Here is an 88,168-nt window from a genome sequence, read left to right on the forward strand (position 1 = left end):
GAGCTTATCATTATTAATTCGAATGAAATCCATTCCATTCATGCTCCTGTGCAGAATCAAACAGTGGTGCTGCAGATTCCTTTGAAGCAGTTTGAACCGTATTTTACGGCACAGCGGTTTATCCGTTTTAAGAGCGCTGCCCGACTGGGAAGGGACAAAAAATCGGAAATCCCGGATAACAGGAAGCTGGCGTTTTTCATAGAGGAGCTTTATAAGGTTTATACTGCCCGGGAGGTAGGATGGGAGTTCCGCACCATGGCATTGTATTACAACATCCTTTTTCTTCTGGTAAAGGATTACCGGGAATCCGAAGCTGCCCCAAAAGAGATTCAGGACAGCCGCCGTCTGGATGCGCTGTCAAAGATTACCACCTATATGCGGGAGCACTACACCGAGGAATTAAAGCTTTCCGATATGGCTGTCATGTTCGGGTATTCCGATGCGTATCTGTCCCGTATGTTTAAAAAATATGCGAAAGTCAATTTTAAATCATACCTTCAGGAAATCCGCATGGCGTTTGCCTACAGGGAGCTGATGAACACGGACCATACCATCAGCCAGATCGCTATGGATAACGGCTTTGCAAGCAGCAGAGCCTTTTCCGGGGAATTCAGGAAAAAATACGGGATCCTCCCAAGCGAAGTAAAGCGGGGAGGAACAGCAGATAGTCATTGAAATGTCAAAAAAGTGCTATAGATTAGACAAGAAATCCGGCGAAAAGCATACCATACATGTGGTATGCTTTTTTCAGCTTATAACAAAGAGGTATCATCATGAAAAGGAGATGAAAAGGTGAAGATTCAAAGTGTAGCAGACGCTTCTTTCCTGAAATATGGAAAGGTATTGGAGGGATATGATTTTAGCGGGCTTTTAAAGGAAATGAAACATACTCCGGTTCCGGAGGATGTGATCTATGTCCCTTCTGTGGAAGAGCTTGAGGCGCTGGATGTCGCAAAGAAATTGCAGAACAAAGGATTTGGCGGGCTGCCGGTTCAGATTGGCTACTGTAATGGACACAATAAAAAGCTGAATGCTGTGGAATACCACCGGAATTCTGAAATCAATGTGGCGGTCACAGATTTAGTCCTGCTAATTGGACAGCAGCAGGATATTGAGGCGGATTTTACATATGACACTTCAAAAATTGAGGCGTTCCTGGTTCCTGCCGGAACGGGCATCGAGGTTTATGCCACTACGCTGCATTATGCGCCCTGTCATGTAAAGGAAAGCGGTTTCCAGTGTGTAGTAGTTCTGCCGAAGGGCACCAATACGGAGCTTACCTTCCAGACAGAGTCAGAGGGTGAGGACAGCCTGATGACGGCAAAGAACAAATGGCTGATCGCCCACGAGGATGCAAAGATTCCAGGGGCATTTAACGGACTTAAAGGTGAAAATATTACAATTGAATAAAAAATGAAAAGGAGAATCAACATGATCAACAACAGACCACAGGTAAAAATCGGTATTGTAGCAGTGAGCAGGGACTGTTTTCCGGAAAGCCTTTCCGTAAACAGAAGAAAAGCTCTTGTAGAGGCTTACAAGGCAAAATATGATGATAGCGAAATTTATGAATGTCCGATCTGTATCGTGGAAAGCGAGATCCATATGGTACAGGCATTAGAGGACATTAAAAAAGCAGGCTGCAACGCTCTGTGCGTATATCTTGGAAACTTCGGGCCTGAGATTTCCGAGACACTTCTTGCAAAGCATTTCGAAGGACCTAAAATGTTTATTGCAGCAGCAGAGGAGTCCGGCGATGATCTTGTACAGGGCCGCGGTGACGCATACTGCGGAATGTTAAATGCAAGCTACAACTTAAAGCTCCGCGGAGTAAAAGCCTACATCCCGGAATATCCGGTTGGAAACGCAGAGGAATGCGCAGATATGATCCATGAGTTTGTGCCAATTGCAAAAGCCATCGATGGGCTGAACAACTTAAAGATCATCAGCTTTGGCCCGCGCCCGTTAAACTTCCTTGCCTGCAACGCACCGATCCAGCAGCTTTATAATATCGGCGTAGAAATTGAGGAGAATTCTGAGCTTGATTTGTTTGAGGCATTTAACAAACATGCAGGAGACGAGAGAATCCCGGCGCTTGTTGAGGAGATGGCGGCAGAGCTTGGAAACGGAAACAACAAGCCGGAGATCCTGCCTAAGCTGGCACAGTATGAGCTGACCTTAAAGGATTGGGTAGAGGAGCACAGAGGCTACCGCAAGTATGTGACCATCGCCGGAAAATGCTGGCCTGCATTCCAGACACAGTTCGGCTTTGTGCCCTGCTACGTAAACGGACGTCTTGCCGCACAGGGAATCCCGGTATCCTGCGAGGTTGATATTTACGGGGCACTGAGCGAGTTCATCGGTACGGTTGTAAGCAATGACACCGTTACCCTGCTTGACATTAACAACTCTGTGCCGAACGATATGTTCAAGAGCGATATCGAGGGCAAATATAACTATACACAGAAGGATACCTTCATGGGCTTCCACTGCGGAAATACAGCGGCAGGAAAGCTTTCCTCCTGCTCCATGAAATATCAGATGATCATGGCAAGAACCCTTCCGGAAGAAGTAACACAGGGGACTTTGGAGGGAGATATTGTTCCCGGAGACATCACCTTCTACCGCCTGCAGAGCACGGCTGACAATAAGCTTCGTGCGTACATTGCACAGGGCGAGGTGCTTCCGGTGGCTACACGCTCCTTTGGTTCCATCGGTATCTTTGCAATTCCGGAGATGGGACGTTTCTACCGCCATGTGCTGATCGAGAAAAACTTCCCGCATCACGGCGCAGTAGCATTCGGTCGCTTTGGAAAAGCTTTATTTGAGGTATTTAAGTACATCGGCGTTCCGGTGGATGAGATTGGTTACAACCAGCCTGCAGGCGTAAGATATCCGACTGAGAATCCCTGGAGATAAGTATATCCGAATACGTTAGCATAGCTGCCGCCCCATTGGGACGGCAGTTGCTTCAAGAAAACAGGAGGAAAACTATGTATTATATTGGTATTGATCTGGGCACTTCTTCTGTGAAACTTCTGCTTATGGAGGAGTCCGGTAAGATCAGCAATATTGTTTCAAGAGAATATCCGCTGTACTTCCCTCATCCCGGCTGGTCTGAGCAGAACCCGGAGGACTGGTTTGCGCAGAGTATGGAAGGCATGAAGGAGCTGACAGCAGGAATCGACCGGACCCAGGTGGCTGGCATCAGCTTCGGCGGACAGATGCACGGTCTTGTAACCCTGGATGAAAATGATCAGGTCATCCGCCCCGCTATCCTGTGGAACGATGGACGTTCCGGTGAGGAAACGGAGTATCTGAATACGGTCATAGGCAAAGACGTGCTTTCACAGTATACGGCGAACATTGCATTTGCTGGCTTTACAGCGCCAAAGATCCTCTGGATGAAGAAAAACGAGCCTGAAAAATTCGAAAAAGTGAAAAAGATCATGCTTCCCAAGGATTATCTGGCATACCGGTTATCAGGGGCATTCTGCACGGACGTTTCCGACGCTTCCGGAATGCTGCTTCTGGATGTGAAAAACCGCTGCTGGTCTGAAAAAATGCTTGCTGTCTGCGGCATTACCGCAGAACAGCTTCCAAAGGTCTACGAGAGCTGGGAAGTAGTAGGCACTTTGAAACCAGAGGTTGCACAGGAGCTTGGTTTCTCCCAAGAAGTAAAGGTGATCGCAGGAGCAGGCGACAATGCAGCAGCAGCCGTAGGAACAGGCACCGTAGGAGACGGACAGTGCAATATTTCACTGGGAACCTCCGGGACCATTTTCATCTCCAGCAAAAACTTCGGTGTGGATGAAAACAACGCCTTACATTCCTTCTGTCACGCAGACGGAAGCTATCACCTGATGGGCTGCATGTTAAGCGCTGCCTCCTGCAACAAGTGGTGGGCAGAGGAAATCCTGGGAACAAAAGATTTTGGTAAAGAGCAGGCAGATATCACAAAACTAGGGGAAAACAACGTCTTTTTCCTTCCATATCTGATGGGAGAGCGGTCCCCTCACAATAACCCTGACGCCAGAGGCGTATTTTTCGGAATGTCCATGGACACCACAAGAGCGGACATGACACAGGCAGTTCTGGAAGGCGTGGCATTTGCTCTCCGTGACTCCCTGGAAGTGGCAAGAAGCCTTGGCATTAAGATCGAGAGAACAAAAATCTGCGGCGGCGGAGCAAAAAGCCCGCTGTGGAAAAAGATCATTGCCAATGTTATGAATCTGAAGGTAGATGTTCTGGAAAATGAAGAAGGCCCCTCCATGGGCGGCGCCATGCTGGCAGCGGTTGGCTGCGGCGCATACCCGGATGTGGAAACCATCGGCAAAAAGCTTGCCAAAGTAGTAGATACCGTGGAGCCGGATACGGAGCTGGTTGCAAAATATGAAGAAAAATATCAGAAATTCCGTACGCTTTATCCGGCAATGAAGCCTTTATTTTAAACTGCAAAGGCTATAAAGAAACAAAAATAGTATATTGAAAAGTGCTCAAAAGTACATGGGAAAGGGTTTGATTTTCCATGTACTTTTTCTGCATATGTGGATGAAATCCGTAGCTTTTCCAGGAGCAATGTGCTATGATTATAAAACCATAATCTGACAACAGGAGGAACGATAATGAAATTTTCGGAAATGCCATATACCAGGGTGGACATGCCGGCGGTGATGGAGCAGGGGAAAGCGATCATTGAAAAAGCGTCCCACGCAGAGAGCGGGGAAGAACAATTCGCGCTCCATCAGGAGTTTGGCAAGCTGATGGATCATGCAAGAACTCTGGTCACCATTGCCAGTATCCGGCGCGACGGTGATGTGACAAATGAATTTTACGAGGCGGAAAAGAATTACTACGATGAAAAGATGCCGGAGCTGAATGCTGTGGAAAATGAGTATCAGAAAATACTTTTCAAAACACCCTACCGTGCCTATATGGAAGAAAAGATCGGCCCGGTGGCATTCAAGTCCATGGAGCTGGCTATGAAAGCCTTTGATGAAAAGCTGATCCCTCTTATGCAGGAGGAAAACGCCCTTTCCACACGCTACACAAAGCTTCTCGCTTCTGCAAAAATAGACTGGGAGGGGGAAGAACTGAACCTTTCCCTGCTGAACAAATATAAGCGGGACCAGGACCGTGACATAAGAAAAAAAGCCTGGGACAAATACTCTGCTTTCTTTGAGGAGAATATGGAGGAGCTTGATGAGATTTATGATCTTATGGTAAAAAACCGCACAAAGCAGGCAAAAGCCCTTGGATTTGAAAACTATGTCGATATGGGCTACTGCCTGATGAACCGCAACTCCTATACAAAAGAGGATATCGAAAAGCTGAGAAAGCAGATCAAAGAGGTCTTTGTACCCTTTGCTTCGGAAATGCACGAAAACCGCAGGAAACGTCTGGGAATTCAGAGCCTTCGTTACTACGATGACGGCGTGTATTTCCCACAGGGAGATCCGGCACCTGTTGGTACACCGGAGGAGATCATGGCAGGCGGCCAGAAAATGTATACGGAGATGTCAAAGGAAACGGATGCCTTCTTCCGCATGATGACGGAAAACGAGCTGTTCGATGTGCTTGGACGTACCAATAAGTCGGGAGGCGGCTATATGACAGAGCTTGCGGATTATGGCGTTCCCTTTATTTTTGCAAACTTTAACGGCACAAGCGGCGATGTGGATGTGATCACCCATGAATGCGGACATGCCTTCCAGTACTATGTATCCGGCAGCGACCCCATCCCGGATCATAACCGTTACCTTACCATGGAGACAGCGGAGATCCATTCCATGTCCATGGAATTTTTTGCAGAGCCCTGGACAGAGCTTTTCTTTGGGGAAAGAGGGGACGATTACCGGAAAATGCACCTGGAGGATGCGGTTGCCTTTATCCCTTATGGAACCATGGTAGACGAATTCCAGCACATTGTATACGAAAATCCGGAGCTTACTCCAATGGAGCGCAGGGAAGCGTGGAACAGGCTGGAAAAGGAATACCGTCCACATATTGACGGAACCGGCTGCGGATTTTTGGAGGCAGGGGCATACTGGCACAGACAGAGACACATTTTTGAGATGCCCTTTTATTACATTGACTATGTGATGGCACAGCTTTGCGCTTTCCAGTATAAGATCAAGATGGAAAAGGATCACAGCAGCGCATGGGAAAGCTATCTGAGGCTGTGTAAGCTTTCTGCCAGCGATTTTTATCCCAACATGCTTGCCCAGGTGGGACTGAAGGTTCCTTTTGAGGAGAACTGCATAGCAGAGATCATAGGAAAATTAAAGGAAAAAATGGACTGATAAAAGCAGAAGCTTCTGAGACACCACTTGTTGTGGGCCAGACAAACTTCTCCGAGAAATTCAGCGGCATGTTCGCAGAGGCAGTTCCAGATCAGCAGATCGCAGATCTGGTTGGCGCTTATTTGTTTGACAATGATCGTTCAGGCGCTGTCATTTATAATGGTATTGAGGGTGAAGATAATGAATATAACGGCACCACTTATCATTACACAGGACTTTCCGACGTAACCGTAACACAGAATGAGGATACTACAGTATACAACTTCAAACTGCGTGAGGATGCAAAATTCTCTGACGGAGAGCCTGTTACGGCAGACGACCTGATCTTTACATTATATGTATATTCTGACACAGACTATGACGGAAACGGTACTCTGTACTCCACCAACATCAAAGGAATGCAGAACTACCGTCTGAACTCCACTGCAGCAGACAGTGTAAGCGAGGATGACATCGCGGCAGCTTTGGAGGAAATGCCGGAGGCACTTGGCGCACAGGTAAAGGATACTCTTATCGTGCCGCTTCTGGAGTCCGAGTATAGCTGGGCAGAAGAAGCCTGGGAAGACTATAAGGATTCCTTTGGCGTAAACAGCGGAGCAGAATTCTTCGCAGCTCTTTACAGCACAGATGATAATTACAGCGTAGAAGGCAAGGAAATGGATGCCATTGTCAGCGAGATCGCTGAGCAGTACGGCACAGACTATAAGACCCTTGCAGCAAACTACGGTGATGAAGCATTTTTTGATGAGGACGCAACTTCCCTGGCACAGGCTTATCTGGTAGAACAGAAAACCGAATCCGGCGAGGGCGAAGAGGTTGCAAACATCGAAGGTATCAAGAAGCTGGGCGACTATGAGGTAGAGGTTACCACAGACGGCTTCTCTGCTACCACGATCTATAATCTGGCTGTTATCGTAGAGCCGCTTCACTATTATGGCGATGAGTCCCTGTATGATTATGACAATAACCAGTTTGGATTTACCAGAGGAGATCTCTCCGCAGTACGTGATAAATCCAATCAGCCTATGGGCGCAGGCGCATATAAATTCGTGAAATATGAGAACAAGACCGTATACATGGAAGCCAATGAAAACTATTACAAAGGCGAGCCTAAGATCAAATACCTGCAGTGGCGTGAGACTACAGATGCGGATAAGATCGCGGGTGTAGAGCAGGGTACAATCGACCTGACAGATCCATCCGGAAGTAAGGACGCTTTTGACCAGATCAAAGGCATTAACGGAAACGATGAGCTTAACGGCGAAAAGATCATGACAAACGCAGTGGATAACCTTGGCTACGGCTATATTGGTATCTGCGCGGACAATGTAAAGGTTGGGGATGACGGAAGCTCCGATGAGTCTAAGGCTCTGAGAAAGGCTATCGCAACTGTACTTTCTGTATACCGTGATGTTTCCATTGATTCTTATTACGGAGATGCAGCATCTGTTATCAACTACCCGATCTCCAATACATCCTGGGCAGCACCTCAGAAATCTGATGCAGATTATCAGGTAGCTTTCTCTGTAGATAAAGACGGAAACCCGATTTACACAGATGAAATGACAGACGAAGAGAAATTTGATGCAGCTCTTCAGGCAGCTCTTGGCTACTTTGAGGCAGCAGGCTATACCGTAGAGGACGGCAAAGTTACAGCAGCTCCGGAAGGCGGAAAGCTCTCCTATGAGATCATCATCGGCGCTGACGGCCAGGGTAATCACCCAAGCTTTGCGATTCTGACCGATGCAAAGGCAGCTTTTGAGAAGATAGGTTTCACACTTGAAATCAACGATGTTACTGACGCAAATATTATGTGGGATGCTTTAAATGCCGGTACTGCAGAGCTTTGGGCAGCAGCATGGCAGGCAACCATCGATCCGGATATGTATCAGGTTTATCACAGCGACAGCGTAAAGAGCAACTACTATCATATCTATGATGACGCTCTGGATCAGGCTATCATTGACGCACGTTCTTCCGCAGACCAGGATTACAGAAAATCTGTTTACAAGCAGTGCCTGGACATCATCGTGGATTGGGCGGTAGAGATTCCGATCTATCAGAGACAGAACTGTATTATCTACAGTCCTGAGCGTATCAATGCAGATACCTTCACCAAGGATGTAACTACATTCTACAATTGGTACAAAGACATCGAACTGATGGAAATGAACTAAAGGTTCTGCACAGCGAAAAGAAATGAAATTTCTGTCCTATGACAGATTTGGCAGTGAGCCCACCGTTACAGTGGGCTCATTGCGTTACATTCTTTTGGCTGATACCGGAAAGGACAGATTTGAATGAAGAAATTTATAGTACGCCGTGTACTCCTGGGGGCAATGATCCTGTTTTTTGTTTCCCTGATCATTTATTCCATTGAGAGAGCGCTTCCTACCTCTTATGTGGAGGGGCGTGCCAGGGATATGTCCATGAAACAGGGCGCAAAGCCCTATGATGAGTTGGTAGCGGAGCTGAACGCCTCCTATGGTCTGGATAAGCCGGTAATAGAAGGGTACTTTATCTGGCTTGGAAAGGCTGTACGGGGACAGTTTGGGGAATCCTGGATTTTCCATCAGCCGGTTACCAAAAAGTTTGCAAGTGTGATCTGGTATTCCTTTGCCCTTGGGCTGGCCTCCTTCCTGTTGGAAATCCTGATCGCCATACCTTTGGGTATTTTGTCGGCAACAAAGCAGTACAGCAAAGTGGATTATGCGGTGACTGTGTTTGCACTCATCGGTATTTCACTGCCATCCTTCTTTTTTGCCACAATATTGAAATGGATCTTTTCCATTAATCTGAAATGGGTAGACCTGTACGGTATTGTAAGCCGAATGCACGAATCCTACGGTTCTGTGGGAAAAGTGCTGGATATGGCGCAGCATATGATTCTTCCGGTCATTACCCTTACCATTGTAAGTATCGGTTCCCTGATGCGTTATACCAGAACCAACATGCTTGAGGTACTGAATGCGGATTATATCCGTACTGCCAGGGCAAAGGGCGTGCCGGAGAAAAAGGTGGTGTATCACCACGCTTTCCGCAATACACTGATCCCGATCATCACCATTCTGGGCAGCACCCTTCCCAACCTGTTCGGAGGAGCCATGATCACGGAAACTCTCTTCCAGATTCCGGGAATTGGTTACACCTCTTATCAGGCGCTGACACAGGGAGATATTCCATTTACCATGATTTACATGGTATTTCTGGCATTTTTGACACTGACCGGCAACCTGATCGCGGATATTTTATACGCAGTGGTTGACCCGCGGGTAAGAGTAAATTAGGAGGAAAAGCATGAGTACAGATCCGACAAAAAATAAAGATGAGCATGTCAGTACCTCCCAGGCTCTGGATGATGAGCAGCGTGTCAAGGTTCTCTCTCCCGGAATGCTTGTTGCAAAGCGTTTTTTCCGCAATAAGCTGGCTATGGTGGGACTGGTCATTTTAGTGGCTATGTTTTTGTTCTCCTTTGTTGGAGGAATGGTAAGCCCCTACGGGGAAAGCCAGGTATTCCGGAAAAAGGAATATGTCTGGAAGGACTACGCAGGCGCTACCTATAATGACGCATATAAATTTACCACAAAAGACGGAACAGAATTTCCTGCTTCCGGACAGCAGCAGTTTATTCTTGCTGTGAATAAGGAGGCAGACGGCTTTGAGGCTTCCGGCGTATCCTATGCGCTGGAAAAGAAGGGTGAGGATTTTTATGAGATTTCTGCTGCAGAGCCTATCGCTACGGTTCTGACCCTGAAAGGTAAGTCCGATTATAAAGAGATTGGTGATGCAATCCTTACTGATGAAATAAAAGAAGGCTATGAGGAGGCTGTTAAGGCAGGAGAGACTGTCTTTGAGGCAGAGGGCATTACCTATTCCATCGGAAAACAGGGACGCCAGAATGTGATCTCTACTTCCCAGCCAGTGGCATTTGCTACAAAGCGGGTGTTCAGCAGTTCCTCCCAGGAGTCAGAGCTGGGTTATGGCTTCCAGGAGGCTGCACTTATGGCAGTTGAGGAAGGAGAAGATTCCTTTGAATATGAGGGCAGCTCTTATGAAGTGGAATTTCTGGAAGGAGAAAGCGCTGCTGAGATCATGAAGGACGGGGAAGTGTATGCAACCCTTTCCACTCTTTTGGTATCTCCGCAGACACCGGGCGTATTCCTTTCCCTTGATTTCAAGGAGGCTGTGGAGCAGGCCATTATAGATAAGACCGCCACCTTTACAGCAATAAACGGAGAAGGTGAGGAGGAAACTTATCAGCTCCAGACCAAGAATACACAGTACGTGGTTCGAAACCAAAAGGAAACGATGGTAAATAATACCTTTGAGTCTCCAGGTAAAAAGCATTGGGTGGGAACAGACGGAAACGGCATGGATGTGCTGACCCGCCTGATGTACGGAGGACGTATTTCCCTGATGATCGGCTTTGTAGTCATTATCATTGAGGTTATCATAGGTGTGATCCTGGGCGGCATTTCCGGCTATTTCGGCGGATGGGTGGACACCATCATCATGCGTGTGGTGGATGTAGTCATTTGTATCCCCGCTATGCCGCTGTATATCATCATCGGTTCGGTAATGGATTACTATAAGATCGATCCCCGTATCCGAATCTATGCGTTGTGTGTGATCCTGGGAATTATCGGATGGCCAAGCATCGCCAGAATGGTCCGCGGCCAGATTTTGTCCCTGCGTGAGCAGGAGTTTATGGTTGCCACAGAAGCTACGGGCGTGCGTATTTCCAGGCGTATTTTCCGGCACCTGATACCAAACGTGATTCCGCAGCTTATTGTAATCGCCACCATGGGACTTGGCGATGTTATCCTGATGGAAGCCACCTTGAGCTTTTTGGGAATCGGCGTAAAATTTCCATATGCTTCCTGGGGTAATATTGTGAATGCAGTAAATGACGTTTACGTGCTGACAAATTTCTGGTTTGTATGGATTCCTGCCGGATTTTTGATTCTGTTGACTGTTCTTGGATTTAACTTTGTGGGCGATGGCCTGAGAGATGCCTTTGACCCGAAGATGAAACGGTAGGTGAGAGTATGGCATTATTTGGAAAGAAAAACGCAAATTATATCTCTGCCAAAGAGACAAAGAAGATTTCCAGGGAAAACCGCAGAATTACCAATGAGATAGAAAAGAAGAGAAACCGTAAGAATATTCCGGAGTCGGAATATATTACAAAGATGAAGAATCCTGAAAACGTTGTGGAGTTTGATAATGTCCACACCTATTTCTTTACGGATATCGGAACTGTAAAGGCTGTGGATGGAGTAAGCTTTGAGGTGCCCCAGGGAAAGACCGTGGGTATCGTGGGAGAGTCCGGCTGCGGAAAATCTGTTACCAGCCTTTCTCTGATGCAGCTTGTGCAGCGCCCGCAGGGGCAGACGGTGGAAGGGGAGATCCGCTTTAACACAGGGGATAAGGTTTATAATATCGTAAATACGCCCACCAGCGAGATGCAGAAGCTTCGTGGAAATGATATTTCCATGATCTTCCAGGAGCCTATGACAGCGCTGAATCCTGTTTTCCGTATTGGGGATCAGGTGGATGAGATCACCATGCTCCACAATCCGGGTATGTCCAAGGAACAGGTAAGGGCAAGGACGATCGAGATGCTGAAGCTTGTAGGAATCGCCAACAGCGAGGGCGTTTACCGCATGTATCCCCACGAGCTGTCAGGCGGTATGCGCCAGCGTGTCTGTATTGCCATCGGACTGGCGTGCAATCTGAAGCTGATTATTGCGGACGAGCCGACCACAGCTCTGGATGTTACCATCCAGGCACAGATCCTGGATCTGATGAGAAACTTAAAGGATAAGATCAATTCGTCTATTATGCTGATCACCCATGACCTGGGCGTGATCGCGGAGATGGCGGATTATGTGGTGGTCATGTATGCAGGACGTGTGGTGGAAAAGGGTACGGCGCGGGAGATTTTTAAAAATCCCTCCCATCCTTATACCATCGGACTGATGCGTTCCAAGCCTGTTGTGGGAAAACAGGTGGATAAGCTTTACAGTATTCCGGGAAAGGTTCCCAATCCTATCGATATGCCGGATTACTGCTATTTCCGTGACCGCTGCGAGCTGAGCTGCGAAAAGTGCAACGGCAGTTATCCGGGTGTGGTCAAATTAAGCCCTACCCATGAGGTGAGCTGCTATCGCTATCAGGATCGTCCGGAAGCCGGCTGGCTGATGGATGTGCATCCGGGAGAGGAGGGAAAAGCCCATGAGTGAAAACAAAACCGTGCAGGCAGACAACATTCTGGAGGTATCCCACCTGAAAAAGTATTTTCCTATTAAGGGCGGAATGTTTGGAAGAGAGGTTGGCTCCGTAAAGGCTGTGGATGACGTTTCCTTTTCCATGAAACGGGGAACCACAATGGGGCTGGTGGGAGAGTCCGGCTGCGGAAAATCCACCACCGGGCGTACCATTTTAAGGCTGATCGAAAAGACGGAAGGCTCTGTAAAGTTTAACGGTCAGGAGGTCTTTGACCTGTCCCGGAAGGAAATGAGAAATCTGCGCACCAAGATGCAGATCATTTTCCAGGATCCTTATTCCTCCCTTTCACCCAGGCTTCCGGTTGGGGAGATCATCGGGGAAGCGGTGAGAGAGCATAAGCTTGTATCAAAGGCAGAATACGGAGATTATGTGGCGGGGATCATGGATGACTGCGGGCTGCAGTCCTATCACAAAGACCGCTATCCCCATGAGTTTTCCGGCGGCCAGAGACAGCGTATCTGTATTGCCAGGGCGCTGGCGTTAAATCCGGAATTTGTAGTCTGCGACGAACCGGTATCTGCGCTGGACGTATCCGTGCAGGCGCAGATCATCAACCTTTTAAAAGAACTGCAGGAAAAGAGAAAGCTGACCTATCTGTTTATCTCCCATGACCTGTCTGTGGTGGAGCATATTTCCGATACCATCGGCGTGATGTATCTGGGAGGGCTGGTGGAGACGGGGACCACGGCGGATATTTTCGCAAATCCCCTTCATCCCTACACGGAAGCGCTGTTTTCCGCCATTCCCATGCCGGATCCGGATCTGAAGAGAAACAGGATCATTCTGGAGGGAAGCATTCCGTCCCCGGCAAATCCGCCTAAGGGCTGTAAGTTCCATACCCGCTGCAGGAAATGTATGGAAATCTGCAAGACCCAGGTTCCGGAGGAAAAAGATATGGGAAATGGACATAAGGTTCGGTGCCATTTGTATGATTAAAAAGAAAAAAGAGGAGCTGCCGGACTATACGGTAGCCAATATGGATATTGAGGGAATGCCCTGGAATACCAGGGGACCCAGGCTGAGCGTTCCGGGAGACACCCCGGAGAAAGAGCCTCTCACAAAGGAAGAGACACGGGGGATGATATGGCTGGCACTTAAGGCGGCCCTTGCAGTAGGCACCGTATTTGCCATAGCTGCATTTTTGTTTATCCTGTTTTGCTTGTTTGTGTGGCTGAGATAGGGGAAGAGTATGGAAGAAAAAAAGCAGACGCAGGTTCCATTGTGGACGCGGGATTTTACGATCATCACCCTGGGAACGGTGGTTTCCATGATCGGCAGCGCTATCGCAGGTTTTGCTATCGGCCTTTTGGTGTTGGATTATACTGGGTCAACGTTTTTGTATGCGCTTTTTATGGTGATGTACAATATGCCAAAGGTGATAGCCCCTACGGTTGCAGGCCCATTTGTGGATAAATTTTCCAGAAGGAAGGCAATCTACACGCTGGATTTTATCAGCGCTGCTCTGTACGGGCTGTTTGCCTGGCTGCTCATTGCAGGATATTTCAATTATGGTTTTTTACTCGTGGGCTGCCTGATTCTGGGAAGCATTGACAGTATCTATCAGGTAGCATTTGAGAGCTTTTTCCCTATGCTTATAACGGAAGGAAACTACACAAAGGCGTATTCCATACAGAGTACGCTGGAAAGCTTGACCATGCTGATGATCCCTGTTTCTGCTTTTTTATATAACCTGATCGGGATAGCGCCGCTGTTTTTGATCAATATGGCCTCCTTTTTGATAGCTGCAATTATGGAAACGCAGATATCGAGGGTCAGGGAGTCCTATGCGAAAAAGGAAAACGAGGACTTTGGCATTGCGGAATACAGAAAGACGTTTCGTGAAGGGATTGACTACCTGAAAAATGAAAAAGGGCTGCGCACGATCACGGTTTATTTTACAGTGACCATGTTTGCAGCAGGCGCGGTTTCCACCATTGTACTTCCTTATTTTAAGATGAACTACCAAAACGGAGAGTACATATATATGCTGACCATGGGATGGACGACCATAGGTAGGCTGATTGGCGGCGGAATCCACTACAAGGTGAAATATCCCACAGATAAAAAATTCGTGATCGCCATAATTGTATATTTAAGTGTTTCCCTTATTGAAGGTACCATGCTGTATATGCCGCTTGTACTAATGGCGGTAGTATGTTTTGTGAATGGATTACTGGGAGCGACCTCTTATAATATCCGCATTTCCGCTACCCAAAGCTATGTGCCGGATGGGAAAAAGGGACGATTCAACGGCATCTTTCAGATGACAAATATGGCGGGTTTGTTTCTGGGCCAGCTTATTTCCGGCATACTGTGCGAGTTTGCCCCGCAAAGGGCTGTGCTGGGAGGCTTCATGGTTATAAATCTCCTGGCGGTCGGCGCGACGATGTACAGAAACCGAGAAGACGTGAAAAAAATTTATAACAGACAGGCATAAGGAATTTATGTTTCAATAAGGAGCCGTCGCATCCATGATTTTATCAAGTCTGATTAATCATTGATGCGACGGCTCCTTTTGGTTGAGCTCTGCCAAGGCACGCCTGCGGTGTCCGGGCAGGATTCTTTTATATTCGCCTTTCATTAAAGAAAACCGTGGGTCCTCAGATATGCGCTTTTTATATGGGAAATATCCGGATTTTTTATAGATTTCCTGTATTTCAGGGGTGTTTCCCCGTAATAAGTATAAAAAGCGCTAGAGAAAGCACGGGCATCCGAAAAGCCATTGTCCAGAGCAATGCGCAGGATTATCTGAGAGAAGACACCGAAACGTCTCTGCGGGAAACTGAAATTTTTCTGGATGAGCACAGTGCGGGAAAGAGGGTAAGACCGATCCTTGCGCCGCGTTTTGCACCTACCTGCAGTGAGGAACTGCTGAATGGGCTGGGGACTCTTGCCGGGAAGTATCACTGCGGTGTCCACACCCATCTTGTAGAATCACTGTGGGAATCCCAGGAGGCTTTAAGGCTTTTTCCGGGTTATGGTTCGGATGCGGAAATTTATGAACGGGCGGGGCTTATGGAGCATGGACCGTCTATATTTGCACATGTTATTTTTCCGGGGCAGGAGGACATGCGCATTTTGAAGAAGCATGACAGTGTGGCAGTTCATTGTCCTGATGCTACGACAAATATCATTGCAGGCATCATGCCGCTGGCGCGTATGAGTGATGAGGGAGTCCGGATCGCGGTGGGCTCCTTTGAGAAGGGGTATCTGTTTAACGCCCTTGTCATCGATGCCATGGAGGATCCGTGGATGGAGTTGTCGGCTGAGGAACGGATGGAGCGCTTCTGCTATATCGGAGACGACCGGAATATTAAAGCAAGATTTATAGAGGGCAGGGAAGTACATATTTCCTGAGAACCTCTGCCACTCCGTCCTCCTGGTTGGAGTGTTGGGTAATATAGTCAGCCTGGACTTTCACACCCTGGGGTGCATTTTCCATGGCAACGCCAAGGCCGGCATAGTTGATCATGGAAAGGTCGTTGAAGCCGTCTCCGATGGCGATCATTTCATCACGGGAAATGTGGTAAAGCTCCCCGATCTTTTCCATGGCAGAGGCTTTGGAAACCTTAGAATTGAAAAATTCCAGGTAAAATGGCTTGGAGGTACAAAATGTAACACTCTGGAAGGCAGATGGAGGGATTTCCTTTTCCATCTGCCCTATTTTTTCTACCTCATCATACCAAAGGATTTTGGTGATCCCCTGATCCAGCAGGGCGTCCTCATCCTGAATCAGAAGCGGCTCCACTCCGGTGGCTTTTTTGTACTCGTGGATCCGTTCGTTGAGCACATTCCCATAAAGCTGGTTCCCGGACCAGACACACATGGTGGTACCGTATTCCCTGCCGAGCTTCAGAATCCTTCTGGCATCCTCTCTCTCCAGATTCTGCTGGAAGATCACTTCCCTGGTATCCGACATGACGATCATGGCCCCGTTATATGTAATAACAGGAGCATTCAGCTCCATCAGCTCCCTGTACTTGGCAACGCCTTGGATCGGTCTGCCTGTACACACGGAAAAGATAAGCCCCTGGCTTACCGACTCCCGGATCGTTTTCATGGTAAGCGGAGTGATCTCGTCTGCGTCATTTAACAAGGTACCGTCCATATCCACGGCTACAAATTTGTATTTCATAGGTTCACCGTCTTTAGAATCGTCACTCGGCTTAGGTTGACCATATTGCATATAAATAGACTCTAATAGTGCCAAATCACAGCATCTTGATTTTACTTGCCTGTCATGACTTCTCAAGTCTGCATCATTTGTCAATACCAAATTTCTAAGGTTTTCTGCTGTCTTTTCTATAGCGATCGAATCTGCTTTTATCGCATTATATTGATTTTGCAATAACCGCCTATACTGTTGGTCCGGCTCATTTGCAATATCTTTCAACAGTAACGCACTATCTGGCACTGGAATCATATTGTTAAAATTGATAGCACCGTATTGTCCTTGATTAATTTTTCTAAAATCTTTGCTATTCTTCATCCGCTGATGTTTGGGTTTCGGAGAAATAAATGGTGCGTAGTACTTTATTTCTCCGACCTCAATAACAACCCCTATATATGACCGACTTTCATGCTTATTTTCTGCTACCTTACTATCATAACTCCGTAAAAATAGAATATAGTCATCCTTTATATTATAAAACTTCATAATTCTCCTATGTAAAAAATGTGGAGGTCGATTGCACGCCTCCACATTTTTCAGTTCCCACTTTATGGTAGGGACTCACCAGCTTTTTTCGGTTCTCACTTTGTGGCAGAGACTCACCGCTTTTTTCGGTTCCCACTCTATGGTAGGGACTCACCGCTTTTTGAGGTAAATCAAACTTCTGTCTGTTTCCTCATCTACATTATACGTAAAAGCTCCCAGAAAATCAACAAGTTCCAGATGATTTATTTTGGAATTTATTTTGGGATTTTTTGTAAACGTGCAACTTACTTGCAAGGAAAGCGGACTTGGATTATAATTTAGTATAGTTATAATTGCTGCAGGAAAACAGACGTGCTGACCGGCGAGGAGGGAAACGCAATGAATAGGGCGATACCCATTGGTGTAGATGATTTTAAGGATCTTATAACCAATGATTATTATTACGTAGATAAAACATTGTTAATAAAGGAACTCATCGACTTAAAAGGAAAAGCAATTCTGTTTACCAGACCACGCAGATTCGGGAAAACTCTCAATATGAGTATGATACGGTATTTTTTTGAGAATACAGGAAATGACGAAGAAAATGAAGCAAACAAAGGGCTTTTTCGTAATTTGCAAATCATGAATGACGATGAGATCTATACCAGCCAGATGGGGCAATTCCCGGTTGTTTTGCTGACCTTAAAATCTGCAAGGCAAGGAGATTTTGATACTGCTTATTATATGATACGAAATGAAATCAGTTCGGAATTTCAGCGTCACAGAGAAGTAATTGAGAAGGGAAAGCAGGCGCTTTCCCTGAGTGAGTGGGATAAATATGTGCGGCTTGCAGAGCAGCAGGCAGATTATAAGGAATATGCGAATGCGCTTCAGTTTTTAACCCAGTGTCTGTATAAGACAACAAAAAGAACTGTCATTTTGTTAATTGATGAATACGATGTTCCATTGGAAAATGCGTATTTTGCAGGCTTTTATGATAGAATGGTAGGATTTATCCGTTCACTGTTTGAGTCTGCGTTAAAAACAAATGAGTATCTGCATTTTGCTGTGATTACCGGGTGCCTGCGGATCTCAAAAGAGAGCATTTTTACCGGATTAAATCATCTAAATATGGTGTCCGTATTGGATAAAAACTATAGCACCTATTTTGGGTTTGTGGAAGACGAAGTAAAAAAGATGCTTACTGACTATGGGCATGAGGCTCGTTTTCCGGATTTGAAAAAATGGTATGATGGATATTGTTTTGGAGACCGGGAAATTTATAATCCATGGAGTGTTATCAAATTTCTTTCCGACTTGAATGCGGATAGGAACGCTTTTCCCAAGCCCTATTGGATTAACACAAGCTCCAATGAGATTGTGAGAGATATGATCTACCGGGCCGATAAGGAGACCAGAAATCAGATGGAAGAACTGATCAGCGGAGGAACGATTGAAATTCCTGTGCATGAAGAAATCACATACGGAGATCTGAAGGGGCAGGGAGAGAACCTTTGGAATTTCCTGTTTTTTACCGGATATCTGACAAAAGCAGGGGAAGAATTCCGGGATGATACCATCATTTTAAAAGGTAGAATCCCAAATATAGAGGTAAAAACCGTATATAAAAATACCATATTAAGTTGGTTCCAGGATAAGATTAAAAAAAGGGACTTTAAAGAATTATATCAGGCTTTGGAAGAAGGCGATGAGAGAAAAGCAGCACAGATCATAAGCGAGCAGTTACTGTCTGCAATCAGTTTTTATGATAGTGCGGAGAACTTTTATCATGGTTTTTTAGCAGGTATTTTGAACCAAAGCGAAAAGTATCTGGTAAAATCCAATCGGGAATCCGGAAACGGAAGGTCAGATATTATGGTGAAAAGTCCGAGCCTGCGGGGACGGGCATTTGTCCTGGAACTGAAAGTATCTGACAGTATGGACAGTATGGAAAAAGATGCAGGAGAGGCAGTGCAGCAGATATATGAAAAAGGGTACATGGAAGAGCTTCGAACAGAGGGGTACAGAAAAATCAGTTGCTACGGGGTGGCTTTCTACAGAAAGGACTGCGAAGTACGCTACGGAGGCGAGTACAAAAGTTAAAAAGAAAAATCGCGCTTTTATGATGCTGCGGCTTTAGGCCGCAGCACTTTGCTTTTAGTATAATCGAAACGTAAAAAGGAACTCTTTTATGGATTTGAGCTTTGGAAATTAAGCTTTAATTTTGGCAATTAAAGCCTCCTGCAGTACTTGTGAGAAATTAATTCCCTGTTCAAGGGCAGCTTTATTTAACCAGGCGGGTATAGTGAGCGTTTTTTTAACAGAGCGTTCAAAGTGCTCCTTTGCATATGCGGGTACGTCTACAGATACCATATTTACAAAGCCTTGCAATGAGTCTAGCTGAAGTTCCGTTGCAATTGTGTCCAGTGAAATATCCTTAATAGAGGAAGGCGCGGGGACATTTTCGTTATTTTTTTGGCAGGTATAAAGATAGCCTGCAAGACAGTCGACAGCCATACTGAGAGCATCTTCAATACTGTCACCACAAGTAGATAGCCAATTTAAATCTGGAAAAATAACAGAATATTTATTGTCTGCTTCTTTAAAAAAACATGCAGGATATATTGATAACATAATGAATCTCCTTTCAATGGCGGCAATATTATTTTAGTCCAGCCTGTTTTAAAATTGAGTTTTCTGTTCCTTTGGGAATTTCCTTACAATGGAACGGTATGGTGACTTTTCCAGGCTTGGCAGGATGTATGTAGTGGCGGTGCGAACCAGTCTGATTTTTAAATGTCCACCCAGCATCAAGAATGATTCGTTCCATTTCCAAGGGTTTCTTTGGCATTTTTATTTTCTCCTTTCATATTATCATAATACACGTTCTAATACAATACGTATAAAATTGATACTTGTAATATAGACATATATAACAATATATGTAAAAATACGGAAAAATATGCCAAAATAATAAAACAGGCCGTTTTATTTCAGTTTTCCTCATTCCAATTGAATCGATAAGGAAAATAGTCTATAATTAAAACCAAACCTATCATTAAAGGAGGGCAAACATGGCATATTTAGGAGAAGATATTAAGAAACTGGGGTTTGGTCTGATGCGGCTGCCTCAGAAGGATGATGTAATTGATGTGGAGCAGGTAAAGGAAATGGTGGACCTGTTCCTGGACGCAGGATTTACATATTTTGATACGGCATGGGCTTATGCGGGAAGTGAAGATGCTATCCGTCAGGCGCTGGTGGAGCGTTATCCGAGGGAGCGCTTCCTGCTTGCCACGAAGAATGCGGCATGGAGCAACTGCAAGACAAAAGAAGAGGCTATGGCACAGTTTGATACTTCCTTAAAACAGACAGGAGCCGGATACTTTGATTTTTATCTGCTGCACAATCTGGGAGAGGGACGGACACACTTTTTCGATGACTTTGATCTGTGGAACTGGGTACAGGAGAAAAAGCAGGCAGGTCTTGTAAAGCATGTGGGCTTTTCTTTCCACTCCACACCAGGGGAACTGGATGCCATCCTGACGGCACATCCCGAGATGGAATTTGTTCAGCTTCAGATCAACTATGCAGACTGGGAAAACCCTGCAATCCAGTCCCGCGCCTGCTACGAAGTGGCGAGAAAGCACGGCAAACCGGTCATTATCATGGAACCGGTGAAGGGCGGTATGCTGGCAACACCGCCGGAGTCTGTCGAAAAAATCTTAAAGGCAGCGGAACCGGATTCCTCCGCAGCATCCTGGGGCATTCGTTTTGCAGCTGGCCTGGAGGGTGTCATTACCGTGCTGTCCGGTATGAGCAATGTGGAGCAGATGAAAGATAATCTTTCCTATATGAAGGATTTCCAGGGCCTGACAGAGGAGGAGAAAAGGACACTGAAAGAGGCGCAGGAAGAGCTTTCACGCATTCCTCTGGTTCCGTGTACCTCCTGCAACTACTGTGCAAAGGTCTGTCCAAAGAACATCGGCATTTCCGGTTCTTTTACCGCAATGAATTATCTGACCCTGTACGGCAATAAGGACGCAGCCCTTCATCAGGAAAACTGGCTGGTGGGAGGCCATGGCAAAAAATCTGCCGCCGAGTGTGTAAAATGTGGCAAATGCGAAGAGGTGTGCCCACAGCACATTGCCATTCGGGAAAATCTTGAAAAAGTAACAAAAGAGCTTCTTAATAAATAAGGAGCAGACAAAAGGGGCATTCTGCGGAAATGGCAGAATGCCCCTTTTATATAGCTTTTTCCTATTTCCAGATAAATAAGTCATCATTTAACTTTAATTCGCTGTAAAAAATGTTATGATATCACAAAATATCGTTGTATATTTTGCAGCATCATGCTATGCTATGATTGTATTACTCTATGGAGGTGTGCCTATGTACCGAGTCGCAATAGAAAAGCTTTATAAATGGAAAGGGAGCAAACGCCGCAAGCCGTTGATTATCCAGGGGGCAAGACAGGTTGGAAAGACTTGGCTGATGAAAGAATTCGGCAGTAAGGCGTATGCAGATATCGTATATATAAATTTTGATTCGAATTCCAGAATGGCGGAGTTATTTGCTTCAGATTTGAACACCGACCGCCTGATCATGGGAATTGAGCTTTATGCTGGCAGAAAAATTAATCCCGATAACACCCTTCTCATATTTGATGAGGTGCAGGAGGTGCCGAGAGCGCTTTCTTCTCTCAAATATTTCTATGAAAATGCGCCACAGTATCATATTGTCTGCGCCGGCTCATTACTGGGCATTGCTCTGCACGAGGGCACATCGTTTCCTGTGGGCAAGGTGGATTTTCTGAGCCTTTATCCTTTGTCCTTCAAGGAGTTTTTAATGGCTACCATAGGTGAGCGTTTTGCCGAGCTTCTTGACAAGCAGGATTATCCGATGATTACCTCTTTTAAGCAGACCTATATTGATGCGCTAAAGCAGTATTACTTTGTCGGAGGTATGCCGGAAGCAGTGCAAAGTTTTGCTGAAGAGAAGGATTTTAATGAGGTTCGGGAGATACAAAAGCGCATATTGGCAGCTTACGAACAGGATTTTTCAAAGCACGCTCCTATCGAAATCGTGCCGAAAATCCGTATGATATGGAACAGCATCCCATCTCAGCTTGCAAAAGAGAACAAAAAATTCGTCTACGGTCTTGTACGAGAGGGCGGACGGGCAAAAGAATATGAATCGGCAATTATGTGGCTTTGCGACTGCGGGCTGGTCCACAAGGTCAGTCGTGTAAATGCAGCGGGAATCCAGCTGAAAGCATATGAGGATTTAAAAGCCTTTAAGCTGTTTATTGTTGATGTAGGACTTCTCAGTTGTATGACCGGTCTGCGTCAGCGCACACTGTTGGATGGTAATGATCTATTCAATGAGTTCAAGGGCGCATTAACCGAACAGTATGTCTGCCAGCAACTCAAAACCATAGATGACTTAGGGGTTTACTATTACACCAATGACCGTGGTTCCTGTGAGGTGGATTTTATTATTGATACCGGCGAGCAAATCGTACCCGTGGAAGTCAAGGCGGAGGTCAATTTAAAAGCAAAGAGCCTTAAAACCTACCGTGAGAAATTCAATCCCGAAATTTCTGTTCGTACTTCGATGGCGGACTACAAAAAAGAAGCGTGGCTTGTGAATCTTCCGTTATATGCAGTGGAGGAAATTAGCAAATGTGATGAGTGGGAGGCGCAGAAGTAAACGAAACATTGGAAAAGGGCGAAAGCAACAAGTGTTTTCGCCCTCAAAAGAAAAGTCTATTTTTTACCTCCAAGCTTCCCCATGATCCAAACACAGAGCATGATCACAAGGATCGCAACAAAGATTCCGGCCATGCCTTTTCCCATGATCTCCAGTGCTGCCATTACATTTTCCATATTAATCATATCATCTCTCCTATCCTAAAAACTGTGTTACCAGATTGATCACAAGACCGCCTGCCACAACGGATGCAATCTGACCGGAAACATTGGCTCCGGCTGCGTGCATCAGGATCACGTTTGTGGGGTCCTCCTCCATCGCCATCTTCTGCACCACACGGGAGGACATGGGAAACGCGGAAATTCCGGCGCCGCCTACCATGGGGTTGATCTTTTTTTTCAAAAACAGGTTCATGAATTTTGCCAGCAGCACGCCGCCGATGGTATCCATTATAAAAGCGAAAAGTCCGATCACCATGATCATAACGGTTTCCACGGTTACGAACTGTTCCGCACGCATACTGAAGGAAATGGTGATGCCCAGAAGCAAGGTGATCAGGTTTGCCAGAATATTCTGCGCCGTATCGGACATGGTTCCCAGCACACCGCACTCACGGATCAGGTTTCCAAACATCAGAAATCCCACCAGCGCAACAGACTGGGGAGCCACCAGCCCAACTACCATGGTCACCACAATTGGAAATGCAATGCGCATGGTCTTGGAAACAGAGCCGGGATTATATTCCATGTGGATCCGGCGCTCTTTTTTTGTCGTTACCAGGCGAATTGCAAAAGGCTGGACGATGGGGACAAGAGCCATATAGGAGTACGCCGCTACTGCAATGGCGCCGATATATTTGGAATGCAGGATCTGGGATACCAGAATAGAGGTGGGTCCGTCTGCCGCGCCGATAATGCCGATAGAAGCGGCATCCTTTAAGTCAAAGCCCAGGATTGCCGCCAGCAGAATCGCCGCGAAGATTCCAAACTGTGCTCCCGCGCCAAACAGGAACATCAGGGGATTAGACAGCAGCGGTCCGAAGTCGATCATGGCACCGATTCCAATAAACAGAAGGATGGGCAATGCCTCAGATGCCTCGATTCCTGTTTCAAAAAGCCATTCAATGATGCCGTTGGCTTCAATGCCGCCCTGCAGAGTCTGGTTCAGAACGCCGGAGAAGGGCAGATTCACCAGAATTGCGCCAAAGCCCATGGGCAAAAGCAGGGACGGCTCATAGCCCTTCTTGATCGCCAGCCAGATGAGAATGATGCCAACCGCATACATCACGAGCTGCTGCCAGGTCAGCGCACAGACTCCTTCAATTAAAAATTCCATTTTCAATCCTCCAATCTTTTTTGATCATGGGGAAACGCTGGAGTAAAATAAAAAAGACTTTTATTGCAGTATTTACGTAATGTATACGAAAAATATTGCAATAAAAGTCTTGCTATTTCAATTTCCGGCGGACCGCCAGGAACCACATTCCCGGTCAATCGTTCTGACGCCTGAAAATCCATATTCCTGGCACCTGCGCCTCCGTGCAGCTTCAGAAATAATGGCAGCTACTCCCTCTTACCGGAATGATTATAATTCTGGACCGCCGGGTTTGTCAAGAAAATATTCCGGACTATTATGATTCCAGAATCTTAACACCCCATCCAGGGAGAAGCAGCGGCGTATCCGAAGAAACAATATCGCCGGAAAGTAGCTCCGTTCCTGCAGGATGGTCGGTGAGCGTGTGCTCCTGATAAGAGAAATTCAGATAATAAGTAATGGTATGCCCGTCCTGATTTATTCCCTTTTTTACGATGATAGGGAATTGATATGGCAGACATTCGATTCCCCACTCCTGGAAAAGCCAGGAGAGCAGAGCTTTTAAGCCATTGCTTTCAAAACAGCATCCCAGATAAACAGCCTGCCCTATGCCATAATGATTTCTGGTAACTGCGGGGATATTGCCCCATGCAGGATGCACGTATGAGCAGAGAACCTCCGCACCGTCTGTTTCCAGAAACTCCATCCAGTCTGTCACCTGACAGCCTTCCGGGAGGGCAATCACATCGGAAGCCAGCGTTACATCCACAGGCTTGGTAAAGCGGTCATAATGGATGCCAAGGCATTCCGTCAGATCGTGAGGCTGTGCATCTGCATAAATCTTCAGTTCCGGATTGGCAAAGCAGCTTTTGAAGGTGGTGATGAGCTTGCCGCCGTCCTTTACAAAATCACGTACTGCAGCGATCAAAGCCTCATCCGCTGCATAAAGCACGGGAAGGATCAGTACATCATATTGGTCAAAGTCTCGTTCTGTATCCGAAATAATGTCATATTCTATGTTCAGCATATAGCAGGCATCGCAGAGCCAACGCAGGTAATCGCTGTAGTTGTGATCCGGCTGAGCGCCCTGCTGTGCGGTTGGAAACCATTTCAATCCGGTCTGGGAACGATTGCTGACCATGATCGCAACCTTGTTTTCTTTTTTTAAGTGCAGCAATTTAGAGGAGAGCCGCTGAAAATCCTTACCGATGGTGGCTGCCTCCTGATAGACTGCACCCTCAGAAAAGTCGTGGCTGAGAACACCCTTCCAGTAGCTCTCGATAGCATTGTGGATGCTGTGCCAATGCCAGTAGCTTACTCCGTCAGCACCGGATGCAAGATGGGCAAAAGCCTGCAGTCGGAGCTGGTTTGGATAAGGGAGCCAGCCAAAGTTTCCCTGTGCTTCTGTCTCAAGGACCAGATAGTTATTCTTTTTCAGTCCATATGCCAAAGCGCCGCCAAAAGCGATCTCTGCGCCAGTGAGGGCGTGTTCAGAAGGATGGTAAATATCGCATCCGGCAATGGTCAGAGCCTGCGCAGCATCAAATTGGTCAACCTCCGGCTGTAAGCCAAAGGAGTAAAGCCTCCATTCTAAATCAAAATTGTGGGTCACGAACTGCTCTGGTCTCCGGTACTCATCCAAAATGCTTCTCTGCCAGGAGAGAAACTTCGTAACCAGGTTTCTCTGAAAAGCTTCGTATGCCCCGCCGAAGCTGGCATTGATGGTGCCGCGCACATCGGGAAGGTCGTCCCAGTCTGCAATGCTGTTGGACCAATAGGCAAGGCCCATTCTGTCATTGAGGGCTTCCGTAGTTTCATACTCTTTTATGAGCTGATCCTTAAACAATTTCTGAGCATATTCGGAACAGGTGTCATAAGATTTTGTTTCATTGTCAAGCTGAAAGCCGATCACACAATCATAACCCTGAAGCTGCTCTAAAAGCTTCCGGATGATCCGTTCTGCGTGAAAAAGATACCCGGGATGGGTAATATCAAAATTCTGTCTCGCTCCGTACCGGCAGCGCCCGGAATGAGTGTCGGAGAGAATGTCCGGGTATTTCCGGGAAAGCCATGCGGGAATGGCGTAGGTGGGCGTTCCGATGATCACGGAAAGGCCATGTTTTTCAGCTGCTTTGAGTACACGATGAAGATATGTAAAATCAAATTCGCCGTCCCTTGGTTCCCAGGTACTCCAGGTGGATTCGGCAATCCGGATCGTGTTAAAGCCAGCCCTGGTCATCATACGGAAGTCCTCTTCCATACGATCCAGGGGAAGATATTCATAATAATATGCAGTGCCGTAGATAAGCCGGTCAGTCATAAAAGCCTCCTGTTAATAATAGCAATGTGTGCATAATGAAATAGTTGCAAAAAACGCTTGCCAGTTTTGATATGTTTTGTTATCCTTAAATATTAGAAAGATTGAAGAGAATAATCGGTTGCGCAGCTACATTTTAGCATGCCAAATAGTGGATTTCAATAGTTTGCACGAAGTGCAGGGGGAAAACTATGAAAACAGAAGAGAAGGTATACACGATCAGCGATGTTGCCGATGAGCTTGGGGTCAGTAAGACGACCGTATCCAGGGCAATTTCAGGCAAAGGGCGCATCAGCAGCCAGACGCGTGAAAGGGTGCTTGAGTTTATAAAGGTTCACGATTACCAGCCTAATGTGCTGGCAAAAGGGCTCGCTCAAAGCAAGACCTTCAATCTGGCGCTTGTTTTGCCCATGGATTTTGCAGGAAGTGAGATTTCATTCTTTCAGGAATGTATGCACGGCATTTGCGAAATGGCGGCCGCCTATAATTACGACGTGGTGATCGTCATGACGGAGAGCGAAGATTTAACGCAGGTTCGGCGGGTCATTGCAAACCGGAAGGTGGACGGCATTATTTTGAGTCGGTCTGTGACTGATTCTTCCATTCAGAGGTTTCTTCGGGAAAAAAAGATGCCTTTTGTTGTGATCGGATATGTGGAACATTCAGGTATTCACTGGGTGGATAACCGCAATCAGGAGGCAAGCAAAGAGCTTACGGGGATCATGCTTATGAAAGGAATGCACCGGCTTGCACTGCTTGAGGGAAATTCGGGATTCCGCGTAACGGAAAGCCGCCGGGCGGGATTTCTGGAGGCACATAAGGAGCTGGGGACTCCAGCGGATGAGTCCTTGATCTTTTCTGAGGTGGACAGCTATCTGAAGGCCATGAAAGCCGTGGAGCAGGTCTTGGAAGCGGAAGCAGACGGAATCGTGTGTATGGATGATTATATTACAAACATGGTGCTGGGGTGCCTGAGGGAAAAGAGAATTGCGGTGCCATCTCAGATAAAACTTGCCAGTCTTTATGACAGCCAGCAGCTTGAGAAAAACACGCCGCCAGTGACAAGCCTGCATTTTGACACAAGAGCTTTGGGGAAAAATGCGTGTCTGGATCTGATGGCGCAGTTAGGAGAAAAAATTGACCAGGAAAAATTCCCGATGAATTACCAGGTGATTCTTCGGGAGTCCACGAAATAGTGATATATAGAAGAAAGGGAGACATATGGGATAAAAACCGTATGTCTTTTTTATGTGTACGCTGGAGCGCACGCTTTTTCTGTTGAATGAGAGTCAGGATGCACGCTTATGAAATAATTGCGCAAATAAAGCGCAACTAAGTTGCGCAATATAACATTCAATATGTTTAAATTCACTAAAAAAACCGGATAAATTTCGGGATAATGCTATAATTGACTTTACGATGATATAGGATGTATACTTTAATTACGAGCAATCGGTTGCGCAACGCGCAAAAACTACATACTACAAGGAGGTAGAATATGAAAATCACAAAGAAAGTGTTAGCACCTGTAATGGCTGTAGCAATGGTTGCATCTTCAGCCGTATGCGTAAGTGCAGAGGACGAGGCAATCGCTCTGACTCTCTGGGGTGCAGAAGAGGATCAGGATCTGCTGAAAGAGCTGGTTGGCAAATTTGAGGAGACTTATTCCGACTTCACATTTGACATCGAGATCGGTGTAGAATCCGAATCCACTGCTAAGGATACCATTCTTACAGACGTGGAAGCTGCAGCAGATGTTTACGCATTCGCAAGCGACCAGATTTATGATCTGGTAAACGCAGGTGCACTTGCAAACCTGGATGAGTACGACGAAGCATTCCAGGCAGTAGCAGGAAAATCCATCGCAGACGTAAAAGCGGCAAACAGCGAATCTTCCGTAGCAGCAGCTACAGTAAACGACAGCTTTTACGCATTCCCGATGGCTGGTGATAACAGCTATTTCCTGTTCTATGATTCTTCCGTAGTTTCCCCGGAAGACGCACAGAGCTGGGATACTCTTCTTGCAGCAGCAGAAGCAGGCGGAAAGAAAGTGGGCATGACCTTATCATCCGGCTGGTATAATGCAGGCTTCTTCTATGGTGCAGGATTCACCACAGACCTGAACGAAGACGGAACAACTGTTATGGATTGGAACGGTACAAGCGCATCCGGCATCACTGGTGTTGATGTTGTAAAATCTATGCTGAATATCGCTGGAAATTCTGCATTCCAGGCAGTAGCAGACGGTGACCTTTCCAACCAGATCGCAGCAGGCGGTCTTTGCGCAGTTGTTTCCGGTACATGGGATGCAAGTGCAGCACAGGACGCTTTCGGCGACGGATATTCCGCAACAAAGCTTCCGACCTTTACTGTAAACGACGAGCAGGTTCAGATGGGTTCCGCATTCGGTTACAAGTTTGTTGGTGTAAACGCATATGCTGAGAACATTGGATGGGCAGCAGTTCTTGCTGAGTTCCTGACAAATGAGGACGCACAGGTTGCACGTTTTGACGCACGTCAGATCGGACCGACCAACCTGGTTGCAGTAGAGTCTGATGCAGTAAAAGCAAACCTTGCGATCACAGCAGTTATCGAGCAGTCCGAATTCGGCGTGATCCAGAAGGTTGGCGGCAAGTACTGGGATCCGGCACAGACCTTCGGCGAGAATATCGCACAGGGCAAGATCCCGGCAGATGACGATGCAGCTATTCAGGAAGCACTGGATACTCTGGTAGAAGGTGTAACCGCACCGGTAGAATAATCTGGTATTTTGTACGGTATAAACTGAATTTTATGTAACTGACCATAAAACAGGCTCATATGCGTCTGCATATGGGCCTGTTTTGAGCAAAAATATCAGGAATTATTCTGCCAGAGGAGGGGTTTTATGGCAAATCAGAGTAAAGACACTGCCCTGGGAGCAGTGGGCGGTTTCTTCAGAGCCATTGGCGGATTCTTCTCCAGTTTTGGAACAGCAGTTGCCATAGGCGATGTTTTTGTAAAATTATCTCTGTTATGGTGGGGCGCTGGTTATGCCCGCCGTAAACAGTATGCAAAGGCAGTCATTATGACTGTGCTGGAAGTGGCATTGATCCTGTTTACATTTGGCTTTGCCATGGAGTATGTTCCCAAGTTTGCATCCCTGGGAACTGTAAAACCGGAAAAAGTTTTTAACATGAAAACCATGAAGAATGAGTGGAATGATTATGATAACTCTTTCCAGATCCTTCTGTTTTCTCTGTTCAGCTTTGTAGTATGGTTCGCTGCTTTCATTGTCTGGATCAAAAATGTGGTAAACGCATATGAACTCCAGAAAAAAGCAGAGGCTGGCAAGCATATCAATACTTTCAGGGAAGATCTTCATTCCTTAAAAGAAGAAAACTTCCATATTACCTTGCTGACACTTCCGGTACTGGGAGTTGTTATTTTCACACTGGTTCCTATTTTACTTCTGATCCTGGTTGCATTTACCAATTATGACCAGAATCATATGCCGCCTACCAGCCTGTTTTCCTGGGTTGGCTTTAACAACTTTTTAAGTCTGTTTGGCGGCGGCGGACTGACCGTTTCCTTTGGTTACTCCTTTGTACGTGTCCTTGGCTGGACGCTGGTATGGGCGTTCTTTTCCACCTTTACCACATATATCGGAGGTATTCTGTTATCCCTGCTTCTTAACAGCAAGAAAACAAGAGTGCCGAAATTATGGCGTACACTTTTTATCGTAACCATTGCGGTACCGCAGTTCGTATCCCTTCTGTTGGTAAGAAACTTCTTCTCCAACGGAGGTATTGTCAATACTATCTGCAGCAATATCGGTCTTACCGGTTTCCTGCGTGATACAGGACTTGTGTCCACAAGCTATATCCCATTCCTGTCTGCACCGGGCTGGGCACATGTGATGATCATTTTGATCAATATCTGGATCGGCGTTCCGTATCAGATGCTGATCTCCACCGGTGTTCTTATGAACCTGCCGGCTGACCAGCTTGAAAGTGCTAGAGTGGATGGCGCTACACCATTCCAGATCTTCCGCAAGATCACCATGCCGTACCTGCTGTTTGTTACAGGACCGGCGCTGGTTACGGACTTTGTAAAGAATATCAATAACTTTAACGTAATCTACCTGCTGACAGAAAATGTGTACACGACCACGAACCAGGTAATGGCAAATTCCCAGGCAAAGGAAGTGGACCTGCTGGTAACCTGGCTGTTCCGTTTGACGCAGGATTACTACAACTACAAGATGGCTTCCGTTATCGGTATCGTAGTATTTATTATCTGTGCAGTATTCACACTGATCGCATTTAACCGCATGATCAAGGGAGATAAGGAGGGAACATATCAATAATGAAAAAGATGAAAAGTAATCGTACTTCCACGATTGTATTACATAATTTATTGATCGCTGTGCTGGCATTTATCTGGCTGATCCCTATCGTATGGCTGCTGTGCACCTCCTTCAGCTCTTATTCAGGAATGAATACAAGCACCTTTTTCCCGAAGGAGTGGAGCATTACCCATTATATCAAGCTGTTCCATCCGGACTCTGTGGCACAGTTCCCGCAGTGGTTTTTGAACACATTTATTATTGCCTGCTTTACCTGCGTGATCTCTACTATGTTCGTGTTGATGGTAGCTTATGCCACATCCGTAATGCGCTTCCCAATGAGAAAGCCATTGATGAACATGGCGGTTATCCTGAATCTGTTTCCGGGTATGCTGGCAATGATCGCCGTATATTTTACCTTGAAATCCTTTAACCTGACAAACAGCTACGCCGGTCTGATCATGGTTTATTCCGCATCATCCGGCCTGGGCTATCTGATCGCAAAGGGATTTTTCGACACGGTGCCGAGAGCGCTGTGCGAAGCTGCACGGATCGACGGCTGCAGCGAGGCGCGTATCTTCTTCCAGATGATACTTCCTATGAGCCGCCCTATCGTCGTGTATACGGTTATCAGCAGCTTTTTGGTACCGTGGATGGATTTCGTATATGCAAAGATGATCCTCAATGCCGGAATCTCTTCCAAATATACAGTTGCCATTGGTTTGTTCAAGATGCTGGATAAGAGCTTGATCAATACCTACTTTACCCAGTTCTGCGCAGGCGGCGTGCTTGTTTCCATCCCGATTTCCGCATTGTTTGTGATCATGCAGAAATTCTATGTGGAAGGTATTACCGGAGGAGCTGTTAAGGGCTGATTCAAAACCAGGAGCAAATGAAAGGAAAAGAAATGGAACAGTTTATTGTTAATATCATTCATCGCCCGGAAATGGTGCCGGAATACGCGGAAAAGGTGACCGGACATGGACAGGCGGAGGATATTGGGCGTAAAGCATTGCTGACGGAGAGCCTTGACATTTTTAAAGTACAGCAGGAGTGTGCGCATAAGAACGGGCTGAAGACAACGATTGAAATGACCTATGCCAGCCTGTTCAATGATGAGGCCGTAGAGCTTGCAAAACAGCATCACGAGCAGTATGGCGATGAGATCGGCCTGACACTTCTTGGCCTGCCCTGCAAGGAATTCCGTGAAAAATATAAAACCAAGGATTTTTGTATCTGGATGTTTTCCATGGAAGACAAAAAAGCTATTGTTCAGGATGTGTTTGAGAAATTCCATGAACGTTTCGGATTTTATCCGGAATCTACAGGCTCCTATTACATGGATGCGGAACTGACAAACTTTATCAAAGAAAAATATCCGTCTGTAAAATGTGCTGTTGCCACATGCTGGGAGGAAGGCCCGAAGGCTTACCATACCTGCAATAACAGTTGGTACACCTTTATGGACGGCGGCCCGTGGGCTCCATGGATCCCATCCAGGCAGAATACTCATGCGCCGGCTGCCAATGAAGCGGAGGATTCCGGCATTGTGGCAATCCCGCATCTCAGCCGTGATCTGATCGCATGCTATGACGGAAATGGTTCCAATTTTGGTACCCATCCCCAGAATGTTCTCCGGGGAATGATCTATGATTCTGAGACATGGGAGTATCCATATCTTTATAACCTGATCGACCAGTTCCGTTACCAGGCGAAATTCAACAATGGGTATGCCTACAACATGATGTTTGTAGGGCCTGGCTGGATGAACAAGATGGGACGCTGGGAGGCTCCTTATGAGCTGCTGAAAAAATCCTATGAGGATGGCTGCGCATACTACGGAGAGCTGAAAAAAGAAGGCAAGCTCATTGACATGACCATGAGTGAATTTGCGGATTTCTACCGTCAGAAGAAATCCTACACAGAGCCGGAATGTGCCCTGTGGAGAGATATCCTGTACGGAAGCGACAAGCAGGTATTCTGGTACTGTGACCCGTTTATGCGCGCGTGTGTGAATATGGACCAGGGCGGCGCGATCGTTGACCTTCGTCCTTATGCTGCAAAACTGAACTGGCCGGTAGGTATCGGCACACCGCATATCCAGGATGCCAGCTACCCGTTCCTGATCCAGGAAAAATACCGCGCAGGCTATTTTACCCATTATGCAGGGGAGGGAACAGTCCGCAGCGCAAAGGTATGCCATAACGGGGAAGAGGTGGATTTGTGCCTCTGCCGTACAAAGGCGCATTTCTCCCAGGAAGGCAAAGACCGCATCCTGACGCTGGACCCGGTAGACATTGAATTTGCAGACCTGACTGTGAAAATCCAGACTGTGATCACCTTTACAGAAGGCTCCAGTGCGATTAAAATTGACAGAAAGGTTCTGGAAATGAGTGACCCGGATGCAGATGTGACCATCAACGAATACATGGTTGGATGCTATGGAACGACCGAGTACACAGAGGATATGTCAAGCCTGACCTTCTGTGCGGAAAAAGGTTCTGAAAAGAAAGAGCTTCCCTATGAGTACAAGTGCAGAGAGGTAACTCTTGCAGATGCTGACCGGGTAAGCTGTACCCTTCCGCCGATCAATACCCTTGTTTCCATGACCTGCGAAGGAACGGAAAAAGAGGGATATTTCAAAGAGGGATATGCGTTCAGCCCAATGTTTACTCTGGGATATACCGGAAGATTATGCGATAAGGAGGTCTTCACCACATGGCTCAATCTGGAAAAGGCAAATTAAATTACCGGTGTCCATCCTGCTTTATGCGCGATCTGGATCTGGATATGTTTTATGATAAGGACAAAAAAGAGTATTACTGTATACGCTGCCAGTACAGAGGTACAGAAGAAGATGTGCTGGAAAAGAATGAGCTGGCACGTTTCCGCTATCGTCATATGATGAAACGCTTTACGGATTTTGAAAATTTTGACGGAGAATAATACACGATGGCTCCGTATCCGGGAGAGTTCCCGGGTACGGAACCGTTTTGTATAGAAGAGGTGCACGATGAAAGACTGGATAAAAGGAATGGATATTTCCACTCTTCTGGAAGTGGAACGCTGCGGAGGAAAATTTTTTGACCACGGTAAGGCTGGCGGCGCGCTGGAAATCTTAAAGCAATACGGTACCAATCTGGTAAGGCTCCGCCTGTGGAATGATCCCTTTGATGAGGAGGGGCATTCTTACGGTGCAGGAGGAAACGATATTGAAACCACTCTTTCCCTGGCAAAGAGGGCAAAAGAGCTGGGAATCGGATGGATGCTGGATTTTCATTACAGCGATTTCTGGGCTGATCCGGGAAAACAGACCATTCCCAAAGCATGGCGGGGAATGGACGTGAAGCAGCTTACACAGGCTGTCCATGATTACACGGCTGAGGTTCTGGAGAGATGCGGCAAAGAGGATATCATGCCGCAGATCGTGGCTGTGGGAAATGAGCTTTCCAAGGGGCTTTTGTGGCCTTACGGTCAGGTGCCGGAGTACGGAAATATTGCCGGATTTGCCAGTGCGGGAATCCGTGCGGTGCGTGAAGCGGATAAAGAAATTCAGGTGATGCTCCACCTGGATAACGGAGGAAATAATGAGCTTTACCGGACATGGTTTGACGCATACATTGCCAACGGGGGAGAAGATTTTGAGTATATCGGACTGTCCTATTATCCGTTTTGGCACGGAACTCTTCAAATGCTTCAGGACAATATGAATGATATTGCATCGCGATATCACAAAAAGCTGCTTGTAGCGGAGGTTTCCATGGGACATACCATGGAGGATTATCAGGAATATGAAAAGCTTCCGGATGAATTGCGTAAGGGTATGGCGACAAAGTCGGAGCTTGCAGCCAAGGTTCCCTATCCAATGACACCCGAGGGACAGAGTGACTTTATGGCCGCCATTATGCAGGTCATCGCTCAGGTTCCGGAAGGCTTGGGTACAGGCTTCTGTTACTGGGAACCTGCCTGGATCCCGGTGCCGGGAAGCCAGTGGGCTACCGAGAAAGCCTGCAAATACATGAACGAAAAAGGACCAGGCGGTAACGAATGGGCGAATCAGGCTTTATTTGACTATAATGGAAATGCTCTTCCGGCATTGGAGCTCATCCGGGATTTTCAGCCGTAAAGAAAAAGGAGAAAGGCGCAGGATATGAATACGGGAATGGGAAGAAGAGGAGCTGTATGGAAAACTCCTTCCGTTACAGCAGACGGATTAAAGATTTTTGCGTGCGTGGTGATGCTGATCCAGAATATCGGGATTGCGATCGTGGAAAATGGATTGATCCGTCTGGATCAATATACACAGGAGAGCCTGTCAAAGGCAATGGAGACAGATTCCGATCTGATGTTTCTGGCTGGCGTAGGCTCCGTGATGCAGCTTATCGGAGGTATGGCGGTGCCGATTTTTGCGTTCCTGCTGGTGGAAGGCTTTATGAGAACGTCTGATTACAAAAGGTACCTGCTTTCCATAGCCGTATTTGCGCTTATCAGCGAGATCCCCTACGATTTTGCCATGAATCAGAAGCTGGTGGATCTCTCCACCCAGAACGCATTGGTTGGGATGGCGGTCAGCCTGTTGATGCTCTATTTTCTCAAAATGGCGAAGGAGAAACAGGGAGCTGTTTCAATCGCCCTGCAGGTGCTGATCGTGTTGTGCGCCGTACTTTGGGTGTCGCTGCTTCGGGCACAGTATGGATTCTGCATTGTGCTGCTTACTGCAGTGTTTTATCTCTTCTATACAAAACACGTGCTGAAAACAGTGCTGGGCATTGCCGTCAGCCTTCTTTACGTGACGGGGCCGCTGTCCTTTTATGGGATTTGGTGTTACAACGAGGAGCGGAAGGATAAGCTTCCGAAATATGTGTATTATGGGTTTTATCCGGCACATTTGCTTGTGCTGGGGTTGGTTACGAGATTATTTCTTTTATAAAAGTGGATTAGAAAAGGGACCGTTTGGTCCCTTTTGAATTTGGAACCCATTTGCGCTGGGGGAAACGCTTTGCGAGGGGGAACCGCCTTGCGAGGGGGGACCGCTCGGAGGCAAGGCCGCTCCTCCCCCTCGCGCTCCCCCTTCCGGCCGCTTTGCGGGCGCGACGTTTTTCCGAGTTGTATTACGGTTGGGCAGTGTTACATTGGAAAGAAAGCGGAATTATGCTAAGGTGTATCAACTGCGGCGCGTCCTCGACAACTGACCCACCGCCCACCACGCTGTTCCACGGCCACGCAGCATGTCAGTGAAAAGAAAGCGGAAATGTGAGAAGGACGCATCACTATGACGCGTCCTCCACAACTGCCCCACCGCCCACCACGCCGCTCCACTACCGCGCAGCATGTCAGTGAAAAGAAAGCAGAAATGGGAGAAGGACGCATCACGATGACGCGTCCTCCACAACTGACCCACCGCCCACCATACCGCTCCACAGCCACGCATCATGTCAGTGAAAAGAAAGCGGAAATGGGAGAAGGACGCATCACTATGACGCGTCCTCCAAAACTGACCCAACGCCCACCTCGCCGTTCCACAGCCACGCAGTATTTCACCGAAACACTATCAAAAATGATGCCAAGTGTCCCACCCGCGTGCCCAAGTAGGGGGTGTTTGAGGGGGAGCTTCGGGCTTTCGCAACTCTGAGATGCTCCCCCTCAAGGTTTTCATTTTTATCAAAAAGAAGTTTTTAGAAGAGCCCGGTAATCTTACCGTTCTCGTCTACATCAATCTTCTCCGCCGCCGGAACCTTAGGCAGACCAGGCATGGTCATAATCTCTCCAGTAAGAGCCACAATAAATCCTGCCCCCGCAGAAATCTTCAAATTACGAACCGTAACCTCAAAATCCGTCGGAGCCCCCAACTTAGTCTGATCATCCGTCAAGCTGTACTGTGTCTTAGCCACACAGATCGGGCAATTACCAAATCCAAGGTCCTCAAGCTGTTTAGCCTGCTTCTGAGCATTCGCAGTAAGAACAACCCTCTTACCACCATAAATCTTCTGAACGATCTGGTTCAGCTTATCCTCAATGCTTCCTTCCAGCTCATAGGAATAAGTAAACTCATTCGGCTCCTCAACAAGACGGATAACCTCTTCTGCAAGCTTGATTCCGCCTTCGCCGCCCTTTGCCCATACTTCGGAAAGTGCAACATTTACGCCAAGTTCCTTACATTTTGCTTCTACAAGGTCAAGCTCAGCCTTAGTATCGGTCGGGAACGCATTAATAGCAACAACACACGGCAGTTTATAAACATCCTTGATGTTATGCACATGCTTTAACAGGTTCGGAAGACCCTTCTCAAGAGCTTCCAGGTTCTCATTGTTAAGGTCAGCCTTAGCAACTCCGCCATTGTATTTCAGGGCACGTACGGTTGCTACGATAACAACTGCGTTTGGCTTCAGGCCTGCCATACGGCATTTGATATCCAGGAACTTCTCAGCGCCAAGGTCAGCACCAAATCCAGCCTCTGTGATGGCATAATCAGCAAGCTTCAACGCCATCTTAGTAGCAGTTACGGAGTTACATCCGTGAGCAATATTAGCGAATGGTCCACCATGAACGATAGCCGGAACATGTTCCAAGGTCTGAACCAGGTTCGGTTTCAGCGCATCCTTTAACAGAGCGGTCATAGCGCCTTCTGCGTGAAGGTCACCAGCGGTAACCGGTTTCTGCTCTGACGGTTTTCCGTAGGTGTATCCGATGATGATCCTGGAAAGTCTTGCCTTCAGGTCCTTGATGTCGCTTGCAAGGCAGAGAACTGCCATGATCTCGGATGCAACGGTGATATCATAGCCGTCTTCACGAGGCATACCATTTGTTCTTCCGCCAAGGCCGTCCACTACGTTACGGAGCTGACGGTCGTTCATGTCCACACATCTTCTCCATGTGATCTTACGCGGGTCGATATTCAGAGCGTTGCCCTGGAAGATGTGGTTGTCGATCATAGCTGCCAGAAGGTTGTTTGCTGCGCCGATGGCATGGAAGTCACCTGTGAAGTGAAGGTTGATATCCTCCATCGGAACAACCTGTGCATATCCGCCGCCTGCAGCACCGCCCTTAACGCCGAATACCGGTCCCAGGGACGGCTCACGGAGAGCAACCATAACGTTTTTGCCAAGCTTCTGCATACCGTCAGCAAGACCTACGGTTGTGGTGGTCTTTCCTTCTCCTGCCGGTGTTGGGTTGATAGCTGTAACAAGGATCAGTTTACCATTTTCCTTGTCAGAATCCTTTAACAGATTGTAATCAATTTTTGCTTTGTACTTGCCGTACTGCTCAAGGTATTTGTCATCAATCCCTGCTTTTTCTGCAATTTCAGTAATTGGCAGCATCTCGCATTCCTGTGCAATCTCAATGTCGCTTTTGAATCCCATTTTGAATTTCTCCTTTCTTTTAGAAGCCGATAAAAAAGGGCAGTATCTGATGAATTCAAATACTGCCCAGACGGTCGGCTGAAACATGCTTCTGCTTTCCCTGTGGTAAACTCCACTGTTCCGTCAGTAACTCAGAAGCTTTTTAATTGATGAATCCACTTTAGCACAGGAAAAATGCTTTGTCAAGTTTACGTCAAATTCAGTTGTGAAGAAAATTTGCGAAAAATTTTGTGAAAAGTCACGAAATTTAATGCTTGCCAAAGGATGAGATGCTATTATTCATAGAAATTTTATGAACGGAACCGTTGCTATCTGGGGCAACAATTGGTAGAATAGAGCACAAGCAAGACGAATTTCAGAGAGAAATGGTTATCATACAGAGAGGTAGATTAGGAAATGAATCGAGGAGAATTTCTTGAAATATTAAGAAACCAGTTGGCAGGGCAGATGCACGAGGGAAAAGCCGCAGCGCATGTGCGCTATTACGAAGATTATATACAATCCCAGGTGAGAAGCGGACGGAGCGAGGAAGAGGTTCTGGCGGAGTTAGGGGATCCCAGACTTATTGCCAAGACCCTGTTGGACACAGATGCAGATGCCGGACAGGGAAATTACGAGGAATACAGTACGTATACAGATAGCTCCTATGGAACAGGATACAACCAGCAGGATGCCGGAGTGAAACGAACTCATAAGTTGGATCTGAGCACCTGGTATGGAAAATTGATCGTGATCGCCATTGCGGTGGCAGTGGTGTTTCTTCTGATTACCATTATTGGTGCAGTTCTGCCGTTTTTCGTGGTGCTGGCAGTGATTCTGTTCATTATTTCCCAGCTCAAGAAAAGAGGCGGTTTCTAAGGGGAGAGTATAATGGTTTTCAGTTCTATGATATTTCTGTGGATATTTCTTCCGGCAGTTCTGATTACGTATTTTATCTGCCCACAGAGATTCCGCAACCTGTTGCTGGTTCTCTTCAGCCTGCTTTTTTATGCCTGGGGAGAACCCAAATACATTATTTTAATGCTGATTTCTGTCACGATCAATTACGTGAGCGGCATTCTGCTGGAAAAGTATCCTGAGGGAAAAAAGCTGGTGTTTATCACGTGTGTGGCAGCGAATCTTTTGCTGCTGGGATACTTTAAGTATTTTAATTTTGCAGCAGACACCTGGAACAAGATCCTTACAATGTTCCACAGTACCAGTACCTTTACACCGAAGGAGATCGCACTGCCAATCGGCATTTCTTTTTATACCTTTCAGGCATTGTCCTATGTGGCGGACGTATATCGGGGCGAGGTAAAAGCGCAGAAGAATTATCTTCATATGCTTCTTTATATCTCCTTTTTTCCACAGCTTATTGCAGGGCCCATCGTGAAATATCACGATGTGGAGCAGCAGATCAACTTCCGCAGTATTACTCTGGATAAATTCACCTGCGGCGTCCGGCGTTTTTGCTGCGGACTGGGGAAAAAGGTGCTTCTTGCCAATACATTTGCCCAGGTGGTGGACGATGTATACAGCCGGAATCTGGATGAGGTTTCCAGGAAGGTGCTGTGGTTTGCGGCGCTTTTGTATATGCTGCAGATTTATTTTGATTTTTCCGGCTATTCCGATATGGCGATAGGTCTGGGAAAAATGTTTGGATTTGATTTTCAGGAGAATTTCAACTACCCTTATACTGCCGTTTCAGTCAAAGATTTCTGGAGAAGGTGGCATATCTCCTTATCCTCATGGTTCCGGGATTATCTGTATATTCCCCTGGGAGGAAACCGCAAAGGCAGGGCAAAAACATACCGAAATTTGCTGACTGTGTTTTTTTTAACAGGTATGTGGCATGGGGCAGGATGGAGCTTCGTTTTATGGGGGCTGTATCATGGTGCATTTTTGATCCTGGAGCGTGCATTTTTAGGGAAAAGACTGGAACGAATGCCTGCTTTTATAGGGCGGATTTATTCTTTTATCGTGGTTTTCTGGGGCTGGATCCTTTTTCGGGCGGAGGATCTTTCAACCTTCTGCACATATGTAAAAAATATGTTTGTTTCCCACGCATCCGCAGTGGTTATGGCAGGTTATCTGGATAAAAAGATGATCGTCTGCGTGATCGCAGGGCTGTTTTTTTGCGGCTTCGGACAAATGCTGGCACAAAGGGTCAAGGAACATTTTCAGGCAAAGAAGCCCGCTGGCAGTGTTTCCATACCACAGATCGTGGGCTGTATGGCGCTTTTCTGGCTGTCTGTTATGGCGCTTGTAAATGACAGCTATAATCCCTTTATTTACTTTAGATTTTAACGAGGAATGGATGAAAAAGCAGAAATTATTTATTGTTGTATTTATGGCAAGTATTGTGCTTCCCAATATCATATTTGCTGTGTTTCATAAGCATTTGGATACTGCCAACAATGAGAACCGTGCTCTGGCGGAATTTCCTGGTCTTTCTACGGCTGGGCTGGAGGAATTTCCGGAAAAATTTGAGGCATTTTATAATGACCATGTACCGTTTAAAAACTATCTGATCCGGTTGAATTACCAGCTTGATACAAAGGTTTTTTTTACTACAAAAAAAGGTGATGTGACCATTGGAAAGGATAACTGGCTGTTTTATACCCCGGAGCGGGACGGGGAGGATGCCATGGCTGACTACAAAAAAACAAACCTGTATTCTGATGAGGAAAGCGGGGAGATTGCAGATAAGATTTCTGTTGCGGAGACATATATAAAGAGCCGGGGCGTGGAAAATTTTTATTACTATGTAGCGCCTAATAAGGAGACTGTCTATCCTCAGTATATGCCGTCAGAGTCCCGGGAGGATGGACCATCCAGAATGGAGAGCTTTGCGGATTACATGGGCAAAAATTCAGATGCGGATTTTTGTTACCTGTATGATGATTTAGTGGATTATTCCGAAGATTATCAGATATTTTACAAATATGATACGCATATGAATTATCTGGGGTCTTTTCTTGTGAGTCAGATTATGGCAAAGAATCTTATCGGGGAGAGCGTTTCACTGGATGATGTGACTGTGACCCAGGGCGAAATTTTTGTGGGAGATCTGGCAAGAATGGTGAACCAGGAGGACAGCATGAAAGATGATCATGATTTGATAATTGAGGGATACTATCCGGAAATCAAATGTGATATAATAAAAGATAACGTAGACAACGGGGAGGAGATTTTGAGAGAGTATGTTTCTGATTCCCCCAATTCCGGAACGCTTTTGGTGGTTGGAGATTCCTACAGGCTAAAATTAGAGCCATATCTGGCGAAGCTTTACAGCCATACCATATTTGTAAGGATTGACGATTTTACACCGGAGCTTTTGGAGGAATATGCACCGCAGGATGTAGCGGTGGTAACGGTAGAGAGAAACCAGAAATATATGGAAAATCTGGATCAGTATCTGGGACCGAAGTAGTGTTTTACGTAAAAAGGCGGGCGGGAAGTCCGGTCAAAGGAGGTAACTATGAGAAGAAAAAAGGCAATAGCAATTTTGGCAGCAGTTTTAATGGGTGTTGGAACAGCACCGGCGGGAGTTATGGCGGCAGATTCCTATAAGGAGGCTGAGAAAGCGTCTTTCCAGAAGTGCCTGGAGGATTTTGCAGCAAGCTATGGGGAAAGCATGGCGAACTATGACACTGCCATGGCAGGCAGCGGGGCGGATGTTACCGTAACCCTGGACGATGCGGGAAAAGCGATTCTCGGCATGTTTGCCCCAGTTGATGTTTCCTGGCTTCAGGATGCCAAGCTTTCTATGCGTGTAGGCATGGCAGACAATAAAATGTCTGAGCTTATGGATGTGTATGTGAATGATACAAAAATCTGCTCCCTGGAATATTATATTGACATGGAGACCATGGATGTATACATGAAAATCCCGGAGCTGGTAGACGGTTATATTAAGGTAAACGTAGAGGAGAGCGCCGAACTGGCTGAGGAGGCTGCGGAAGGTCTGGAGGAAGAGACCGAAGACGGAGTATCTGTTACGTTTTCAGTAGAACCGGGTAATTTAGCACAGATGACAGAGAGCATGGAGCTTGTCAACGGAATTCAGGAGCATTTGCCGGATGTAGAAACAGTCAAAACCCTTCTGGACAGATATGGAACAATCCTTTTGGACAATGTGACCGATGGAACAAGCAGCAACGAAACTCTCAGTGCAGGCGATGTTGACCAGGAGTGCACAGTTCTGGAGGGAATTGTTTCAGGAAAAGAAGCAATTCCTATGATAAAAGAGATCCTGAACACTGCAAAAGCAGATGAAGAGCTGAAAACCCTTATTGAAGACTGGACTGCGGAAATGGACAGCCAGGACTACAGCTATGACAAATTCCTGGAGGGCATTGAAAGTCTGGAAGCAGAGCTGGAGGCGGATACGGAAGAACCGGGTGAGGAAGGTTTTGTATCAAAGATCTGGCTGGATGCAGAGGACAATGTAGTGGGACGGCAGATATCTTTGAGAGATGAGACAGGAGCAGCAGAACCGTTGGTTACCTGGCTGTCTCCGAAACAGGACAGCACATGCGGCTTCAGTCTGGCAGTAAACGGCGGGGATAGCGTGATTACTGCGGAAGGCAGCGGAGAGCTGGCTGGAGATCTGTTAAGTGGAACTTATAGCGTATTAATTGATGATGTGGTTCTTAACATTGATGTAAAAGATTACGATACCGCTGCTATGGAAAAGGGAATTCTCAATGGAACTTACACCTTATCCATCGCTCCAGCTGCTCAAGAAGGAGAAGAGGAATCAGTGAATCCTTTTGCAGGGCTTGAGTTAGTTGCCGGATTTGCAGGAGACAAGGAAAACAGCAGCTTTACGCTTACCTTAAACAGTGCAGGTACAGCACTGGCTTCAATTAATGTGAGCGGCAGCGTGACAGATGCCGTACCGTATGCGGAGATTTCCGATACAGATAAGGTTTATGATACTGCAAATGATGCTGACGGTGAAGCTTTTGTCGCAGACATGAATCTGGATACCATTACAGAGAACCTCGTTGCAGCCGGAATGCCGGAGGATTTCATTGAAACTCTTATGAACGCAACTTCCGGAAGCGGCTATGTGGAAGATGAGTTAGAACTGGAGGAGGCACCTGCAGAGGATACCACTGCGGAGTCTGCTGAAACACAGGAATAACAGACATTGCTGATGGAAAAACTGTAATATAGAAAAGATGTTTTACCAGGCTCCGACATTGCGCCGGAGCCTGAATTTTATTCAGGAGGCTGGAAATGGAAGAGCAGACTATCAGGACGAGACAGGAACAGAAAATTGAGGATACCTGGAATATGCAGGAGCTTTACGAAAATGAGGAGTTATTCAGTGCAGATGCAGAAAAGCTGGAGAAAATGACAGAGGAATTTACTTCCTTACAGGGAAGTCTCAGTCAGGGAGCCGGACAGCTTTTGAAGGTACTGAAGCTTTATGAGGAGATGAATCTGGTTTTTGAACGTCTCTATGTTTATGCAAACCAGAAATATCACGAGGACACCACCAATGCAAAATACCAGCAGATGAGCGGCGAGACGCAGATCATGGCTACAATGCTTGGGCAGGCCTGTGCATGGCTGGAACCGGAGCTTCTGGCATTGCCGGAGGACAGGCTTGCAGGATATTTCGAAGTGTCCGGGACTGGATTCGATGATGGAACGGATGCTGAGAAAAAAGAGCTGGGAGGATACAAGCGCTTTGTGGAGCAGATTACCAGGAGGCGCGCCCATGTCCTGGATGCGCAGACGGAAGCATTGCTTTCCAAGGTAAACGAGCTTGGGAAGGCGCCTTCCAATGTATTTTCCATGTTTAATAATGCGGACATCACATTTCCGGATATTGAGGATGGGGAGGGCAATAAGCGACCGCTCACCCAGGGAACCTATATTTCCTGTCTGGAAAGCCGGGACAGAACGCTCCGTAAAAATGCGTTTGAGACGCTGTATTCCGTGTACGAACAGTTTCAGAATACTCTGGCTGCCACCTATTATGCAAATGCAAAGCAAGCTGATTTCTTTGCAAAGGAGCGTCATTATGCAAATGCCATGGAGGAATCACTGGATGGCAGCTGCATTCCGGTGTCGGTTTATAAAAATCTGGTGAAAGCAGTTAACGAAGCATTGCCGCTGATGCACAGATACGTGCGGCTGCGCAAAAAGCTGCTGGGGCTTTCGGAGCTTCATATGTATGATGTGTATGTGCCTATGGTGGAAAGACCGGAGAAGAAATACTCCTTTGAGGAAGCAAAGGAAATCGTAAAGAGGGGTCTGGCTCCTTTGGGAGAGGATTATCTGGATTTGCTTCAGCAAGGATTTGATAACCGGTGGATCGATGTGTATGAAAACAAAGGAAAGCGTACCGGAGCGTATTCCTGGGGTGCATACGGCACGCATCCTTATGTGCTTTTGAACTATCATGGTTCTTTGAATGATGTATTTACTCTTGCACATGAGATGGGACATGCCCTGCATTCCTGGTATTCGGACCATGCGCAGTCCTATCTGGATGCAGGCTACCAGATCTTTGTGGCAGAGGTTGCGTCCACCTGTAATGAGGCGTTGCTGATTCATGATCTGATGAACAGAACTGAGGATGAGGCAGAAAAACGGTATCTGATCAATTATTTCCTGGATCAATTCAAAGGGACCATGTTTCGTCAGACTATGTTTGCGGAGTTCGAGATGCTTACTCATAGCGTAGTGGAAAAGGGCGGCATGCTGACGGCAGAGCATATCAATGGAGTTTATGGCAACCTGAATAAAAAATATTTTGGCGAGGATATGGTATCAGATGCGAAAATTGCTTTTGAATGGGAGAGGATTCCGCATTTTTATACGCCATTTTATGTGTACCAGTATGCGACTGGATTTGCCGCAGCTATTGCCATCAGCAGCAGGATTTTAAGCGGTGAGCCTGGAATTGTGGAGAAATACAAGCAGTTTTTAAGCGGAGGATGTGCAAAAGATCCGATAGATCTTCTGAAGATCTGCGGAGTGGACATGTCATCCCCGGAGCCGGTGAAAGAGGCGCTTGCTGTATTTGAAGAGTATCTGGGAGAAATGGAGAAAGAAACGGAATAATAAAATTGAGGCACCCTCTGGCGAAGAGTGCGGGCATTCAGGGGCAGCATATGGAAAAACTTACTTGTAGTATTCCTCATTTGAATTTGTTAATATAATTTTGTAAAATAAATGTAATAATTAAGAAACAATTCAAGGAGGAATCAGCATGAAGAAACGATTTGTTATGATCGCAGCTACCTTAACGCTTCTGGCAGGAACAATGCCTGTGACAGCTTACGCATCTGATAGTAGGGTGTTGAAACAGGGCAATGGATATGTGGTGCTGGGCGGACAGGGTATTGATAGCTTAAAACAGACGTTGGAGGAAATAGGGGTATATCTGGATGATATCGTCTGTCCGGAGATTCCGGAGCAGCCAGCGATCCCAGAGCAGCCGGAGATGCCAGACCAACCGGAGACTCCAGAGCAGCCAGAGACACCAGAGCAGCCGGAAACCCCGGAGCAGCCAGAAACGCCAGATCAGCCAGAAACGCCAGAGCAGCCGGGGACACCAGAACAGCCTGAAACGCCAGGACAACCGGAAAGCCCGGAACAGCCGGAGGCTCCAGGACAGCCTGAAGTTCCTGCGCCGGAAGTACCGGAGAATCCGGGTGTTCAGGAGCCGGATAACGGGGCAGAGGAGGATGAAGTGCATCCCTATGTAACGGAGATATTAAATCTGGTAAACCAGGAGCGTGCAAAGGCGGGGCTTTCCCAACTTACTCTGGATATGGATATTACAGCCGCAGCAGACGTGAGAGCCAGGGAAATCAAGCAGAGCTTTTCCCATACAAGACCGAACGGGAGCAGCTTCAGCACCGCACTGACGGAGCAGGGAGTCTCTTACAGAGGAAGCGGGGAAAACATTGCATGGGGCCAGAAATCTCCGGAGCAGGTCATGGACGGATGGATGAACAGCGACGGTCATCGTGCCAATATCCTGAATAAAAACTTCAAAAATATGGGAGTAGGATATTATCAGGATGAAAAAGGTGTAAATTACTGGGTGCAGTTATTTACATACTAAATAAACAGACTCATAATAGAGGCTGAAAAATCAGGAAAAGCCCTGATTTTTCAGCCTATTTTGATGTCAAAAAAGAAAAGTAAAAACTATCTGCTGGTACTTATAAAAGCCTATTGTAGTATGACGGCAGGAGTGAGGTAAGTAACAGTATCATTTTCGCAACAAGTTACGAAAATATACTTTTCAGATAAGAGCTTGCGGGTATATAATGTTAATCTGAAGTGGTTTATCGTGTCGAATGGAGATGAAGAACAATAATTACAGAAGTGAAGGTGAGTGATAAATGGATTATTCAAAGTTTATTCAACCGGACATAATATCCAATGAACCATTTATATTTGTAAGTTATGCCAGACAAGATATGCAATTGGTTCAAAGTGTCATTCAAATATTAAGAAATAACCATTTCAGATTTTGGTATGACCTGGGACTGAAATCGGGTACAGAATGGGCAGAAGAATTAGGAAATAAAATTGACCAGTGTGACCAGTTTATGGTCCTAATATCATCTAATTCTGTAAGGTCTAAATATGTACGTAAAGAAATCGGGATGGCAACTGACAAAGATAAAAATATGCTGGTTCTATATCTGGAAGAAACCAATCTTACCAGTGGGCTTCATCTATTACTGGGGGATATACAGGCAATTCACAGATCATATTTCATCAATGAAAATGATTTTGTACATGCAATATGTGAAGCAGCCTCAAATAACACTTTGTATCAAAACATAAATGTATTTGATGATTCCAGCGAAATTTTGGGGGGAGAGGCAAAAAAGGAGTTATTAAAAAACTATGAGCTCTTGCTGCAAACCGGTGCAGGCGGAATAGATCAGGTGTTTTTAGCTAAGCATAAAAGAACAGGGGCTTTAGTTACTGTTAAATGCGGCTTGATTGATGCTTCTTACCGAGGAGTTTTCACGAAGGATTGCTTCGATGCGGAAAGAAAAATATTATCCGAAATAATGAGAAATATGTGCCCATACATTCCGGCAATTATAGATTGGTTTGAGGACGATAATCAAGTCTTTATAGTAGAAACGATGATTGATGGGTTATCAGTTGTATCGAAAACGTTCTATACAGAGGAAGAAGTCGTTGCAATTGCCAAAAAGGTGCTGAAAATTCTTCAATATCTGCATAATAACAATATAATTCATAGAGATATAAAGCCAAAAAATCTAATTCAGGATGAATATGGAGAAATTCATCTGATAGGTTTCAATACAGCTATGGTGATGGAAGATGAGGCGCATGAAACAGAGACTTTACTAGGAACAGTGGGATTTGCTCCGCCAGAACAGTTTGATAAAAATATGCGAACCAATTTTTCATCAGATATTTATGCTTTGGGCCGAACCATGGAGTATCTGCTATGTCCAGAATGTTTTGATATAAATAGCAGAATTCCCATTAGATATTACAGAAAAGATATTTCGGTTGAGTTAGAAGCGATTTTGGAGAAGATGACGGCATCTTCACAGGACAATAGATATCAGAATGCAGTAGAAGTGCTGCAAAAACTGGAGAGATATAAAAATATTGATATATTAAGAAAAACTTTGCTTCTTATTGTGTCGCGGAAAAGAGTAAAAAAATTTAATGCCTTAAATAAGAAAAACAGGGAGAAACGCAAAAAAACTTTGTGTCAAATTGCGGTTGATCAGGGCTATATTTGGAAAGAGTTTTTATGAAACAGTTATACTTTCGAATGTAAGGGGATTAGCTGAAGCATTGATTGAAATTAATGGATATGCAACGAAATACGGATCAGAGGCGTTTGCCTCTGGCCTTTTTAGAAACTCTCACTCCGTGGGTGGTTGTATTTAGAAAAAGGATATATTATAATAAAAACATATTTTGACCGTGTTTGTCGAATAATGTCGAAAACGTGGAAAAAGATGTCTGTTCATAGACATAAACCGCGGATGCAGACGATGAAAATGTAAGGGGGTAGCCCATGAAAAAAACGGTAACCATATGTTTTACAAATAACAAAGGGGGAAGCGGAAAATCTACCACATGCTCCAATGTAGGCGCTGCAATGGCGCAGGCGGGAAAAAAGGTTTTGATGATTGACGGAGATATGCAGCTAAATCTTTCTCTGTCATTCTTTTCCGAGGAGCAGGTTCTGGAGATGGCATCCAGCGAAAAAAATCTCTACTATGCCATTGGTAAGCAGAAGGATTTAACTGATTTTATTGTTCCCACAGATTATGAGAATCTGGATCTGATACCGTCTTCCACGCTGATGAGTTCCATCGAGTATGAGCTTTTTACAAAGTGGCAGCGAGAGTTTATTTTAAAGAAATGCCTTCAGAAGATTAAGGAATCCGGCGTTTATGATTATATTCTTATCGATGCACCGCCTACTCTGGGCGGCTGGGTGATGAATATCCTCTGCGCTTCCGATAGAGTTTTGGTTCCCGTGGAGGCAAGCCCCTGGGGAATGTTTGGTCTGGCGAATATGTTTGATTTTCTCAATGAGGTAAAGGAAATTGCGCCGGATCTGGAGGTTCTGGGAATTGTGATCACCAAAGCAGATACAAGAAAAAGTTATTTTAAACAGACGTTGGAAACCCTCAATGAGATGGAGGACATCTATCTGTTTGAATCCTACATCCGTGTGGACAGCTCCATAGAATGGGCACAGGACAGCAGCGCCCCGGTGGTTGAATTTAAAAAAAGCAGCCGAAGCGCAAAAGAATACAAAGCACTTGCAGAGGAGGTAATGAACCGTGTCAGTAGGTAAATCAAGCATCAAACGCGCAGCAAGCGCAGGAACCCGCAAAACAGCAGGAACAGCAAAGACCGTAAGATCAACAGCTTCCGCAAAGGACATAAAACAATCTGTATTAACACCCATGAATGCTGATGAAATCCAGGCAAAATTCCTTTCCGGGAAAAATGTTCCGGAACAGCCAAACCGTCCGATCCGTCTGACAGAGGATATGCCGGATTATCTGCTGTAAGCCGGAACATGAACTTTAACGCTGCTTTCCATGTGCTCCAGAAACAGTGCGGAGCATAAGGGGAGCAGCATTACCCAGGAAGCCTTCAGCCCGAAAGTCTGGCTGGATATAAAAGCAAAAGCAACACCGAGATGGTAAGACAGCAGGACTTTTCCGAAAAATTTTCCCTTCCGGAGAGCTTCAGGGTTCTTGGTACAAAGATATTCCGTAAAAGCAGTAGTGCACTGTCGGAGATTATTGGTGGAAAAAATACTGGAGCTGGTAAAGCCTTCGGCTCCGCTGAAGGAGCACCACTGAATAGATGTGGCAATAAATAAAGGGTATAATGCGACAAATGGATTCAGATCAGCCGGGAGAAAGCCTACCAGAACTAAGGCAATTGCATCTACGATGATACTAAATACTTTCAGATTCAAGTGCTTTATTTTATGAGGAAGAATCACAGTGCTTGCAAGACCAGCTATATACAGGAGCAGGGCGATCAAACGCACCCACCAGTTTGAATCCTGTCTGCCTACAGCATCCATGGCAAGAGAGATCATATTGGATGTCTCCGCGGAACCAAACAGATCCGAACGGTTCAAAATCGCATATCCACCCATAAATCCACCGATCAGAGCCATATTCAAATGTAACCATCTTTCTATCTTATCTTTCATTTCTTTTTCTACCTGCCTGATTTTAATCTGGAAGAATTATAATACTTGCAAAAGATATTGTAAAGTTCATATTTTATCCCTTTAATATAAAAAAGCATATGTGACAAATGGACTGGATGAAATGGAACTGTACTCCGGGCGTAAGGATAAAATCCCCTATATTCTTGAATTTCCTCAGACATTTGGATATAATGAGCCTAACAGGATTTATCAGAGAATTGTTGAATGATAAATTTAAGGTTAACCTGATCACACCGCCGCGCAGATTTGGAAAGACCTTGGCTATGAGCATGTTGGCTGAGTTTTTTGACATTCGGAAAGACAGCAGCAGTGTTTTTGAAGGACTGGAAATTGTTCGCAATCATGAACTATGCTCTCGTTGGATGAATCAGTATCCGGTTCTCTTTTTATCCTTAAAGAGTGTCGAGGGACTGGACTTTGAAGGTGCTTACGGGATGCTCCAAAGAGCTGTTTCAGATCTTTGCATCAGTTATTCCTATCTGTTGGAAGACGAGTCCCTGGACGAAGCTGACAGGGATACGTTTGGGAAATTAAAAACGTGTCAGGGAAATCCGTCCGAGGTAAAGAGCAGCCTTTACATTTTAATGCGAATGCTGCAGAAGCATTATGGGAAAAAAATCATCCTCCTGATTGATGAATATGACGTACCTCTTGCGAAAGCTAATGAGGGCGGATATTATGAGAAAATGCTGGATGTGATGCGCAGCCTGATGGGGATATGTTTAAAGACAAACGAGTTCCTTGAGTTTGCTGTAATCACAGGCTGTCTGAAGATCGAAAAAGAGAGTATTTTTACTGGTACGAATAATTTTGTGTCGAATACCATTTCCAGTGAGCGGTACAGTAAATATTTTGGTTTTACGGAGGAAGAAGTACAAAAGCTTCTGGCGGATACCGGATTTTCCGGGCATAAGGAAGAAATCTCCAGGTGGTATGATGGGTACCGTTTTGGTTCTGTGGGAATATATTGCCCATGGGATGTATTGAACCACGTAGCTGCGCTGCAGATATCGCCGGACGTGAAGCCGGGAAACTACTGGAGAAATACAAGCCATAACGGAATCATCCGCAGTTTTATTGACCGGACTGATCTATTTGTCAAGGACAAGTTTGAAATACTCTTAGCTGGCGGATGTATCCAGGAGACAATTTGTGAGGAGCTGACTTATGATATTCTCCATTCTTCAGAAGAGAATTTTTGGAGTGTGCTTTACCTGACTGGGTATCTGACCCAGGCTGACCTGAATAGGGAAGAGGGAAAGACGAATTTGAAAATTCCAAATGAAGAAATCAGGGCAATTTTCGCGGATACTGTGGCAGTATGGTTTACCGATACCATGAAAAGATCTGACCGCCAGGAATTGTTCCGCGCATTGTGGGACGGGGAGGAAGGAAAAGCATCTGAACTGCTGTGGAATCCAATCGCGAGCATGGGCTTGGAAGACCGGATATTGTTATCAAAGACAGAAAGAAACGCAGGGCGATGATCATTGAGACCAAACATTCCGAAAGCGAAGAGGGAATGGAAAAAGACTGTGCGCGTGCGGTTGGACAGATTGATATAAACCAGTACGCACGGCAGTTTCTGAAGGGGTATAAGACTGTACTCTGCTATGGCGCAGCATTTTTTGAAAAAGAGTGTATGATAAAAAGGGGTGAATCTGAGTTATAGCAGAAAATAACAGGATTGGAGAGAGAAAGTATGAGTACAGGGGTTCAAATTATCAACACAGTTTTACCAGTAGTGCTGATGCTGGCAATCGGTATGCTTTGCAGACAGCGGAAGCTGTTGACAAGAGAGGGAATCGGCGCATTGAAAAGCGTTGTGGTGAATATAACGCTTCCGGCGGTTATGCTCAATGCTTTTGCCACAATGAATTATTCGGGAAAAAATGTGATCCTGACACTGATGATGTTCGGAATCTGTCTGTTTGGATGGATCCTGGGAAATGGATTCAGGAAAATATTCCGCATAGAATCACGTTTTATACCATTTTTAACCACGGGATTTGAAGCAGGGATGCTTGGATATTCCCTGTTCATTTTGCTGTATGGTCAGGAGCGGATCGGAACGTTTGCAAGTATTGATCTGGGACAGGTATTATTTGTGTTCACGTTATATAAGATCCTGCTGGGAATGAATGGGCAGGAGAAAGTAACTGCAAAGGAGCTTCTTTCGGAGATGCTGCATTCTCCCACTATGATCGCGATTCTTGCAGGCGTACTCCTCGGAGCGACGGGAATCTACCGGGCGCTTCAGCCGTCCGGTATCAGCACTGTGATAGACGCCTGTACAGATTTTGTCAGTGCGCCCACCAGCGCAATCATTCTTCTGACCATTGGATATGATCTTGAGCTGAAAGAGATTTCGTGGTCTGCCGTATGGAAGGCTGCGGCTTTCCGTATGGTCATCATGGCAGTTTTGCGGGTTCTTGCGGGTCTTGCTGTCCGCACCTTTGGCATGGGCAGCAGTCTGGATCATGCGTTAAATGTGATGTTTATCCTTCCGCCGCCATATGTACTGCCCGTGTTTGCGGATGAAGAGCAGCAGCGTGCGTATATTTCATCGTCTATATCTGTGCTCACTGTGCTCACGATTATCGGCTTCATACTTCTGGCAGTTTGGGGTATATGAGAACCATGAAAGGTCAGAAGAGAAAGCTGCGGCGAAAATCAGGCAGGAGGAACACTGCCGATCAGGGATAAAAATATGGAGGATGTTCTATGTATCAATTTACAGTTACTACATTTGATTTTACGAAAAAGAATTTTGCGGAGTGGAAGCTGCCGTATCCTTATTACTATGTTTATATTTTGGAAAATGGAAAAGAAGCATATATAGGACAGACAAAAGATCAGGTTATAAGGATGAAAGCGCACGATGGGAAAAAGAAACAGTATAGCTTTCAAAGAGCACATATCATAACCAGCAAGTATGCAGAAGAAACTCCGGCGAAACACTTTGAAAATTTGCTGATCATGCTGATGAAGGCTGACGGCAGATTTGAGATCGTGAATCCTCTGGATGGGGAACAACAGAATTATTACAGAAAAAATGATTTTGAGGAGGCATTTGACAGGCTTTGGCCCTTGCTGGCAGAAAAACAGCTTGTAAAAGAGAGACAGTATCAAATGGTACTTAATAAGAGCAGTTATAAGTACGCACCGCCTAAAATGCTGACGGCAAAGCAAAAGCAGGCGTTGGATGGGATTGTCAATGAGCTGGTTTTTGCAGAGGAATCTCTGGCAAAGAAGAAAGCGTATTTCTATAAACGTCCGATCATAATAGAGGGAGATGCCGGAACGGGAAAAACGGTGCTTGCCACTTCGCTTTTTTATTATCTTAAAACGGATGAAAGGTTTAAGAATAAAAAAATAGGTATGGTTTATGCGTGCCCGTCCATGCGCTCTCTGATCAGCAGCGTGTTCAAAGAGGTTAAAGAGCTGAAGTGCAAGTATGTGATCAAACCTACAGACGTGACAAGAGAACATTATGATATTCTTATTTGCGATGAGGCGCAAAAGCTTAGGAAAAATATAAATCAGGGGAAATACGAAGGAAACTTCAAACTGGGAAGCCGAAGGCTGGGACTGGATGATTCGGCGGATGAGCTTGATTGGGTTTTGCACAATTCTACATTTCAGGTCTTGTTTTTTGATGAAAAGCAGGCGGCAGGCCCGGCGGATATTCCGGATATAAAAAACAGACTTCTGGAGGGAGGCATCCGTCCAGTAAAGCTGGAAGAGCAAATGAGGATTCTGGCAGGGGAAGAATATGTACCGTATATTTACGATGTGCTGTTTCAGAAAGCAAAGAGCAGGAAGACATTTGAGCACTATGAGTTCAGGCTTTTCCGCTCTTTCCGGGAAATGTTTGAGCTTATAAGAAAAAAGGAGAGGGAAACCGGGCTGTGCAGGCTTGGAAGCGGCTATGCTTGGGAATGGAACGAAAAAGACAGTGAAGAGGATATCGTCATTGACGGGGTAAGAATAAAATGGAACGGTCAAACCGGAGGATGGCTGAACAATCTTGAGGCAAGGGAGGAGATGGGAAGCATTTATACCCTTCAGGGATTGGATCTGAATTATGCCGGAATCGTTATAGGAAGGGATTTGTACTTTGACGAGAATGACGGACTTATTAAAGTGAATGAAGAATGCTTTTATGATAAAAAGGTTAAAAAGAATGTCCCAAGAGAAAAACTGAAGGAGTATATTTTAAATACATATGCTGTTTTGTTGTCGCGCGGAATCCGGGGAACCTATGTGTATGTCTGCGATGAGAATCTCAGGACGTATTTGGAACAATTTATACCAAATGAACTGTAAGGGAGCTTTTGTCAGGCTCCCATTTTTGTTTGCAGAAATAGTGTAATTTGGTATTTGCGTTTGGAATGAGAAATGACACAAACAAAGAAAAAAATAATATTTGCATTCTAGAGATGAGAAATGTATGATTATCCGCCGAAAATTGAAGCTACATTTAAAAGTGCGATTCAGTCGAGGATGTGGGACTCAGAAATGCAAGATTAGGATTCAGACAGATTGAAGAAACACATCTGATGGAAAATATTATTTATAATGAGCTGCGAAGCAGGGGATACTCTGTAGATGTGGGAGTTGTAGAAAAGCGTGGAATAAATGAAGAGGGTAAAGAGTACAAAAATCAGTTGGAAATTGACTTTGTAGCAAACCTCGGTAGTAAACGATATTATATTCAATCAGCGTTCAGTATGCCGACAGAAGAGAAACGTATCCGGGAAAAAGCTTCTCTTGTCCATGTAAATGATTCATTCAAGAAGATTATTGTTGTTAAGGACGTAATGAAAAGTATCAATAATTAAATGAGGGGTTGGTTGGAGACGGGATTGAGACGATTTAAGTATGTTGAAATGTGCTGTAAATACGGGGAAAATCAGTTGTTTGAGATTGACATGAAATGAAACAGAGTGTGTCCGGTGGTGTCAAATGGTGTTGGATTGTTTGGGAATATTTCACTTTTATTCAGGGTAGGAGTTTGTTATAATGGGAGTATCAGGAGAATATCAGAATAGAGTGCGGCAGGGTTAGAAGGCTTGGGAAATCGTCCGCAAATAAATAAAAAGAAAGTCGCATTGGAGGAGCTGCAGAAATACCGTGGCAGATTGCCGGAAAATTTTGATTATAAGAAAGGTGATGCTTATGCCGGAAAGGATACATAATATTATTTATCAGTTTTCACAACAGCTTAAAGCTATATTAGGAGATCATTTATCCAAGGTTATTGTATATGGCTCTTATGCAAGGGGAGATTATCAGGCAAACTCGGATGTTGATGTAATGATATTGGTAGATTTGGCAGAAGAGGAGATAAAGAAGATAGAAAACGAAATCTATGATCTGGCATTTGAGATAGAAATGAACCGTGGAATTGATATTTCTCCGGTTATTAAAAATGAGCAGCAGTATGAATATTGGGTGGATGCGCTGCCCTTTTATCGCAATGTGCGGGAAGAAGGTGTTGTGATTGGCGGATAACAAATCTGGTGATTTGAGTATTTATAGAATGCAGAACGCATTGGAAACCTTGGACACGGCAAAATTGTGTCTTGATAATAAAAAATATAAGGATACAATAAACCGTTGTTATTATGCTGCTTTTTATGGAATAAAAGCTGTGCTGGCATTGGAAGAGAAAGATTTCAAACGCCATAAAGATGCAGTTGCTTATTTTAACCAGAACTATGTTGCTGCAGGAATTTTCAAAAGAGAAACCGGAAAGCTTCTGGGGCGCTTGAAATGAAGCCATGGAACAATATGAAGCTGCGGAAATGATTGTTACTGATGTGCGGAATTATTTATATGAAAAGGGAATTGGGATTCAAATATGAAGATGGGAGCTTTTGTCAGGCTCCCATTATTGTTTGCAGAAGTAGCGTATTCGAGATCCTTGCATAATTTTAAATATTCTGCGTTTCCCGACGCTTGCGGAACGTGCGCGGAGAAACACCGTATTTCTTCTTAAAAATCTTGTTAAAGTAGGATATGGAAGAAATGCCCACTGCGTAGCAGATTGATAAGATAGTATCGTCTGTGTACTGTAATCGGTAAGCAGCCTGCTGCAGGCGGATATCGTTGAGATAGTCTGTCATTGTACAACCCATATAGTGTTGAAATGCCCGGCACATATAGGAGCGGCTGAAATGGAACGGTTCCAAAATCTGATCAAGGCCGGCCTGAAGGTAATCATTCATGTGAAAGCGATTGAGCAGTTCTCTGAACCAAATTGGGTAGTAGTCAAAGTCATTCTTGACTTCTTCCGTGATCAGACAATTCAAAAGAGAGACACAAAGAGTCCGTATGTTCGACTGCCTGAATGATGAATTGGTATCAAGGGACAGGGCAATATTTGACAGGATTTCTTCATATCTTTTTATCTGTTCAAAAGGCAGGGAGAGGACTTTGGATAACTGATTGTTCATGTAGGCCCGTTTAAAATCCTCCCCGATAAAATCACATACCGATTCAAAAAAATCTGTGCGGATAATAATATCGCGGTGGCGGCAGAAGGTATCTGATGTCCGATAAAAGCAATGGAGATCTTTAAGATTCAGAAAAACAATATCTCCGGGATATAAAATTCGCTCATTACCGTTTACAGTGTGACGGATAGAACCGTCCATAATATAAAAAATTTCATAGAAAAGATGATAATGAGGCAGTACATCATCATCTTTTGTGATGATAGAATGAAGAGGATTCTTAGGTGTGGTTACCCAGTCATTTAAAATAACAGGCTTCATAGCATGCCCTCCGTTGTTTCATACAGCAGTCCGGAATGTCTGTTTACAATTTTACCATAATGGTCAATAGAGAGCAAGTTTTTGACAACGGGTATATAGAAAAATTCATGGAAAAAGAGTAAGCTGTATTCAAATTTAAATATTAAGGAGGGACTTGAATGAAAAAGGGTATTTTGAAAAAGGCGTTGTCACTTACAATGGCGTTTGCGATGCTGACCGGGGGAGCTGCGCAGACCGTTTTTGCCGGGGAAGCAGACAAACAGACAATTGTTTACTGGGCACAGTGGTCAGAAAACGAGACACAGGCAGAGGTACTTAAGGATGCGATTGCCCGATTCGAAGAAGCGAATCCGGAATATACCGTTGAAGTAAACTGGGCCGGAAGAACAGTACGTGACATTATGCGTACAAGTATTGAAGCGGGAACCGTTATTGATGTAATTGAATCTTCGGATATTCCCGCACAGCTTGGCGAAGAATTCTGCCAGAATATTACGGAATATGTAAAAGGAACAAAACTGGAATCGGATATCACAGAAGGTATGATTGCATTTTCAAGGCTGTTCACCAGTGATAAAGAATCCTGGTATTTTATTCCTGCACAGCCGTTTGTAGGGACAGTATTCTATAATAAAGCAATTTTTGCAGAGGCAGGAATCGAAGCGCTGCCAGAAAATTGGACAGAATTTATGGACTGCTGCCAGAAAATTGTGGATGCAGGCTATGCGCCGATGACTATTGATGATGCTTATCTTTCACTGCTTTACACAGAATATCTGGGAGAAATGCTGGGAACAGATGGTGTAACGGAGCTTATGAACGAAACAAGTACGGATCTGTGGAGTGATCCGGCAGTAGCACAGATGGCAAAGGCTTATGAGGATATGGCAGCAAAAGGGTACTTTACAGAAGGAACAGGGTCTTTTGTATTCCCATCTGCACAGAATACAGAATTTGCCCTGGGCACAACAGCGATGTACATTAACGGTTCCTGGCTTCCAAATGAGGTCGCTGAAATTACAGGCGATGATTTTCAGTGGGGCGCAATGTTCTTCCCGTCGCCGGATGGTGCAAAGGATCCGTACACAACTTATATGACAGGATGCCAGTTCTATGCAGTTCCGACTACATCTGCAAATCCGGAGGGCGCAGTAAAGCTTATTGAAGAGTTTACCTCAGAGGAGACACAGAAAGATCTTCTGGAAAAATGTCAGTGCATCCCGGTTATCGGCGGGCTTACACTTCCTGATAATCTGGCTGACTGCGGAACCCTGATGGAGGAAGCAACAAATGCAGTTCCCTGGAATTATTGTCTGACAACAAATTCGGAGATACAGGGAATCGTAAATGCGTCCTTCGCAAAACTGATTGCAGGAGATATTACTGGAGAAGACTTTGTGGAAGAAGTGCAGAGTCAGTTAAAGTAAACGTGAGATTTATTGGAGGAGAGGGGTTAACAGCCCCTTTTCCTTATTCTGGAGATGGACAAAATGAAAAAACGTAACAGAATTTTTATAGCTGTGAATCTTGGACCTTCTGTGATCTGCTTCCTGCTGATTTTTGCATATCCGCTTTTGAGAACTATTTTAATGAGTTTTTATCAAATTCCTGCAATCAGCAGCCCGATGTCGAAATGGGAGTTTGTTGGCCTGGATAATTATTATGCAATGTTTCACAACAGTCTCTTTTTGACTTCGCTGAAAAATATATTTAAGATCTGGCTGGTCGGCGGCATTCTGACTCTTGGAATCGCTTTGTTTTATGCGGTGATCTTAAGCTCTGGCGTGAAAGGAAAAAAGTTCTGGCGTTCCGCTATTTATCTGCCGAATACAGTGAATGCGGTGGCACTGTCTACTATGTGGACACAATACGTATTTCAGACTAAGTTCGGTTTGCTGAAAACACTGTTTACGACGTTGGGGTTGGAGGGTCTGGCAAAGATTAACTGGACAAGTCCGAAATATCTGTTCTGGGGAATGCTTTTTTCTTATGTGCTGGGTTCCACGGGATATTTTATGTTGATATTTCTTGCCGGAATCGAAAGGATTCCGGGAGACATTTATGAAAGTGCAACGATTGACGGGGCAAATGGATGGACTATTTTCTGGAGGCTGACCCTGCCCTTGATCCGGGATGTCATGCGAACGGCGATGACGCTTTGGACCATTGGGGCGGTGAATTTCTTTACATGGGCAAAAATGTTTTCTGCCCAGATTTCCGCTACCACGGTGACGCCCGTTTATTATCTGTATAATAAAATATTCGGCACTGCCGGCGGAGCGGGAATGGGAAATGGTATGACCGATGCCGGAGGAGGCGCCGCCATTGGCGTAACGATTGCGCTGATCGTGCTGGTCGTATATTTTGTTATGAATAAACTGCTGACGAGGGAGGTGTATGAATATTGAAAAAGAAACATCATCCTATGACTCTGCGAAGAGCTCTAAGATTGCTGCGGTATGTGCCGCTGATCTTGTGGGTGGCTTTTTTCGGAGCTGCTCTGGGTTGGATTCTGTTTGCCTCATTCAGCACTACGAAGGAAATTTTTACAAATAATCTGTTGGGAAGCGGATTTCACTTTGAGAATTATACGGAAGCATGGAAATACAATAATGTTCCTCACTATTTTATGAACAGTATCTTAGTGACCGGACTTTGTTGTGCTTTGATCCTGCTGATCGCAAGTCCGGCTGCCTATATTCTTGCAAAGAAAACATTTCTGGGTGACCGGCTGGTTATGAATTTTACAGTGAGTGCAATGAGCATCCCACAGGTCATGCTGATCATACCGATCTACATCTGGTTTATTAAAGCAAATCTGGTCGGACATTTTATTACGCTGATCATTTTATATACGACTTTGAATATCCCCTACACCGTGTTTTTTATGACTTCATTTTTTACAACTATACCGGGTGCATTAACCGAAGCGGCCATGATCGACGGGTGTACAGAAGGAAAAGCAATGTGGATGATCATCATGCCAATGGCGACGCCGGGGCTGATCACCGTGACGATATTTAATTTTATGAGTATCTGGAATGAGTATTTTATCGCATTGATTTTTGCAAACGGAAATGATAAGATCCGCACACTTTCTATGGGGCTTCAAAACATGATTACATCTATGACGTTTACAGGAAACTGGGCTGGTCTGTTTGCATCGATCATGATCGTCTTTCTGCCAACATTTGTTTTGTATCTGTTTTTATCAGACAGGATTGTAGCAGGTATCACAGGAGGCGGTGTCAAGGGATAAAAGATGCAGGCGGATACCAGAAATGAAAGATCATGATTTGGGAGGGAAGATATGCGGAGATTATTTTCAGAGTCCTCTTGCTGGATATGGCTGAATGGTATGCCGGAAATAAACTGTTATGCGGAATTTCGCGAAAGCTTTCCTGCAGTATCCGGCGAACAGATCCGTCTCCTGATCAGTGCAGAAGGACAGTATGCCGTATTTTTTAATGGAGAATATATTCCATCCACGCAGTATCCGGATTATCCGTTTTATAAGGCAGTACAGTGTGTGGAGCTTAAAGCCGCAGATCCGAAAAAAAGGAATGAGCTGGTGATCCAGGTACTTTACTGTGGTGATGATTCTTATGTGGCAAGGAAGGAAGAGCCGGGGCTCCGGTTTGAAGTACGGCAGGGAGAGAAGCTCCTGTGCGCAAGCGGCAAAAGGACGCAGACCAGATTAATGGGCGGTTATCAGAGCGGAAAAGTGAAAAATATAACCCCTCAGCTTGGCGCGGGTGTTGTTTATAAAAGTCCACGGGAGTATCCGTGGGAGTGTGCGGTAGAAGTAGAAAAAGAGTGCCAAATGGTGCAGAAGCCTATCCGGGAACTGGAGTGGGGAGGCAGACATAAGATCAGGCTCGTCACCCAGGGGATATTCACGGTTCATGCAAGCGGTCTGCACCAGTATGCAGGACTGGCTTTCAGAGAAGTGCATTCTATGATAAAATCTTCTGTACAGTCAGGTACCGGGGATAAAATCTGTTTCCCTTCAGAGAGCGGCGTTCATTTCTCCGCAGATGAGGGCGATGGCATTTATCTGATTTTCGATCTGGGTGAGGAGACGGCGGGATATCTGGATATGGAACTGGTATGCCCAAAGGCAGTACGTGCAGATATCAGTTATGGAGAACATTTGGAGGATCTGCGTGTCCGGACAGATGTAGGCGGAAGACATTTTACCTTCCAGTGGGAGGTGCCAAAAGAACGCCGCAGATTTATTCACTATTTTCATAGAGTGGGGGCACGTTATCTTCAACTGTTTATTTATGGAAAAGAAGCAGTGGTATATTATGCCGGTATTGTGCCTGTGAATTATCCTTTTTCAGGAGAAGGGGAATTTCAATGCGCAGATCATCTGCACAACCAGATTTTTAAAACTGCAAAGCATACACTTCGGTGCTGTGTTCATGAGCATTATGAGGACTGCCCGTGGAGAGAACAGGCGTTATATGCATTTGATTCAAGAAATCAGATGCTGTTTGGTTACTATGCATTTGGAGAACTGGAGCAGCCGAAGGCAAATTTAAGACTTCTGGCATTGTCACAGAGAGAAGACGGCCTTCTGGAGCTGTGCGCACCTGCAAGAGCTTCGGTCAATATTCCATCGTTTTCGCTGATGTTTATTATTGCGCTGGAGGAATACTGCAGATACAGTGGGGATGTTGCATTTGGAAAAGAGATCCTTCCGGTAGCGGAAAGGATTCTTGAAGTGTTTCACGGACATGTGCGGGGCGGGCTGGTCTGGAATTTCCCGGAGCCCGGTTATTGGAATTTTTATGAATGGCGTCCGCTTCTGGATGCTGTACCGATTGAACGGCAAGATACTTTGCTACCTTCTGCAGAAGCGCCGTTGCAGCTTCTTTATATACTGGCGCTGCAGAGAATCTGTAAAATTTATGGGTATCTTGGTATGAAGTCGGATAAGGCGGAACAGGAAATAAGGATTCTGGAAAATGGAATAGAGCAGTTCTGGAATCAGAAAGAGGAAGTGTATGCTTCCTTTATCAGAGAGGGAAAACAACTGCAGGGGGCAGAATTTGTCCAGGCTCTGGCTCTTTATGCCGGAATCGTGCCGGTCAGCAGGCAAAAGGCTTTAAGGGAAAAGCTCCATAAAGGGGAATTGGTGCGTGCCAGCATGGCAACAAGCATTTTTGTATATGAAGCATTGCTTCAGGAACCGGAAAAATATGGGGTTTCCGTATTTGAAGAGATTGCTGCCCGGTGGGGACGGATGCTCTATAATGGGGCAACGGCATTCTGGGAAACCGATAATGGTGCAGCGGATTTTGAGCGTGCAGGAAGTCTCTGCCACGCGTGGAGCTGCGTTCCGATTTATCTGTATGGCGCTTATGTACTGGGAGTCCGTCCTGCAGAACCGGGAGTATGGAAAAAAACAGACGCTGTCCTGGGAGGAATCAGCAGCGCAGAAGGAAAGCTGTGTTCTCCGGGAGGCATCATAGAGGTACATAGAAATTGAGAGTGGCGTAAAATGGCAGGAGAAAGAAGGGATCGAGATGAAATTTCAGGCACAATGGATTAAGTCTGCCGGAGATCTGGGAAGTGTCTGTCCGGTATTCCGAAGGGATTTTCCTCTTCGAAAGCCGGTCAGAAATGCGGAAATGTATCTTACAGCTTTGGGAACATATGAAGTGAGGCTGAATGGGGATCGGATAAGCAATTATGTGCTGGCGCCGGGCTGGACAGCATATGAGAAAAGACTGCAGTATCAGCATTACGATATTACTCCTTTTATATGTGAGGAAAATTCGGTGACAGTCACTGTCGGCAGAGGATGGCTTCGTTCTCCTATGGGCTGGGGAAACGTGGAGGGCAGAGCTGCTCGCCCCTGCGGGATATGGGGTGAAATCCAGTTGCTGTATGAGGATGGGACAAAAGAAATAATTCCCACGGATGCTTCCTGGTTTTATACGGAAAGCAGAACACGTTTCAGTGAGATTTATGACGGGGAGAGTTATGATGCGTCGTTTGAGGTAAAGAACTGGGTGCCTGTGCAGCCTTTTTCGTGGCCGGATGAGATCCTCATTCCCCAGGAGGGAGAAGAAATCCGTGAAATGGAACGGATCTCTGCCAAATCTGTGATCATAACTCCGAAAGGGGAAACGGTCGTGGATTTTGGACAGGAGGTGACCGGATATGTGGAATTTACGGTCGAGGCGAAGGGGCAGGAACATATCCGCATTTTACACGGGGAAGTATTAGATAAAGAGGGGAACTTCTACAATGAAAATTACCGGGATGCAAAGGCTGAGATTCATTATATCTGCAGAAGGGGTATCCAGACCTGGCATCCCTCTTTGACATTCTTTGGTTTTCGGTATATAAAAGCAGAAGGCTTTCCGGGTACCTTAAAGCCGGAGCAGTTTACCGCGATAGCGGTGTATTCGAATATTCGAAAAACAGGTTCTCTTTGTAGTTCGTCCGCAAAGCTGAACCAATTGTTTTCCAATATTTTCTGGGGACAGAAGGGGAATTTCCTGGATATACCCACAGACTGTCCGCAGCGAGACGAACGGTTGGGATGGACAGGAGACGCGCAGGTGTTTGCAAAGGCTGCTTCCTATAATTTTGATGTGGAGCGTTTTTTCAGAAAGTGGATGCGTGATCTGGCGGCTGACCAGGCGGAAAATGGAGCTGTTGGGTGCACGGTTCCTAATTATCTGAAGCCTATACCTCCCAGCGCAGCCTGGGGAGATGCGGCTGTCATCTGTCCATGGCAGATATATCTCACCTACGGAAATAAAAAGGTACTGGAGGAACAGTTTTCCAGCATGAAGGGCTGGGTGGATTATATAACAGCCACAACCACAACACCGTATCTGTGGACCGGAGGCGAGCATTTCGGCGACTGGCTGGCTCTTGATGCCGCACCGGGAGAATGTAAAGGCGCCAGCCGTGACGACTTTATTGCGTCTGCTTTTTATGCCAATTCTGCCGCTTTGGTGTGTAAGGCGGGGAAGGTGATCGGGGCGGATGTCCGAATGTATGAGGAGCTGCATGAAAAGATTGTAACGGCATTCCGACAGTCGTATCCGGTATATACTACGCAGACAGAGCATGTACTGGCTGTTCAGTTCGGTCTTTCCTCCAATCCCCGGGAAATGGCGGATGAGCTGGCAGAGATGATCCGGCGGGACGGCGGGCAGATCAGAACAGGTTTTGTGGGGACGCCGTATATCCTGCATGTGCTGAGTGATTACGGGCATAGTGATATTGCCTATGATCTTCTTATGAGAGAAGAGTATCCTTCGTGGCTGTATTCTGTAAATAAAGGGGCGACGACTATCTGGGAGCACTGGGACGGTATCATGGAGGACGGAAGCTTCTGGGATAAGGTTATGAATTCTTATAACCATTATGCATATGGTGCTGTGGCAGACTGGATATATGAGAAGGCGGCAGGAATACAGACCGTTGAGGAACAGCCGGGCTTTGCCAGGGTAAGGATTGCTCCGGTTCCGGACAAAAGACTGGAATGGCTGTCAGCCTCCATAGAGACCAGGCATGGTTACATCTGTTCCAAATGGATCAATATAGGAAATCAGGTACGGTATGAAATTGAAACAGCAGTTCCGGCTGAGCTTGTGATCAATGAGAAAAAAGAACTGGTCGGCCCGGGACGTTATACTTTATGGGGCTGAGTACCTGTTAGAAGAAGACAGGATCCTTTTGCTGCGGTATATTTAACGGAGGAAAGCATTTTGGGAAAAGGTTTTAACAAGGATTTTCTGTGGGGCGCTGCATCTGCAGCCCATCAGATAGAAGGGGCGTATCTGGAAGATGGAAAGGAAATGGGTATCTGGGATTCCTTTGCGCAGAAGCCGGGTTATATTGCCCATGGCGAAAATGGAAATATAGCATGTGATCATTATCACCGCTATAAAGAAGACGTTGCAATAATGAAAGAGCTTGGCTTAAAAAGCTATCGTTTCTCTGTAAGCTGGCCAAGGGTAATACCGAAGGGGTATGGAACCGTGAATGAAAAAGGGCTTCAATTCTATGTGGATCTGGTTGACGAGCTGCTGGATGCAGGAATTGAACCTATGGTTACTTTATTTCACTGGAATCTTCCAACGGCTGCTTATGAGCTGGGTGGATGGGAGAATCCCGAAATTGTGAAATGGTTTGAACAGTATGCGGATGTGGTTTCAAAGGCTTTAAGGGGAAAAGTGAAATACTGGATCACGTTTAATGAACCGCAGCTTTTCATTGGCGCAGGGCTGACATCGGGTGCTTATGCGCCGTTTGAGCGGAAAAGTACGGAATCTCTGATGAAGATCTCGAAAAATTTTTTTCTGGCGCATGGAAAAGCAGTAAGAAAAATACGAAAAAATTGTGATAATGCAAAAATCGGAATGGCGCCCACAGGTGAGGTCGTGATCCCTGAAAAGGCAGAATCAGAATGTATTGAAAAAGCAAGAAAGAAAACCTTTTCTATGACGAAAGAAGGTTTTACATCAAGCATTGCCTGGTGGTCTGATCCTGTCTTTACAGGTGTGTTTCCGCAGGAAGCGAAGACATATTTTTCAGAAATTCTTCCGGAGTTTACGGAAGAAGAGAGGCGTATTATCACGGAACCGCTGGATTTCTATGGCTTTAATATTTATCAGGGCGGTGGAGAACCGGATATTCCGGGCGGGTATGATCGTTATTCTTACCAGGGAAGCCCGAAAACAGCTATGGAATGGAATGTGACACCGGAGGTTATGTATTGGTGCTGTAAATTTCTATATGAAAGATATGGGAAGCCGGTGATGATTACGGAAAATGGTATGGCGAATTATGATTGGATAGCTTTAGATGGGAAAGTACATGATCCGAACAGAATAGATTTTATTCATCGTTATATACTGAGCCTAAAAGAGGCAGTAAAAGAGGGCATCCCCGTACTGGGATATCAGTATTGGTCTATTCTGGATAACTATGAATGGATAAATGGATATGATAAACGTTTTGGATTAGTTTACGTTGATTATTGGACACAGAAACGCACGGTAAAAGATTCGGCATACTGGTATAAAGAAGTGATTGCTTCCAATGGAGAAATTCTCTGAGGGGTTGGACTTCGCAAGCACCAGAAAACAGAGGATGCCAGATTTCTTTCCTGGTGTTATGTAAAGGAATGCTGGTCTGGTGCGAGGCACCGTCCACGTATGAGTTCAGCGATGAAGGCCAGGCGGCGTTTGTCAGGGAATGGACGGAAATTGTAAATCAGAATTAAACGGCTTGATGGACGAAGAACGTAATTTTGAGGTTAATCCTGACAGGATTCGTGAAGTGAACGAGTATGTAGTTAAATAAAAGAGAAACACCCGGTAGGGGAGCTACCGGGTGTTTCGAGGGGAGTATAAATAATTAAATAAGGGGTTATGTAAAAAAAATTTTTGAAGGGTAAATTCTTTTTACAAATTGATTATAATATAAACTGGAAAAAAAATCAATATCATTTTGCTGAATATTCCTCTGTCTTTTGGGAAGAATGTATAAAGCAACGAAATAAATTGCATTAGGAGGAATACTCAAATGGCAAAAAATTATGAATCTGAAAGCAAAAATTACAAAAACACCACAAATGCTACAAACAGCAGAAATGCAAAGGATGAAATGAATTCCCAGAACTGCCATCGTAACAGCAATTCTGAGAACGCAAAGAACAGCAGCAAGAACAAGACAACCAGCTCTTATGAATCTGAGGGAAACACCTCTTCCAGATACTAATCGTTCAGAGCATAACACAGTTCTTTTGTTTCGGCGCAGGATGAGATGTCCTGCGCCAATTTCAGTTTTATTACATATAATAGTAATAAAAAAGGAGTTTGTCATGTTTCCTGTGGAGACGATTTCAGCAAAAATGCTGGACTACTATGTGGACCGCGCAGATGCTGTTTTGATAGATTTACGAGACCGGGAGGAATATAAAGTAAGTCACGTCAAAGGGGCAAGGAATTTTCCCTACGAGGAGTTTGAGGAAATGCAGTCCTATGATTTTCCCAGGGGAAAAATTCTGGTCCTGTACTGCGACAGAGGCGGCGCAAGCCTGATGGCAGCCCGGCTTTTGGCGCGAAAAGGGTATGAAACCAGGTCTGTGATCGGAGGTTTCGAAGCTTATCGCGGAAGAAATCTTGTATTTTCCCGCTAAGCGTGATAATGTAAGGAGAGAGAAAATCTGAAAATATAAAAGGAGAAAATCTTTATGAAATACATGTTTGCATCAGACATCCACGGTTCTGCATATTACTGCAAAAAGATGCTTGAAACATTTGAAAAAGAGGGAGCAGAGCGCCTGGTACTTCTGGGCGACCTGCTCTATCATGGACCGCGAAATGATCTGCCGAAGGAGTATGCGCCAAAGGAGGTCATTGCCATGCTGAATGCCATGAAGGACAAAATTTATGCGGTGCGCGGAAATTGTGAAGCTGAGGTGGATCAAATGGTGCTGGATTTTCCTGTGATGGCGGATTACTGCATTTTGGCGATTGATGGGAAAACATTCTATGCCACTCATGGTCATGTATACAACCAGAATAATCTACCGCCTTTGATGCCAGGTGATATTCTGATTCACGGACATACCCATGTGCTGAAGGCTGAGCGGATGGAAGGCTATATCCTGCTGAATCCCGGTTCGGTTTCCATTCCGAAGGAGGGCAATCCCCCGACCTATGGCGTGCTGGAAAACGGTATTTTTACGATTCGGGATTTTGAAGGAAACTCTGTGAAAAGCCTGGAGCTTTGATACATATTATAATGAGAGGAATTTTACGCCATGGAAAAATGGGAACTGATCGCACCCTGTCATTTCGGACTGGAGGCGGTGCTGAAACGGGAAGTACTGGATTTAGGCTATGAGATCAGCAAGGTGGAAGACGGAAAGGTGACCTTTTTCGCGGATGCACAGGGAATTGCGGATGCGAATATGTTTCTTCGGACAACAGAGAGGATTCTTTTAAAGGTTGCGGAGGTAAAGGCTGAGACCTTTGATGAGCTTTTTGAGAAAACGAAAGCGCTGCCCTGGGAAAATTTTATTCCGCAGGACGGAAAATTCTGGGTTGCAAAAGCCAACTCCGTGAAAAGCAAGCTGTTCAGCCCATCGGATATCCAGTCCATTATGAAAAAGGCAATTGTGGAACGGCTAAAAAGTGTTTATAATATCTCCTGGTTCCCTGAGGATGGGGCCAGCTTTCCCATCCGTGTGGCATTTATGAAGGATGTGGCGACTATTGGAATTGATACCTCCGGTGTGTCTCTGCACAAGCGCGGCTACCGCCAGATGACGGTGAAGGCGCCCATTACGGAAACCCTCGCATCGGCTCTGATCATGCTTACGCCGTGGAACAGGGACAGGATTCTGGTAGACCCCTTTTGTGGAAGCGGTACCTTCCCCATAGAAGCAGCGCTGATGGCTGCGAATATTGCGCCTGGTATGAAAAGAAGCTTTCTGGCAGAGGACTGGAAGCATCTGGTGCCGAGAAAATGCTGGTACGATGCCTTGGAGGAAGCGCAGGATCGGATAAACCTGAATGTGGAGACAGATATCCAGGGCTATGATATAGATCCGGAGGCATTAAAAGCAGCGCGTTCAAATGCAAAGATGGCGGGAGTGGACAAGCTGATCCATTTCCAGCAGCGTCCGGTAAAGGAGTTGCGGCATCCCAAACCCTACGGCTTTGTTATCGCAAATCCTCCTTACGGGGAGCGCCTGGAAGAAAAGGCTGCCCTGCCGGGGCTTTACCGGGAAATCGGGGAAAGCTTTTCCAGGCTGGACAAGTGGTCCATGTACCTGATCACATCCTATGAAAAAGCAGAGAACGACATTGGCAGAAAAGCGGACAAAAACCGCAAGATCTATAACGGTATGCTGAAAACATATTTTTACCAGTTCCTGGGACCAAAGCCTCCCAGAAAAAAGGATAATGAATAAAGGAAGAATACAGAGATGAAGAAAATTATTTTTGCTACGGGAAATGCCGGAAAAATGAAGGAAATCCGGGAAATTCTTTCGGATCTGGACGCGGAGGTCCTTTCCATGAAGGAAGCAGGTGTCCAGGCGGATATTGTGGAGGATGGGAAAACCTTTGAGGAAAATGCGGTGATTAAAGCTACCACAATCTGTAAGCTGACAGGAGAGATCGTGCTTGCAGATGATTCCGGTCTTGAGATCGATTATCTGAACAAGGAACCGGGAGTTTATTCGGCACGCTATATGGGAGAGGATACGGACTACCATATTAAGAACGGAAATTTGATTGAGCGATTGAATGGCGTGCCGGACGAACAGCGCACTGCCAGATTTGTCTGTGCCATTGCTGCTGCTTTTCCGGACGGGACCGTTAAGACTGTACGCGGCACAATGGAAGGCAGAATTGGCTATGAGGAAAAAGGGGAAAACGGATTCGGATATGACCCTATCTTTTTCCTGCCGGAGTACGGCTGTACTTCAGCAGAGCTTTCAATGGAAGAAAAAAATAAGATCAGCCACAGAGGAAAAGCGCTGCAGGCTATAAAGGATGAACTAAAATGAAGGTTTTGATAGTCAGTGATACTCATGGAAAAGATGAAAAACTGGAAGAGGCTGTAATGCGGGAAACGCCCTTTGATTATTTGATTCATTGCGGGGATGTGGAGGGAAGAGAGTTTTTTATAGAAGCTCTTGCAGAATGTCCCTGTACCATTGTGTCGGGAAATAATGACTTTTTTTCGGATCTGCAGAGGGAAGCGGAGATTGAGCTTGAGGGGCACAGGATTCTGGTGACTCATGGGCACTATTATGGGGTTTCTATGGATATTTACGGCCTGGTGGATGAGGCAAAATCCAGGAATGTTCAGATTGTTATGTTTGGGCATACCCATAAGCCTATGGCAGAAATCCGGGACGGTGTTTTGGTAATTAACCCGGGAAGCCTTTCCTATCCGCGGCAGGAGGGAAGAAAACCCAGCTATGCTGTGATGGAGATTGAGGAGGGAAAGGAACCGGAGGTGGAGCTTCGTTTTTTGTCCAGGTGAAGAGAGCTTCTGTCGGGACTGGTTAGAAAGTTCTTAACTGCCCAGCCGTGGCACCCGGGGCAGGGAATACGGCTGGGCAATTGCGAAACAGAATAAAATGCGTAAAAATCCCCCGAAAAAAATAAAAAAAGTGTTGACATTTGAAAAACCGTATAATATAATATGTCTTGCGTCAAGCGACGAGCATTAAAATTTCATATAAGTATGTAAATACTTCAGCGGGGTGTGGCTCAGTTTGGCTAGAGCGCCTGGTTTGGGACCAGGAGGCCGCAAGTTCGAATCTTGTCACCCCGACTGCTGTAAACATTATTACCGTTTCAGCGAAATGCGGGTGTAGTTCAATGGTAGAACACTAGCCTTCCAAGCTAGATACGTGGGTTCGATTCCCATCACCCGCTTCTCTGTTGAAGAGAATGTGTCAGTAGCTCAGCTGGATAGAGCAACGGCCTTCTAAGCCGTGGGTCGGGGGTTCGAATCCCTTCTGACACGCTGTGGTGGATATAGCGCAGTTGGTTAGCGCGCCAGATTGTGGCTCTGGAGGCCCAGGGTTCGAATCCCTGTATCCACCCTTTGCCTTTGGGCTATCGCCAAGCGGTAAGGCACAGCACTTTGACTGCTGCATTCGCTGGTTCGAATCCAGCTAGCCCAGTCTGATATGGGGTATTAGCTCAGTCGGTAGAGCACTTGACTTTTAATCAAGTTGTCCGGGGTTCGAATCCCCGATGCCTCATTGGATAAGAATCGGAAAGTCTGTAAGGACTTTCCATTTTTTATCTGCTATAAAAAATGCGGATATGGCGGAATTGGCAGACGCGCCAGATTTAGGTTCTGGTGTCCATGACGTGCAGGTTCAAGTCCTGTTATCCGCAGTCTGAGAACAATTCAGGAGAATGCGAGAGTGTTCGAAAACCATTGATTTTACAGGGGTTTCGGCGTTTCCGCATTCTTTTTCGATTCGAGGGTTTTCAGGTTTTTTGCCCCCAATTTGCCCCCAGAATGCCCCCCAAAAAAAAACTATAGTATCTTCACGTTTTCAAGCTGTGTATTGTCCTTCTTTTCCAGGGCCTTTGTAATATGTAGATAAATTTCCCGAGTGACCTTACTGTTTTCGTGCCCAAGCCTTCTTGAAATTGTGTCAATGCTTACTCCATTCTCTAAAAGCAAGGATGCGTGTGTATGCCTAAGAGCATGAGTTGTAATTGACTTTCCAAGAACCTTTAAAGATAAGTTCCGAAGATACTTGTTAAAGGCATAAAACTGAATGTAATTGCCGTTCCTAGAGTGAAAAAAGAGGTTTGTTCTTACTCCATTCAAAACTTCCTGCTTTTTCATATAAAGGCTGATCTGAGAACAAATACTACGAAGTTCCGGCTGCATATACACATCCCGGATAGAGCAAAGAGATTTAGGAGTAGTAAGGACCTGATTCACCGAATCCAATGTTTGGGATATATGGATCACCCCAGATTTAAAATCGACGTCTGCTTTGTGCAAGGCAGCGGCTTCACCAAAACGCAGGCCAGAAAGGGTCATGAACTGCGTAAGGAATTTCCATACCGGCTGTTCCATTTGAGAAAGCAGTATATTAAGCTCGTTCTGCTCCAGGTACTTATCCTGAATCTTTTCTTTGTGAGGGCGATCTTTGAAATTATCCAGTTTGTCCAGAAATCGAATGTCCTCAATTAAGTCATTCTTGTACCCCCAACGAATCAATGCCCGGAAACGTGTCAGGTATTCATTCAGGGTGCCTGGACTCTTACCGGATTCCAGCAATTTTTTGTTGATATAATTGACGGTCATCCTGCTGACAATAGTTTCCTTGCCAAACAACTGCAGCATGGTATTGCAGGTATGGTAATTACGGGTGTAAGTGGCTTCTTTTACAGAGAGTTTTTGATTAGCTCTGTATTCTTCTACAAGCTCTCCAAAAGTTATTTCTCGTACTGGAGTAATTTCCTGTGATGCCGCGATACGTTCGTTAAGCAGCCTCTGAGCCATTTTTCGGCTTTGGGCGGTGTTTTTTTCGAGAGTTACAGAAACTTTTTTTATCTGGCCTGTCAGGTAATCTTCGTAGCGCTCTGAGAATTTGTATTTCCCGTTTCGTTCTTCTATCCACATGTTATCATCCTCCTTTATTTTATATTTAGTATTTAGCTATTTTGGGCATAGTTAAAAAACATATAAAAATAGCACCCAACCGTATGTTCCGGTTGACCGGGTGCTTCAGAAGATGATACAATAATTTTGCACACGAAAGTATCTCTTCGGATTGCTTTTAAAGAATCCATTAGTCGTTCCATATAGGGAACGTGGATTGAAATGGATTGCTTTGCAGAGGGCGGTATTGGCGTACTGCCCTCGAGTTTTATTTGGATCCGTTCGGTGTTGGCGCACCGGGCGGTTTTTCTTGACAAAAACAAATGTTCAGTGTATTATATTTATAGAGAAGAATGCCGCCAGAGATCGCGAGGGTGTAATCACCAGCATGCTAGACATGTGGTAGTCGTGCTGGGGGTTCTTTTTTTAATTTGACAAATCTTTATCATTGGCATATAATATAGGTGAACCACTGAAAGTGCGAATGCGCCGTAGGTGGTGTTTCCTATTTCGGATAAATAACAAGGCCATATTTAGTGGAACTTGCTTTTGTATTTAAAATCTGACCTTCGTTAAAGGTTGCCAAAACGCTTCCAACAAATTCATTGTCAATCAATTTTCCGACACGGTTAGGTAAATTTTCATGTCTGTATCTTGTCTTATAATATAAGTGGACGAAAAATGAGATAAAGTCGCATATCTGTATAAAATATGATTCTTTTGAATCCTTCTCCATAATATCCTCCAGAAGATACTTAATGGGTTTATTGATATAACCACCGAATTGCGACTGAATCGGATTATACGCCCTTATTGCTCTTGCTGTTTTCCTCATCGGGCTAATTCGTCCCTTGTCAGTAATGATAATAAAATTCCAATCGCCCTTGCTATCATTTTCTATTCTCTGGATATTGTATGTAAGCGCATTTTCTAATACGGAATAATCCGGTGTTTTGATTTTGGTCTTATCAATAATGACGTTTATGACAGATATGTCCATAGAAGAAATAGCAAGAGTGTATTTTTTTAATATCTCAATTTTCTGATCCGGCGTCCATTTGTAGGAGCGGTATGGATTCTTATCTGTCAAAAATTGCTTGGTATGCATTTCTTCACTTACATGAAATCCATACTCTGACTTTAACTGTTTCCGAAAGTTTTTAATTAAGTCATAGTTAGACTGCCAGGATTCAGTAGGCATGCTCACACTGGTCAAAATAAAGGTATTACTGGAGCTGGTATTCTGCCCATCATCACCAGTTTCATCGCAATATACAATTCGCGTGTTCAATTTAATCACCTTCTTTCGTATTTGTGAAACCGTTCGGTGTTGGCGCACCGGGCGGGTTTGGTTTATAATGCAATTCTGTTGTTTCGTAATCTTTGACTAATGCGATACTGCTCTGCGTCTGGAACGTCTATGAATTCTACCGTTTTATCAAAGTTTTTCTTTACGATATCTTTAATTTCATCCAATGTAACATTGAAAAATTCTCTTCTTTGATTTACCATATTGAGCTTTTTATTCTCAAACGCTTTATGCAACGCAGATTCAAGGGCTGGTGCATTATCAGAGAAAATCATTGCATGTACATCAAAATTAAATGGAACAGAGGCGTCACCAAGCTCATCAACACGTTCCTGTGGATCAAGACGGCGGGTCATGCCGATTTTGTAGATATTTTCACCAAAGGCGCCTATATTGGAAATAATATAGACATATCCTGCTTTCGCATTAGCTTGTCTATAATCAATATTTGCAAGAGCCTTATCAATGTCAGAGAGTTGATTTTCCAGTTCTGCTTTCTTAGCAAGCAAATCCTGATTCTGCGGATCTGCTAAAAGCTGATTTTGGATTTTGGCATAAGCTGTTTGATAATGAGTTTGCTCTTTTTCAATTTTCTTTTTTTGTTCTTCCAACTCACGCTGAGCTCTGGCCTGTTCTCTCTGTTCAGCACGCGCAGATTTTAATTCTTCTTTTTCCTCTTGTTTCTTTTGCTGATATTCAAAAGCAAGCCGTAATTCTTTCACTTTCGCATCTAAATACTTTTGTGTAATAGCAATATTCATTGTATTTCCAAGCTTTGTAATAGCTTCAGAGGATTTATATATTCGATTGAGAGAGGCATCAAAGTTTGTATATTTAACTTTGGAAATTAGTTCATCACATTCACTATTGAATGCACGAAGCAATAATTTCTGAGTGTCAGATACCATTTTTTTGCCCTTGGAAGCACTTCCATTAACCTGCCAATTAGTATTACCAGTGACAGCTTGTTTATTTTTTATAAGTTCTTTTTGTTCAGCACGTATTTTTGAAAGAGCTTCTTTATAGTCTAATGCAGAAGCAAAATCATATTGCGGTTTATATAAGCCAAATTCTTGTACCAATATTTCATCATCAAAAGAAATAAGAGATTTTTTTCTTTCGCTTATTTTTGCATCCAATTTGTTTATTTCATTTTCCTTGTCCGAAATAATGCAATCTTTTTCAGCTGTAAGTTTTGAAATAGAATCACGAATTGCATTTTCATCATTTTGTAATTTAGAAACAAGATTTTGTAACTCATGCGCATCCTGCATTTCTGGTGTAAGAAGGGCTTTTAAGTCTTTTGATTCAGTTTCTAGCTCATTTATGCGCGCCCAGATAGCCTTATCATCTTTGGATTTTAAAACAAGCAATACAATGCCGATTAACAATGGGATGCCATATAAAAACCAAAAGGCAAACAGAACACAAATTAGCCACGTTTGTAGGTACCATTTCTTTTTCATTTGAAACTCCTCCTAAGTATTATGATATCTGTATTATACAGTATAAAACTGCAATAATCATTACTGCATAATACGGTAGTATCATCCTGTTATTTTCATAACTGCTAACGTGGGCATGAAATAAACAATGTAGTTATCGATTTTGGCAACGATTTCGACAGCCATGTTCATAAGTCTGGACAATGCCCATCAGACCCACTTTCAAATTATAGCAATACAGCCGCGCCCGGTATTCCTGATTGAGGTTCATGGTGTCTGACTGGTCAAGAATATTCCCGGAAGAAGTATAGTGGTGTCCGAGTTCTTCGGCAAGGACACAGGATTTTTCGATAGCAGTCCCTATGCTTTTCCTGATAGCTATTTTGTTTCCAATAATAAGCCCATCGTGCTGTTTTAATGGTTTCTCTTTTACTGTAAGCTGGTGGGAATCGGCTTCATTCAGTAATGCTTCATAAGTCATTTGTAAACACCTCCCACATAAATAGTACCAAATTTATAGTCCAATAATATGAAACGTCAGAAATTTTCATCGGACATCATGTCGATATCGGATTGAATTTCTTCATCGGATTCGGCTATGTCGGTGCGTTTGTGGGCGGCCATCAAAGCAGATTCATATGTTGGCATTCCTCTCAAAGAACAGGTTGAATCTTTGCGGGCGGTAGCAGCTATGCTCCGGATGAATGATGCGAGTAAGCTGTTGATGCTTGAGGGATTTTATCGGTAGTATTATTTTAAAGTGATATCGTAATTTTAAAATAATATTTTGAACATTGATAATTGAATATTGATGGTTGGTGGAGTATAATTCTTGTATCGATTTTGATAGGATATGAAAAACATGAAGAGAAAAAGTAGAAAGAATTGTATTTACTCCAGAGGTATATCATACTATAATTTTGATTTCAATAAAGAGTTTACCATCTATAAATATCTATGCGGAGAAAAGCTTACAAAAAGGCAATGGAAATATTTAAACGAAGATAACTCTTTTGATTTTTATAGAGATTGGGAGCACTATGTTCGCCAGAAATACCAAAATTACAATACCGATAAATTAAATGAGTTTTGCCGATATATTGAGCATATAAAGCGAACGGAAGAACCGCAAATAGATTATTGGAAAGTGGCTTTTTCAGCGATTGTCAGCTACATCATTATCGATGGGGTGAAGGAAATATCAGATGAAATATCGGTTTTAAATAACTTGGTAGAAAATGTGCTGTCTGGAATTATAGTTTTATTTACCTCAATCATTTTATATGTAATCGCTTTTGGAAGCATGATATTATTACTATTAGCATTTATCGAAAAAATTTTTTCTGGCAATTTAGAGAGATATTTTTTGGAGGATTATAACAATATTTTACAAAAATTGCTTATGGAAAAAAATATGTAATGTTAACCCAACCATCAATATTCGGTGGTTGGTTTTTTATTGCAGAAAATTGGGAGGTGTGCAGTATGGCAGAATACCAAGCGATTTATAAATGTCGATTATGCGGCGAGGAATACAGTGGTGGACGAACCGGAGCAGCAATAGCCATTTCTGAGACAACCAAAATCGCCGTTGATGGAGTGGGTATCCACGGAACACGCCTGCATGGTACGCACAATTGTGATGATGGTTCTTGTGGGCTGGCAGATTTTCTGGGTTTCAGGAAAGTGGAATGAGGTGAGTGGTATGACAAGTGAACAATTCAACGAAGCAGAAAAAATTATGAACGAGATTCGGGAAACAGAGTCCTTTCTGAAAGTATTTGAGGAAGGGCATAGAGTTTCGATAGTTGCGTATAAAAGGGCAACGACCTGTGGGAGCGAAAGGAGAATTGTTTCATGCAATAGCAGATAGCATGAGAGGGAGGATAAAGGTGCTTAATGCAATGCTTGAAAAAATCTAAACACAGTATATATTTCAAATAATCTCGAGTGCCCCGAGCACCAAGAAAGGAATTGGTGTGTGGGCGATATTGAGAAGAATCGCGGGATAATCCAAAAACTTCATAAAGCAGATTTACACCAGTATAAATATTGCTCCATGCTCTTCGATATGGTTCTGGCGGTTAAGGACGATGATTTGGAACTGGCAAAGTCTGAATGTCAGCACGTTAAGAACTTGGCAGCAATAGGTACCCGGAAGGATTTGAGATTCCAGGATTTGTATTGGCGGGCGGTACTATTCTTAGCCCCATATTTTTTCGAGGATTTTCTCTTATACATGGAGAAAGACAGACCCGCGGAAAAACGCTTTTACCTGCCGAGGCGTAAAGTTTTAAAGGTAATCGTGGATGATCTACAGGATTTGGCTGACAGGAAACTCTATTTCTTGGGAATTTCGTTACCACCTCGAGTCGGGAAATCTACTCTCTGCATTTTCTTTATGGCATGGCTGGCTGGTCGTAATCCCGAGAATACAAGTGCCATGGCAGATGCGTGATGATTTGGATGATGGAACTTGGCGGGCGAAATATATGGATAGACCGTATGTGAGAGAAGGGCTGCTATTTCCGAAAGAGGAATTACGCTATTATAACGGTATATTGCCTGCCGGTCCTGCAGATCAGATTATTGGTTCCTGTGATGTGGCTTGGGGTGGCGGAGACTATGTATCCGTTCCGGTAGCTTATGTATATGGAGATTCTGTATTCATACATGATATAGCTTATAATAATGGCGATAAAGATACAACGAAACCACTTGTAGCTGCAGTTTATGTGAGAAATAGTATAAATCAGGCTAAAGTTGAAGCGAATAATGGTGGAGACGAATACGCAGAGGATGTAGATGCCATTATGAGGGAAAACGGGTATCATGCCAATATTGTCAGTGAGAAGACTTCTAATAAGAGCAGTAAAATGGCTAAAATTATACAGTACGCACCGGATATTAAAAAATTTTATTTCTTGGATGATGCGAAGCCGGGAAAAATCGGAGAGCCTGCGGGTCGAAAATATCGGGATGAAGCATACACGAACTTCATGTTGGATGGAGATGGAGTACGGAACCGACACCGAGGAATGTATCGATGCCAAAGTCCAGGAGGGGAACATCATGACGGACGAAACGACCGGAAAGAAATACATCCTTGGAATGAAAGACGGTCTGCTGACCGTATTTGAGGTGATCGAATGAATGTAAAAGAAATCTTGCAAATCGCAGACAAAGGCACCCTGGACGAATGCTTAGAGATACTGCGCCGGATAGATGCCAACACCCTTAATGCCCAGACAATGGACTGGGGAGCCTGGTTCGCATCACGAAGGACCGGAGAATTATTTTCCACCAAATTCTATAACCAGAATATCACGGATTCCGGGATCGGAGATCCGATGAACACTTGATGGCGCAAAGCCGAACGTCTTAAGTTCGTGTTTTGCGCCATTTTGCGTACTACACAGCGCGGAGCGGAACACAAGTGACGTTGCTTTTAGGAGAACCGGCAAGGGGAGAGCTGACATAGCTTTCCCGCCTATTCTGCCTTTGAGTGATCAATCCCCACATAGATTGATCACATAGCTCATCTCATGCCATTGTTCACCGCCCCATGTAGAATCGGCGATACCTTCATCGCGGAAGCCCATCTTTTTATACATTTTTACCTTTGATTGTAAACAGGTCAGAAGAATAATGCGTTTTCCATTTTCGCGCTCTCTGCGAAGATAATGGTACATAAGTTCCCGTGCCAGGCCCTGCCTGCGATATTCCGGGAGTACGTCCAGACCCAGCAGCATCACATTTTTGCCCTTAGGATCATGGAGATTGGCGTCTGTAAAGAATTCATCCCGGAAGGAATACTCGTTTGTAGAAAGGCCGTTGAGGAATCCGGCGATTTTCCCAGTATGTTTATCCACTGCTACTAAAAATAATTCCGGAGCTTTTGCAACACGCTCCAGCATCATCTCTTTTGAACACGCCTCATTTGGCGGAAAGCAGGTCCGTTCAATCTCTGCCGCCTGCTCTGCCTCTTCCGATCGGATGCTTCTGAATTCAAAACGCTCATACAGATCCTGGTCCGGAAGCTGATACTTTTGTAAAAGATCTCTGGCACGCGCCTTGCCTGCCTCTGTCAGATAGGCACATTTGCTCCTTCGCTGCTGAATGATCAGATCTTTGTTTTCAAGGCTGTCCATTGTGTGAAAATCATAGCCCTTCCAGGTTACTTCCAGATATCTGCAAAACTCATTATTATCCCGAAATCTGGTAAGATACATCAGCATTAAGGATAATTCTTCGATTGCTTCTTCTTGTGTCATTTTTGCCATTTCGTTACCTCCTGCTATTTAGAATAATATATTTTTTAAGCTTCGGCAACCGATTATAAATAATTTTTGCCTCTAGCCAAAAAGTTCTATCCATGCCTTCATAGCAGCGGAGATCCATTTGTTTTTGTGGTAGATCAGTTGCTTGTACATGGTGATTTCAGGTATCTGATAATCCAGAACAGAAACATTGTTCCTCTGAAGCTCATCCTGAATGATGTACCGCGGAAGCCATGAAATGCCGTCGCCGTTTTTGATCAATTGGACGATGATATCGGGATTTCCCACTTCCAGGCAGGATTTGAGGGTAAGCCCCTTTTGGGCAAGAAAATGATTGAATTCCCATCCATAGCTTAAGTGACGTTCTGTTTCCATAAAGGGAAAAGCCAGGATTTCCTCAAGAGTGACATTCGCGTTACTTGTCAGAGGGTGTCCGGAGGGGACGGTAAAATACATGGGCTCAGAGGCTTCGTAGACAGAGACTAATTCCTCGTGCCGGATGCGGGTGTCGAAAAGATACATGATATCAAGCTCGTTTTTCATGAGAAGCTCTGTCAGCGTCTGGCAGTCAGAAGCTTTGACTATGACATTGACCAGCGGACAGACCTTGCGGTAACGGTGGAGCAGTCCGGCAAGTTCATGATTTTGGAGGGATTCTACGATTCCAAGGCGGAGAGTTCCGGAAGGCGCTTCCACATTGGAATGGCTGGCTGCCTGCTTAGCCAGGAGAAGGATTTTCTGCGCGTAGGGAAGAAAACGTTTTCCTGCATCTGTGATATGGATCCTTTTTCCGATTCGCTCAAAAAGCTGCACCTGCAATTCCTCTTCCAACTGCTGTATCTGTGCGGTAACAGTAGATTGGGCATAACCAAGCTCCCTGGCGGCATTTGTGAAATTTTGAAGCTCTGCGGTTTTTACAAAGGTAGTGAGATTGCGGATTTCCATTATAAACTCCTTATCGAAAAAAATGAAATATATAATTGAAACAATCAATTTTACAAATAGATGATTTTTTAATATCATACTCTTAAGACAGGCGCAGGTCAATATGACAGAGGAGAAAGAGTTACGATGGAAAAAGAGAAAAGAAACGGTATTATAACAGTAAGTATTACGTATGTTCTATGGGGAATCCTGCCCCTATTCTGGAATCTCCTTCATGAAGTGGATTCTGTTTATATTTTGTGTTCGCGGATAGTATGGTCGCTTGTATTCTGTACAGTTTATCTGGTGGCTTCAGGAAGAACAGGAGAGATCAGAGAGGTTCTGAGAGACAGAAAGCTTTTCGGGAGGTGTGCGCTTGCGGGAATTGTAATCTGCGTCAACTGGGGAAGCTATATCTGGGCGGTGAATAATGGACACCTTTTGGACAGCAGTTTTGGGTATTATATCAATCCTATAATAAGCGTTTTTCTCGGGGCGGTGTTTTTGCGGGAAAAGCTGTCTGTCATGACATGGATGGCAGTCGTTCTGTCAGGGGCAGGAGTCGCATATGCCATCATACAATCGGGAACAGTCCCGGTGCTGGCTATCGTGATCGGAGGAAGCTTTGCGGTGTATGGAATGCTGAAAAAATCCGTCAAGCTTCCCAGCGAAGTATCTCTGTTCATGGAAACGTTGGTGGTCATGCCATTTGCACTGGTTTATATGATTATTATGGAGACAGCAGGAAAAGGAGGGATAGCCGTTTTGAGCGGGTGGAAGCTTCTTCTGCTTCCCATGACAGGGATCATTACAGCCATTCCCCTTCTGTTATTTGCCTACGGGGTGCGCCGGATCCCGCTGTATCTCTCGGGCATTCTCATGTATCTGAATCCAACCATCCAGTTTTTGATGGGGATCTTCTTTTATCATGAGACTCCGTCCCAGGGTGAACTGATATCCTTTGTGTGCATTTGGGGTGCCATAGGGATCATGCTGGCAGAAACCTGGCTTGGGGTGCGGAAAAACAAGGCTGGCAGCGTCAAATAAAACTGCGGGAGCGGTAGTCATGAAAAGCTCAACTAAAAGCTTAATATGGATGCCTAGCGGTGCCGGTAGTAAAACACTGCGAGTTGGGTGCGGTCCCTGAGCTGCAGCTTTTCCAGGATAGTGCTTAAATAATTGCGGACAGTTCCCTCACTTAAGCAAAGCCTTGCAGCGATCTCCTTGTTGCTCAGGCCTTCCGCAACAAGGGTGACGATTTCGTACTCCCGCTGTCCGATGTCATAATCTTTGTAGTCAAAGCCGGATTTTGGCTGGATCAGCTCCGGGATCCGGGAAACGATTTCGGTTCCAAATACGGTCTGTCCGGTGGAGACTGCCTTTATGGCAGGGATGATGCTGCCGTAATCCTGCTTCAAAAGATACCCCTTCACTCCGAATTTCAGAGCCTTTATGATATACTCATCATCGGAAAAGGTGGTGAGCAGGAGGATTTTTGCGTCAGGGAATTCGGATAGGATCTTTTGCGACGCATCCAATCCATTCATTTCTTTCATTCTGATATCCATGAGAAGCACATCCGGCTGTTCCTGGCGGTACAGGCGGACAGCGTCCGTGCCGTCTGAACCGATCCCGGACACATGGAGAGAGGAATCTGCCTCCAGAATGGTCTTAAGGGCAGTTGCCACAAGGATATCATCATCTGCAATTAAAATATTCATATAAGAAAATCTCCTTAAAAAACGGTATATATCGAAAATCGGTCTATGATCATACAGGTATCAGGAAAACTCCGATTTGGGAACTGTGATAAAAATACGAAAGCCCTTCTGTGTCTGAATCTGTATGGTCCCGTGCAGCGTGGCAACGCGGTCACGCATATTGGCAAGTCCCATGCCGGAACCGGAAAAACATTCCAGCGGATCGGATTGGGAATGGGATGGCGGATCGGACTGCATATCACAAGAGATACCGGGGGAAGGCGAGCCATTGTCCTCAATGATGAGCTGGTAAATTCCCGGATGCTCATGAAGTGAGAGGAGGACCTTCGTGGCATCGCTATGTTTGATGATATTGGTCAAAGCTTCTTTTACAATGGCAATAAAGCTGTATTTTACAGCGCGGGGAATTTCAGGTCCCATATCATAGTTAAACTGAACGGGACAAAAGGTAAAGCCTTCTGTTAACTCCGAGAGAACACCTCTTAAATCAATGGAGTCGTCATGCAGGTCGTGGACACTTTCGCGTACACCTGTCATGGCAGTGTTCAGTGTGTCTTCGAGTTGTTCAAGAAAAGAGGAAAGAGCCGGGTCGCGGTTCAGGGTTTTGGCAGCTCCTGTCATCAGGATAGAACGGGAGAGCAGATGCCCTACATTATCGTGGATTTCCCTTGCAATGCGGTTTCGTTCCTTCAGTGTGGCGGTGTAGATCTCATAGTCCTGCTTTTCCAGAAGAAACTGATTTTTTTGTTTCAGAAGAAGATTCAACTCCGTACTGTCGTCCCTGCTTTTTTTGAAAGCTATGTCATGAGCCAGGTATTCGGCTGTGCGGTACTGCAGGATAAAGGTAAGGACACCTCCAAAAATCAGAAAAAATGTAAGCCTCCAGTCGTAATCCGCAAAAAAATAACGAAGGCATATCGCACCTGTCAGCACAGAAAAAATGTGTGCTTTTTCCTCCAAAAAGCCATAAAAAATCACTGGAAAAAACAGAATAAATTCCATATAAAAAAGGGAGCAGACCAGGTACAGTATGTAAAAGGCCAGGCGGCAGTTCCGCCATTTCAGGCAATATCCAAGAGAAGAAACCATAACTGCGCAGAGAAAAGCAACAAGAAAAACCGGGCTTGTCTCCAACAGAAACAGGGTGCCCAAGGAATATATCAGTAAGACTGCCCGGTCAATAAATCGTTTCATAATATGCTCCTTCGCTGTATGACTTTTGTCACATAAAAATGCTGACATCCGGCACTTTTATTATAAAACCGGAAGCGCTATACTACAAGTAAAACTTAACGCTGGTAAAGCAGACCTTTTGGTCAGGTTAGCAGCAGTTTGAAAGATTACTGCGGAAGGAGAGCATGTTTAATATGATAAAAATAACAAATCTGGTGAAGCGATACGGTGATCTGGTGGCTTTGGATCATTTGAACCTGAAGATAAAAGAAGGGGAAGTATTCGGGCTTTTGGGGCCGAATGGATCAGGAAAAACGACTGCAATGAACTGTATGCTGGCGCTTTTGAAATATGATAAAGGCAGCATTCAGGTCATGGGAAAGGAAATGAAACCGGACAGCTATGATGTTAAAGCGAACATCGGAGTGGTCATGCAGAATGTGGCAGTTTTTGACCAGATGTCCGTATGGGAAAATGTTGATTATTTCTGTGGCTTGTATGTTCAGGATAAGAGAAAACGGAAAGAGCTGGTGGAGGATGCGATCCGGTTCGTGGGGCTTGAGGATTTCAAAAAAATGCGTCCGGGAAAACTATCGGGAGGACTTTTGAGGAGACTGAATATTGCCTGCGGAATCGCCCATAAGCCAAAGCTGATCATTATGGATGAGCCGACAGTAGCGGTAGACCCGCAGAGCCGCAATAAGATCCTGGAGGGCATTCTGAAGCTGAATGAGCAAGGGTCCACGATCATTTATACCTCCCATTACATGGAAGAGGTGGAGCAGATCTGTTCCCGGATCGCGATCATCGATCATGGGCGGGTGCTGGCAACCGGCACAAAGGAAGAGCTGAAAAGTATGATCAAGACAGGAGAAACCGTCACCATTGAGGCAATAGCTCTGGATGAACAGAGGCTGTCAGAGATCAGAGCGCTTCCCCATGTTTTTGACGTAACCTATGAAGAGCAAATACTGAAAATTCGCCTTACAGGGGCAAAGCATAACCTGGTTCGGATCCTTCATTATCTGGAAGAACAGGATATTGCTTTCGGCAGGGTATTTTCGGAGCTGCCGACTCTGAACGATGTGTTCCTGGAGATCACGGGAAAAGAGCTGAGAGACTAGGAGGAAATTATGTGGCATTTAATGAAATATGAGTTTAAGCAGACTATCCGGGAATTTTCCATCATGTTCTGGGCCATCGCTTTCCCGATCATTCTGGGCACTTTCTTCTATGTGTCTTTTGGAAGCGGCGATATGGGAGAGGAAATGGAGTCAATTCCGGTGGCAGTGGTAGAAGAAGATGTCTCCGGGGCTGGTCAGGCATTTTTGATTTTTCTGGAGAATATTGAGGGCAGCGTAGTAGAAACGGAAACCATGAAAGAAGAGGATGCGCTGCGAGCATTGGCGGAAGATGAGATAAGCGGGATATTTTATGTAAAAGAAAAGCCCTCCCTCACAGTTGCCAAATCGGACATTTCCCAGAGCATTCTGAAAGCGTTTCTGGATGCTTATAACAGAAATGCGGAAATGATCATCACCATTGCAAAAGAACGGCCTGAGAAGCTGGGAAATGCAATCAAATCCATGAGTGACTGGCGTGAGACTACCCAGGATGTAAGCGTGGGCGGCAGGACTCTTAATCCTACGATATCCTACTTTTTTGCGCTGATCGCCTACGCCTGCTTATCCGGCGCATTCATCGGGGTAAAGGGGTGCTGCGATAGTCAGGCAAACATTTCGCCCCTGGGAGCCAGAAGGTGTATTACCCCTACGCATAAAATGAAGCTTCTGTTAAGCACCTTTTTTGTGCTGCTTTTCGTTCATTTCTGCGACATCATGATATTGACCGGATTTATACGCTTTGTGCTTGGAATTGACCTGGGTGGGAATATAGGCGGTATTATTCTGGTGAATTTTATGGGAAGCCTGATCGGAGTGTCCATAGGAATCCTGCTTGGAAGCGTGAGCAGGCTTTCTTTTAACTGGAAAACCGGCATTTGCGTGCTTGTCAGTGTATTTCCGGGATTTCTGGCGGGACTGATGATCGGAGATATGAAAAATATAATAGAAAAAAGCTGTCCCATTATCAATAGAATTAATCCGGCAGCAGTTTTGAGCGATGCCTATTACTGCATGGCGGTTTATAACGATACGCAGCGTATGGCAAGAAATCTCATAATATTAGGATGCATGGCCGCATTGTTTGTGCTGATCAGCTTCTTTGCAACCAGGAGGGAACGATATGACAGTATTTAAAGGCTTTATGACATTGGTAAAACGGAATATCTTTCTGTTTTTCCTGTATATGGCGATCTTTATGACGATCTGTATTTTGATACAGGTTCTGACTGGTGGGGAAGGTGTGAGCAGCTTTCAGGAGGAAAGCCTGGATATTGCGGTGATCGACCGGGACGGAGGAGCACTTGCAGAAGGGCTTACCGATTATTTGGGACAAAAGCATCATCTTGTAGAAATCGAGGACGACAAAAATACGATACAGGAAAATCTGTTTTACAGGAATATCTATTATGTGGTTACGATCCCGGAGGATTTTGAGGAAAAATGCCTGGCTAATGGGGAAAAGCTTAATACTACGAAGATTCCCGGAACTGTCAGCGCCTTCTATGTAGACCAGCAGATCGAAACATTTATGAATGCAGTAAGGGTTTTGCGTGAAACCGGGTTTTCTATGGAAGATGCACTGAAAGAGGTGGAAAGGATCGGAGCTGTGGAAACGGAAGTGACGCTTTTGGACAGAAATGGTTACGGCGGGAAAAAGGCGCCCTATGCTTCACTGTTTCAATACCTGCCTTTTATGGTGGTATCGGTGCTGTGTTATATCATCGGTTTTATTATGATCGCTTACCGGAAAAAGGATGTAAGACGGAGAATACTCTGCTCTGCCGTGTCCCAGAGAACGCAGAATATTCAGCTTGTGGCGGGGTATCTGGTGCTGGGAATCGTATTCTGGATCGCCTGCCTGGTTTTAACCATTGCCCTTTATGGAAATGATTTTCTGTCGGATGTAAATCTGGTTTATTATCTGCTGAATTCCTTTGTGCTTGTTCTGGTAACACTGGCGATCTCATTCCTGATCGGAGTGCTGGTACGGCGGGAAGAGGTGATAAACGGTGTTGTGAATGTGGTCTCCCTTGGTATGTGCTTCCTCTGCGGCGTCTTTGTATCTCTGGACGTGCTGAGCAAGGGTGTGAAAGCTGCAGCTCATTTTCTGCCCGTATACTGGTACGAAACCGTGAATGAGGTCCTGGGCGGCAGTGCGGCGCTTTCGGAGTCGCAGAGCCTGGCTGTATGGAAAGGGCTTGGAATTCAGATGCTTTTTGCTGCCGCCATTCTGTGCGTGGGTCTGGCTGTCAGCAAATGCAGCGAACAGGAGAAGTAGTGAATTGGAAAGAGGCGGCAATATTTGTGGAAGCCGCCTCTTTTTTGTGCTATAATAGGAACACTTAATAAGCCGAGGCGATGGAGCAGGGCGAATTCAATGAGAATAAATACCTGAGTAGGACAGGAGAATCATTATGAACATTGCGGAATTTCAGGAAAAGCTTAACGGGATCTGCGTATTGGCAGAAGAAAACGGTAAAACGCTTACACAGGAGCAGATAAGGGAATATTTTGCAGGGATAGAGCTGGATACGGAGCAGCTTGTGAAGATCCTGCAGTATCTGAAGATAAAAGGGATCACCATTGAGGGTGCGGAAAACGTAAAAGAAAACCAGGAGGCGGTGCCGGAGGTGAATGCAGGCACAAAAGTGCCGCTAACCCCGGAGGAGAAAGAATACCTGAAGGAATATTTGAATGGTTTTCCCGAAGTCCCGGGAGATGAAAAAGGGATGGATGCACTTTTTGCGGCACTTGGGGATGGGGATACGCTTGCGGCGGCATCGCTTGTCCAGGCATACCTTCCGGAGGCTGCAAAAATGGCAGCAGAAATGAATTGCAGTGAGATACATCTGGCGGATCTGATCCAGGAGGCAAACGTGGCGCTTCTCACTGCATTGGAGGAGCCGGAACCAAAGGTAAAGGATGATAGCTGGCTGCGCCTTGCAGTGCGAAAGGGAATTACGGCAGCGATCGAGGCGCAGACGGAGCAGAATTTCCAGGATGAGTGTCTGGTGGCAAAGGTGGAAAAACTGGAATCCGCTGTCCGGGAGCTGACGGACGATGATGGAGAAACAAGATTTTCCGTGGATGAGCTGGCAGTGATCCTTGATATGGAGGTGGATGAGATCCGCAATATCCTGCGGCTCACAGGAGATGACAAATAAATGCAGTGATGGCGTTTCAATACGGGAGATGCACAGAAATAAGCAGAGATGTGCATCTCCTTTTTGTTGCCAAGCATACAATAGGAAGCTCCTGCGGAGGTTCCTTTTTGTCTCAAAGGAATATATTCCATGAGGAAAATAAAGTTGGTAAAAAACTGGTAAAAGATGAGATAAAAAGTTGATATTTTTTTCAGCACATGTTAATATCTGGTCTTTGACAGTTGAGAAAAAATAGAATCGCTACAATGCCTGAAAATACGGGCAGTGTAGCGATTTTTAGCGCTGTTTTAGACTATAGTATTTTATTTCCTGCCTTTACTTTTTTTCTGAATTGTTTTCATATGACTTTTGGTGATAAATTTAAAGTCGGTATCAAAGCCACAGATCCTGTGCAGGGCATCGGTTAACTTGTCACGTGTATAAAGCGGGACAAAGCCCTGTTCCTGTATGTCTGCAAAATTCATTGTTTTTAATTTATCCAGAATCGCCTCACAGGTAAAGGCGTACTTTAATTCTTTTTCAAGATAACGGTATATGACTAATGAAAGAAAGCAGATGAGAAAATGTGCTTTTATGCGTACATCGTCCTGAAGGAATATGGGTCGCGCTTCAAAATCTGTTTTCATGATTCGGAAGCATTCTTCGATTTCCCATCTTCCCTCACTGACTTTTAAAATATCTTTCACATCATCATCCAACAGGTCGGTAGTTACCGCATACATTCCGTCGTAGAGGGCTTCCTGTTCAATCTTATCTGTATCCAGATAATTATGGATCTTTGCTGCTTCGCCCTCTTCAGTAACGGCAACCTTTCCAATAAAACGTGCAGGATCATTCGGATTCCTGCGTTCCTTTTTTACTTTTCCGGAACTTAGCATCTTTTCAGCGCGTTCCACCTGTGCGTCACGTATCGTTTTCTGATATCTTGCATATTTGGGCGAATAAGTCACAATCAGGCGCTGGTGGAGTGTATGGGGAGTATATGGCTCATCTTTATAATACAGTCCATTATCATCTTCCGGGATTTCAGAAAGGTCAACAGGTGTGTCATCGGATACACGTTTAAAACCAGTCCTGTCCAAGGCCCATTTTTTATCATCTTTATTTAACTTTT

At 45.1% G+C, this 88,168-nt stretch carries 79 protein-coding genes, 7 tRNA genes, 2 pseudogenes and 1 riboswitch (1 of these 89 running past the window's edge); of the genes and pseudogenes, 69 read left to right on the forward strand and 19 right to left on the reverse strand.

What is annotated here, in order from left to right:
* The 13 genes from ACESZH_RS12180 to ACESZH_RS12240 all read left to right on the forward strand — a co-directional run.
* Positions 1-675: the 3' portion of a helix-turn-helix domain-containing protein gene (locus ACESZH_RS12180; RefSeq protein WP_373216441.1), read on the forward strand. Its footprint begins 201 nt before the window's first position; the window shows 675 of its 876 coding nt (coding positions 202-876); its start codon lies beyond the left edge, outside the window; it ends in the stop codon at positions 673-675.
* Between the two features lie 117 nt (positions 676-792).
* Positions 793-1,410 carry a DUF4867 family protein gene (locus ACESZH_RS12185; protein WP_373216442.1) on the forward strand — a complete coding sequence of 206 codons (618 nt, stop codon included), beginning with the start codon at positions 793-795 and terminating at the stop codon, positions 1,408-1,410.
* A 21-nt stretch (positions 1,411-1,431) separates the two neighbouring features.
* Positions 1,432-2,919, forward strand: a complete 1,488-nt coding sequence (locus ACESZH_RS12190; RefSeq protein ID WP_373216444.1) for an L-fucose/L-arabinose isomerase family protein — start codon at positions 1,432-1,434, stop codon at positions 2,917-2,919.
* Between the two features lie 74 nt (positions 2,920-2,993).
* On the forward strand, positions 2,994-4,451 hold the full coding sequence (xylB, locus tag ACESZH_RS12195; protein ID WP_373216446.1) for a xylulokinase: 1,458 nt from the start codon (positions 2,994-2,996) through the stop codon (positions 4,449-4,451).
* A gap of 174 nt (positions 4,452-4,625) precedes the next feature.
* A complete protein-coding gene (locus ACESZH_RS12200) occupies positions 4,626-6,302 on the forward strand; it encodes a M3 family oligoendopeptidase (RefSeq protein WP_373216448.1) in 1,677 nt (558 codons plus the stop codon).
* 32 nt (positions 6,303-6,334) lie between these two features.
* Positions 6,335-8,479, forward strand: a complete 2,145-nt coding sequence (locus tag ACESZH_RS12205; protein WP_373216450.1) for an ABC transporter substrate-binding protein — start codon at positions 6,335-6,337, stop codon at positions 8,477-8,479.
* Between the two features lie 123 nt (positions 8,480-8,602).
* Entirely contained in the window at positions 8,603-9,589 is a 987-nt protein-coding gene (locus tag ACESZH_RS12210) for an ABC transporter permease (protein ID WP_373216452.1), read from the forward strand.
* Positions 9,590-9,599: 10 nt separating this feature from the next.
* The gene (locus ACESZH_RS12215) at positions 9,600-11,342 is read left to right on the forward strand and encodes an ABC transporter permease (RefSeq protein WP_373216454.1); all 1,743 of its coding nucleotides are present in this window, start codon (positions 9,600-9,602) and stop codon (positions 11,340-11,342) included.
* 152 nt (positions 11,343-11,494) lie between these two features.
* On the forward strand, positions 11,495-12,547 hold the full coding sequence (locus ACESZH_RS12220) for an ABC transporter ATP-binding protein (RefSeq protein ID WP_373216578.1): 1,053 nt from the start codon (positions 11,495-11,497) through the stop codon (positions 12,545-12,547).
* A complete protein-coding gene (locus ACESZH_RS12225) occupies positions 12,540-13,529 on the forward strand; it encodes an ABC transporter ATP-binding protein (RefSeq protein ID WP_373216456.1) in 990 nt (329 codons plus the stop codon). Before ACESZH_RS12220 ends, ACESZH_RS12225 begins: the two co-directional genes overlap by 8 nt.
* Positions 13,522-13,773, forward strand: coding sequence for a hypothetical protein (locus tag ACESZH_RS12230; RefSeq protein ID WP_373216457.1), 252 nt, complete (start codon positions 13,522-13,524; stop codon positions 13,771-13,773). Before ACESZH_RS12225 ends, ACESZH_RS12230 begins: the two co-directional genes overlap by 8 nt.
* Positions 13,774-13,782: 9 nt before the next feature.
* The gene (locus ACESZH_RS12235) at positions 13,783-15,030 is read left to right on the forward strand and encodes an MFS transporter (protein WP_373216459.1); all 1,248 of its coding nucleotides are present in this window, start codon (positions 13,783-13,785) and stop codon (positions 15,028-15,030) included.
* A gap of 182 nt (positions 15,031-15,212) precedes the next feature.
* Entirely contained in the window at positions 15,213-15,950 is a 738-nt protein-coding gene (locus tag ACESZH_RS12240; protein WP_373216461.1) for an amidohydrolase family protein, read from the forward strand.
* Here ACESZH_RS12240 and ACESZH_RS12245 read toward each other — a convergent pair.
* Together ACESZH_RS12245 and ACESZH_RS12250 are read right to left on the reverse strand one after the other, a co-directional pair.
* Positions 15,919-16,728, reverse strand: coding sequence for a Cof-type HAD-IIB family hydrolase (locus tag ACESZH_RS12245; RefSeq protein ID WP_373216580.1), 810 nt, complete (start codon positions 16,726-16,728; stop codon positions 15,919-15,921). The two genes, ACESZH_RS12240 and ACESZH_RS12245, sit on opposite strands and share 32 nt — an antisense overlap.
* 54 nt (positions 16,729-16,782) lie before the next feature.
* A pseudogene (locus ACESZH_RS12250) lies at positions 16,783-17,250 on the reverse strand (type III toxin-antitoxin system ToxN/AbiQ family toxin); the annotation flags it as partial.
* Positions 17,251-17,628: 378 nt separating this feature from the next.
* Between ACESZH_RS12250 and ACESZH_RS12255 the strand changes: the two are divergent.
* Positions 17,629-19,335, forward strand: coding sequence for an AAA family ATPase (locus ACESZH_RS12255; protein WP_373216463.1), 1,707 nt, complete (start codon positions 17,629-17,631; stop codon positions 19,333-19,335).
* 108 nt (positions 19,336-19,443) lie between these two features.
* Here ACESZH_RS12255 and ACESZH_RS12260 read toward each other — a convergent pair whose 3' ends face one another.
* Together ACESZH_RS12260 and ACESZH_RS12265 are read right to left on the reverse strand one after the other, a co-directional pair.
* Positions 19,444-19,866 (reverse strand): type II toxin-antitoxin system HicB family antitoxin, encoded by a 423-nt coding sequence (locus tag ACESZH_RS12260; protein WP_373216465.1) that lies wholly within the window; start codon positions 19,864-19,866, stop codon positions 19,444-19,446.
* A gap of 28 nt (positions 19,867-19,894) precedes the next feature.
* Positions 19,895-20,083: a type II toxin-antitoxin system HicA family toxin gene (locus tag ACESZH_RS12265; RefSeq protein WP_373216467.1), complete on the reverse strand. Its 189-nt coding sequence runs from the start codon at positions 20,081-20,083 to the stop codon at positions 19,895-19,897.
* A gap of 223 nt (positions 20,084-20,306) precedes the next feature.
* Here ACESZH_RS12265 and ACESZH_RS12270 point away from each other — a divergent pair, with 223 nt between their 5' ends.
* Together ACESZH_RS12270 and ACESZH_RS12275 are read left to right on the forward strand one after the other, a co-directional pair.
* Entirely contained in the window at positions 20,307-21,431 is a 1,125-nt protein-coding gene (locus ACESZH_RS12270; RefSeq protein ID WP_373216469.1) for an aldo/keto reductase, read from the forward strand.
* A 193-nt stretch (positions 21,432-21,624) separates the two neighbouring features.
* Positions 21,625-22,944 carry an ATP-binding protein gene (locus tag ACESZH_RS12275; RefSeq protein WP_373216471.1) on the forward strand — a complete coding sequence of 440 codons (1,320 nt, stop codon included), beginning with the start codon at positions 21,625-21,627 and terminating at the stop codon, positions 22,942-22,944.
* A gap of 56 nt (positions 22,945-23,000) precedes the next feature.
* Here ACESZH_RS12275 and ACESZH_RS12280 read toward each other — a convergent pair whose 3' ends face one another.
* The 3 genes from ACESZH_RS12280 to ACESZH_RS12290 all read right to left on the reverse strand — a co-directional run bounded on the left by ACESZH_RS12280 (position 23,001) and on the right by ACESZH_RS12290 (position 26,578).
* Entirely contained in the window at positions 23,001-23,129 is a 129-nt protein-coding gene (locus tag ACESZH_RS12280; protein ID WP_373216473.1) for a hypothetical protein, read from the reverse strand.
* A 10-nt stretch (positions 23,130-23,139) separates the two neighbouring features.
* Positions 23,140-24,279 carry a sodium ion-translocating decarboxylase subunit beta gene (locus tag ACESZH_RS12285; RefSeq protein ID WP_373216475.1) on the reverse strand — a complete coding sequence of 380 codons (1,140 nt, stop codon included), beginning with the start codon at positions 24,277-24,279 and terminating at the stop codon, positions 23,140-23,142.
* A gap of 295 nt (positions 24,280-24,574) precedes the next feature.
* Entirely contained in the window at positions 24,575-26,578 is a 2,004-nt protein-coding gene (locus tag ACESZH_RS12290; protein ID WP_373216477.1) for a beta-galactosidase, read from the reverse strand.
* 188 nt (positions 26,579-26,766) lie between these two features.
* Between ACESZH_RS12290 and ACESZH_RS12295 the strand changes: the two genes are divergently transcribed.
* The 8 genes from ACESZH_RS12295 (at position 26,767) to ACESZH_RS12330 (ending at position 35,832) form a co-directional block, all read left to right on the forward strand.
* Positions 26,767-27,771 carry a LacI family DNA-binding transcriptional regulator gene (locus tag ACESZH_RS12295; protein ID WP_373216479.1) on the forward strand — a complete coding sequence of 335 codons (1,005 nt, stop codon included), beginning with the start codon at positions 26,767-26,769 and terminating at the stop codon, positions 27,769-27,771.
* Between the two features lie 302 nt (positions 27,772-28,073).
* The gene (locus tag ACESZH_RS12300; protein WP_373216481.1) at positions 28,074-29,336 is read left to right on the forward strand and encodes an extracellular solute-binding protein; all 1,263 of its coding nucleotides are present in this window, start codon (positions 28,074-28,076) and stop codon (positions 29,334-29,336) included.
* Between the two features lie 126 nt (positions 29,337-29,462).
* Positions 29,463-30,923, forward strand: a complete 1,461-nt coding sequence (locus ACESZH_RS12305; protein WP_373216483.1) for a carbohydrate ABC transporter permease — start codon at positions 29,463-29,465, stop codon at positions 30,921-30,923.
* Complete coding sequence (locus ACESZH_RS12310) at positions 30,923-31,777, forward strand: sugar ABC transporter permease (RefSeq protein ID WP_373216485.1); 855 nt, start codon at positions 30,923-30,925, stop codon at positions 31,775-31,777. Before ACESZH_RS12305 ends, ACESZH_RS12310 begins: the two co-directional genes overlap by 1 nt.
* A 17-nt stretch (positions 31,778-31,794) precedes the next feature.
* Complete coding sequence (locus ACESZH_RS12315) at positions 31,795-33,648, forward strand: hypothetical protein (protein WP_373216487.1); 1,854 nt, start codon at positions 31,795-31,797, stop codon at positions 33,646-33,648.
* Entirely contained in the window at positions 33,621-33,848 is a 228-nt protein-coding gene (locus ACESZH_RS12320) for a hypothetical protein (RefSeq protein ID WP_373216489.1), read from the forward strand. The genes ACESZH_RS12315 and ACESZH_RS12320 overlap by 28 nt, the downstream gene beginning before the upstream one ends.
* Before the next feature lie 67 nt (positions 33,849-33,915).
* On the forward strand, positions 33,916-35,028 hold the full coding sequence (locus ACESZH_RS12325) for an arabinogalactan endo-beta-1,4-galactanase (RefSeq protein ID WP_373216491.1): 1,113 nt from the start codon (positions 33,916-33,918) through the stop codon (positions 35,026-35,028).
* 24 nt (positions 35,029-35,052) lie between these two features.
* Positions 35,053-35,832 (forward strand): TraX family protein, encoded by a 780-nt coding sequence (locus ACESZH_RS12330; RefSeq protein ID WP_373216493.1) that lies wholly within the window; start codon positions 35,053-35,055, stop codon positions 35,830-35,832.
* Between the two features lie 745 nt (positions 35,833-36,577).
* On the opposite strand, the gene ACESZH_RS12335 is transcribed toward ACESZH_RS12330, so the two are convergent.
* Entirely contained in the window at positions 36,578-38,263 is a 1,686-nt protein-coding gene (locus ACESZH_RS12335; protein WP_373216495.1) for a formate--tetrahydrofolate ligase, read from the reverse strand.
* Between the two features lie 57 nt (positions 38,264-38,320).
* Positions 38,321-38,404: riboswitch (ZMP/ZTP riboswitch) on the reverse strand.
* Positions 38,405-38,659: 255 nt separating this feature from the next.
* Between ACESZH_RS12335 and ACESZH_RS12340 the strand changes: the two genes are divergently transcribed.
* The 9 genes from ACESZH_RS12340 (at position 38,660) to ACESZH_RS12380 (ending at position 49,314) form a co-directional block, all read left to right on the forward strand.
* On the forward strand, positions 38,660-39,121 hold the full coding sequence (locus ACESZH_RS12340) for a DUF1700 domain-containing protein (RefSeq protein WP_373216496.1): 462 nt from the start codon (positions 38,660-38,662) through the stop codon (positions 39,119-39,121).
* Between the two features lie 12 nt (positions 39,122-39,133).
* Positions 39,134-40,552, forward strand: a complete 1,419-nt coding sequence (locus ACESZH_RS12345; RefSeq protein ID WP_373216497.1) for an MBOAT family protein — start codon at positions 39,134-39,136, stop codon at positions 40,550-40,552.
* Positions 40,553-40,562: 10 nt separating this feature from the next.
* Positions 40,563-41,678, forward strand: coding sequence for a hypothetical protein (locus tag ACESZH_RS12350; RefSeq protein WP_373216498.1), 1,116 nt, complete (start codon positions 40,563-40,565; stop codon positions 41,676-41,678).
* Between the two features lie 48 nt (positions 41,679-41,726).
* A complete protein-coding gene (locus ACESZH_RS12355; protein WP_373216499.1) occupies positions 41,727-43,397 on the forward strand; it encodes a hypothetical protein in 1,671 nt (556 codons plus the stop codon).
* A 95-nt stretch (positions 43,398-43,492) separates the two neighbouring features.
* Positions 43,493-45,331: an oligoendopeptidase F gene (pepF, locus tag ACESZH_RS12360; RefSeq protein ID WP_373216500.1), complete on the forward strand. Its 1,839-nt coding sequence runs from the start codon at positions 43,493-43,495 to the stop codon at positions 45,329-45,331.
* 148 nt (positions 45,332-45,479) lie between these two features.
* A complete protein-coding gene (locus ACESZH_RS12365; protein ID WP_373216501.1) occupies positions 45,480-46,340 on the forward strand; it encodes a CAP domain-containing protein in 861 nt (286 codons plus the stop codon).
* 283 nt (positions 46,341-46,623) lie between these two features.
* Positions 46,624-48,036 carry a TIR domain-containing protein gene (locus ACESZH_RS12370; RefSeq protein ID WP_373216503.1) on the forward strand — a complete coding sequence of 471 codons (1,413 nt, stop codon included), beginning with the start codon at positions 46,624-46,626 and terminating at the stop codon, positions 48,034-48,036.
* Positions 48,037-48,302: 266 nt separating this feature from the next.
* Positions 48,303-49,094, forward strand: coding sequence for a ParA family protein (locus ACESZH_RS12375; RefSeq protein ID WP_373216505.1), 792 nt, complete (start codon positions 48,303-48,305; stop codon positions 49,092-49,094).
* On the forward strand, positions 49,081-49,314 hold the full coding sequence (locus ACESZH_RS12380) for a hypothetical protein (protein WP_373216507.1): 234 nt from the start codon (positions 49,081-49,083) through the stop codon (positions 49,312-49,314). The genes ACESZH_RS12375 and ACESZH_RS12380 overlap by 14 nt, the downstream gene beginning before the upstream one ends.
* Here the strand turns inward: ACESZH_RS12380 and ACESZH_RS12385 are convergent.
* A complete protein-coding gene (locus tag ACESZH_RS12385; RefSeq protein ID WP_373216509.1) occupies positions 49,302-49,973 on the reverse strand; it encodes a YoaK family protein in 672 nt (223 codons plus the stop codon). The genes ACESZH_RS12380 and ACESZH_RS12385 overlap by 13 nt on opposite strands.
* Positions 49,974-50,194: 221 nt before the next feature.
* Here ACESZH_RS12385 and ACESZH_RS12390 point away from each other — a divergent pair, with 221 nt between their 5' ends.
* From ACESZH_RS12390 to ACESZH_RS12420, 7 genes are all read left to right on the forward strand, one after another.
* A complete protein-coding gene (locus ACESZH_RS12390) occupies positions 50,195-51,481 on the forward strand; it encodes an AAA family ATPase (RefSeq protein WP_373216511.1) in 1,287 nt (428 codons plus the stop codon).
* Complete coding sequence (locus ACESZH_RS12395) at positions 51,406-51,666, forward strand: PD-(D/E)XK nuclease domain-containing protein (RefSeq protein ID WP_373216513.1); 261 nt, start codon at positions 51,406-51,408, stop codon at positions 51,664-51,666. The genes ACESZH_RS12390 and ACESZH_RS12395 overlap by 76 nt, the downstream gene beginning before the upstream one ends.
* Before the next feature lie 30 nt (positions 51,667-51,696).
* Positions 51,697-52,629: an AEC family transporter gene (locus ACESZH_RS12400; protein WP_373216515.1), complete on the forward strand. Its 933-nt coding sequence runs from the start codon at positions 51,697-51,699 to the stop codon at positions 52,627-52,629.
* An 89-nt stretch (positions 52,630-52,718) separates the two neighbouring features.
* The gene (locus ACESZH_RS12405; protein WP_373216517.1) at positions 52,719-54,323 is read left to right on the forward strand and encodes a DNA/RNA helicase domain-containing protein; all 1,605 of its coding nucleotides are present in this window, start codon (positions 52,719-52,721) and stop codon (positions 54,321-54,323) included.
* A 179-nt stretch (positions 54,324-54,502) separates the two neighbouring features.
* Positions 54,503-54,838: a hypothetical protein gene (locus ACESZH_RS12410; protein WP_373216519.1), complete on the forward strand. Its 336-nt coding sequence runs from the start codon at positions 54,503-54,505 to the stop codon at positions 54,836-54,838.
* A gap of 337 nt (positions 54,839-55,175) precedes the next feature.
* Positions 55,176-55,511 carry a nucleotidyltransferase domain-containing protein gene (locus ACESZH_RS12415; RefSeq protein WP_373216521.1) on the forward strand — a complete coding sequence of 112 codons (336 nt, stop codon included), beginning with the start codon at positions 55,176-55,178 and terminating at the stop codon, positions 55,509-55,511.
* Positions 55,501-55,776: a HEPN domain-containing protein gene (locus ACESZH_RS12420; RefSeq protein ID WP_373216523.1), complete on the forward strand. Its 276-nt coding sequence runs from the start codon at positions 55,501-55,503 to the stop codon at positions 55,774-55,776. The genes ACESZH_RS12415 and ACESZH_RS12420 overlap by 11 nt, the downstream gene beginning before the upstream one ends.
* 157 nt (positions 55,777-55,933) lie before the next feature.
* Here the strand turns inward: ACESZH_RS12420 and ACESZH_RS12425 are convergent, their stop codons facing one another.
* Positions 55,934-56,776, reverse strand: a complete 843-nt coding sequence (locus ACESZH_RS12425) for a helix-turn-helix domain-containing protein (RefSeq protein WP_373216525.1) — start codon at positions 56,774-56,776, stop codon at positions 55,934-55,936.
* 158 nt (positions 56,777-56,934) lie between these two features.
* Here ACESZH_RS12425 and ACESZH_RS12430 point away from each other — a divergent pair, with 158 nt between their 5' ends.
* From ACESZH_RS12430 to ACESZH_RS12520, 19 genes are all read left to right on the forward strand, one after another.
* The gene (locus tag ACESZH_RS12430) at positions 56,935-58,203 is read left to right on the forward strand and encodes an ABC transporter substrate-binding protein (protein WP_373216527.1); all 1,269 of its coding nucleotides are present in this window, start codon (positions 56,935-56,937) and stop codon (positions 58,201-58,203) included.
* Positions 58,204-58,266: 63 nt separating this feature from the next.
* The gene (locus ACESZH_RS12435) at positions 58,267-59,184 is read left to right on the forward strand and encodes a carbohydrate ABC transporter permease (protein ID WP_373216529.1); all 918 of its coding nucleotides are present in this window, start codon (positions 58,267-58,269) and stop codon (positions 59,182-59,184) included.
* Positions 59,181-60,035, forward strand: a complete 855-nt coding sequence (locus ACESZH_RS12440; protein WP_373216531.1) for a carbohydrate ABC transporter permease — start codon at positions 59,181-59,183, stop codon at positions 60,033-60,035. The genes ACESZH_RS12435 and ACESZH_RS12440 overlap by 4 nt, the downstream gene beginning before the upstream one ends.
* A 51-nt stretch (positions 60,036-60,086) precedes the next feature.
* A complete protein-coding gene (locus ACESZH_RS12445; RefSeq protein WP_373216533.1) occupies positions 60,087-62,273 on the forward strand; it encodes a hypothetical protein in 2,187 nt (728 codons plus the stop codon).
* A 37-nt stretch (positions 62,274-62,310) separates the two neighbouring features.
* Complete coding sequence (locus ACESZH_RS12450; RefSeq protein ID WP_373216535.1) at positions 62,311-64,455, forward strand: family 78 glycoside hydrolase catalytic domain; 2,145 nt, start codon at positions 62,311-62,313, stop codon at positions 64,453-64,455.
* A gap of 60 nt (positions 64,456-64,515) precedes the next feature.
* Entirely contained in the window at positions 64,516-65,868 is a 1,353-nt protein-coding gene (locus tag ACESZH_RS12455) for a GH1 family beta-glucosidase (RefSeq protein ID WP_373216537.1), read from the forward strand.
* A 469-nt stretch (positions 65,869-66,337) separates the two neighbouring features.
* Positions 66,338-66,532, forward strand: coding sequence for a hypothetical protein (locus ACESZH_RS12460; protein WP_373216539.1), 195 nt, complete (start codon positions 66,338-66,340; stop codon positions 66,530-66,532).
* A 103-nt stretch (positions 66,533-66,635) separates the two neighbouring features.
* Positions 66,636-66,953: a rhodanese-like domain-containing protein gene (locus tag ACESZH_RS12465; RefSeq protein ID WP_373216541.1), complete on the forward strand. Its 318-nt coding sequence runs from the start codon at positions 66,636-66,638 to the stop codon at positions 66,951-66,953.
* Positions 66,954-67,007: 54 nt separating this feature from the next.
* Positions 67,008-67,550 carry a phosphodiesterase gene (gene yfcE / locus ACESZH_RS12470; RefSeq protein ID WP_373216543.1) on the forward strand — a complete coding sequence of 181 codons (543 nt, stop codon included), beginning with the start codon at positions 67,008-67,010 and terminating at the stop codon, positions 67,548-67,550.
* Between the two features lie 30 nt (positions 67,551-67,580).
* On the forward strand, positions 67,581-68,735 hold the full coding sequence (locus tag ACESZH_RS12475; RefSeq protein WP_373216544.1) for a class I SAM-dependent RNA methyltransferase: 1,155 nt from the start codon (positions 67,581-67,583) through the stop codon (positions 68,733-68,735).
* A gap of 15 nt (positions 68,736-68,750) precedes the next feature.
* Positions 68,751-69,335, forward strand: coding sequence for an XTP/dITP diphosphatase (locus ACESZH_RS12480; protein WP_373216546.1), 585 nt, complete (start codon positions 68,751-68,753; stop codon positions 69,333-69,335).
* Entirely contained in the window at positions 69,332-69,817 is a 486-nt protein-coding gene (locus ACESZH_RS12485) for a metallophosphoesterase (protein WP_373216547.1), read from the forward strand. Before ACESZH_RS12480 ends, ACESZH_RS12485 begins: the two co-directional genes overlap by 4 nt.
* A gap of 219 nt (positions 69,818-70,036) precedes the next feature.
* Positions 70,037-70,111: transfer RNA gene (locus ACESZH_RS12490), tRNA-Pro, on the forward strand.
* Between the two features lie 33 nt (positions 70,112-70,144).
* A tRNA-Gly gene (locus ACESZH_RS12495) sits at positions 70,145-70,215 on the forward strand.
* Between the two features lie 17 nt (positions 70,216-70,232).
* A tRNA-Arg gene (locus tag ACESZH_RS12500) sits at positions 70,233-70,306 on the forward strand.
* A 5-nt stretch (positions 70,307-70,311) separates the two neighbouring features.
* Positions 70,312-70,385: transfer RNA gene (locus ACESZH_RS12505), tRNA-His, on the forward strand.
* A gap of 9 nt (positions 70,386-70,394) precedes the next feature.
* Positions 70,395-70,466 (forward strand) — tRNA-Gln (locus ACESZH_RS12510).
* An 8-nt stretch (positions 70,467-70,474) separates the two neighbouring features.
* Positions 70,475-70,547, forward strand: a tRNA-Lys gene (locus tag ACESZH_RS12515).
* A 58-nt stretch (positions 70,548-70,605) separates the two neighbouring features.
* Positions 70,606-70,686 (forward strand) — tRNA-Leu (locus ACESZH_RS12520).
* A gap of 145 nt (positions 70,687-70,831) precedes the next feature.
* On the opposite strand, the gene ACESZH_RS12525 is transcribed toward ACESZH_RS12520, so the two are convergent.
* The 4 genes from ACESZH_RS12525 to ACESZH_RS12540 form a co-directional block, all read right to left on the reverse strand.
* A complete protein-coding gene (locus ACESZH_RS12525) occupies positions 70,832-71,935 on the reverse strand; it encodes a tyrosine-type recombinase/integrase (RefSeq protein WP_373216549.1) in 1,104 nt (367 codons plus the stop codon).
* A gap of 484 nt (positions 71,936-72,419) precedes the next feature.
* Entirely contained in the window at positions 72,420-73,205 is a 786-nt protein-coding gene (locus ACESZH_RS12530) for a DUF3800 domain-containing protein (RefSeq protein WP_373216550.1), read from the reverse strand.
* 62 nt (positions 73,206-73,267) lie between these two features.
* Positions 73,268-74,689, reverse strand: a complete 1,422-nt coding sequence (locus ACESZH_RS12535) for a DUF4041 domain-containing protein (RefSeq protein ID WP_373216552.1) — start codon at positions 74,687-74,689, stop codon at positions 73,268-73,270.
* A 133-nt stretch (positions 74,690-74,822) separates the two neighbouring features.
* A complete protein-coding gene (locus ACESZH_RS12540; protein WP_373216554.1) occupies positions 74,823-75,149 on the reverse strand; it encodes a hypothetical protein in 327 nt (108 codons plus the stop codon).
* Positions 75,150-75,530: 381 nt separating this feature from the next.
* Between ACESZH_RS12540 and ACESZH_RS12545 the strand changes: the two genes are divergently transcribed.
* The 5 genes from ACESZH_RS12545 to ACESZH_RS12565 all read left to right on the forward strand — a co-directional run bounded on the left by ACESZH_RS12545 (position 75,531) and on the right by ACESZH_RS12565 (position 78,030).
* Entirely contained in the window at positions 75,531-76,088 is a 558-nt protein-coding gene (locus ACESZH_RS12545) for a hypothetical protein (RefSeq protein ID WP_373216555.1), read from the forward strand.
* Between the two features lie 65 nt (positions 76,089-76,153).
* Entirely contained in the window at positions 76,154-76,363 is a 210-nt protein-coding gene (locus tag ACESZH_RS12550; protein WP_373216557.1) for a hypothetical protein, read from the forward strand.
* Positions 76,364-76,649: 286 nt separating this feature from the next.
* Complete coding sequence (locus ACESZH_RS12555; RefSeq protein WP_373216559.1) at positions 76,650-77,126, forward strand: hypothetical protein; 477 nt, start codon at positions 76,650-76,652, stop codon at positions 77,124-77,126.
* A gap of 34 nt (positions 77,127-77,160) precedes the next feature.
* The gene (locus ACESZH_RS12560) at positions 77,161-77,808 is read left to right on the forward strand and encodes a hypothetical protein (RefSeq protein ID WP_373216560.1); all 648 of its coding nucleotides are present in this window, start codon (positions 77,161-77,163) and stop codon (positions 77,806-77,808) included.
* A gap of 9 nt (positions 77,809-77,817) precedes the next feature.
* Positions 77,818-78,030, forward strand: coding sequence for a hypothetical protein (locus ACESZH_RS12565; protein WP_373216562.1), 213 nt, complete (start codon positions 77,818-77,820; stop codon positions 78,028-78,030).
* Between the two features lie 147 nt (positions 78,031-78,177).
* Here the strand turns inward: ACESZH_RS12565 and ACESZH_RS12570 are convergent, their stop codons facing one another.
* Positions 78,178-78,951 carry a DUF6429 family protein gene (locus ACESZH_RS12570; RefSeq protein WP_373216564.1) on the reverse strand — a complete coding sequence of 258 codons (774 nt, stop codon included), beginning with the start codon at positions 78,949-78,951 and terminating at the stop codon, positions 78,178-78,180.
* A 72-nt stretch (positions 78,952-79,023) separates the two neighbouring features.
* Positions 79,024-79,893 carry a LysR family transcriptional regulator gene (locus tag ACESZH_RS12575; protein WP_373216565.1) on the reverse strand — a complete coding sequence of 290 codons (870 nt, stop codon included), beginning with the start codon at positions 79,891-79,893 and terminating at the stop codon, positions 79,024-79,026.
* Between the two features lie 126 nt (positions 79,894-80,019).
* Between ACESZH_RS12575 and rarD the strand changes: the two genes are divergently transcribed.
* On the forward strand, positions 80,020-80,919 hold the full coding sequence (rarD, locus tag ACESZH_RS12580) for an EamA family transporter RarD (RefSeq protein ID WP_373216567.1): 900 nt from the start codon (positions 80,020-80,022) through the stop codon (positions 80,917-80,919).
* A 53-nt stretch (positions 80,920-80,972) separates the two neighbouring features.
* Here the strand turns inward: rarD and ACESZH_RS12585 are convergent, their stop codons facing one another.
* On the reverse strand, positions 80,973-81,593 hold the full coding sequence (locus ACESZH_RS12585; protein WP_373216569.1) for a response regulator transcription factor: 621 nt from the start codon (positions 81,591-81,593) through the stop codon (positions 80,973-80,975).
* Between the two features lie 60 nt (positions 81,594-81,653).
* Positions 81,654-82,787, reverse strand: coding sequence for a sensor histidine kinase (locus ACESZH_RS12590; RefSeq protein ID WP_373216571.1), 1,134 nt, complete (start codon positions 82,785-82,787; stop codon positions 81,654-81,656).
* Positions 82,788-82,960: 173 nt separating this feature from the next.
* On the opposite strand from ACESZH_RS12590, the gene ACESZH_RS12595 reads away from it, so the two are divergent.
* From ACESZH_RS12595 to ACESZH_RS12610, 4 genes are all read left to right on the forward strand, one after another.
* Positions 82,961-83,890: an ATP-binding cassette domain-containing protein gene (locus ACESZH_RS12595; protein ID WP_373216572.1), complete on the forward strand. Its 930-nt coding sequence runs from the start codon at positions 82,961-82,963 to the stop codon at positions 83,888-83,890.
* Positions 83,891-83,899: 9 nt separating this feature from the next.
* The gene (locus ACESZH_RS12600; RefSeq protein WP_373216574.1) at positions 83,900-85,024 is read left to right on the forward strand and encodes an ABC transporter permease; all 1,125 of its coding nucleotides are present in this window, start codon (positions 83,900-83,902) and stop codon (positions 85,022-85,024) included.
* Positions 85,011-86,168: an ABC transporter permease gene (locus ACESZH_RS12605; protein ID WP_373216575.1), complete on the forward strand. Its 1,158-nt coding sequence runs from the start codon at positions 85,011-85,013 to the stop codon at positions 86,166-86,168. The genes ACESZH_RS12600 and ACESZH_RS12605 overlap by 14 nt, the downstream gene beginning before the upstream one ends.
* Before the next feature lie 136 nt (positions 86,169-86,304).
* Positions 86,305-87,054 (forward strand): sigma factor, encoded by a 750-nt coding sequence (locus tag ACESZH_RS12610; RefSeq protein ID WP_373216576.1) that lies wholly within the window; start codon positions 86,305-86,307, stop codon positions 87,052-87,054.
* Between the two features lie 302 nt (positions 87,055-87,356).
* On the opposite strand, the pseudogene ACESZH_RS12615 reads toward ACESZH_RS12610, so the two are convergent.
* Positions 87,357-88,168: pseudogene (locus ACESZH_RS12615) on the reverse strand (transposase); the annotation flags it as partial.

Source organism: Ruminococcus sp. 5_1_39BFAA, assembly GCF_964240875.1.
GTDB lineage: Bacteria > Bacillota > Clostridia > Lachnospirales > Lachnospiraceae > Blautia_A.

Excerpts from the sequence above, each read along its gene's own strand:
- ACESZH_RS12190 (WP_373216444.1), top strand. The coding sequence starts at position 1,432 with ATGATCAACAACAGACCACAGGTAAAAATCGGTATTGTAGCAGTGAGC.
- xylB (WP_373216446.1), top strand. The coding sequence starts at position 2,994 with ATGTATTATATTGGTATTGATCTGGGCACTTCTTCTGTGAAACTTCTG.
- ACESZH_RS12200 (WP_373216448.1), top strand. The coding sequence starts at position 4,626 with ATGAAATTTTCGGAAATGCCATATACCAGGGTGGACATGCCGGCGGTG.
- ACESZH_RS12210 (WP_373216452.1), top strand. The coding sequence starts at position 8,603 with ATGAAGAAATTTATAGTACGCCGTGTACTCCTGGGGGCAATGATCCTG.
- ACESZH_RS12215 (WP_373216454.1), top strand. The coding sequence starts at position 9,600 with ATGAGTACAGATCCGACAAAAAATAAAGATGAGCATGTCAGTACCTCC.
- ACESZH_RS12220 (WP_373216578.1), top strand. The coding sequence starts at position 11,495 with ATGAAGAATCCTGAAAACGTTGTGGAGTTTGATAATGTCCACACCTAT.
- ACESZH_RS12225 (WP_373216456.1), top strand. The coding sequence starts at position 12,540 with ATGAGTGAAAACAAAACCGTGCAGGCAGACAACATTCTGGAGGTATCC.
- ACESZH_RS12230 (WP_373216457.1), top strand. The coding sequence starts at position 13,522 with ATGATTAAAAAGAAAAAAGAGGAGCTGCCGGACTATACGGTAGCCAAT.
- ACESZH_RS12235 (WP_373216459.1), top strand. The coding sequence starts at position 13,783 with ATGGAAGAAAAAAAGCAGACGCAGGTTCCATTGTGGACGCGGGATTTT.
- ACESZH_RS12240 (WP_373216461.1), top strand. The coding sequence starts at position 15,213 with ATGGGAAATATCCGGATTTTTTATAGATTTCCTGTATTTCAGGGGTGT.
- ACESZH_RS12245 (WP_373216580.1), bottom strand. The coding sequence starts at position 16,728 with ATGAAATACAAATTTGTAGCCGTGGATATGGACGGTACCTTGTTAAAT.
- ACESZH_RS12255 (WP_373216463.1), top strand. The coding sequence starts at position 17,629 with ATGAATAGGGCGATACCCATTGGTGTAGATGATTTTAAGGATCTTATA.
- ACESZH_RS12260 (WP_373216465.1), bottom strand. The coding sequence starts at position 19,866 with ATGTTATCAATATATCCTGCATGTTTTTTTAAAGAAGCAGACAATAAA.
- ACESZH_RS12265 (WP_373216467.1), bottom strand. The coding sequence starts at position 20,083 with ATGCCAAAGAAACCCTTGGAAATGGAACGAATCATTCTTGATGCTGGG.
- ACESZH_RS12270 (WP_373216469.1), top strand. The coding sequence starts at position 20,307 with ATGGCATATTTAGGAGAAGATATTAAGAAACTGGGGTTTGGTCTGATG.
- ACESZH_RS12275 (WP_373216471.1), top strand. The coding sequence starts at position 21,625 with ATGTACCGAGTCGCAATAGAAAAGCTTTATAAATGGAAAGGGAGCAAA.
- ACESZH_RS12280 (WP_373216473.1), bottom strand. The coding sequence starts at position 23,129 with ATGATTAATATGGAAAATGTAATGGCAGCACTGGAGATCATGGGAAAA.
- ACESZH_RS12285 (WP_373216475.1), bottom strand. The coding sequence starts at position 24,279 with ATGGAATTTTTAATTGAAGGAGTCTGTGCGCTGACCTGGCAGCAGCTC.
- ACESZH_RS12290 (WP_373216477.1), bottom strand. The coding sequence starts at position 26,578 with ATGACTGACCGGCTTATCTACGGCACTGCATATTATTATGAATATCTT.
- ACESZH_RS12295 (WP_373216479.1), top strand. The coding sequence starts at position 26,767 with ATGAAAACAGAAGAGAAGGTATACACGATCAGCGATGTTGCCGATGAG.
- ACESZH_RS12300 (WP_373216481.1), top strand. The coding sequence starts at position 28,074 with ATGAAAATCACAAAGAAAGTGTTAGCACCTGTAATGGCTGTAGCAATG.
- ACESZH_RS12305 (WP_373216483.1), top strand. The coding sequence starts at position 29,463 with ATGGCAAATCAGAGTAAAGACACTGCCCTGGGAGCAGTGGGCGGTTTC.
- ACESZH_RS12310 (WP_373216485.1), top strand. The coding sequence starts at position 30,923 with ATGAAAAAGATGAAAAGTAATCGTACTTCCACGATTGTATTACATAAT.
- ACESZH_RS12315 (WP_373216487.1), top strand. The coding sequence starts at position 31,795 with ATGAAAGGAAAAGAAATGGAACAGTTTATTGTTAATATCATTCATCGC.
- ACESZH_RS12320 (WP_373216489.1), top strand. The coding sequence starts at position 33,621 with ATGGCTCAATCTGGAAAAGGCAAATTAAATTACCGGTGTCCATCCTGC.
- ACESZH_RS12325 (WP_373216491.1), top strand. The coding sequence starts at position 33,916 with ATGAAAGACTGGATAAAAGGAATGGATATTTCCACTCTTCTGGAAGTG.
- ACESZH_RS12330 (WP_373216493.1), top strand. The coding sequence starts at position 35,053 with ATGAATACGGGAATGGGAAGAAGAGGAGCTGTATGGAAAACTCCTTCC.
- ACESZH_RS12335 (WP_373216495.1), bottom strand. The coding sequence starts at position 38,263 with ATGGGATTCAAAAGCGACATTGAGATTGCACAGGAATGCGAGATGCTG.
- ACESZH_RS12340 (WP_373216496.1), top strand. The coding sequence starts at position 38,660 with ATGAATCGAGGAGAATTTCTTGAAATATTAAGAAACCAGTTGGCAGGG.
- ACESZH_RS12345 (WP_373216497.1), top strand. The coding sequence starts at position 39,134 with ATGGTTTTCAGTTCTATGATATTTCTGTGGATATTTCTTCCGGCAGTT.
- ACESZH_RS12350 (WP_373216498.1), top strand. The coding sequence starts at position 40,563 with ATGAAAAAGCAGAAATTATTTATTGTTGTATTTATGGCAAGTATTGTG.
- ACESZH_RS12355 (WP_373216499.1), top strand. The coding sequence starts at position 41,727 with ATGAGAAGAAAAAAGGCAATAGCAATTTTGGCAGCAGTTTTAATGGGT.
- pepF (WP_373216500.1), top strand. The coding sequence starts at position 43,493 with ATGGAAGAGCAGACTATCAGGACGAGACAGGAACAGAAAATTGAGGAT.
- ACESZH_RS12365 (WP_373216501.1), top strand. The coding sequence starts at position 45,480 with ATGAAGAAACGATTTGTTATGATCGCAGCTACCTTAACGCTTCTGGCA.
- ACESZH_RS12370 (WP_373216503.1), top strand. The coding sequence starts at position 46,624 with ATGGATTATTCAAAGTTTATTCAACCGGACATAATATCCAATGAACCA.
- ACESZH_RS12375 (WP_373216505.1), top strand. The coding sequence starts at position 48,303 with ATGAAAAAAACGGTAACCATATGTTTTACAAATAACAAAGGGGGAAGC.
- ACESZH_RS12385 (WP_373216509.1), bottom strand. The coding sequence starts at position 49,973 with ATGAAAGATAAGATAGAAAGATGGTTACATTTGAATATGGCTCTGATC.
- ACESZH_RS12400 (WP_373216515.1), top strand. The coding sequence starts at position 51,697 with ATGAGTACAGGGGTTCAAATTATCAACACAGTTTTACCAGTAGTGCTG.
- ACESZH_RS12405 (WP_373216517.1), top strand. The coding sequence starts at position 52,719 with ATGTATCAATTTACAGTTACTACATTTGATTTTACGAAAAAGAATTTT.
- ACESZH_RS12415 (WP_373216521.1), top strand. The coding sequence starts at position 55,176 with ATGCCGGAAAGGATACATAATATTATTTATCAGTTTTCACAACAGCTT.
- ACESZH_RS12425 (WP_373216525.1), bottom strand. The coding sequence starts at position 56,776 with ATGAAGCCTGTTATTTTAAATGACTGGGTAACCACACCTAAGAATCCT.
- ACESZH_RS12430 (WP_373216527.1), top strand. The coding sequence starts at position 56,935 with ATGAAAAAGGGTATTTTGAAAAAGGCGTTGTCACTTACAATGGCGTTT.
- ACESZH_RS12435 (WP_373216529.1), top strand. The coding sequence starts at position 58,267 with ATGAAAAAACGTAACAGAATTTTTATAGCTGTGAATCTTGGACCTTCT.
- ACESZH_RS12445 (WP_373216533.1), top strand. The coding sequence starts at position 60,087 with ATGCGGAGATTATTTTCAGAGTCCTCTTGCTGGATATGGCTGAATGGT.
- ACESZH_RS12450 (WP_373216535.1), top strand. The coding sequence starts at position 62,311 with ATGAAATTTCAGGCACAATGGATTAAGTCTGCCGGAGATCTGGGAAGT.
- ACESZH_RS12460 (WP_373216539.1), top strand. The coding sequence starts at position 66,338 with ATGGCAAAAAATTATGAATCTGAAAGCAAAAATTACAAAAACACCACA.
- ACESZH_RS12465 (WP_373216541.1), top strand. The coding sequence starts at position 66,636 with ATGTTTCCTGTGGAGACGATTTCAGCAAAAATGCTGGACTACTATGTG.
- yfcE (WP_373216543.1), top strand. The coding sequence starts at position 67,008 with ATGAAATACATGTTTGCATCAGACATCCACGGTTCTGCATATTACTGC.
- ACESZH_RS12475 (WP_373216544.1), top strand. The coding sequence starts at position 67,581 with ATGGAAAAATGGGAACTGATCGCACCCTGTCATTTCGGACTGGAGGCG.
- ACESZH_RS12480 (WP_373216546.1), top strand. The coding sequence starts at position 68,751 with ATGAAGAAAATTATTTTTGCTACGGGAAATGCCGGAAAAATGAAGGAA.
- ACESZH_RS12485 (WP_373216547.1), top strand. The coding sequence starts at position 69,332 with ATGAAGGTTTTGATAGTCAGTGATACTCATGGAAAAGATGAAAAACTG.
- ACESZH_RS12525 (WP_373216549.1), bottom strand. The coding sequence starts at position 71,935 with ATGTGGATAGAAGAACGAAACGGGAAATACAAATTCTCAGAGCGCTAC.
- ACESZH_RS12535 (WP_373216552.1), bottom strand. The coding sequence starts at position 74,689 with ATGAAAAAGAAATGGTACCTACAAACGTGGCTAATTTGTGTTCTGTTT.
- ACESZH_RS12540 (WP_373216554.1), bottom strand. The coding sequence starts at position 75,149 with ATGACTTATGAAGCATTACTGAATGAAGCCGATTCCCACCAGCTTACA.
- ACESZH_RS12545 (WP_373216555.1), top strand. The coding sequence starts at position 75,531 with ATGAAGAGAAAAAGTAGAAAGAATTGTATTTACTCCAGAGGTATATCA.
- ACESZH_RS12550 (WP_373216557.1), top strand. The coding sequence starts at position 76,154 with ATGGCAGAATACCAAGCGATTTATAAATGTCGATTATGCGGCGAGGAA.
- ACESZH_RS12560 (WP_373216560.1), top strand. The coding sequence starts at position 77,161 with ATGGATAGACCGTATGTGAGAGAAGGGCTGCTATTTCCGAAAGAGGAA.
- ACESZH_RS12565 (WP_373216562.1), top strand. The coding sequence starts at position 77,818 with ATGAATGTAAAAGAAATCTTGCAAATCGCAGACAAAGGCACCCTGGAC.
- ACESZH_RS12570 (WP_373216564.1), bottom strand. The coding sequence starts at position 78,951 with ATGGCAAAAATGACACAAGAAGAAGCAATCGAAGAATTATCCTTAATG.
- ACESZH_RS12575 (WP_373216565.1), bottom strand. The coding sequence starts at position 79,893 with ATGGAAATCCGCAATCTCACTACCTTTGTAAAAACCGCAGAGCTTCAA.
- rarD (WP_373216567.1), top strand. The coding sequence starts at position 80,020 with ATGGAAAAAGAGAAAAGAAACGGTATTATAACAGTAAGTATTACGTAT.
- ACESZH_RS12585 (WP_373216569.1), bottom strand. The coding sequence starts at position 81,593 with ATGAATATTTTAATTGCAGATGATGATATCCTTGTGGCAACTGCCCTT.
- ACESZH_RS12590 (WP_373216571.1), bottom strand. The coding sequence starts at position 82,787 with ATGAAACGATTTATTGACCGGGCAGTCTTACTGATATATTCCTTGGGC.
- ACESZH_RS12595 (WP_373216572.1), top strand. The coding sequence starts at position 82,961 with ATGATAAAAATAACAAATCTGGTGAAGCGATACGGTGATCTGGTGGCT.
- ACESZH_RS12600 (WP_373216574.1), top strand. The coding sequence starts at position 83,900 with ATGTGGCATTTAATGAAATATGAGTTTAAGCAGACTATCCGGGAATTT.
- ACESZH_RS12605 (WP_373216575.1), top strand. The coding sequence starts at position 85,011 with ATGACAGTATTTAAAGGCTTTATGACATTGGTAAAACGGAATATCTTT.
- ACESZH_RS12610 (WP_373216576.1), top strand. The coding sequence starts at position 86,305 with ATGAACATTGCGGAATTTCAGGAAAAGCTTAACGGGATCTGCGTATTG.